At 68.3% G+C, this 94,303-nt stretch carries 69 protein-coding genes, 1 pseudogene and 1 riboswitch (1 of these 71 only partly in view); of the genes and pseudogenes, 44 read left to right on the top strand and 26 right to left on the bottom strand.

Features of this window, described 5'->3' with window-relative positions; all coding sequences use genetic code 11:
* The first annotated feature begins 1 nt into the window (after position 1).
* From VEC57_08620 to VEC57_08595, 6 genes are all read left to right on the top strand, one after another.
* Positions 2 to 4,306 carry a response regulator gene (locus VEC57_08620; protein ID HYB99189.1) on the top strand — a complete coding sequence of 1,435 codons (4,305 nt, stop codon included), beginning with the start codon at positions 2 to 4 and terminating at the stop codon, positions 4,304 to 4,306.
* Positions 4,307 to 4,335: 29 nt separating this feature from the next.
* On the top strand, positions 4,336 to 6,000 hold the full coding sequence (locus VEC57_08615) for a response regulator (protein HYB99188.1): 1,665 nt from the start codon (positions 4,336 to 4,338) through the stop codon (positions 5,998 to 6,000).
* Between the two features lie 327 nt (positions 6,001 to 6,327).
* A complete protein-coding gene (gene glf, locus VEC57_08610; protein ID HYB99187.1) occupies positions 6,328 to 9,150 on the top strand; it encodes a UDP-galactopyranose mutase in 2,823 nt (940 codons plus the stop codon).
* A gap of 70 nt (positions 9,151 to 9,220) precedes the next feature.
* The gene (locus VEC57_08605; protein ID HYB99186.1) at positions 9,221 to 11,074 is read left to right on the top strand and encodes a glycoside hydrolase family 2 TIM barrel-domain containing protein; all 1,854 of its coding nucleotides are present in this window, start codon (positions 9,221 to 9,223) and stop codon (positions 11,072 to 11,074) included.
* On the top strand, positions 11,067 to 12,167 hold the full coding sequence (galK, locus tag VEC57_08600; GenBank protein ID HYB99185.1) for a galactokinase: 1,101 nt from the start codon (positions 11,067 to 11,069) through the stop codon (positions 12,165 to 12,167). Before VEC57_08605 ends, galK begins: the two co-directional genes overlap by 8 nt.
* On the top strand, positions 12,164 to 13,246 hold the full coding sequence (locus tag VEC57_08595) for a M24 family metallopeptidase (GenBank protein HYB99184.1): 1,083 nt from the start codon (positions 12,164 to 12,166) through the stop codon (positions 13,244 to 13,246). Before galK ends, VEC57_08595 begins: the two co-directional genes overlap by 4 nt.
* A gap of 45 nt (positions 13,247 to 13,291) precedes the next feature.
* On the opposite strand, the gene VEC57_08590 is transcribed toward VEC57_08595, so the two are convergent.
* The 3 genes from VEC57_08590 to VEC57_08580 form a co-directional block, all read right to left on the bottom strand.
* Positions 13,292 to 13,663: a hypothetical protein gene (locus tag VEC57_08590; protein ID HYB99183.1), complete on the bottom strand. Its 372-nt coding sequence runs from the start codon at positions 13,661 to 13,663 to the stop codon at positions 13,292 to 13,294.
* Between the two features lie 155 nt (positions 13,664 to 13,818).
* On the bottom strand, positions 13,819 to 15,204 hold the full coding sequence (locus tag VEC57_08585; GenBank protein ID HYB99182.1) for an ice-binding family protein: 1,386 nt from the start codon (positions 15,202 to 15,204) through the stop codon (positions 13,819 to 13,821).
* A gap of 534 nt (positions 15,205 to 15,738) precedes the next feature.
* Positions 15,739 to 17,370 carry a thiamine pyrophosphate-binding protein gene (locus tag VEC57_08580; GenBank protein HYB99181.1) on the bottom strand — a complete coding sequence of 544 codons (1,632 nt, stop codon included), beginning with the start codon at positions 17,368 to 17,370 and terminating at the stop codon, positions 15,739 to 15,741.
* A gap of 405 nt (positions 17,371 to 17,775) precedes the next feature.
* Positions 17,776 to 17,967: riboswitch (cobalamin riboswitch) on the top strand.
* A gap of 139 nt (positions 17,968 to 18,106) precedes the next feature.
* Between VEC57_08580 and VEC57_08575 the strand changes: the two genes are divergently transcribed.
* The 3 genes from VEC57_08575 (at position 18,107) to VEC57_08565 (ending at position 21,161) form a co-directional block, all read left to right on the top strand.
* Positions 18,107 to 19,531: a hypothetical protein gene (locus VEC57_08575; protein HYB99180.1), complete on the top strand. Its 1,425-nt coding sequence runs from the start codon at positions 18,107 to 18,109 to the stop codon at positions 19,529 to 19,531.
* Entirely contained in the window at positions 19,528 to 20,544 is a 1,017-nt protein-coding gene (locus VEC57_08570; GenBank protein HYB99179.1) for a carboxypeptidase-like regulatory domain-containing protein, read from the top strand. The genes VEC57_08575 and VEC57_08570 overlap by 4 nt, the downstream gene beginning before the upstream one ends.
* Positions 20,545 to 20,639: 95 nt before the next feature.
* A complete protein-coding gene (locus tag VEC57_08565; GenBank protein HYB99178.1) occupies positions 20,640 to 21,161 on the top strand; it encodes a DUF1566 domain-containing protein in 522 nt (173 codons plus the stop codon).
* 75 nt (positions 21,162 to 21,236) lie between these two features.
* On the opposite strand, the gene VEC57_08560 is transcribed toward VEC57_08565, so the two are convergent.
* Positions 21,237 to 22,142: a metal ABC transporter substrate-binding protein gene (locus VEC57_08560; GenBank protein ID HYB99177.1), complete on the bottom strand. Its 906-nt coding sequence runs from the start codon at positions 22,140 to 22,142 to the stop codon at positions 21,237 to 21,239.
* Between the two features lie 154 nt (positions 22,143 to 22,296).
* On the opposite strand from VEC57_08560, the gene VEC57_08555 reads away from it, so the two are divergent.
* The 4 genes from VEC57_08555 to VEC57_08540 all read left to right on the top strand — a co-directional run bounded on the left by VEC57_08555 (position 22,297) and on the right by VEC57_08540 (position 25,016).
* On the top strand, positions 22,297 to 22,668 hold the full coding sequence (locus VEC57_08555; protein HYB99176.1) for a VOC family protein: 372 nt from the start codon (positions 22,297 to 22,299) through the stop codon (positions 22,666 to 22,668).
* 327 nt (positions 22,669 to 22,995) lie between these two features.
* Complete coding sequence (locus tag VEC57_08550) at positions 22,996 to 23,598, top strand: hypothetical protein (GenBank protein ID HYB99175.1); 603 nt, start codon at positions 22,996 to 22,998, stop codon at positions 23,596 to 23,598.
* A gap of 17 nt (positions 23,599 to 23,615) precedes the next feature.
* Positions 23,616 to 24,329, top strand: coding sequence for a hypothetical protein (locus VEC57_08545; GenBank protein ID HYB99174.1), 714 nt, complete (start codon positions 23,616 to 23,618; stop codon positions 24,327 to 24,329).
* 207 nt (positions 24,330 to 24,536) lie between these two features.
* Complete coding sequence (locus tag VEC57_08540; GenBank protein HYB99173.1) at positions 24,537 to 25,016, top strand: peroxiredoxin; 480 nt, start codon at positions 24,537 to 24,539, stop codon at positions 25,014 to 25,016.
* A gap of 133 nt (positions 25,017 to 25,149) precedes the next feature.
* Here VEC57_08540 and VEC57_08535 read toward each other — a convergent pair.
* Together VEC57_08535 and VEC57_08530 are read right to left on the bottom strand one after the other, a co-directional pair.
* Positions 25,150 to 25,482, bottom strand: a pseudogene (locus tag VEC57_08535) (thrombospondin type 3 repeat-containing protein).
* A gap of 798 nt (positions 25,483 to 26,280) precedes the next feature.
* Entirely contained in the window at positions 26,281 to 27,993 is a 1,713-nt protein-coding gene (locus tag VEC57_08530; protein ID HYB99172.1) for a tetratricopeptide repeat protein, read from the bottom strand.
* A 317-nt stretch (positions 27,994 to 28,310) separates the two neighbouring features.
* Here VEC57_08530 and VEC57_08525 point away from each other — a divergent pair, with 317 nt between their 5' ends.
* From VEC57_08525 to VEC57_08515, 3 genes are all read left to right on the top strand, one after another.
* Positions 28,311 to 29,132 carry a metal ABC transporter ATP-binding protein gene (locus tag VEC57_08525; GenBank protein HYB99171.1) on the top strand — a complete coding sequence of 274 codons (822 nt, stop codon included), beginning with the start codon at positions 28,311 to 28,313 and terminating at the stop codon, positions 29,130 to 29,132.
* Entirely contained in the window at positions 29,132 to 29,923 is a 792-nt protein-coding gene (locus VEC57_08520; protein ID HYB99170.1) for a metal ABC transporter permease, read from the top strand. The genes VEC57_08525 and VEC57_08520 overlap by 1 nt, the downstream gene beginning before the upstream one ends.
* A 174-nt stretch (positions 29,924 to 30,097) precedes the next feature.
* Positions 30,098 to 30,322, top strand: a complete 225-nt coding sequence (locus VEC57_08515) for a hypothetical protein (protein ID HYB99169.1) — start codon at positions 30,098 to 30,100, stop codon at positions 30,320 to 30,322.
* A gap of 31 nt (positions 30,323 to 30,353) precedes the next feature.
* On the opposite strand, the gene VEC57_08510 is transcribed toward VEC57_08515, so the two are convergent.
* The gene (locus VEC57_08510) at positions 30,354 to 31,106 is read right to left on the bottom strand and encodes an SDR family NAD(P)-dependent oxidoreductase (GenBank protein ID HYB99168.1); all 753 of its coding nucleotides are present in this window, start codon (positions 31,104 to 31,106) and stop codon (positions 30,354 to 30,356) included.
* Positions 31,107 to 31,381: 275 nt separating this feature from the next.
* Positions 31,382 to 32,938 (bottom strand): hypothetical protein, encoded by a 1,557-nt coding sequence (locus VEC57_08505; GenBank protein HYB99167.1) that lies wholly within the window; start codon positions 32,936 to 32,938, stop codon positions 31,382 to 31,384.
* 274 nt (positions 32,939 to 33,212) lie between these two features.
* On the opposite strand from VEC57_08505, the gene VEC57_08500 reads away from it, so the two are divergent.
* Positions 33,213 to 34,301, top strand: a complete 1,089-nt coding sequence (locus tag VEC57_08500) for an Mrp/NBP35 family ATP-binding protein (protein ID HYB99166.1) — start codon at positions 33,213 to 33,215, stop codon at positions 34,299 to 34,301.
* The gene (locus VEC57_08495) at positions 34,294 to 35,436 is read left to right on the top strand and encodes a P-loop NTPase (GenBank protein ID HYB99165.1); all 1,143 of its coding nucleotides are present in this window, start codon (positions 34,294 to 34,296) and stop codon (positions 35,434 to 35,436) included. Before VEC57_08500 ends, VEC57_08495 begins: the two co-directional genes overlap by 8 nt.
* A gap of 28 nt (positions 35,437 to 35,464) precedes the next feature.
* On the opposite strand, the gene VEC57_08490 is transcribed toward VEC57_08495, so the two are convergent.
* Positions 35,465 to 36,514 (bottom strand): LLM class flavin-dependent oxidoreductase, encoded by a 1,050-nt coding sequence (locus VEC57_08490; protein ID HYB99164.1) that lies wholly within the window; start codon positions 36,512 to 36,514, stop codon positions 35,465 to 35,467.
* A gap of 73 nt (positions 36,515 to 36,587) precedes the next feature.
* Entirely contained in the window at positions 36,588 to 37,445 is an 858-nt protein-coding gene (locus tag VEC57_08485) for a crotonase/enoyl-CoA hydratase family protein (GenBank protein ID HYB99163.1), read from the bottom strand.
* 45 nt (positions 37,446 to 37,490) lie between these two features.
* Between VEC57_08485 and VEC57_08480 the strand changes: the two genes are divergently transcribed.
* Both VEC57_08480 and VEC57_08475 read left to right on the top strand, forming a co-directional pair.
* Positions 37,491 to 38,210 (top strand): dienelactone hydrolase family protein, encoded by a 720-nt coding sequence (locus VEC57_08480; GenBank protein HYB99162.1) that lies wholly within the window; start codon positions 37,491 to 37,493, stop codon positions 38,208 to 38,210.
* Positions 38,211 to 38,346: 136 nt separating this feature from the next.
* Positions 38,347 to 39,519, top strand: coding sequence for a hypothetical protein (locus VEC57_08475; protein HYB99161.1), 1,173 nt, complete (start codon positions 38,347 to 38,349; stop codon positions 39,517 to 39,519).
* 48 nt (positions 39,520 to 39,567) lie between these two features.
* Here the strand turns inward: VEC57_08475 and VEC57_08470 are convergent, their stop codons facing one another.
* Positions 39,568 to 39,954 (bottom strand): Rieske 2Fe-2S domain-containing protein, encoded by a 387-nt coding sequence (locus tag VEC57_08470; protein ID HYB99160.1) that lies wholly within the window; start codon positions 39,952 to 39,954, stop codon positions 39,568 to 39,570.
* A gap of 35 nt (positions 39,955 to 39,989) precedes the next feature.
* Here VEC57_08470 and VEC57_08465 point away from each other — a divergent pair, with 35 nt between their 5' ends.
* Together VEC57_08465 and VEC57_08460 are read left to right on the top strand one after the other, a co-directional pair.
* Entirely contained in the window at positions 39,990 to 41,525 is a 1,536-nt protein-coding gene (locus VEC57_08465; protein ID HYB99159.1) for a lipase maturation factor family protein, read from the top strand.
* A 72-nt stretch (positions 41,526 to 41,597) separates the two neighbouring features.
* Positions 41,598 to 42,236: a nitroreductase family protein gene (locus VEC57_08460; GenBank protein HYB99158.1), complete on the top strand. Its 639-nt coding sequence runs from the start codon at positions 41,598 to 41,600 to the stop codon at positions 42,234 to 42,236.
* A gap of 10 nt (positions 42,237 to 42,246) precedes the next feature.
* On the opposite strand, the gene VEC57_08455 is transcribed toward VEC57_08460, so the two are convergent.
* From VEC57_08455 to VEC57_08445, 3 genes are read right to left on the bottom strand one after another with little or no spacing between them, the layout of a single operon-like run.
* Positions 42,247 to 43,830, bottom strand: a complete 1,584-nt coding sequence (locus VEC57_08455) for an MFS transporter (GenBank protein HYB99157.1) — start codon at positions 43,828 to 43,830, stop codon at positions 42,247 to 42,249.
* A gap of 14 nt (positions 43,831 to 43,844) precedes the next feature.
* Entirely contained in the window at positions 43,845 to 44,141 is a 297-nt protein-coding gene (locus VEC57_08450) for a cation transporter (GenBank protein HYB99156.1), read from the bottom strand.
* The gene (locus tag VEC57_08445) at positions 44,138 to 45,022 is read right to left on the bottom strand and encodes an alpha/beta fold hydrolase (protein ID HYB99155.1); all 885 of its coding nucleotides are present in this window, start codon (positions 45,020 to 45,022) and stop codon (positions 44,138 to 44,140) included. The genes VEC57_08450 and VEC57_08445 overlap by 4 nt, the downstream gene beginning before the upstream one ends.
* 87 nt (positions 45,023 to 45,109) lie before the next feature.
* Between VEC57_08445 and VEC57_08440 the strand changes: the two genes are divergently transcribed.
* Genes VEC57_08440 through VEC57_08430 form a run of 3 tightly spaced genes read left to right on the top strand, consistent with a single transcriptional unit; the run spans position 45,110 to position 48,073 of the window.
* Positions 45,110 to 46,180 (top strand): agmatine deiminase family protein, encoded by a 1,071-nt coding sequence (locus VEC57_08440; protein ID HYB99154.1) that lies wholly within the window; start codon positions 45,110 to 45,112, stop codon positions 46,178 to 46,180.
* 1 nt (position 46,181) lies between these two features.
* Positions 46,182 to 47,060 carry an N-carbamoylputrescine amidase gene (aguB, locus tag VEC57_08435; GenBank protein ID HYB99153.1) on the top strand — a complete coding sequence of 293 codons (879 nt, stop codon included), beginning with the start codon at positions 46,182 to 46,184 and terminating at the stop codon, positions 47,058 to 47,060.
* A 32-nt stretch (positions 47,061 to 47,092) separates the two neighbouring features.
* A complete protein-coding gene (locus VEC57_08430) occupies positions 47,093 to 48,073 on the top strand; it encodes a glycosyltransferase family 2 protein (GenBank protein ID HYB99152.1) in 981 nt (326 codons plus the stop codon).
* Positions 48,074 to 48,078: 5 nt separating this feature from the next.
* On the opposite strand, the gene lnt is transcribed toward VEC57_08430, so the two are convergent.
* Complete coding sequence (lnt, locus tag VEC57_08425) at positions 48,079 to 49,722, bottom strand: apolipoprotein N-acyltransferase (GenBank protein ID HYB99151.1); 1,644 nt, start codon at positions 49,720 to 49,722, stop codon at positions 48,079 to 48,081.
* 78 nt (positions 49,723 to 49,800) lie between these two features.
* Between lnt and VEC57_08420 the strand changes: the two genes are divergently transcribed.
* Both VEC57_08420 and VEC57_08415 read left to right on the top strand, forming a co-directional pair.
* Positions 49,801 to 50,661, top strand: coding sequence for a hypothetical protein (locus VEC57_08420; protein HYB99150.1), 861 nt, complete (start codon positions 49,801 to 49,803; stop codon positions 50,659 to 50,661).
* Between the two features lie 59 nt (positions 50,662 to 50,720).
* The gene (locus tag VEC57_08415) at positions 50,721 to 51,428 is read left to right on the top strand and encodes a hypothetical protein (protein ID HYB99149.1); all 708 of its coding nucleotides are present in this window, start codon (positions 50,721 to 50,723) and stop codon (positions 51,426 to 51,428) included.
* Between the two features lies 1 nt (position 51,429).
* On the opposite strand, the gene VEC57_08410 is transcribed toward VEC57_08415, so the two are convergent.
* Positions 51,430 to 51,912 (bottom strand): pyridoxamine 5'-phosphate oxidase family protein, encoded by a 483-nt coding sequence (locus VEC57_08410; GenBank protein ID HYB99148.1) that lies wholly within the window; start codon positions 51,910 to 51,912, stop codon positions 51,430 to 51,432.
* Positions 51,913 to 52,023: 111 nt separating this feature from the next.
* Between VEC57_08410 and VEC57_08405 the strand changes: the two genes are divergently transcribed.
* Complete coding sequence (locus VEC57_08405) at positions 52,024 to 53,403, top strand: TIGR01777 family oxidoreductase (protein HYB99147.1); 1,380 nt, start codon at positions 52,024 to 52,026, stop codon at positions 53,401 to 53,403.
* Between the two features lie 331 nt (positions 53,404 to 53,734).
* Complete coding sequence (locus VEC57_08400) at positions 53,735 to 54,700, top strand: ferritin-like domain-containing protein (GenBank protein HYB99146.1); 966 nt, start codon at positions 53,735 to 53,737, stop codon at positions 54,698 to 54,700.
* Positions 54,701 to 54,843: 143 nt separating this feature from the next.
* Here VEC57_08400 and VEC57_08395 read toward each other — a convergent pair whose 3' ends face one another.
* From VEC57_08395 to VEC57_08385, 3 genes are all read right to left on the bottom strand, one after another.
* The gene (locus tag VEC57_08395; protein HYB99145.1) at positions 54,844 to 56,667 is read right to left on the bottom strand and encodes an ATP-dependent DNA ligase; all 1,824 of its coding nucleotides are present in this window, start codon (positions 56,665 to 56,667) and stop codon (positions 54,844 to 54,846) included.
* A 5-nt stretch (positions 56,668 to 56,672) separates the two neighbouring features.
* Positions 56,673 to 57,029: a BON domain-containing protein gene (locus tag VEC57_08390; GenBank protein ID HYB99144.1), complete on the bottom strand. Its 357-nt coding sequence runs from the start codon at positions 57,027 to 57,029 to the stop codon at positions 56,673 to 56,675.
* 163 nt (positions 57,030 to 57,192) lie between these two features.
* Positions 57,193 to 58,032, bottom strand: a complete 840-nt coding sequence (locus VEC57_08385; protein HYB99143.1) for an enoyl-CoA hydratase/isomerase family protein — start codon at positions 58,030 to 58,032, stop codon at positions 57,193 to 57,195.
* A gap of 220 nt (positions 58,033 to 58,252) precedes the next feature.
* Here VEC57_08385 and VEC57_08380 point away from each other — a divergent pair, with 220 nt between their 5' ends.
* From VEC57_08380 to VEC57_08360, 5 genes are all read left to right on the top strand, one after another.
* On the top strand, positions 58,253 to 58,732 hold the full coding sequence (locus VEC57_08380) for a universal stress protein (protein ID HYB99142.1): 480 nt from the start codon (positions 58,253 to 58,255) through the stop codon (positions 58,730 to 58,732).
* An 80-nt stretch (positions 58,733 to 58,812) separates the two neighbouring features.
* Positions 58,813 to 59,697, top strand: a complete 885-nt coding sequence (locus tag VEC57_08375; GenBank protein HYB99141.1) for an alpha/beta hydrolase — start codon at positions 58,813 to 58,815, stop codon at positions 59,695 to 59,697.
* A 116-nt stretch (positions 59,698 to 59,813) separates the two neighbouring features.
* A complete protein-coding gene (locus tag VEC57_08370) occupies positions 59,814 to 60,254 on the top strand; it encodes a TIGR03668 family PPOX class F420-dependent oxidoreductase (protein ID HYB99140.1) in 441 nt (146 codons plus the stop codon).
* A 735-nt stretch (positions 60,255 to 60,989) separates the two neighbouring features.
* On the top strand, positions 60,990 to 62,303 hold the full coding sequence (locus VEC57_08365; protein HYB99139.1) for an FAD-dependent oxidoreductase: 1,314 nt from the start codon (positions 60,990 to 60,992) through the stop codon (positions 62,301 to 62,303).
* A gap of 15 nt (positions 62,304 to 62,318) precedes the next feature.
* Positions 62,319 to 63,341, top strand: coding sequence for a sigma-70 family RNA polymerase sigma factor (locus VEC57_08360; protein ID HYB99138.1), 1,023 nt, complete (start codon positions 62,319 to 62,321; stop codon positions 63,339 to 63,341).
* A 110-nt stretch (positions 63,342 to 63,451) separates the two neighbouring features.
* On the opposite strand, the gene VEC57_08355 is transcribed toward VEC57_08360, so the two are convergent.
* Complete coding sequence (locus tag VEC57_08355; protein HYB99137.1) at positions 63,452 to 64,063, bottom strand: TetR/AcrR family transcriptional regulator; 612 nt, start codon at positions 64,061 to 64,063, stop codon at positions 63,452 to 63,454.
* A 143-nt stretch (positions 64,064 to 64,206) separates the two neighbouring features.
* Between VEC57_08355 and VEC57_08350 the strand changes: the two genes are divergently transcribed.
* Together VEC57_08350 and VEC57_08345 are read left to right on the top strand one after the other, a co-directional pair.
* The gene (locus VEC57_08350; protein ID HYB99136.1) at positions 64,207 to 64,800 is read left to right on the top strand and encodes a hypothetical protein; all 594 of its coding nucleotides are present in this window, start codon (positions 64,207 to 64,209) and stop codon (positions 64,798 to 64,800) included.
* A gap of 32 nt (positions 64,801 to 64,832) precedes the next feature.
* Positions 64,833 to 65,063, top strand: a complete 231-nt coding sequence (locus VEC57_08345) for a tetratricopeptide repeat protein (protein ID HYB99135.1) — start codon at positions 64,833 to 64,835, stop codon at positions 65,061 to 65,063.
* A gap of 165 nt (positions 65,064 to 65,228) precedes the next feature.
* Here VEC57_08345 and VEC57_08340 read toward each other — a convergent pair whose 3' ends face one another.
* From VEC57_08340 to VEC57_08325, 4 genes are all read right to left on the bottom strand, one after another.
* Complete coding sequence (locus VEC57_08340) at positions 65,229 to 66,581, bottom strand: PhoH family protein (GenBank protein HYB99134.1); 1,353 nt, start codon at positions 66,579 to 66,581, stop codon at positions 65,229 to 65,231.
* Positions 66,582 to 66,766: 185 nt separating this feature from the next.
* The gene (locus VEC57_08335; protein ID HYB99133.1) at positions 66,767 to 69,421 is read right to left on the bottom strand and encodes an endonuclease/exonuclease/phosphatase family protein; all 2,655 of its coding nucleotides are present in this window, start codon (positions 69,419 to 69,421) and stop codon (positions 66,767 to 66,769) included.
* Between the two features lie 2 nt (positions 69,422 to 69,423).
* A complete protein-coding gene (locus VEC57_08330) occupies positions 69,424 to 73,266 on the bottom strand; it encodes a M4 family metallopeptidase (GenBank protein HYB99132.1) in 3,843 nt (1,280 codons plus the stop codon).
* Positions 73,267 to 73,488: 222 nt separating this feature from the next.
* Positions 73,489 to 76,245, bottom strand: coding sequence for a hypothetical protein (locus VEC57_08325; protein HYB99131.1), 2,757 nt, complete (start codon positions 76,243 to 76,245; stop codon positions 73,489 to 73,491).
* Between the two features lie 329 nt (positions 76,246 to 76,574).
* Between VEC57_08325 and VEC57_08320 the strand changes: the two genes are divergently transcribed.
* The 3 genes from VEC57_08320 (at position 76,575) to VEC57_08310 (ending at position 79,347) form a co-directional block, all read left to right on the top strand.
* Entirely contained in the window at positions 76,575 to 77,624 is a 1,050-nt protein-coding gene (locus tag VEC57_08320; GenBank protein HYB99130.1) for a class I SAM-dependent methyltransferase, read from the top strand.
* Between the two features lie 89 nt (positions 77,625 to 77,713).
* Positions 77,714 to 78,658 (top strand): alpha/beta hydrolase, encoded by a 945-nt coding sequence (locus VEC57_08315; GenBank protein ID HYB99129.1) that lies wholly within the window; start codon positions 77,714 to 77,716, stop codon positions 78,656 to 78,658.
* A gap of 95 nt (positions 78,659 to 78,753) precedes the next feature.
* Complete coding sequence (locus VEC57_08310) at positions 78,754 to 79,347, top strand: Mut7-C RNAse domain-containing protein (protein ID HYB99128.1); 594 nt, start codon at positions 78,754 to 78,756, stop codon at positions 79,345 to 79,347.
* Positions 79,348 to 79,410: 63 nt separating this feature from the next.
* Here the strand turns inward: VEC57_08310 and VEC57_08305 are convergent, their stop codons facing one another.
* A complete protein-coding gene (locus VEC57_08305; GenBank protein ID HYB99127.1) occupies positions 79,411 to 80,106 on the bottom strand; it encodes an SOS response-associated peptidase in 696 nt (231 codons plus the stop codon).
* A gap of 16 nt (positions 80,107 to 80,122) precedes the next feature.
* Positions 80,123 to 81,724 carry a Rieske 2Fe-2S domain-containing protein gene (locus VEC57_08300; GenBank protein ID HYB99126.1) on the bottom strand — a complete coding sequence of 534 codons (1,602 nt, stop codon included), beginning with the start codon at positions 81,722 to 81,724 and terminating at the stop codon, positions 80,123 to 80,125.
* 132 nt (positions 81,725 to 81,856) lie between these two features.
* Between VEC57_08300 and VEC57_08295 the strand changes: the two genes are divergently transcribed.
* The 5 genes from VEC57_08295 to VEC57_08275 all read left to right on the top strand — a co-directional run.
* Positions 81,857 to 84,130, top strand: coding sequence for a hypothetical protein (locus VEC57_08295; GenBank protein ID HYB99125.1), 2,274 nt, complete (start codon positions 81,857 to 81,859; stop codon positions 84,128 to 84,130).
* 327 nt (positions 84,131 to 84,457) lie between these two features.
* Positions 84,458 to 86,896 carry a DUF4215 domain-containing protein gene (locus tag VEC57_08290; protein HYB99124.1) on the top strand — a complete coding sequence of 813 codons (2,439 nt, stop codon included), beginning with the start codon at positions 84,458 to 84,460 and terminating at the stop codon, positions 86,894 to 86,896.
* Between the two features lie 7 nt (positions 86,897 to 86,903).
* A complete protein-coding gene (locus VEC57_08285; GenBank protein ID HYB99123.1) occupies positions 86,904 to 90,764 on the top strand; it encodes a hypothetical protein in 3,861 nt (1,286 codons plus the stop codon).
* 222 nt (positions 90,765 to 90,986) lie between these two features.
* On the top strand, positions 90,987 to 92,600 hold the full coding sequence (locus VEC57_08280; GenBank protein HYB99122.1) for an acyl-CoA synthetase: 1,614 nt from the start codon (positions 90,987 to 90,989) through the stop codon (positions 92,598 to 92,600).
* A gap of 41 nt (positions 92,601 to 92,641) precedes the next feature.
* A protein-coding gene (locus VEC57_08275) for an autotransporter assembly complex family protein (GenBank protein HYB99121.1) crosses the window boundary here: on the top strand, positions 92,642 to 94,303 show its 5' portion. The gene runs 177 nt beyond the window's last position; 1,662 of the gene's 1,839 nt are visible here — the first part of the coding sequence; it begins with the start codon at positions 92,642 to 92,644; the stop codon falls past the right edge of the window.

The raw sequence follows: 94,303 nt of genomic DNA, 5'->3' as shown, positions 1-94,303 counted from the left end.
CCTGCTGGCGGCGAACCTCACGACCCAGGTGCGCAACATCGCCGAGGTGACGACCGCGGTGGCGACCGGCGACTTGTCGAAGAAGATTACCGTCGACGTGCGCGGCGAGATCCTGCTCCTCAAGGAAGCCATCAACACCATGGTGGACCAGCTGCGCTCCTTCGCGGCCGAGGTGACCCGGGTGGCGCGCGAGGTGGGGACCGAGGGCAAGCTGGGGGGCCAGGCCGACGTGCAGGGCGTGGCCGGCACCTGGAAGGACCTGACCGACAACGTGAACTTCATGGCCGGCAACCTGACGGCCCAGGTGCGCAACATCGCCGACGTGACCAAGGCGGTGGCGGCGGGCGACCTGTCCAAGAAGATCACGGTGGACGTCAAGGGCGAGATCCTGGAGCTGAAGAACACCATCAACACCATGGTGGACCAGCTCTCGTCGTTCGCGGCGGAGGTGACGCGCGTCGCGCGCGAGGTGGGCACCGAAGGCAAGCTGGGCGGCCAGGCCGACGTGCAGGGCGTGGCAGGTACCTGGAAGGACCTGACCGACTCGGTGAACTTCATGGCCGGCAACCTCACCTCGCAGGTGCGCAACATCGCCGACGTGACCAAGGCGGTGGCGGCGGGCGACCTTTCCAAGAAGATCACGGTGGACGTGAAAGGCGAGGTGCTCGAGCTCAAGCTCACCATCAACACCATGGTGGACACGCTGCGCTCCTTCGCATCCGAAGTCACGCGGGTGGCGCGCGAGGTCGGCACAGAAGGCCGCCTCGGCGGCCAGGCCGACGTGCAGGGCGTGTCGGGCACCTGGAAGGACCTGACCGAATCGGTGAACTTCATGGCGGGCAACCTCACCTCGCAGGTGCGCAACATCGCCGAGGTGACGACCGCGGTGGCTGCGGGCGACCTGTCCAAGAAGATCACGGTGGACGTGAAGGGCGAGATCCTCGAGCTGAAGAACACCGTCAACACGATGGTGGACCAGCTGCGCTCCTTCGCCGCTGAAGTGACGCGGGTGGCGCGCGAGGTCGGCACCGAAGGCCGCCTCGGCGGACAGGCCGACGTACCGGGCGTGTCGGGCGTATGGAAAGACCTCACCGACAACGTGAACTCGATGGCCGGCAACCTCACCGGCCAGGTGCGCGGCATAGCGAAGGTCGTGACCGCGGTGGCCAACGGCGACCTCAAGCCCAAGCTGACCGTGAACGCCAAAGGCGAAGTGGCCGCTCTGGCCGAAACCATCAACGACATGACGGGCACGCTCGCCACCTTCGCCGATCAGGTGACCACGGTGGCCCGCGAGGTCGGCGTGGAAGGCCGCCTCGGCGGCCAGGCCAACGTGCCCGGCGCGGCCGGCACGTGGAAGGACCTGACGGGTAACGTGAACCTGCTGGCGGCCAACCTGACCACGCAGGTTCGCGCCATCGCCGAAGTGGCCACGGCGGTGACGCAAGGCGATCTGACGCGCTCCATCCAGGTCGAAGCGCGCGGTGAGGTCGCCGAGCTCAAAGACAACATCAACACGATGATCGACAACCTGCGGCTGACCACCGACCGCAACACGGAGCAGGACTGGCTCAAGACCAATCTGGCGCGGTTTACCGGAATGCTGCAGGGGCAGCGCGATCTGGCCACCGTCGGCCGCATGCTGCTGTCGGACCTGACTCCTCTGGTCAACGCGCACCAGGGCGTCATGTATCGCGTCGAATATACGGATGCCGGTGCGCAGCTGACGCTGCTGGCCAGCTTCGCCGACGACGGCGCCAGCGGCCACCGCCCGTTGCTGCGCGTCGGCGAAGGCCTGATCGGCCAGTGCGCCGCGATCAAGCGCCGCATGGTGATCAACGAGCTGCCCGAGGAGACGGTGCCGATCAGCTCGGGCCTGTTCCGGTCGATGCCGCGCAACGTCATCGTGCTGCCGGTGCTCTTCGAGGACGAAGTGAAGGCAGTCATCGAGCTGGCCTCGCTGACGACGTTCACCGCCTCGCACCTGGCCTTCCTCGAGCAGCTGACGACGTCGATCGGCATCGTGCTCAACTCGATCGAGGCCACCATGCAGACCGAGGGCCTGCTCGTGCAGAGCCAGCAGCTGGCGGCCGAGCTGCAGACCCAGAAGCGCGAGCTGCAGCAGACCAACGAACAGCTGGCGCAGAAAGCGCAGCAGCTGGCCGAGCAGAACGCCGAGGTGGAGCGCAAGAACCAGGAGATCGAGCAGGCCCGTCGCGCCCTGGAAGAGAAGGCGACCGAGCTGGCGCTGACGTCCAAGTACAAGTCGGAATTCCTGGCCAACATGAGCCACGAGCTGCGAACGCCGCTCAACTCGATTCTCATCCTCGGCCAGCAGCTCAGCGAGAACGTCGAGGGCAACCTTTCGGCCAAGCAGGTCGAGTTCGCCAAGACGATTCACGGCGCCGGCACCGATCTTCTGAACCTCATCACCGACATTCTCGATCTGTCCAAGATCGAGTCGGGCACCGTCACCGTGGTGGCCGAGGAGGTGGCGATCGCCGGCGTCCTCGACGCCATCGCGCGCCCGTTCCGGCACGAGGCCGAAAACCGGCGCCTGTCGCTGGAGGTGCAGATCGATCCGGCGCTCAGCTCGACGATGGTCACCGATTCCAAGCGACTGCAGCAGGTGCTCAAGAACCTGCTGTCCAACGCGTTCAAGTTCACCGAGCAGGGCGGCGTGCGATTGAGCGTCGCGCCGGTCCAGAAGGGCTGGAACCCGGAGCATCCGGTGCTCAACCGCGCCGGCGAGGTGATCGCGTTCGAGGTGACCGACACCGGCATCGGCATCCCACCGGAAAAGCAGCGCATCATCTTCGAGGCGTTCCAGCAGGCCGACGCCGGCACCAGCCGCAAGTACGGCGGCACCGGCCTGGGTCTGGCGATCAGTCGCGAGCTGGCTTCGCTCCTGGGCGGTGAAATCCAGCTGCGGTCGACTCCGGGCGTCGGATCGACGTTCACGCTGTTCCTGCCGCAGTCCTACGCGGGCCCCACCTCGGCCACGATCACGGCGGCGGTCTCGGAAAAGGTCAGCGCGGCCGGCGGCGCAGCACCGATCACCCTGTCGGCCGTTCGCACCACCGACCGCCCCATCGAGCAGATCCCCGACGACCGGCACGAGATCAACCCGGGCGATCCGGTCATGCTGATCGTCGAAGACGATCCGCACTACGCGCGCATCCTGCTGGATCAGGCGCACGCGCAGGGCTTCAAGGTCCTGGTGGCGATGCGCGGAGGCGACGCCATGGAGCTGGCACGAGAGTTCCGGCCGACCGCCGTTTCGCTCGACGTGTTCCTGCCCGACATGCTGGGCTGGACCGTACTGAACCAGCTCAAACAGGATCCGAGCCTGCGTCACATTCCGGTGCAGATGGTCACGCTGGACGAGGACCGTCAGCACGGACTGGCACGCGGCGCCTTCTCCTTCCTTGCCAAGCCGACGACGACCGAAGGTCTGGAGTCGGCGCTGGCCAGGATCAAGGAATATGCCGCTCCGCGCAGCCGGCGCCTGCTCGTGGTCGAGGACAACGAGATCGAGCAGATGAGCATCACCGAGCTGCTCGGCCATCACGACATCGAGATCGATGCGGCCGGCACCGGCGCCGAGGCGCTGCGGCTCCTGAGCGAAGGTGCCTATGACTGCGCCGTGCTCGACCTGCGTCTGCCCGACATGACCGGTTTCGACGTGCTCGAGCGCATTCGCGACAATCCCCAGCTGTGCGACCTGCCCGTGGTGGTGTTCACAGGCAAGGAGCTCTCGCCCGAAGAAGATGCACGCCTGCACACGCTGGCCCGCAGCGTCGTCGTCAAGGGGGTAGAATCGCCCGAGCGTCTGCTCGACGAGACCGCGCTCTTCCTGCACCGTGTGATCTCGGATCTGCCGCCGGAGAAGCAGGCGATGCTCGATCGCCTGCACCGCTCCGACGACGACCTGATCGGGAAGAAGGTGCTGGTGGTGGACGACGACGTCCGCAACATCTTCGCTCTCAGCAGCGTGCTCGAGCGGCGCGGAATGGAGGTGCTGACGGCCGACAACGGCCATGCCGCGATCGAGACGCTGGAGAACACGCCGGGCATCGCGATCGTTCTCATGGACATCATGATGCCCGAGATGGACGGCTATCAGACGATGCATGCGATCCGGCAGAAGCCGGCGTTCCGGAGGCTGCCGATCGTTGCGCTGACGGCCAAGGCCATGAAGGGCGACCGCGAGAAGTGCCTGGAAGCGGGAGCCTCCGACTATCTGGCCAAGCCCGTCAATACCGAGCAGCTCCTGTCGGCGCTGCGTCTGTGGTTGCATCGGTAGGCTGAGCGGAGGACGCGATCCAAACGGTGATGAACAAGGCGACGGAGAACGTGGGCTCACCCGGTACCGCCGCGGAGAGGGCCTCGGCCGAGCGGCCCCCCGGCGACAAGGTCAACATCCTTCTGGTGGATGACCAGCCGGGCAAGCTGCTCAGCTACGAGGCCATGCTCGGCTCGCTCGGGGAGAACCTCATCAAGGCCAATTCGGCCAGGGAGGCGCTCGAGCACCTTCTCCGCAACGACATCACCGTCGTGCTGATGGACGTCAGCATGCCCGACATCGACGGCTTCGAGCTGGCCGAGATCATCCGCGGGCACCCGCGCTACCAGAAGACCGCCATCATCTTCGTCTCGGCCGTGCACCTGACCGACCTGGACCGTCTCAAGGGCTACGAATCGGGCGCCGTCGACTACGTCTCGGTGCCCGTCATTCCCGAACTGCTGCGCGCCAAGGTCAGCGTCTTCACCGAGCTGTATCGCAAGACCCGCGAGTCCGAGCGCCTCAATCGCGAACTGGAGCGGCGCGTGGCCGAGCGTACGGCCGAGCTCGAGGCGTCGATGGCGCGGCAGATCGAGATGGCCGAGCAGCTGCGCCTGGCCGACCGGCGCAAGGATGAGTTCCTGGCGCTGCTCGCGCACGAGCTGCGCAACCCGCTGGCGCCCGTGCGCAACGCCGTGGCGATCATGCGCATGAAGGAGACCGACGACCCCGACCTGCTGTGGTGCCGCGACGTCATCGAGCGCCAGGCCAACCAGCTGACGCGGCTGGTCGACGACCTTCTCGACGTCTCCCGCATCACGCAGGGCAAGATCAAGCTGCGCCTGGAGCCGCTCGACCTGGCCGCCGTCGTCGGCAGCGCGGTCGAGATGAGCCGGCCGGTCATCGACGCGCTGAAACACGAGATCAGCGTTCGGATCCCCGACCATCCGATCCCGCTCGAGGGCGACTCGGCCCGCCTCACGCAGGTCATCGCCAACCTGCTGAACAATGCGGCCAAATATCAGAACGAGAACGGGCGCATCGAGCTGAAGGTCGAAGTGCGGGACCGCATGGCGATCATCACGGTGCGCGACTGGGGCATCGGCATCGCGCCGGAGATGATGCCGCAGGTATTCGAGCTGTTCACGCAGGGAGAGCGCGGCCTCGACCGCGCGCAGGGCGGCCTCGGCATCGGGCTGTCGCTGGTCAAGAACCTCGTCGAGATGCATGGCGGCCGCGTATCGGTAGTCAGCGAGGGTTCCGGGCGCGGTTCCACGTTCACCGTGTGGCTGCCTTGCGGCATCGCCGACAGCCCGTGCGCTCCGGCGGTTGCGCCGCCTGCGCAGGCGGCGGACGGCGAATCGCGCCGCATCCTGGTCGTCGACGACAATGTCGATGCCGCCGAGAGTCTGGCGATGCTGCTGCGGCTTCGCGGCCAGGACGTCCGCATGGTGCACGACGGCCCCACCGCGCTGCAGCACGTCGCCAACGACAGGCCGGACGTGGTGCTCCTCGACATCGGTCTTCCGGGAATGGACGGCTACGAGGTCTGCCGCCAGATGCGCCGCAACGGCATGGCCAACGCCCGCATCATCGCGATGACCGGCTACGGCCAGGACCGTGATCGTGAGCGTTCCCGCGAAGCAGGGTTCGACGACCATACCGTCAAGCCGGTAGAGATCAGCGAGCTCATGCGACTGATTGCCGCGGTCTGATCCACCGCCTGCACGCCGGCGCAAGCCTCGCCTGCGCATCCTTCTTCAACTCCGTCGCGTCGTCCGTCGCGCTTTCGAGCCATCGCAGGGCACGCCGCTTTCGAGCCGGCGCGAGGCCGCGGAAGAGAACCGACGACTGCGTCGACTCGTTGGATGTGGCGCGCACGCGACGCGATCGTGCGCCAATGCGACGGTGCCTTCGGGTAGATCGTTCGTGCAGCCGCCCCAACATCGGGGAAGAGGTGCGTGACGTCTCGTGAATCCTCTTCATCCTCAGCGACATGCCCCATAGTATTCTCGTCATGCACACCACGACGAGAGCCGATCATGAATAGCAGAGACGCCAGTGCGCCGGATCTTCTCTGCTTCTCGCATCTTCGTTGGGGCTTCGTATTTCAGCGGCCGCAGCATCTGATGAGCCGCTGGGCAAGAGAGCGTCGCGTGTTCTTCTTCGAAGAGCCGCGAATCGAACCTGGAGGGACGCCGCGCGTCGACGTCGAGCTGTCTCCCGAGGGAGTCTACGTCGCCACACCCGTTCTCAGCCAGGATTCCGACACGCACGCGATGCTGCGCCTGCTGGTTCGCGACATGATGAGCGAGCACGGCATCACGAGCTACGTCGCATGGTATTACACGCCGATGGCGATGGCTTTCACCGACGATCTCGCCCCGGCGGCCGTCGTGTACGACTGCATGGACGAGCTGGCCAACTTTCACGGCGCGCCCGGCGAACTGCGGCACTTTGAGCAGGAGCTGTGCCGCCGCGCCGACCTCATCTTCACAGGCGGCATGAGCCTGTACGAGACCAAGCGGGATCTGCATCACTCCGTGCACGCCTTTCCCAGCGCCGTGGATGTCGCGCACTTCGCTCGCGCCCGCGCGCACGCTCCCGATCCAGCGGATCAGGCGGAAATTCCGCATCCGCGTCTCGGCTTCTTCGGCGTCATCGACGAGCGGATGGACGTTGCGCTGATCGACGAGCTGGCGGCGCGGCGGCCGGACTGGCACATCGTGCTCGTCGGCCCCGTCGTCAAGATCGATCCGGCCACGCTGCCGGTGCGTCCCAACCTGCACTACCTCGGCGGCAAGACGTACCAGCAGCTTCCCGAGTATCTGCGTGGCTGGGACGTGGCCATCCTCCCGTTCGCTCGCAACGATGCCACCCGCTTCATCAGCCCCACCAAGACGCCAGAGTACATGGCCGGCGGGAAGCCGGTCGTCTCCACGTCCATTCGCGACGTCGTGCGACCGTACGGTGAGCTGGGCCTCGCCTACATCGCCGATGATGCCGAGACGTTCGAGAAGGCGGTCGAGGCTGCGCTCGCGCAGGATGCGGAGGAGCGGCAGCGCAAGGCGGACGCCTTTCTCGAAAACATTTCGTGGGACAAGACCTGGCAGGCGATGCACGACCTCGTCGAGAGCGTGGTGCGCGACGACCCCGGGTCGTCCTCGACCGAGGGGCGGAACGGCAGCGGCGGCAGCGTCGGCGCAACTCCGCGGCAGGCACGCAAGCTGGAGGCGGATGCTCGCATCGCCGGAGGCAACGGCGACGCCAATGGCAGTCGCCGAGCATCGACCAATGGCCATGCCAACGGCAATGGCCACGCTGCCGCCAACGGTAACGGGCATGCGGCCGACGGCAACGGCCATGCGGCCAGCGGCAACGGGCATGCGGCCAACGGCAACGGGCATGCGGCCGCGAACGGCAATGGGCACGCGGCCATCGGCAACGGCCACGCGGGGGCCAATGGCAACGGCCCCGGCCACGCGGCCGCAAATGGCAACGGGAACGCGGCCAACGGCAACGGGCACGCCGCCAGCGGTAACGGCCACGCGCCGCCCAACGGGAACCGCCACGCGGCGCCCAACGGCAACGGGCACGCGGCGGCTGACGGTAACGGGCATGCCGGCTCCAATGGCAACGGTCACCTGGCGGATGCCGGCGGCACGGGCTGGGCCAACGTCGGGTGGTCGAGCGGCTTGCGCGTGGCCGATACTGCCTCGACGCCCCGCCGGAACGCACGCGCGCACTTCGACTATCTGGTCGTCGGCGCCGGCTTTGCCGGCAGCGTCGTCGCGGAACGCCTGGCGTGCGCAGCGGGCAAGACGGTCCTGATCTGCGACGTGCGCCCGCACATCGGCGGCAACGCCTACGACGAGCTCGATGCCAGCGGCATCCTCATCCACAAGTACGGGCCGCACATCTTCCACACCAACTCGGCCGAGGTCTTCGACTACCTTTCCCGCTTCACGCGTTGGCGGCCCTATGAGCACCGGGTGCTGGCCAGCGTGGACGGCAAGCTGCTGCCCATCCCCATCAATCTGGACACCGTCAACCGGCTCTACGACTGGAACCTGGATTCGGAGGGGCTGCAGGCGTTCTTCCAGCGCGTGGCCGAGCCGCGCGCACACATCAAGACCTCGGAGGACGTGATCATCAGCAAGGTCGGCCAGGAGCTGTACGAGAAGTTCTTCAAGAACTACACGCGCAAGCAATGGGGCCTCGATGCGAGCCAGCTCGACTCGACCGTCATTGCCCGCATCCCGGTGCGCACCGACCGCGACGACCGCTACTTCACCGACAAGTTTCAGGCCATGCCGGCCGACGGCATGACGGCGATGTTTCGTAACATCCTCGACCATCCGAACATCACCATCGAAGTCGGAGTCGACTACCGCGAGCTGATGGACCGCATCTCGTTCAGCGAGATGGTCTATACGGGGCCCGTCGATGAGTTCTTCGACAACTGTTTCGGAAAGCTCCCGTATCGCGCGCTCGAGTTCCGGCACGAGACGCTCGATTCCAGCCGGCACCAGCCGGTGGCCGTGGTCAACTACCCGAACGAGCACGAGTACACGCGGGTCACCGAGTTCAAGCATCTGACGGGCCAGGAGCACCGCAAGACGTCGATCGTCTACGAGTTCCCGCGAGCCGAGGGCGATCCCTACTACCCCGTGCCGAGGCCGGAGAACGCGGCGCTGTATCGGCGCTACGAGGCGCTGGCCGAGCAGACACCCGGCGTGCACTTCTGCGGCAGGCTCGCCACGTACCGCTATTACAACATGGATCAGGTAACGGCCCAGGCGTTGACGCTGGCGGCAAAGATGCTGGTGGTGGAGCGAAAGGAGCTCCTCGCTCGTGCGGGGTAGGAACAGAGGATCGCGTTCCTCGCCGCACCGCGCTCGTGCTACGCCGCTGGTAGCCAGGAGGCGCTGAGTCTTGTCTGAGCCTTTGTCTTGCGAAGAGCTCGGCCCCGACGGGCACGGCTACCCGCGCCCGTTGATGCGCCGCAAGCACTGGTATTCCCTCAACGGAGTCTGGGACTTCGCGATCGATCGCGACGGGTCCACCCGCGAACCCGACCGCGTCGCGTGGACGTCGAAGATCCTGGTTCCGTTCGCGCCGGAGACGGAGCGCAGCGGCATCGGCGAATGCGGCTATTTCCGCGTGTGCTGGTATCGCCGCACGTTGGAGGCGCCGCCCTTGCGAAACGGCGAGCGCGTGCATCTGCACTTCGGCGCGGTCGACTATTCCACCATCGTCTGGGTCAACGGCCGCAAGGCCGGTCGCCATCAGGGCGGATACACGCCGTTCACTTTCGATATCACCGATCTCCTGACCGACGGGCCGAATACCGTCATCGTCCGTGCCGAGGACGATCCGATCGATCTGGAGAAGCCGCGCGGAAAGCAGGACTGGCAGCTGGAGCCGCATTCGATCTGGTACCCGCGCACCACCGGCATCTGGCAGTCGGTGTGGATGGAAGTCGTGCCCTCGACGTGGATCGCGCACATCGCATGGACGCCGAGCCTCGTGCGCTGGGAATGCGGTTTCGAGGCGTGGCTGGGCGGCGTGCACCGCGACGATCTGCGCATGCGGCTGTCCCTGACCGTCAAGGGCCGTCCGATCGCCAACGACTGTTACGACATCCTCTCCGACGAGGTGCACCGGCGGCTGGCGCTGTCCGATCCCGGCATCGACGATTTCCGCAACGAGCTGCTCTGGAGCCCGCGCTCGCCGACGCTGCTCGAGGCCGACATTCTGCTCGAAACGCGCAGCGGCCAGCTCATCGACTCGATGCGCTCGTACACCGCGCTGCGCTCGATCTGCCTCGAGAACGATCTGTTCGTCCTCAACGGTCGGCCCTACTACCTGCGCATGGTGCTGGACCAGGGATACTGGGCCGAGACGGGCATGACGCCGCCGGACGACGAAGCGTTGCGCAAGGACGTCGAGTGCACGCGCGCCATGGGCTTCAACGGCGTGCGCAAGCACCAGAAGATCGAGGACCCGCGCTACCTGTACTGGGCGGACAGGCTCGGGCTGCTGGTGTGGGGCGAGATGCCGAGTGCCTACCGCTTCACGCGCAACGCCGTTTCGCGCCTGACGCGCGAGTGGGAGGAGGCGCTGCGACGCGACTATTCGCATCCGTGCATCGTCGTGTGGGTTCCCATCAACGAGTCCTGGGGCGTGCCGAACCTCCCGCAGAACGAGGCCGAGCAGCACTACGTCGAAGGGCTCTACCACATGACCAAGACCTACGATCCCACGCGGCCCGTGGTCGGCAACGACGGCTGGGAGAGCGTGGCGACCGACATCATCGGCGTGCACGACTACGACGGCGAGCCGGAGCGGCTGCGCCACCGCTATCACGGCGACAAGTTGCTGCCGCACCTTCTCAAGCAGGAGCGGCCCGGCGGCCGGCTCCTGGTGGTGGGCGACCGGCCGCATCACGAGCATCCGCTGGTGCTGTCGGAGTTCGGCGGCATCAAGCTGTCGGCCGATGCCGAGGCGTGGGGCTATTCGACCGCGCGCACCCCGCAGGAGCTGGCCGACCTCTACGAGAAGCTGATGGAGGTGGTGCGATCGCTGGGGATGTTCACGGGCTTCTGCTACACGCAGTTCGCCGACACGTTCCAGGAAGCCAACGGCCTTCTCTACGCCGACCGCCGGCCCAAGTTCGACCTGGCGCGCATCCGCGCCGCCACCATGGGTCCGCCCAGCCAGCGCCAGGTCTGGATGGCGGACATCGTCTCTCCGACGTCGCCGCCCAAGAAGAACCCGCTTGGCTGACTCGCGCGACTTCGCCGCCACCTTCGGCCGGTCTTTCGACGTCGAGGCCAGCGCTCCGGGCCGCGTCAACCTGATCGGCGAGCACACCGACTACAACGGCGGCGCCGTGCTGCCGCTGGCCCTGCCGCTGCGCACGACGGCGCAGGTCGCGCGGCGGCGCGACGATATCGTTCGCGTGTGGAGCGTGGAACTGGCCGGCGAACTGGTGGAGTTTCGCCTCGGCGCCGAGCAGCATTGCAGCGACTGGGCCGACTACGTGCGCGGCATCACCTCGCTGCTGGCCAAGGACGGGCATGCCCTGACCGGCTTCGACCTGCGGCTGACATCGCAGGTTCCGGTCGGCAGCGGCCTGTCTTCGAGCGCCGCGCTGGAAGTGGCGCTCGTTCGGGCATTGCGCGAGCTCTTCTCGCTCGCGATCGACGACGTCGCCATCGCGCGGCTGGGCCAGCGAGTGGAGAACGACTTCGTCGGCGCACGCGTCGGAATCATGGATCAGATGGCGGCGAGCCTGGGAGACGAGCATTCGGCGCTCTATCTGGACACGGTCACGCTCGACTACGAGAAGGTGCCGGTGCCGCCGGCCTGCGAGATCGCGGTGCTGGACACCGGCGTCAAGCACGCGCACGCGGGCGGCGGCTACAACGAGCGACGGAGCCAGTGCGAGGAGGCGGCGCGCCGGCTCGGTGTTCGGTTCCTCGCCGAGCTTCCGGTGAAGGAGGTTGCGCGCGTCGAGTCGCTGCCCGAGCCGATCCGCAGCCGCGCACGCCACGTGATTACCGAGCATGCTCGCGTGGCGGACGCAGTGACGGCTCTTCGTGCCGGTGACCTGTCCGAGGTGGGGCGGCTGTTCTACGCGTCGCACGTTTCGCTACGCGACGACTTTGAAGTGTCCGTGCCGCAGCTCGATTTTCTGGTCGAGGCCGCCGCTGCGCAGGAAGGCGTCTACGGCGCCCGCATGACCGGCGGCGGCTTTGGCGGGTCGGCCGTGGTGCTGACCGAACGCGGCCGCGCCAGCGAAATCGGGCACGCCATCCTGACAGCCTATGCGGCGGAATTTCCGGGCTGCCGCGGCACCCTGCGCGTGCCGGCGTGAACGAGATCGCCGTCAAGCTCGCGCAGATCCGCGGCGCGATGCGCGAGCACCGGCTCGGCGCGGTGCGCCTGCGCGGCAGCGATTGGTACGCGTGGGCGACGGCCGGCGCTTCCAACGTCGTGCTGCTGGCCGCCGAGACGGGCGTGGCCGAGGTCCTGGTGACGGCCGACGGCGCATGGGTGCTGACCGACGTCATCGAAGCCGAGCGCCTGGCCGGCGAGGGCTTTCCGCAGGGCTTCACGCTCTGGAGCCATGCCTGGCAGCAGCCGGCATTGCGCGAGGAGATGGTGCGCGAGATGGCAGGCGGTGCGATCGTCGCCAGCGACCGGCCATCTTCGGGCGAGGTTTCGCTGCCTCCGCAACTCGAGCAGCAGAAGCTCCGTCTTTGCGAGGAGGAGATCGGGCGCTACCGCGCGCTGTCCGTGGAATCGGCGCAGGCAATGACCGAGGTGCTGCAGGCGGCGCGCCCCGAGCACACCGAGCACGAGCTGGCGGCTGCGTGCGCGCACGCGTTGATGGCGCGCGGCATCGAGCCGCTGCTCGTACAGGCGGGAGGCGAGGAGCGCGTCGCACGCTTCCGGCATCTGCTGCCCACCGCCGCCCGCCTGGGCTCGCGGGCCATGCTGGCGATCTGCGCGCGCCGCTGCGGCCTGGTCGCCAGCGCCACGCGATTCGTCTATTTCCGCCAGCCCACGAGCCAGGAACGAAGGTGGACGCAGGACGTGGCCCACATCGAAGCCGCGTGCTTCCGCGCATGCGGGGCAGGGCGGCCGATGAGGGAGATCTACGCGACGCTCGCCGCCGCGTACGAGACGGCAGGCCACGCCGAGCAGATCGACCGCCATCATCAGGGCGGCCTTGCCGGCTATCGCGCACGGGAAATCGTGGCCTCGCCGCATACCGATGCGCCTGTTCCGCCGCGCTGCGCGATGGCATGGAACCCCAGCCTGCCCGGCGCCAAGATCGAAGACACGGTGGCCGCCGATGCCGGAGCCATCGAAGTGCTCACCGCCGATCCGGCGTGGCCGGTATTCGAGGTGGACGGGCGAGCGCGGCCCGACCTGCTGGTGCGACCGTAGCAGGCACGCGCGGCCGTGGACGCGGCCGCAGCGGTTGTCGCCATCCTATGGCGACGGCACGGGCTGACTGTCGTCCGGCACCGAGGGCCAGCGCACCGTCACGATCGTCGACTCCTCTTCCGCCACCCAGTGATGCGCTACTCCCGGCGCCCACAGCGCGTAATCACCGGGCTCGCAAAGCACGACCTCGCCGTCCGCGAAGCGGATGCGGAATCGTCCGGAGACGAGAACGGAGACCGTCGTGGCCGTCCGGTTGCGGCTCCAGCTCGGGCGCGTGTCGCCGGCCGGATGGCTCGCCCACTTCACCTCGACGTCATCCGTTGCGCGCAGGTCGTCGCTGCCCTGGAAGAAGTGACCGATGAACCAGCCGCGCTCGCCGTGGCGGTCCTTGGCGCAGTTGCCCGAGACGTAGTGCATGCCGACCGTTCTTATGCCGGCATGCCACAACCTGCGACCGCCGCGTGGCGCGGCACGAGGCGCCGGCGGCAGAGGCGCGAAACGAAAAGGCCGGCTCCCTTTCGAGAGCCGGCCTGGCCGTGCCGCGTGCGCTGCCGCACGCGAAGGTCGAACGCTCAGCCGCCGATCTGCAGCGGGGCGTGCGTCAGGTCGCCGCTGTCGCGCAGCTGGACGCGCTTCTTCCCGCCGAGGATGGCGCCGAACCATTGCACGCGCTCCTCGAGCGAGAGCTTGCCCTCGGGGCACAGCAGCGTGCCGCCGCCGGTGACTTCCTCACCGATCTTGCACTTGCTGTGACCGACGATGAGCACGTGCCCGGGGCTGGTGCCGTTGGCGAGCACGATGTCGCTGAGGAAGCGGATGTCGAGCTTCTTCTCGACGCGCAGGACGAAGATGGTGTCGGAGCTGCCGCCGCCATCGAGCGTGATCGTGGCGTTGTTGCCCGTGCGCAGGCGCTCGAAGTCGATGACGTTGAGGCCGCCCACGTTGGTGGCGTTGATCGTCAGCGACTGGTTGCCCTTCACCTGCACGTCGCCGAGGTTCTGCGTCGACGGCAGCGCATCGACCGCAGCCGTGCCGCTGTCGATGTCGCTCTGCGCATCGTCGCAGTCCTCGACGCGGGTGCTGTTGCCGGTGGTGTCGTAGTCGGGGCTGGGCACGCCGGTGGCGGTGGCGCCGCTGGGCACCTCGTCGGTGGCCAGGCCGGGCAGCAGGGTGCCGCGCGGCTTGCCGACGACCGCCGCGCCGTCGGTGATCACGTCGCCGCTGACGGTGGATGCCGCCGCGAAGAAGATCCCGCGGCCGCTGCTGGCGGTCGCCACGATGTCGCCGTCGACGTTGACCGAATCGCCGATGCGCACGGTATCGCCGCAGATGTCGCCGATGACGTCGGCGTTGCCGCGCACGCGAGACTGAACGTTCCTGCTCGGATCGCCGCCGACCATGACCCACTCGCATGCCGCCGGCACGATGACCTCGTTGCCGCTGCAGGTGGCCTTGGTGCATTCGTCGTCGAGCGTGCAGATGTCGCCGTCGTCGCACGCGGTCCCGTCGTCGGCCGGTTCGCACACGGAAAGGCCGCCGCCGATATCGCCGTCGACCAGGACGATCGTGGAGGCCGGACCCTCGAAGCAGTCGTAGCATTCCTCTTCGACGCACCCGCTGCTGCAGCCGTCGCCGCTGGAGGTGTCGCCGTCGTCGCACTCCTCACCGAGCTCGCGCTGGCCGTTGCCGCACACCGAGCAGATGCCGGGGGTGCAGGTCGTGCCGTCGCCCTGGTAGGCGCCGAAACACTGCGCCGCGACGGTCACGAAGCAGTCGCCGAACGCGCAGCACGCGCCGACGGCCGGAAGCGTGGTGCTCGTCGTGGGAGGCGTGGTGGTGGTGGTGGATTCGAAGGGCGGCAGCGTCGTGGTGGTGGCGGGGCTGCAGATGCCCTGTGTCGAGCAGGACGTGAAGTCGCCTTGGTAGGTGCCGCCGGTGCATGCGTTCGGCCCCGGCACGTCCTGGCAGCCGCCGGCCGCGAAACAGCAGGCTCCGGTGGTGGTTGCGGAAGCCGTCGACGGGACGATGAATCCGATGAGAGCGAACGCCGCGACAAGTACGCTTGCGCGGGCCGAGCTCCGAAGAACATCCGATGTGGACATGAAAAAACCCCCAGTAACGTTGGCCGGAACGATCCGGTGTTGTCGTAGAACCTGCACCTGCCGACGTTGCTCCGGGCGGTGCGCGGTCACTGAGACGCTAGCCGGTTGTGCCGGATCGTTCAATGCTTTTCGGGGGAAGGGCTGTCCGCTGCGTTGAACGCCGTGGGCTTCGCTTCAGCGGGCTCCCGCTTACCACCGATTCAGCTGCCCACCTCGACGTCCCGCCGGACCGCGCGCAACGGACCAGCCGCAAGCCGCATGCCAACGGCGAGCCGTCGGGCCGTCGAGCCGGCGAGAGGGCTCGGTGGGCTAGAGGCGGGCTGGAGGCCGCTGAACACGCGACCTCGCCGACACGCAGCGGATGGCCCGCTCCGCGCGTCCGCACGCAGCTCAGACGTAGATGCCGCCAGCGAACTCGAAGTCCCGGCGGATCATGACGTTGATGCAGGCTGCCTTGCCGCTGGCGTAGGCACGCTCGAGCGCCGGCCGGATCTCGTGCGGCTCGGTGACCAGCTCGCCGTATCCGCCAAGGGCCTCGACGACCTTGTCGTAGCGTGTCGGCGCCAGCTCGGTCGCCACCAGGCGCTCGCGGCCGTACATCGCGACCTGCGGGCGCATCATCTGGCCCCAGGCGGCGTCGTTGCCGACGATGCCCACGATCGGCAGGTTGTGGCGGATGGCGGTGTCGTACTCGAAGCCGTTCAGGCCGAAGCTTCCGTCGCCGTAGATGATGAGGACGCGCTTGTCGGGATGAGCGAGCTGCGCGGCCAGCGCGAACGGCATTCCGACCCCGAGCGTCCCCAGGGGCCCGGGGTCCATCCACAATCCGTTCTTCGGAACCGGCACCACCTTGGCGGCCTTGGCGACGATGTCGCCGCCGTCGCCGATCAGGATCATGTCGTCGGTGACGAAATCGGCGATCTCCTTGCACAGCCGCATCGGATCGACGGGCACCTCGTCGGATGTCAGCTGTCCCGCCAGCGCTTCCTCTTCGGCGACCTCCTTGGCGCGCCACTCATCGACGACGCTTTGGAAGTTCAACTGGATGCCATCCTTCTCCATCACCTCGAGCATGGTCTCGAAGATCAGGCCGAGGTTGCCGACCAGGCCGACGTCGGCGCGGCGATTCTGGCCGATCAGCGTCGCGTCCAGATCCATCTGGATGATCCTGGCGTGCGCAGGAATCGACTTGCCGAAGCGCATGCGGAAGTCGAGGAGGGACCCTGCCAGCAGCACGCAGTCGGTCAGCTCCATGTAATCGCGGCGTGTGCGGTTGAAGAAGTAGGGCGAGTCGTGCGGCACCGCGCCGCGGCCCATGCCGTTGGCGTAGCAGGGGATCTTCGTGGCTTCGAGGAAGCGGTTGAGCGCGGCGGCGCCGTCCGACCACTTCACGCCCGTGCCGGCCATGACCATGGGCATCCTGGCCTCCTTCAGCATGTTGACCGCTTCGCGGATCAGGCGCTCCTCGGGCCGCAGTCGCGGAGGCGCCATCGGCTCGGGGCAGTAGGCCTTCTCCATGTTGACGGGGCCGCCGAGCACGTCGATGGGCACTTCCAGGTAGGACGGTCCGGGGTTGCCCGACAGCGCGTAGCGGATCGCCTCTTCCGTGAACTCGCCGAGGCGGTCCGGCGCGTAGCAGGCGTTGGCCCATTTCGTGATGGGCCGCATGACCGAGATGTGGTCCATCTCCTGGAGCGATCCGCGGCGCAGGTTCACGAGCGGCCCCTGGCCGCCGAAGACCAGGATCGGCGAGTTGGCCCGCCACGCATTGGCGATCCCGGTGACGCCGTCGGTGGCGCCAGGACCGGCGGTCAGGATGGCCACGCCGACGCGCCCCGGATGCAGGCGCGCCCAGGCGTCGGCCGCGTGCACGGCCGCCTGCTCGTGGCGGACGTCGATGACGCGGATGCCTTCGTTCAGGCAGCCGTCATAGATGGCCATGACGTGGCCGCCCGAGAGCGTGAATACGCATTCGACTCCGGCCTTCTTCAGAGCGCGCGCGACGAGCTTTCCACCGTCCATGAATCCGTTCCTCGACTTGTTGTGTCGCGCCGATGCGCGAGGCCTGTCCGGCGCTGCGTCGCATGGCGTGCGCAGCGGCGTCCGGACGTATTACCCGCCGAGGCCGGGAAGGCAAAAACGGCGCGCGCGGGCCTGGTGGAGCGTGCAGCGGTTCACGGCCCCGTGCGTGTGCAGACGTGTGCACTGGCGTCTGGTCGTGTGCGTGGCGATCCGGCCGCGTGCAGGAAGCGACGTCTGCGGCGGGTCCGGTCGTGCGTGCGCCGGATCGAAGGCGCGCGGATGCAGCGGGGCTGACGCCATTGACATGCGTGCAGCGCGAATCTAGGGTCCGCGCCGCGAGCCGTAACAAGAGGGTCGGGCCCCGCATCTCCCTGCGCTACGTTTGTAGCGGCGAGAGTGCGAGCCGGGAGGACGCGCCCGTCGCGTCCTCTTCGATCGGGCGGACCCTGCCGGGAACGAGGTGAAAGGCCTCGACTGCCCCGCAACTGTATGGGGTTACGAACGCCGCACGATGCCACTGAGCCAGCGGGCCCGGGAAGGCGCGGCAAGTAGGACAAGCCCCGAGTCAGGATACCGGCGAGACTCGTAGGGTTGTGCCTTCCGTGGGAGGAGGAACGACCGGGACCTGCGCCGCCTGCCTCCCGTTCGTTTCGCGTCCGGAATCCGCCGGTTCTCTTCTCCGCGTGGTCGTGCCGCCCGATGCCCATTCCGGCGTGGGCCGGAAGAGGAGAAGCTCATGAAACCGTTCCCGATCGCGACCTGCGTCGCGGCCTGTCTCGTTGCGTTCCCATCCATTTCGCATTCGACGGTGCCCGCCTCGGGCTACGTGTACGCTCGCACCGTGCTCTCGCAGCTGACCGAAGGCTGCATCGCCGAAGGCAACGGCGGCGTCTTCGTCGGCGTGGGACCGGCGCAGTCGTTCCCTCCGGCAGCCGCAACGCGCAGCATCGTTTTCGTCACCGAAGGCGGCCAGGAGACGGTCGTGGCCACCGGCCTCAATGCGATCGGCGACTGCTGGTACGATCGCGATGCCGATCTGCTCTTCGTCACCGACAACGGCGGCGATTACGCCGGTGCCACCACCGGCGACACGGTCTTCGTCATTGACGGCCAGGCGGTCGCCGACACCGTCGATGAAGCGAACGAGCTGCTGCCCGCGGGCTCGATTCCCTTCGCATCGTCGATCGCGCCGTTTCACGGAAACTTGCTGGTCACCAATGCCGCCGGCGGCGGCAGCGGAAGCGTGATCGAGCTCGACATGTCGACGATGCCGCCGGCGATGAGCACGTTCGCGGGCAGCTTCGACTACACCGGCGGCGTCCTGCAGTACGGCGATCATGCGGTCGTTGCCGAGTCGCACGAGGGAGCGTTCAACAACTCGCTGCACGAGTTCGACGAGAACGGAACCTTCCTGCAGACGATCTCCGGCCCGACCTACGCGCACGGCTCCATCGACGTCGCGCTACTGCCCGACGGCGCCTTCGCCGTCACCGGCAACGACACGATCGTGCGGGTGCCGGTCGGCGGTGTGCCGTCGCCGCTGGTGACGGGGCTGGACGGCGGCAGCGGCTTTGCCGCCTTCGGCGGCGGCATTTCGATGCGCGCGGGCGGGCAGCGCGTCAGCTTCCTTGCCTCGTCCTTCACCGGCGACGATGACGACAAGAGCGTGCACCGTCTCATCCCCGTGGCCTCGCTGGTGCCGGGCCGCGGCCGCACCGATACCGAATGCATGCACGAGTTCTACGGCGTCGAGCTCGTCAGCCCCGACCCGGAGAAGGAAGCCCGCTTCGCGATCTGCACCGACGGCGATGCCTGCGATGCCGACGGCGCCGTCGACGGCGGCTGCACCTTCCCCGTCGGCCTTTGCGTCAACGTTCCGGACGAGCGCTTCGAGGATTGCGAATCGCCCGGCATTTCCGATTTCGAGCTGATCAAGTCGGTTCCGGCCGGCTCGGCAGCCGGGCTCGGTGCGAGCGCTTTGCAGAACCAATTGCCGAACTCGGACCCGACGTGCGTGTTCACCGACGGTGTTCGCGTCGAGCTGCGCAGCGCGGGGACGCGCGCGGGCAAGGGCCTGGTCAAGGTCCGCGCGACGAGCAGTGGCACGCCGGCTCGGACGGACACCGATCTGGTCCGGCTCATCTGTCAGCCCGCCGCATGAGACGGATCGCAACCGCTGCGATGATCGCCGCCGCGCTCGCCGGCCTGCTGCCGGCGGGTGCGGCGGCCGACGTTGCGCAGAGCGCAAGTCGCCAGCGGGCAGGCGCGCGCGCGGCGCCGTGCCTCGCGCGGCTCAGCGACGAGCATCCGTCGCCGGCGCGTGCGGCGGCCGCCCTCACCAAGCCGCGCGCCGGCGATGCGTGGCTGGATCGCGTGCGCGCCTTCAGCCCCGGCATTACCGCCGGCTTCGGCGCCGACCGGCTGCCGGACATCGTTCTCGGGCGTCCCGAAGGTCTGGGCGCCGATCAGGGATCGCTCGACGTGGTCTCGCTCGGCAAGGGCGGCAGCATCGTCGTCTCCTTCGACGACAATGCGGTGATGGACGGGCCGGGCGACGATCTCGTGATCTTCGAGAACGCTTTCCATGCCGGCAGCAGCGAGGGACCGCTGTTCACGGAGTACGCGTTCGTCGAGGTCAGCCGCGACGGCCGCAACTGGCTGCGGTTTCCGCATGACCCACAAAGCGGTCAGGGGCTGGCGGGACAGGCGCCCGTGTTCGCCGCCTCGAGCAATAACATCGATCCGCTTTCGCAGGCCGCCGGCGGCGATCGATTCGACATCGGCGCGCTCGGCATCGACCTGGTTCGCTACGTCCGCCTGACCGACGCCGGCGATGAGGTCGACGACTACGGCAATCACTCGTTCCCCGGCACCAAGGGCGGCTTCGATCTGGATGCCGCCGCCGCGCTTCATTCGGTGCCGCTCGGCCGCATCGCCGGCGTCGTCACCATGAACGGGCAGCCGCTGCCCGGCCAGGTGGTCCGGCTTCGCTGCGACGACGAGACGCACTGGCGACGGCGCCGCACGCGCAGTGACGGCCGCTATCGGTTCGCCCGTCTGCTGCCGGGTTGCGACTATACGATCCGCGCCCTCGTGCCCGGACAGCCGACGCAGGAGCAGCAGACGTACCTCGATCTCGAGCAGCTGCAGGCCGACGCCGACTTCGCCTTCTGATCCTCGGTCTGGCCCGCGACCCTCTACCTGGTCGAGAGGGTGCGTGTCAGTGTGTGCAGGGCCGGTTCCCGGCAGCAATCGAAGGAGGAACGTCCATGTCGCGTGCGAAAACGACCTCGCTGTTCATCGCGGTTTTCCTCTGCTCGGTGACGGTGGCGCTGGCCAAGCTGCCGTCGTGGGACACGGTCAAGCCACCGCAGGCTCGGTTCAAGGTGCTGCCGGCGTTTGCAGGCGAGGCCGTCGTGGACAGGGAGACGGGCCTGGTCTGGGAGCTGACCTGGAACGGTTCGGCGACCTTTCGCGCCGCGCTTCGACAGTGCGCTTTGAGCACCGTCGGCGGGCGAGCCGGCTGGCGCCTTCCCGCGGTCGAGGAGCTCACGAGCCTCGTCGATCCGACGCAGACGGCACCGGCCCTGCCGCCGGGGCACCCCTTCGCGAGCGTCAGCATCAGCAACGACTATTGGACGGCGAACGAGGAGGAGCTCGACACGAGCATGGCGGTCACGGTGAGTTTCAATGTGTTCGGCGTCGACAGCGCGTCCAAGACGTCCTCGCGTCCGTTCGTGTGCGTGCGCGGCGGCCGTGGTTCGACGGTAGGCACTCGCGGCGGCATCTGAGCCGGAGAGCCAGCGATGCCGGCCGCAGCGCGCGCATGCGCGCCGGTGCCGTCGAAATGTACCGTGTCGGCGGAGCTATTCGCTGCTGACCGCCAATGCCTGTGCGAATGCCGCGGCGTTGAGCATCATCAGATCCTGGTACGTATCGCGGTCGAAGCTGTCGAGGTCGCCGTACGGGTCGACGGTGACGACGCCGGCGCCGAGCTCGTCGGCCAACGTCACGGCCACTCGCGGATTCATTTGCGGCTCCACCAGAATCGCGCGCACGCCCGCGGAGCGCGCCGCACGCATCGTGGCAACCAGGCTTCGCAGAGTCGGCTCCTCACCGCCGCTTTCCTCGATGGCACCGATGGGCTGAAGGTCGAACCTCGCAGCGAAGCGTCCCCACGCCGGATGGAACGCGACGAACTTGCGCATCGTCGCCTTCTGGAACATCTGGCGGATGTCTTCCTCCAGATTCGTCAGCCGTTCGCGCACGATGCGGCCCTGTGCCTCGAAGCGTGCTGCGGCCTGCGGCTTCAGCTGCGACAGCGACCGTACGAGTGCGGGAACGAGATCGTCGCGTGTCCAGGCCGGATCCAGCCAGACGTGCGGGTCGGCGGCGTGACCGTGCGCGTGGTCGTGCCCGTGATCGGAGCCGTTGGCCGGCAGCAGCTCCACGACCAGCGCCTTGCCGGAGGCATCGAGCAGGTCGCGCGTCCAGTCGTCGAGGCCGCCGCCGACGAACACGACCAGGTCGGCGCGCGACACCGCGACCGCATCGGACGGACGCGGTGAGTAGCTGTGCGGCGTGCTCGCGCCGCCGAGCAGCGCGGTGATGTCGACGTGCTCGCCGCCGACCTCCCTGGCCAGCATCGCCAGGGGTGGAATCGAGGTAACGACGTCGATCTTTTCGGTCACAGCGAGGGCAGGTGCGGCCGAAAGGCAGGCGCAGATCATCGCGGCATGCCAGGCGCGCAATGCGTTGCCGGCTGCCGCCACTCGGCGCCGCCTTCGACAGAGGCCGCCGCGACGTGCAGCCGTCGCGCATGTCTGCTCGAGGAAGCGATCTTTCACGACCGGCGATGTACGCGGATCGTGCACCGAAAGTCCAGCGGCAGTTGAGACCGCCGGCAGCGGGGAATAGAGACGGCCAATGAGTCTTCGCAGCATCGACCACGTTTCCTTCGCGGTGCGCGATCTGCAGCGGTCGCTTCACTTCTACTGCGAGGTGCTGGGGCTCGAGCAGACCGCGCGGCCGGATCTCGGCTTTCCGGGCGCCTGGCTCAAGGTCGGCGACGGGCAGGTGCATCTGATCGAAGTTCCCGCCGACTTCGACGCCGGAACCGCGCCGCCGCAGCTGAACCCGCTGGCCAGTCATGCCGCGTTCGCGATCGACGATCACGCGGCGATGCTTGCCACGTTGCAGCGCAACGGCATCGAGGTGCTGGACTTCGAAACGAGTGGCCAGATGTGGGCGAAGGACCCCGACGGGCACATCATCGAATTGATCTCCGCGCGCCGATAGCGTGTGAGCTCGACCTGACTCACGTCTCCATTCAGACCCGTGAGGCGGTGCCGCCCGCGACGCCGCCATCCCACGCTCCCCCAGCGACGGCGTCTCAGGTGCGTCCGTAGTACGTCCCCACGCAGCGGCGGCCATCGCGTGACGAGCGCGGCAGGCACGCGGCAGAGCCGGCGCGACCGCATGATTGGGGGCCGCGGCCCCCACCATGCCGCGGCTTTGTGGCAATTCCTTCGAGAGAATCCGGGCAACCGCCTGGACAGCAGGGCTCGACGTTTCAGACTCACGACTCAGCAAGCAGCGGCAATGCACCGCCACGAGGAGAACCCAATGAAGCTGATGTCGACAATCGTTACGCCCTGCTGCGCCGCGATGCTGAGCGCCGCAATGGCCATATCACCCGGCCAGGCGCCGGCGCAGGACGCTCCGTCCGATCACCTGAAGTGTTATCGGATCAATGACACCAACATGTTCAAGAAGGCGCATGCGGACCTGCAGGCGCAATCGGAGAAGTACGGCCTGCACAACTGCAGGATCGCTCGCAAGGCCGGTCGCTGGTGCGTCCCGGTTCGCAAGACGGTGACCGATCTCGAAGACGGAACGCCGATCGAGCTGGACGGCGAGGATCAGACGATGGGGCGGCTCTGCTACCGCGTCTTCTGCCCCGACGAAGACATCGCGCCGACGGTCGTGACCGATCAGTTCGGAACCCGCTCGGTCCGCGTGCTGAGCGAGAAGCCGACGCGGTTGTGCACGCCTGCCATCGAGGGCCTGCCGACCACCACCACCACCACACAGCCATCGCCGACGACGACGACGGCACCGACGACGACGACCTTGCCCGATACGACGACGACGCTGCCGGACACGACCACCACCGTGCCGGCTCCGACGACGACGCAGCAACCGGCCACGACGACTACGGTCCCATGAGAGAAGGAGTGCACGCGATGAAACCGAGGAAGCTGCCAATCACCTGCCGGGCATGCGCCGCGCTTGCGGCGTTCGTGATCGTGGCCGCGGCCGGCGACGCCGCCGCGCAGGACACGTTCGACCACCTCAAGTGCTACAGGATCCTGGACACGAAGATGTTCAAGAGCGCCGAGGCCGATCTGCAGGCTCAGGTCGACAAGTACGGCCTGCAGCGATGCGAGATCAAGCCGAAGGCGCGCGAGTGGTGCGTTCCGGTTCAAAAGACGGTCACCGAGCTCGACGGCGGATCGCCCGTCGAGCTGAACGGTCCGGATCTGAGCGGCGGACGCGTCTGCTACAAGATCAAGTGCCCGGCCCAGGACATCGAGCCGACGGTGGTGACCGACCAGTTCGGAAGCCGTTCGATCAAGAAGTTCTTCAAGGCGAAGCGGCTCTGCACGCCGGCGGTCGAAGGCGCCGTGCCGACCACGACCACGACGACGCAGCCAGGCCCGACGACGACGACGCTGCCGGCGCCGACCACCACCGTGCCGACACCGACGACCACGCTGCCGGAGGTCACCACGACAACCGTGCCGCCGCCGACGACGACGTTGCCGGCGACCACCACGACATTGCCGGCAACCACCACGACGTTGCCGGTGGTGACGACGACGACGGTACCGCCGACCACGACGACCGTACCGCCAACGACGACCACCACGCTTCCCGACGGCGGCACGCTTTTTTAGCCGCGGACGCAGCGGGATGCAGCAGGTGGGCCTCGCGCCCGCCTGCTGCATCCGGTCGCCCGCCCACCCGCTGCCTACTTCTCGACCCGCACGTTTGCTCTCGACCGACGCAGTGAGACCCTCCTTGGAACCGCCCGCCGATGCGGACCCCACGGAGGCCACATGCGTTACCCCACCTTCCTAGCGTCCATCGTTCCAGCATTGATCATGGCCGGCGCCGTCCACGCATCACCGATGCTCGAGCAGGGGCAGACGATGCCGGCGTTCGAGCTGGTCGACCATGAAGGCAAGACCGTCCGCTCGGCCGACCTTGCCGGCAAGCGGTACCTTCTGTGGTTCTACCCCAAGGCCATGACGCCGGGCTGCACCATCGAGGCCCAGGGCCTGCGCGACAACTATGCGGAGCTCGAGAAGGCTGGGGTGGTCATTCTCGGCGTCTCCTTCGACGATCCGGCGGAGAACAAGCGCTTCGCCGAGGCGGAGTCGCTGCCGTTCCGCCTGCTCTCCGACACCGACCGCAAGCTGGCGGTGGCTGTCGGCGCGGCCGATGCCGCCGATGCGCGGACGGCGCGGCGAATCTCCTACCTGGTCGGCTCCGACGGCAAGATCCTCAAGGCATATGCGGATGTGGAGCCGGGCACGCACGCGGCACAGGTGCTCGCCGATTGCGGTGGCGGAACGACGTAGGCGCAGTCAGCCCGTACGGCCGCGGCATCAGCGGATGCCGTGTCACAAGCCGCCGACACGCGAAGGGTGAGACTCGGCGCAGCTCGGCAGACGTCGCCAGCGACACGTGCCCATCGCATCAGCGGATTCGACGTCAGAAGCCGCCGAACTCGGGGCAGTTCAGGTCGACCGGCAGGTTGACGGCGAACTGAAGCGTTCGCAGCGAGTCCGACGCCACGATGGCACCCGAGTCATCGACGTCGCAGACGCACACGTGGCACATGGCCGTGCCGACGGCTGCGCGCAGCACGTGCAGCGCATCGGTGGCCGTCACCTTTCCGAATGCCTCGGCAGGATCGGCGCAGTCGTGCGGGCAGTCGCAGACGTCTCCGATGTCGTTGTCGTCCTCGTCCGCCTGGTCCGGATTGGGAATGGTCGGGCAGTTGTCGACGTCGTCGGCAACACCATCGACGTCGCTGTCGACGATGCCGATCGTATCGGAGGCGACGATCGAGAGGTTGTCGAACGCTGCATAGCCGCTCTGGGCAAGGTCGAACAGCACCGAGACGAAATCATCGGTGGCGCCATCGGCATCGAGCGTGACGATCTGGAACGTCCAGTGGAACGTCCATTGGTCTGGTGCAGCCTCGCCCGTCGCCAATCCCGTATCGAGCGCCGTCTGCGAAAAGTTGAACGTGCCTCCCGGGCTGTCCAGCAGGCTCACCGCCATGACCGGGACCGCCACGCCGAAGGGGCCGCCGCACCCACTGACGTCGATGGAGGAGAGGTGAAAGCCGACGTTCAAATAGCGAAAGCCCTGCCGGTCGAACGTCAGCGCCAGAAGGTCGTTCTGTGCCGACGACAGCATTCCGAGGGCGACATCGCCGGCTATGCCTTCGGGATCGGTGTAGAGGTCCGAGAGATCGTCGATCAGCACCGCCTCGACCGAATGGACCTGGTTGTAGACGAACTCCTCGTTGCCGTAGAGGAAGTTGACGCCGCGCGCGTCGAGTGAGTTGCCGCAGTTGACGACGAGCGGAACGTTGGGGGTCTCGAAGTCGTTCGAGTAGAGGACGACGCTTTCGCCCAGGGCCGCGACCGGCATCGTGACGAGCCAGAACGCGCAGACGGCGCGGAACATCGGACGGGCACACACGCGAGAGCTCATCGGCGCCTCCTGTATCGGTGCATCCGATCGTATTCCGCTGGCGGTCCCGTGAGCAAGACGGTGGGCGAACGATGGCGCGTGATTTCGCCGGCCTGCGGTCGCGGCGGCCGGCGCGGCTCAGCCGCCGAGCTGCTCGAGCCTGGCCTTGAGGTCGGCGTCGCCCGGGTTCAGCTCGCTGGCCCGGCGAAAGGCCTCGCGAGCTTCGTCGGTCCGCCTGAGCGCCTGCAGCGCCTGCCCGCGCAGCTTATGGCCGTTGGCGTTGCCGGGATCGAGCGCGATCGCACGCTCGATCGATGCCAGGCCCTCCTGCAGCTTGCCCAGTCGAAGATAGGCCGAGCCCGCATTGCGATGCGCCATGGCGTTGTGGGGCTTTGCCTTCACGCCGCCGAGGAAGGTCTGCAGCGCCTCCTCGACCTGATTGTTCTTGAGGTAGAGCGAGCCGAGGTTCATGTAGCTGCGAACGATTCCCGGGGCGATGCGGATCGCTTCCTTGTAATGCTCGATCGCTTTTTCGCGCTGCCCGCGCCGGCCGTACTCGTTGGCGATGTTGTACTGCACGCGTTCGCTGTTGGGCGCCTTGGCGAGCGTGTCCTGCATGAGCACGAGCTTGTCGGCATAGACGGTGTTGCGCTGCAGGGTCAGCAGTCCGAGCACCACGCAGACGGCGCCGGCAAGGGCAAGTCGGCCCTTCTTCATCGATTCGGCCTGCAGACCCAGGCGCTGGCCGAGAGTTGCCGTGGCCTGATGGGCGAGGGGAACCAGGGCCAGCGCCATCAGACCGATCGCAAGATACATCCGATGCTCGACGTAGAAGTCCGCAAGCGGAACGATGCTCGAGCTCGGTGCCAGGACGAACGCGCTGCCGAGCACGGCGAACAGCACGGGCGGGTAGCTGCGCCACAACGCCGCGCCGAGCACGAGCAGGCCGAGCAGGATCGCCAGCGGAAGGATGACGCTGTCGCCCAGCGGAGAGGCCAGCACCGGCCATGGCCCCTGATAGCCGCAGTCGAAGCAGAGCCGGTCCGGCCACAACGCGACTCGCAGGTAGTAGACGACCACGCCGAACTGTGTGGCCAGGTACTGCATCGGCGTGATGCCCTCGACGTCGAAGCCGGCCGTCGTTCCGGAGAAGCTGCCCGACCGCGTCGACAGCACCAGCACCAGGATGGAGCTGACGATGGCGATCGCGTAACCGATCCCGCGCTCGGCCATCCCGCGAATGTTGCGGGACAGGAAACAGAAATCGTAGGCGGCCAGCACCGCCGGCACCACCACGAACATCGGCTTGCTGTAGGCGCCGAACAGGCACGCCGCGGCCAGGCCAGCCAGGGCGCCGCGACGGCGCAGGTCGGTCGCATCGATGAAGGCCAGCAGCGCCGCCACCAACGCGCCGGAGGCGAAGATCTCGGAGCGCTGGATCACGTAGGTGACGCTTTCGGTCTGGATCGGATGCAGCAGGAAGATCGCGGCAACGGCGGCGGCGATGCCGTCGGCGCTGCGTTCGAAGCGCCCGCCCATCGATGGAAGCCGCAGCGTGACGTACGAGAACAGGAAGACCAGGTAGCCCGTGAAGAGGTGCGCGACCACGTTCAGCAGATGGTAGGAGGTGACGTCGAGGCCGCTGGAAGAATAATTGAACCGCAGTGACGCGGTGACGGTGGCGCGCGTGTCGCGAAACAGGCTGCCGATGTCGAGCGGGCGCTGGATGCGCGGGTTCTTGGTGATGTGCAGAGGGTCATCCAGAACGAACGGCGTCTCCAGCGAGTTCGCGTACGAGACGGCGACGATCAGCGCCAGAATGCCTGCCCAGAGAGCCGCGCGTGGCGGCATCGTCACCAGCCGGGTCGCTCGCGCGCGTCGTGCAGAAGCGGCAACCGCTCGTGCGGCGGGTGCAGCCGTTGCGGCGGGCGCGGCGGGAGTCGCTGCACCGGCCGCCGGGATGGTGTCGCCTGCGGCGGTTGTCGTCGCCGGCATCGCCGTCGATGCCGCCGGCAGCGGCCTGGCTCTGTCCTTCTTGTCTCTCGCTTTGCGGCCCATCCGATTCTTCTAGCCGAGCGGGAGCGGGCGGGCCAGTGCGAGAAGCCGTGACGCGCAGCGCGTGACCGGTTGCCTGGCGATGAGGTTGCCCCCATAGTCGCGCGCTCCCCATGGACGCAGTGGCATTCGATCACGTGAACGTCGAACTGGACGGGCGCGTCGTGCTCGAGGACATTTCCTTTCGCGTTCGCGAAGGCGCGTTTCTCGGAGTCATCGGGCCCAACGGTGCCGGCAAGACCACGCTGTTGCGGGCGCTGCTCGGGCTGGTGCCCGTCCGATCCGGATCGATCCAGGTGCTCGGACACACGCCCGCGCGGCTCGGCGAGGACGCGCATTCCATCGGCTATGTGCCGCAGCGCGCGGCGGTGCCGCGCAACTTCCCGGCCACCGTCGCCGACATCGTCATGATGGGGCGGCTCTGCTGTATCGGGCGCCTGCGGCTTCCGGCGCGGGCGGACTGGCAGGAAGTGCGGGAAAGCCTGATTCACGTCGGCATCGACCATCTTGCCGACCGCTCCATCGGACGCCTTTCGGGCGGCGAGATGCGGCGCGCCCTGCTGGCCCAGGCGTTGTGCGCAGGGACGCGGCTGCTCGTTCTCGACGAGCCCACCGTCGGCCTGGATCTGCCATCCGAGCTCGAATTCTACGGGCTGCTCCTGCGCCTTCAGCGCGACCTGGGACTGACGGTCGTGTGCGTCTCGCACGATCTGCTGGCCCTGGCCGGGCAGGCAAGCGAGCTCATCTGCATCAACCGCGTCATGCACGTGCACGGCAATCCCGAGGACGTGGTGCACAGCCACGCGCTGCGCGAGGCGTATTCGTGCGAGTTCGACTTCCTGCGCGGCGAGATCGCCCACCACGGCGGCCATCACGTCGGCGCCGGTGTCGACGACGATGGCGCGCAGCATGGGCAGAGGCGGAGCGGAAGCTGATGCTGGAGTTCGCGTTCGCGCAGCGGGCGCTGGCGGCGGTCGTGATCGTGGGGTTGCTGTGCGGCCTGCTGGGCTTCTTCGTTGTCCTGCGCCGCCTCGCGTTCATCGGCGTGGGCATCTCGCACTCGGCGGTAGGCGGCGTGGCCGTGGGGCTGCTGCTGGGCATCGACCCGCGCCTGTCGGCCGCGCTGTTCGCTGTGGCGGTGGCGCTCGGAATGTTCTGGATCGGCCGCAGCCGGCGCGTGTCCGAGGATGCCATCATCGGCGTGTTTCTTTCGGCATCGATGGCGCTCGGGCTGGTGTTGCTGAGCCTGCGTCACGGATTCCAGCAAGATCTGTTCGGCTACCTGTTCGGCAGCGTGCTGGCGATCTCTCCCGGCGAGCTGGCGGGGATCGCCGTGCTGGCGGGCGTGGTCGCGCTCATCGTCTTCGCCGCGTTTCGTGAGCTGCTGTTCATCGCCTTCGACGAGGAAGTGGCGCGCGTCTACGGCCGGCCCGTCGACCTTCTCGACGCGCTGCTGCTGGTCGTTCTGGCGGTGACGATCGTCGCCGGCGTTCGCGTGGTGGGCGTGCTGCTGATCGAAGCGCTTCTGGTCGTGCCGGCCGCCACGGCTGCGCTTTGGACACTGGACTTCCGCCGTCAGATCGCGATGTCGATGGCGCTGGGCGCGCTCAGCGGCATTGCCGGGCTGGTTCTGTCCTACCAGCTCGATGTGGCTGCCGGCGGCGCCATCGTGCTGGTGGCGGTGTCGTGCTTCTTCTTGTCGCTGTTCGTTCGGCGCGCCGCCTGAAGAAGCCGGTCGCCTCACCGCCGCGGCTACGCGAAAGGTGAGGCGCGCTTCAAGGTGACGCGGCGTGCGAATGCGTACGGGAGCAACGCCGCCGCGCCGCCTGCGCGGCTCGCTGGTGTGCGCTCTGCAAGCGGCGTTTCCGTCGCAGGGAGCGCTCCCGCTATAAGGACCGCCATGCCGGCCTCGGACCTGGACCAGACCCTGTTGCGCGTGCTGCTCGAGCAGCAGCTCGACAAGTTCGAGCGAAATCTCGCCAGCGAGAACCCCGGCCTTTCCGAGAGCGAGCGCGAGCGCTACATGCGGGCCGCTCGCGCGTTCGTCAATCAGATCCTCGGCAGCTCTCCGCGCACGCGCGGCCGCAAGGCGCGGCCGGCAAAGCGGCCGCCGACGGTAGGCTGAGCGCGCCGCCGACGGTGCGGCGCGGCTTCCATCACGCGCGGCCGAAGCCGCCGCTGACGCTGATGGCCTGACCGGTGATCCAGGAGGCACGGTCGGAGGCGAGAAACGTGATCATCGGCGCGATGTCCTCGGGCACGCCGAGACGGCCGAGCGGATAGAATCTGGAGGCCTGCTTCTCCATTTCCTCGTCGATGTAGGCGGTCATCGGCGTCTTGGTCACGCCCGGACAGACGGCATTGACGTTGATCGAGTAGCGGCCCAGCTCGAGCGCCAGCCCGCGCGTCAGCGAGATCACGCCGCCCTTGGTCGCGCCGTACACCACCATTCGCTTCTCGTTGGCGCGTCCGGCCTCCGAAGCGATCGATACGATCTTGCCATACCGCCGCTCGATCATGTGGTCGGAGGCCGCCCGGCAGCAGTTCATCACGCCGAGCAGGTTGATCCCGATCAGATCCTGCCACTCCTCCGGATCGGTCTGGACGAAGAAGGAAGCCGACCCACCGATGCCCGCCGAATTGACCAGGATGTCGAGCTTGCCGAAGCGCGCGATGGTTCCGTCGATCGCCTTGCGGCACGCACCGAGATCTCGAACATCCAGCCGCACCGCCTCGACCTGCGCGCCCGTGCCAGCAAGCGCTGCGCGCGTACTCTCGAGCATCCCCTCATTGACGTCCGCCAACATCACGGAGACGCCCTCCGCCGCCATCATCTCCGCCGTGCACTTGCCGAGCCCCGACGCCCCACCAGTGATGAACGCAACCTTGCCCACCAGTCCCAGATCCATTGACGACCTCCCAGAATCTTTCGCGCGGCGAAGCTCGCGCTCTTCTTCTTGTTCGAACGAGCGCGGGCGGCGATGGTGGCCCAGATGCGAGGCGGACGCGAGAGGAGCGCGCGGAGGCGGGCTCGAGGGCCCGCTGACCACGCGACCTCGCCGACAACGCAGCAGGGCCGCCATCGTCGTCCGTCGGCTCCTCAGGCAACACTCCACCGGCCGCAAAAAGAAAGGGCGCTCTCCTTGGCGGAGAGCGCCCTTCCTGCTGTCACGCTCGCGGGTTGCTACTCGACAGGCGGAGCCGGCGGAGTCGGCGGCGGCGCCGGACACTCGAACAGCACCGGCAGTCCCACGCTGTGCATCAAGGCGCGCAGCGCGTCCGTCGAATTGACCGTTTCGTTGCCCGTGACGTCGCAGATGAAGTCGGTGCAGGGCACGTTCTCGACACTCGCGTTCAGGATGTACTGAGCATCCAGAATGTTGACCGCGCCGCTGTCGTCGGTGTCGCCGCAGTCCACCAGCAGGCAGGCGGAGTTGCAGAAGTCCCCGTTATCGTAGTCGGTGTCGCCGTCGTCGCAGGTTTCCTTGACCTCGAGGAAGCCGTTGCCGCAGGTGACGCTGACGTCGGGGCACTGCAGCAGCACCGGCAGGCCGACGGCGAACTGCAGCGCGCGCAGCGCGTCGGAGGCGCGGATGCGGAAATCGCCGGTGACGTCGCAGATCAGCAGGGTGCAGCTCTGCAGGCCCACCGCCGCGTTCAGGATGTAGAGCGCGTCGGTGGCGTCGTGGACGCCGTCGTCGTTGGTGTCACCGCAGTCGATGAGCGTGCAATCGATGCGGCAGAAGTCGCCGGAGGCGGTCTCGTTGTCGCCGTCGTCGCACTCCTCCTCGACGTTGAGCTGCCCGTTGCCGCACTTGCTGCTGCACGGGAAGAAGATGTCGAGGAAGCGGAACACGTCGTGGTGGTGGAACTCGAACATGCACTCCACGAGCGCCGGCAGCGGGAACACCGAGTCGTTGTCGGGGAACTCGCAGCGATGGGGGAAGTTCAGGTTCTCCAGATCGATGGCCGGGCAGCTGTTCGGGATGCCGCGCAGCAGGAAGTTGTGGGCCTCGACCACGCGCTCGTCGGTGTAGGGACGGCCGGTGTCGGGATCCTGAGGATCGCGCTCGCGACGGCAGTCGATCTCGGGCGGCAGGTCGATGGCGCGCACGGCCTGCTTGAGCAGGCAGCGGCCGCGCCACTCGATTTCGGCGCGCGTCATGTTGGCCGAGTTGCGGGCGATGGTGTCCTGGCAGATCTGCTCGGCGGTGGAGAGATGGCCCGGGAACGGCGGGTGCTCCACGTCCAGCAGGAACGTTCCCAGCGACTTGGCGCGCGTCAGCAGGCAGACGTTGTGATCGAAGGCAGTGTACGGCGCGCCATCGGGATCGGAGCAGAAGCCGGGATAGCCGAGGTTGGTCAGGTCGATGCCCGAGCAGTGGGTCAGGATCCGGCGCGTCATGCGCGCTTCGGCCGCGCGCAGGCGACGGTCGGTCTGCTCGTCGTTGGTCGTGCCCGGCTCTTCGTTGGTGATGGGAGCGAGGCAGTCGAGTTTGCCGGGCTCTTCCACGCCCGCAATCTCCTTGAAGAAGCAGTCCTGGCGGGCGTCGATGAACGTGTTGAAGTACTCGAGCGTGGCCAGGAAGCTCGTGCGCAGGCAGATGAATTCCGAATCCGAAAGGAACGGAAAATCCTCGCCTTCACCAGGACACAGCTGAGCCGACGCCGCGGTCGGAGTCATGAGCGTCGTCAGCGTGAGGCCGAGAGCCGCGTTTCGGAAGAAGCGTCGCAATCCCATCGTTATCCCTTCTCAATCCAGCTGTTTGGTCGTGTTGACGACAGGCAGAGCGAGCCGTGCCGACCTTCGCGTCTATCCTAAGAGGGCGTCCCAGTTCAAGGAAATCCCTCTGTACATTCGACCTGAGCCCCCCGGCTGGCGGTACGTTCGAGCTTGACTTCAGCGGACGACGGACGTCCCTGGATGCCGCCGCTAAGATTGCAGATTTCTGAGGAATTGAAAACCACAGATGCGTTTGTAAACGGTCTGCTCCTGCCATCATTTACGGAGACCGATGACCGAGAGCGACATCCGAGAGCATCTGAAGTCCGTGAAGTATCCCGGCTTCACGCGAGATATCGTCTCCTTCGGCGTTATCAAAAGCATCGCCCTTACGCCGGATCGCCTCGAAGTCCGTCTGAACGTGCTGACGGAAAATGCGGACGTCGCCCGCCAGATCGTCTCAGGAGTCGAGCAGGCGCTGGCTTCTCTGCAAGGGATTCCGCCGGCGGCAGTCGTCATCGAGCGCCAGCAGGCCGATGCCGGGGCGCAGGCGCGCGATCTGGCCAAGGCCATGGGCAAGGGGCCCAAGGGTCTGCCGGGCGTCCGGCGCATCGTTGCCGTAGCCAGCGGCAAGGGCGGCGTCGGCAAGTCGACCGTCGCCTCCAACCTGGCGGTGGCGCTGGCGCGGCGGGGGCTTCGTGTCGGGCTTCTGGACGCGGATCTTTACGGCCCGAGCATGCCGACCATGTTTGGAGTCGGGCCCGGTCAGGCCGGCGCCAGCGATGAGGAAGGCCGCTTCGTGCCGGCCGAGCGATACGGCGTCCGCCTTGTTTCCATGGGGTTTTTCGTCGGGGAAGGGGCGCCGCTGATCTGGCGCGGGCCCATGCTGACCAAGGCCCTGAACCAGTTCCTGATGGATGTCGCCTGGGGCGAGCTCGACGTCATGGTCCTGGATCTGCCGCCCGGTACCGGCGACATCCAGATGACGCTGACGCAGACCCTGGCCATGGACGCCGGAATCATCGTCACGACGCCCCAGGACGTCGCTCTGGCCGATGTCGAGCGGGGGCTCAAAATGTTTCAGCAGGCGCAGGTTCCGGTGCTGGGTGTCGTCGAGAACATGAGCTTTCACGTGTGCCCGGGCTGCGGTGCCGAGGCGCACATCTTCGGCCACGGCGGCGGCGCCGCCATGGCACAGCGCGTCGGACTGAGCCTGCTCGGCTCGATTCCTCTCGTCCGCGGCGTGCGTGAGGCCGGCGATGCCGGAGCGCCCGTGGTTGCCGCCGAGCCTGCCAGCGCAGCGGCGGCCGCCTTCGTCGATCTGGCCGACCGCGTCATCGAAGGCGTGCAGGTTGGAGCCGGGGTCGTCGGCCATGCCTGAGGCGCAGCCGCAGCCGTCGGTCTCGCGCCAGCCGCGGCTCGAAGGGGTCCAGCGCATCATCGCCGTCGCCAGCGGCAAGGGCGGCGTGGGCAAGTCGACGGTGGCCGCCAACCTGGCCCTGGCCCTGCAGTCGCTCGGCCGCCGCGTCGGCCTTGCCGACGTCGACATCTACGGTCCAAGCGCTCCCATGATGTTCGGCGTCAGCGAGATGCCCAGGCCCGACCCCGACAAGCGCCTGATGCATCCGGTGGACGCCTACGGCGTTTCGATCATGTCGATGGGCTTTTTCCTCGACGACCAGGCGCCGGTGGTCTGGCGCGGGCCCATGGCAATGAGCGCCACCAAGCAGTTTCTGCGCGGGGTGGCCTGGGGCCAGCTCGACTACCTGATCGTCGATCTGCCTCCCGGGACGGGCGACATCCCGCTGACCCTGGCCCAGGAGGTCCCGCTCGACGGCGGCGTCATCGTGACGACGCCGCAGGACGTGGCGCTTGCCGACGTCACGCGAGGCGTTGCGATGTTCCGCCGCCTGAGCACGCCCATTCTCGGCGTGGTCGTGAACATGTCGGGCTACGCCTGCCCGAAATGCGGCACGCGCGACGAGCTGTTCGGGACGCAGAGGTCGGAGGAGATCGGGCGAGCGGTCGGTGCGCCGGTCCTCGCCGAAGTGCCCATCGATGCCAGGGTCTGCGAGACCGGCGACGCCGGACGGCCCATCGTCATCGCCGAGCCCTCGCATCCGGCGGCAACGGCGTTCCTGTCGCTGGCGCGATCGGTCGAAGAGAGCCTCGAGAAGCTGCGCGCCGACCTCTACGGCCCCGAGCCCGTGGAGATCACGCGCGACGACGCCGCTCGCATTGCGCGCGTGCGCTGGAGCGACGGCGCGACGACCGAGTACACCTACGGCGGACTGCGCGGCTGGTGCCCGTGCGCGCAATGCCAGGGACATTCCGGACAGACGCGCTTCATCGAAGTCGATGATCCGATGCTCGTCGGACACGAAGGCGTCGGCCGCTATGCCATTCGCTTCCTGTGGGCGGATGGGCATTCGACGGGGATGTACTCCTACGACTGGCTGCGCGAGATTGCCGAGTTTCCCGAATGTCGGCCCGATCGTGCCGACGGCCGCGCCTAGCACCCGATCTGCTGCCGCTGATTCGCACTCAGCCGTTGAGCTGGGGTAGGACTTCTTGGGACAGCAGCTCCATGCTGCGCGTGGCTTTGTCGACGGGCAGGCCGCCGATTCTCGTCCAGGCCAGATAGGTGGTGATGCCGCAGGCGCGGCGGATACGGTCGATCTGCGCAGCAACGTCGTCGGGGTTGCCGCAGATGACGGCGTTGCGACGAAGGGCGGTGTCCCAGTCGACGGTGGCGAGGAAGTCGCGGGCCTGCGCGTAGGTCTCGTAGCCTTGCGACGGCGCCCCGGCGGCGGCCACCTGCGCTGCCAGCGTGCGGTAGTACCACAGGACGTGATCTTTGAGATCGGCTTCGGCCGCGGCGCGCGTGTCGGCCACATACGTGATGACGAGCGCGCCTACCTCCCGGCTCTCGGGCGCGATGCGGCTCTTTCGCAGGCCTGCACGCCAATCGCCGACTTGCGCGGCGCCGCCGGCGGGATCGAAGCCGAACACCGGCGCGCACAAGAGGTGATAGCCGTCGCGACCGCATGGCTCGAAGCTGGCCGGTGACAGACAAGCCATCCAAAGCGGGGGATGCGGCCGCTGCAGCGGCCGCGGCCGCAGGCTGGCGCCGGCGACTTTCCAGTAGCGCCCATCGTGCGTGACCTGCGGCTCGGTCCAGAGCCGTTTCATGAGCTCGAGGCTTTCGTGAAAGCGCTCGCGTGAGGTTGCCGGATCCACGCCGTAGCCGGCGAACTCGTGCTGCTGGTACCCGCGCCCGACGCCCATTTCGACGCGCCCGTCCGACAGATGATCGAGCAGCGCGAACTCTTCGGCCAGGCGCACCGGGTGATGAAGGCTCAGCACGCTGACGGCCGAGGCCAGGCGGATTCGGTGCGTGCGAGCGGCGGCCGCGGCCATGATGACGGCCGGCGATCCGCAGACCCCGTAGTCGCTGAAGTGATGTTCGGCGATCCAGGCGGAGTCGTAGCCGAGCTCTTCGGCGCGCACGATCAGCTCCATCTGCTCGGCGATCGCGCGCCCGTCGCCGATCCCCGGCGGCGACTCGAAGATATGCACGCTCCCGAGCTTCATGGGATCAGGTCTTGCATTCGAGGATTTGGACGCAGCACAGAAAAAAGCTGCAACGCGAGATCGGACCCCAGTCTCACACTTTCGGCTCGATCCACCACGGATAAAATTCGGGCATGTCGCTCCAGGCGCTCATCGTGAAGTTGGGCTGGCGCTTTTCGAGGAAGCTCTGCACGCCTTCGTATGCGTCGGGGCTGCGGCCCATCGCGAAGATCGCCTTGGAGTCGACGAGGTGCGCATGCTGCGGATCGGGCTGCCCGAGCCCATGCCACAGCAGCGCACGTGCCAGCGCGACCGAGACGGCGCTGGTGTTGTCGGCGATCTCGCGCGCCAGCTCCATCGCCTTGGGCAGCACCTGATCGGCGGGAACGACGTAGTTGAACAGACCGGATTCCTTCTCGTCGGCGGCGCGGAACACGCGTCCGGTCACGCACAGCTCGACCGCCTTGTTGATTCCGACGATGCGAGGCAGGAACCACGACGAGCACGCCTCCGGCACGATGCCACGCCGCGCGAAAACGAAGCCGATCTTGGCATCCTCGGCGACGACGCGGATGTCCATCGGCAGCGTCATCGTGATGCCGACACCGACGGCAGCGCCGTTGATGGCCGCGATCACCGGCTTGCGCGAAGCGAACAGTGCAAGCGAAACGCGCCCGCCGCCGTCGCGATGGCCGGTCAGTCCGACCTCTTCCCCCGCAGCTTCGGCGTCGAAAGTCTTGCCGCCGGCGCCGAGGTCGGCGCCGGCGCAGAACGCGCGCCCTTCACCCGTGACGACGAGCACGCGCACGGAGTCGTCGCGCGCGGCCTCGTCGAGGACGTGCAGCATCTCGTTCATCATGCGGTTGGTGAACGCGTTCATCCGGTCGGGCCGGCTGAGCGTGATGACGCCGACGCGGTTCTCCACGACGTACCTGATCTGCTTCAGTTCCATTGCGATGCTCCGCGTGCTACCGACGCCGCGCCAGGAGGTTCCCCGATGAAGACCCGCAGCGAACGCGTCACCGTTCCCGTTGCCGGCGCCTCGATGCCGGCGTACCTGTCACGCCCCGACGATGGCGGCAAGTACCCAGGCGTCATCCTGTTTCAGGAGATCTTCGGCGTGAATCATCACATCCGCGCAGTCACCGACCGCGTCGCGGCCGAAGGCTACGTGGTGCTTGCGCCGGAGCCGTTTCACCGCACCGCGCCCGGCATCGAGCTCAACTATGACCAGGAAGGCCTGAGCAGAGGGCTCGAGCTGATGCAGAAGGTCAGGCCCGAGGAGCTCGTCGCCGACATCCGTGCCGCCTACGACTTTCTGGGCGCGCGTGCCGACGTCGGCGGCAAGGGCATCGGTGCGATGGGCTTCTGCTTCGGCGGCCATCTCACCTATCTGGCTGCCGGGGAGGTGCCGCTGGCGGCAGCGGCCAGCTTCTACGGCGGCGGCATCGCCAGCACGCCGGCGACGCTGGACCGCACCAGGAACATCCGCGGCAGGATCCTGTGCTTCTTCGGCGAGAACGACGGCTACATCCCCCTGAGCGACGTCGACAAGATCCGGCAGGCGCTGGCCGGCGCCGGCGTGCGGCACGAAGTCATCGTCTACCCGAATGTGGGTCATGGCTTCTTCTGCGACGAGCGTCCCGACTATGACGCCGGATCCGCCGCCGATGCCTGGCAGCGCGTGGTCACGCTTTTTAAGGAAGAACTAAGCTGAAAATATCTCGCCGCGGCTGCCGATGTCGCCGGAAAAGCTGGTGACTCGGCTGCGAAGGCTCTGATATGTTCAGCGGCCGATGACCCGGCATCTCCTTTTCATGGTTCGGGCCGCGGCGCCGCGCGCGCTGCGTGCGATGGCAATCCTATCGGCCGCAGGCGTGGTGCTGCTGGCGGCGCTCCCGGCCGATGCCGTGCAGTTCATCGTGCGCAACGATGATTCGCCGGCCGAAGGGTTCAACGACATCACGCCCGTCGCGCCCATAGGCGGAAACCCCGGCGATACTCTGGGCGAGCAGCGGATGTACGTCTTCCAGTACGCCGCCGACGCATGGGGCGCACGCCTCAACGGCAACATTCCCATCGTGGTCAGCGCCACGTTCGATGCTCTCGGCGGCACGCAGACGAGCGCACTGCTGGGAAGCGCATCACCGGACACCGTGCATCGCGACTTCCTCAACGCCACACGTTCCGGCACGTGGTACGCCGCGGCGCTGGCCAACCAGCTCGCCAACGACGACCTCAACAGCATCCTCGATCCAGACCGTCCCGAGATGAGCGCCCAGTTCAACAGCTCGGTCGACGGGCCGACGGTACTGGGGACGCGCGGCTTCTACTACGGCCTCGACGGCAACAACGGCAGCAACATCGACTTTCTCAGCGTCGTGCTGCACGAGATCGCGCACGGCGTCGGCTTCCTGGACCTCATCGATCCCAGCACCGGCTCGCTGTTCGACCCGCCACCGGGCGGCAACCCGCTTCCGGACGCGTACACGTTCTGGCTCGAGGATCCGACGGTGGTGCCGAAGAGCCTGGTCGCCATGAGCGACCAGCAGCGCAAGGCGGCCATTCTCAACGGCCCCGACCTGGCGTGGGCGGGCACGGCGGTCAAAGGCAACAGCGCCTACCTGACGCAGGGTCGCAAGCCGGATGGTCGCGTCCAGATCTATGCGCCGGCGCAGTACGAGCCCGGCTCCTCCGTCGCGCACTTCGACACCAAGCTTGCGCCCGACGAGCTGATGGAGCCGTTCGCCACCAGCGGCATCCGCGACCTGCGCCTGACCGTCAACCTCTTCAAGGATCTCGGCTACTCGACCAACCACATCGCGCGCTGCGGCGATGCCAACAACGACAGCGCCATCACCAGCGTCGATGCGCTGTCCACGCTGAAGTCGGCCGTGGGCTCGGCGAACTGCTCCGACCTCGTCTGCGACGTGAACCTGAGCGGTGCCATCACGGCGGCCGATGCACTGACGACGCTCAAGGCGGCCGTCGGCATCTCGCTCCGGCTCAACTGCCCGCTGTCGTGATCGAGCGCAGGCAGGATCGTTCAACGGACCTCCTGTCCGCGGTGCGCCCTACGGTACCGTGACGACGATGTCGTCGCCTTCCACCTCGACCGCCAGCGCGCGCAGGCGCTCGCCCGCCGGCGGCCCCGCCACGCACAGTCCCGTGTCGATCTGATAGAGCGCACCGTGGGTCGCGCACTGGATGTAGCAGCGGTCGCGCGACAGGAAGCGGTTCTCGACCCAGTCCATCGTCATGGGGATGTGCCGGCACTCGTTGCGATACGCGTAGAGCTTGCCGCCGTAGCGGATCACGAAGCCTTCGCGCGGCGGCTGGCGCGCCGGGGACTTGCCGTCCGCGGCCGCATCCTCCGCAGCCGGCTCGGTGATGGGGAACTTGGCCGTTTCCTTCTCGCCGAGCACGGCGGCCTTGCATACGATGATGCGCCGAGCGGCCACATCCGATAGCTAACAGCGCGGAGCGGGCTTTCCCAGTGGCCAGGTGGCGCATCTTCGATCCGGGCTACGCGCGCGTGGGGTGGCTGCTCTCGCGCGGGGTCGCGCTCGTCTATCTGGTGGCGTTCGCATCCCTGGCCGTGCAAATCCAGGGCCTCTACGGCAGCGATGGCATTCTGCCGGTCGCCGACTACCTGAGGTTCCTGCAGACGCGCGCCGGCGACGGCGCGTGGCGATCCCATCCGACGCTGCTGTGGCTCTGGCACGGAGACGCTGCGCTGGCGGCGTATTGCTGGACCGGAGCGACGGCCGCCGCGGCGTGGCTGCTCGGCCTGGCGCCGCTCGCTGCCGCACTGGCGTGCTGGGCGCTGTACCTGTCGCTCTTCGTCACCGGCCGCGTCTTTCTGTCCTTCCAGTGGGACATTCTGCTGCTGGAGGCCGGATTTCTGGCGATCTTTCTCCAGCCGCTGGCGCTTCGGGAGCGGTGGCGGCATCCGCACGAGCCGTCGCGCATCGTCATCCTGCTCTATCGCTGGCTGTTGTTCCGGCTGATGTTCGCCTCGGGGATGGTCAAGCTGCTCAGCAACGATCCGGTGTGGTGGAACCTTACCGCGCTCGAGTACCACTACTGGACGCAGCCGCTGCCGACGTGGACGGCCTGGTACGTGCACCACCTGCCTGCCTGGCTGCACCGGGTGTCGGCCGCGGTGATGTTCGCGATCGAGCTGGTGCTACCTTTCTTCGTCTTCGGCCCGCGCAGCGCGCGTCTGCTGACGTTCGTTCCGCTCGCCTTCCTGCAGCTCGCCATCGCTGCCACCGGCAACTACACGTTCTTCAACCTGCTGACGCTGGTGCTGTGCTCGTCGGTGCTCGACGACGCCGCGCTGCCGCGCTGGCTGCAGCCGCGCGTTGCGGCGCAGCACGTCCGCGCATTGTGGCTGCACGCGCACGGAGCCGATGCGCCCCCGCCGCGTGCGACCGCCAGAGTCCGCGCGGCGGGCCGCAGCGCGGCGCGCGCCGTCGCCGCCGTGCTCGCGTTGGCGCTGGCCAGCGCGGGTGGTGCCGAGATGATGGCGCGTTTCGGTCAGGCAGCGCGCGTGCCGTGGCCGATCGCCCGCGTGGCCGAAGCGATCGAGCCGTATCACCTGACCAGCAGCTACGGGCTGTTCGCGAGGATGACGCGCCAGCGTCCGGAGATCATCCTCGAGGGCAGCCGCGACGGACGCGAGTGGCTGGCGTACGAGTTTCGCTGGAAGCCGGGCGACGTGACGCGCGCGCCGGCGTTCGTGCAGCCGCATCAGCCGCGCCTGGACTGGCAGATGTGGTTCGCGGCGCTCGGGGACTACCGGCGCAACGGCTGGATCCTCGAGCTGCAGCGCCGTCTTCTCGACGGCTCGCCATCGGTGCGCGAGCTGCTCGCCGAGGATCCGTTCGACGGCCAGCGACCCGCTCACGTACGCGCGATGCTCTACGACTATCGCTTCTCCGATCCGTCCACTCGCGCCGCCACCGGCGCCTGGTGGACGCGACGGCTCCTTCGCCAGTACTCGCCGACGCTGAGCTCGTCGCCCTAATTGTGCCGGTCCGGTTTTTCGGCACATATGCGCACGGACAACCGCGGCCGCTCCCGCCGCAAGGAGACCCTGATGGACGCCGATCGCCTGCTCACCACGACCCGCTCGGTCCGCAAACGCCTCGACTACACGCGCGCGGTCTCGCCCAACCTGATCCAGGAATGCATCGAGATCGCCATTCAGGCGCCCACCGGATCGAACCAGCAGACCTGGTCGTTCCTGGTCATCTACGATCAGGCCAAGAAGAAGGCACTGGCGGACCTGTACCGTCGCGGTTTCGAGCTGTACGCGCAGATGCCGCGCGAGGAGCGGCCGGCCGACGATCCGCGCCAGCAGCAGATGCCGCGCGTCGTCGATTCGGCGGTCTATCTGGCGCAGACGATGGAGCAGGCGCCGGTGTTCGTGATCCCGTGCATCGAGGGTCGCTTCGAGGAAGCGCCGCAGTTCGCGCAGGCGTCGATGTACGGCTCGATCCTTCCCGCCGTCTGGTCCTTCATGCTGGCTGCGCGTGCGCGCGGGCTCGGCTCGGCGTGGACCACGATTCATCTGATGTTCGAGCAGGAGGCGGCCGAGCTGCTCGGCATTCCAAGGAACGTCACGCAGGCCGCGCTGCTGCCGGTGGCTTATTTCACTGGCGACGACTTCAAGCCGGCCAAGCGCATTCCGGCACGCGAGGTGACGTACTGGGACACCTGGGGCGCCAGGCGCTGAGCCGCGCTGTTCATCGCGAAGCGGTGCGCCGCTCCTGCCGGTCACGCGAGCGAGCGGCGGCGGTGGCGGCGCTCGCGAGCCCCAGCACGAGCGCGAACAGAACCGCGCCGAACAGGCCGAGCGCGGCGCCGGTGTCGGTGGGAAGCAGCATCGCCCAGAGGTTGGCGGTGATGTCGAAGGGCTCGGCAGGCGCGGCCTTTCGCTGCCGCAGCACCGCCAGCAGCAGCATCGAGGCCACTGCGATCGCCATTCCGGCGGCGCCGCCGATGACGCCGCGCCGTACCAGATCTGCCCGCGTCACCGGGCGCGGCGCAATTTCGGCCAGGCCTTCGAGCTGAGGCTCGCGCACGCCCAGCGGCGAAAAGCGCTGCAGCATCAGGAGCCCGGGGATGCCGATGGCAATGGTGAACAGGAAGAAGTCTCGCCATCCCATCGCATCCACCATCACGCCCGTGACCGGGCCCGCCAGCAGACGCGGCAGCGCGAACAGGCTCGAGAAGAGCGCGTACTGCGTGGCCGAGAACTGCTTCTGCGTCATGCGCAGCAGCAGTACGCTGAAGGCGCCAGTGCCCATTCCGCTGGTCAGGCTCTCGAAGCCCATCGCCGCGTACATCAGCGGCCGGTTCGCGCCAACGGAGGCGATCAGGACGTAGCCCGCGTTCGAGAGCACCTGCAGCGCGCCGAAGAACCAAAGCGAATGGCCGAGGCCCAGCGCCGTGGTCAGGATGCCCCCGAGAAACGTTCCCAGCAGCGTCGCGGTCAGCCCGATGGTGGCGGTGGCGATGCCGACGTCGAAATCGTCGAAGCCGGTCTGCACGAGGAACGGCCGCACCAGCGCGCCGCCGAGGTTGTCGGCGAGCTTGTAGAGCGTGACGAACGCGAGCAACTCGAGCGCGCGCGCCTTGGACAGGAAGCCGACGAACGGCTCCCAGACCGCCGCGCGAAGCGACGTCGGCGCCGGCAGCGTCTCGGTGTCCGGGCGCGGGGCCAGCAGCGTGACGACCGCCATCGGAAGATAGAGCAGCGCCAGTCCGGCGAACACGGCCGGCCATGACCACGTTCCCGCCATCGTGATGGCAAGGCCGCCGGCAACGAACATGGCCGCCCGGTACAACGCGATGCGTGCACCCACGGCGGCTCCCTGCTCCTGCGGCCGCAGCACCTCGACGGCATAGGCGTCGATGGCGATGTCCTGGGTCGCCGATGCCAGGGCGATGGCCAGCGTCAGGGACCCGACGACCCAGATCGCATCGGCGCTGACCGAGACGTTCGCCAGCGCCAGCGTCGAAAGGAGCAGCGCGGCCTGCGCCACCAGCGTCCACCCGAGCTTGCGGCCCATGCCCGGCAGCGGGATCGCGTAGCGGTCCATCAATGGCGACCACAGGAACTTGAAGCTCCACGGCGCCTGCACCAGCGTGAACAGGCCGATGACCTTGATGTCGACTCCCTCGCGCGCAAGCCAGGTGGGAATGGCGATCCAGACCAGGCCGAGCGGCAGGCCCGACGAGAAGGAGAGGAGGCTGACCGAGGCGGTTCGCCAGCTGCGAAGCGCGACGGCGACGGCCCGCCACGAAGACATCTTCTGCTCGGCCATGCCGCGCCGGGCCGTTACTTCGCGGGCTCCATCGACGAGATGAAGTAGCCTTTGTTGCGGAAGGAGAGATCCATCTCGCGCGTGGTCAGCTCCCTGTCGGCATCCACCACGATCACCGCGCTCTGCGTCGGATAATCGACGCTGACGCTGCGCACGCCCGGAATGCTCTCGAGCGCTTCCTCGACCTCGAGCGGGCAGCTCTGCCCGCACGTCATGCCTTCGACGCGCAGGTTGTAGGTGCGGGTCGCGGCCGCGCACGCCGGCAGCGCCGCAACGAGCACGACCGCGAGCAGACGCGCGCTGGTTCTCACGTCAGGAACTCCACGAGGAGCTGGCTCACCCGCTCGGGCTCGTCCAGATGCGCCCAGTGCCCCGCATCGGGCAGCCGGTGCACGCGAAGGTCCGCGACCCACGGCTCCAGCCCCTCGACCAGGCTGCTTCGCAGCGCGAAGTCACGCTCGCCCCAGACGACCATCGTGGGCGCCGTGATCTTGCGCAGCGATTGCAGGGACCTGCGCGAGGAGGGGCGCATCGCCGCGCGGTAGTAGTTGATGGCGGCGGTCAGCGTTCCCGGCTGCAGCAGCGCCATCTTCTGATGCAGCGCTTCGTCGTGCGCGTAGGCGTCCCGGTTGTAGATGTGCCGGCGGATCATGCGCTCGATGGCCCTGGCGTTGCCGGCGCGCAGCATCGCTTCGGGCAGCCACGGGATCTGGAAGAACAGCATGTACCACGAGCGCTGCCACTGGTCGGTCGCGAACAGATCGCGCTGATAGGTCGCCGGATGCGGGGCGTTGGAGATGACGAGGCGATCGACGCGCTCGGGTCGGTGCATCGCGACGTACCAGGCGACGATCCCGCCCCAGTCGTGCCCAACGATGTGCGCCTTCTGCGCGCCCACGTGATCGATGATGCCGACCACGTCCGAGACCAAGGCATCGATACGATAGCTGGCCACGCCTGCCGGCTTCTCGGAAGTGTTGTAGCCGCGCATGTCGGGCGCGATGGCTTCCAGTCCCGCCGCCGCCAGCGCCGGAAGCTGATAACGCCAGGTGAACCAGAAGTCGGGAAAGCCGTGCAGCAGGATCACCGGGGAGCCGGCGCCGGCGCGAACGAGATGGAGGCGGATGCCGCCGATGAGCGATTGTTCGTGACGCCATGGGGTGTCGATGCGCGCGAAGGATGCCGTGGCCATGATCGGCGCGTTTTCTCCGAGTTGCGCAACCGGTTCAAGGCACGCCATCGCTTGCAAGCAACGCCCAGGTCAGGGCATGAACGAACCATGCCCGCCGACCACATCGACTCTCCCAGGGGCGCGGGGTTCTGCATGCCGGCCGAGTGGGAGCCGCATCGAGCGGTGTGGACGGCGTGGCCGAGCCATCGCGAGCTGTGGCTCGAGGATCTGCCGGCTGCGCAGCGTGAGGTCGCCGATCTGTGCCGCGCCATTGCCGCGCTCGATGACGACGGCAAGGCGGCCGGCGAGATGATCGAGCTTCTGGTGCTCGACGATGCCGGCGAGCGCGAGGCGGCTGCAGCGCTGTCCGGCCTGCCCGTGCGGTTTCACCAGGTTCCCTTCGGCGACATCTGGCTGCGCGATACGGCCCCGCTGTTCGTGCGCGGCGCAAACGGCGAGGTCGCCGCGGCCTGCTTCCGGTTCAACGGCTGGGGCGAGAAGTACATGTTTCCCGAGGACCTCGGTGTGGCACGCGCGGTTCGCGCCGCCGCCGGCGTGCATTCCTTCGAGGTGCCCATGATCTTCGAGGGCGGCGCCATCGAGGTCGACGGCGAGGGAACCGCACTCACCACGCGCCAGTGCCTGCTGCATGGCAACCGCAACCCATCGCTCAGCGCCGCCGAGATCGCCCATCATCTGTGCGATGCGCTGGGCGTGCAGCGGCTCCTGTGGCTCGGTGACGGACTGGTCAACGATCATACCGACGGTCACATCGACACGCTCGTGCGGTTCGTGGCGCCGGGCCGCGTGGTTTGCATGGAGGCGCGCGACGAGGACGATCCCAACGCGCCCGCGCTGGCCAGGATTCTCCAGGACCTCACGACCATGCACGACGCGGCCCAGCGCCCGCTCGAGATCGTGCGCATTCCGTCGCCAGGCCTGCTGCGCGACGGCGATGGCCGCGTCATGCCGGCCAGCTACGTCAACTTCTACATCGGCAACGCCGCCGTGATCGTTCCCGTGTACGGCTCGCGGCACGACGACGAGGCCGTGGAGGGTATCGCAGCGTGCTTCCCGGACCGGCGGACCGTGGCCGTACCGGCTCGTGCGGTGCTCAGCGGCGGCGGCGCCTTCCACTGCATCACGCAGCAGGAGCCGGCGCCGCTGGCGAGGTCGTGACGTGGAGACATTGAGCACCGACCGCATGGTGACGGTGGCCGTGGTCCAGGCGGCCCTGAGCGGGACGCGCGAGGAGAACGTCGACAAGATCGAAGCGCTCGTGCGCGAGGCGGCGGCGCGCGGGGCGCAGATCGTTCTTCCGCCCGAGCTGTTCGAGGGCCCGTACTTCTGCAAGACGGAGCGCGAGGAATACTTCGACCAGGCCAGGCCGCTGCAGGGAAACGCGACGGTTGCGCGATTCCAGAAGCTGGCGGCCGAGCTGGGCGTGGTCATCCCGATCTCGTTCTTCGAGAAGGACGGGCCGCACTACTACAACAGCCTGGCGATGATCGACGCCGACGGCTCGCTGCTCGGCCTCTACCGCAAGAGCCACATCCCGGATGGGCCGGGCTACGAGGAGAAGTTCTACTTCCGTCCCGGCGACACGGGGTTTCGATCGTGGGCCACGCGCTTCGGCGGCGTCGGCGTCGGCGTGTGCTGGGATCAGTGGTTTCCCGAATGCGCGCGATCGATGGTGCTCGGCGGCGCCGAGATCCTTCTGTACCCGACGGCCATCGGCAGCGAGCCGCACGATCCGGATCTCGATACGCGCGAGCCGTGGCAGCGCGCGATGATCGGCCACGCCGTCTCCAACGTCATCCCGGTGGCCGCGGCCAATCGCATCGGCGACGAGGAGGGACAGGTCTTCTACGGCCACTCCTTCCTGGCCGATCACCGCGGCGACATCGTCTCGGAGCTGCCCTGGGGCGAGGAGGGCGTGGCGCTGGCGACGTTCGATCTGGACAAGGTGGCTCGCACGCGCGCGGCGTTCGGCTTCTTCCGCGACCGGCGGCCCGACCTCTACGGCGTGATCGCCGGCAGGCGCGAGGCGGACAAGTAGGCTCATCGCCCACGCTGGGCTATTGGTTCGCGATGCTGGCGGCGATCTCTCGCAACGTGCGGCGGCGCCTGTCCACCGTCGCGCCGCACGTGCGCGGTCGCCTCCGAAGGTGGCTGGACCGCTCCAAGGCTGCGCTCGACCGCGAAGCTCACCGCAAGCTGGAGGCCTTCCTTGGCTCTCCGCGGCGGCTGCAGTTTCCAAGGCCGGCGCAGCCGCAGGTCTCGGTCCTGGTGGTCACGTACAATCGCGCCGAGCTGACGCTGGAATGTCTGGAGGGGCTGGCCGTCTCGCAGGACCGGTCGTTCGAGCTGATCCTCGTCGACAACGCGTCCACCGATCGGACAGCGGAACTGCTCGGCCGGCTCGATCACGCAGTCGTTCTCCGCAACGCGGTCAATGCCTACTATGCGCCGGCCGTCAACCAGGCGGCGGCCGTTGCGCGCGGGCGCTACCTTCTGCTGCTGAACAACGACGCCGTGCCGCGAGCGGATGCGATCGGAGCGCTGCGAGCCGCTGCCGATGCGTCGGCCGCGATCGGCGCGGTGGGTGCCAGGCTGGTGCTGCGGGACGGGCGGCTTCAGGAAGCGGGCTCGATCGTCTTCTCGGACGGCTCGGCCATGGGCTATGGTCGCGGCGAGGACCCCGACGGAGCGGACTACGTCTGCGCGCGCGAGGTCGACTACTGCTCGGGCGCCTGCCTGCTGGTGCGGCGCGACCTGTTCGAAGAGATCGGCGGCTTCGATCTGCGCTACCTGCCGGCGTACTACGAGGACGTCGACCTGTGCTTCGCGATCCGCGAGCGCGGCCGCAAGGTGGTCTACGAGCCGCGCGCGGTGGTCAGGCACGCCGAGTTCGGAAGCTCTTCGCCGGAGCGCGCCGCCGAGCTGTGCCGCAGGAACCGGCCGCTGTTCTACGCCAGATGGAAGGAGCGGCTGCACGCGGCGCCGCCGCCGGGCGCTACGGCATCGCAGCTGCGCTCCCGCGAAGCGGGACGCGCGCTGCAGCAACCCTGAACCGGTCAACGCGGCGAGCGGACGCGACTTGTTACGGCAACGGCGGCGCCGGCCAGAAGGCTGGCAAGGCCGAACCACTGGCCCCACGCCGCCGCCAGCGTCGGCACCGGCACCACCGGCGTCACCGTCGCCACCAGCGTCTGCGGGCGATTCACCTCGGCGACGGCCAGCAGCTCGCCGGTAGCGTCGATGGCGGCGGTCACGCCCGTATTGGTGCCGCGCAGCTGCGGCAGATGCGTTTCGATGCTGCGGAAGCTGGCCACCAGAAGATGGAGCCAGGCGCCGCGCCCGCCTTCGAACCAGCCGTCATTCGAGATCGTCAGCAGCAGCTCGGCGCCGCTGCGCGCTCCGTGTGCGGCCACCTTCGGCTCGATGGCGTCGAAGCAGATCATCGGCGTGACCTGGATCTGTCGCCCGTCGGGCAGCTTCAGCGGCACGACCTTCGGTCCCGCGCCGCCTTCCCACGTGCCGAGCCAGGGAACCTGCTCGCGAACCCATCGCCATTCCAGCCACCACGGCACGCGCTCGGTCAGCGGGAACAGGTAGGTTTTGCGATACGAGCGCGTCGAGCCGACGTCGGCGGCATCGACGAAGATGGCCGCGTTGTACTCGCGTTCGCCCTCCAGATCGTAGGAGCCGAACACGAACGCGCGCTTCATGCTCGTGGCGAACACGCGCAGCTCGGTGTCGAATTCCTTGCCCGCTTCGCTCTTGGGAGCGCCGAAGGTGGTGGGATAGGCGGTCTCCGGCCATACCACCAGATCGACGTCCGCGTTCTTCAGGCCGGCGTACGAGAGACCAAAATGCGTGTTCAGGATCGCGCGCACGGCTTCGTAGGACCCGACCTGCGCGCGCAGCCGCTCGTAGTTGGCGATGTTGGCCTGCACCAGGGCCGCCGTCACCGGCTCGCGTCCGGCCTCGGCGGCGGCGATGCGCGCGAGGCGGACGCGGCCGTATCCGGTCATCCCGGCCAGGATGGCGACCGCCGCGATCGCCGCCACAAGCGCGCGGCGGCGCTGCGTTCGCCATGTCTCCGGCACTGCCGCCGCTCGCGCCAGCTCGTTCAGGATCACCACGACGAACGTCAGGATGCCGGGCCCGCCGATGTCGGCCAGCTGCCGCAGCGCGCGCGAGGGATAGAAGCCGAGCCCGAGCGTGTCGCCGAGGAGCTTCGGGAAAGCGTACTCGGTGCCGACGTAGGCGCATGCTCCGACGATCATCGTGGCGACCGGCGGCGCGCCGCTGGCGTGCATCCACCATCTGGCGGCCGAGAACGTGAGGAACTGCGGCTGCAGGACCGGCGCGGCCGCCAGCAGCAGGAGCATCGAGACGGCCGGATGGCTTCCGGAATACGTCGAGATCGCCGTCGCGAACCATTCGAAGATGGCAAGGACGAATGCCACCGACATCGCCCATCCTGCCAGGAGAGCTCCCCGGAGCGTCTGCACGCGCTCGAGCAGCAGCAGGAAGGGCACGAGCGCGATCCAGCACAGCGGCATGGCCTGCACCGTCGAGAACGAGGCCAGGCCGAAGCAGGCCGCCGCGAAAACGATCGCACCGGCGGCAGCGAGCAGAGGCGAGCGCGACAGGAGGGAGGTCAGAGCGTACCGTCCGATCCGGGCGATTCGGGGCCGTGCGCCGGTGCGCACGGGAAGCGGCGTGCTGGAGTGCCCACGTCGTTCGATGATTCCGTGTTCTCCATGACGCCACGGCAGGCTAGATTGCCGATGGTGCCCCCGCAACTCGAAACCTCCGGCGCGGCCGGCTCGTGGCCATGGCGGCTCGGCTGCGCTGCGCTGATGGCGCTGGCCGGACTGAGCCTGCCGTGGATGATGGGGTTGCTGCTGTTCTCGGCCGAAGCCGTCACGCCGCCGACGCTCGTGCGCATGTTCCTTGCGCTGGCGGTGCTGCCGGCGCTGGCAGCCCATCTGCTGCTTCGCACTCGCGGCGCCGACATCTCCATCGGCGCCTCCGAGCTCGTGGTGCGGGCACGCGACGTGACCATGGAAGTCTCCGGACGCGCCGTCGGCCGCATCGCGCCGTGGCTCGTCCCGCTGCCGACTCCCGGCTTCTCCATACAGCTGCGCTCGGGGCAATGGCTCCAGTACGGCGTATCGGTGGAAGACCCGAGGCCGCTGCTGGAGGCGTTTGCGAGCGACTGCGCGTGCCCGGCTGCAGCGGCGGCGGTCGAGCATCCGGTCGTGCAGTGGGCGCATGCCCGCGCGCGGCACGGACGGGCGTCATGGCGCGATCTTCTCATCAAGTACCCCGTGTTCGGGCTGGCTCCGACCGTGCTGCTGTTCAACGCGCACCAGCACATCAGCTTCGGCGGGTTCTTTGGCCAGTGGAACCTCGAGAGCCCGGCGGCGTGGTGGCGGACGCTTCTGGAATATTGGCTCATCCTGATCATCTATCTCGTGCTGTATGCGGGCGTCGTGCGAGCCGCGGCCGAAGCGGCGGCGATGCTGGCGACGTGGGCGAGCGCGGCGCGAGCCGGGACCGCGCGACTGTGGGCCGAGCGGTTCTGCCACGTCCTCTACTATGCGGGCGTGCCTGCGCTGGTGGGCCTGCGATTCGTCGACTGGTGAGCCGTGCGTCAGGGCGGCGGCGATTTGACTGCGGCAGCGGCCGGCCGCACAGCGGGACGGTGAAGGGAATCGTCACGGCATGCGTTGCAGCCTGGGCGGCGTGCATCCTCGCGGCAGCCCCGGCGGCATGGGCCGAGCAGACCGTGGAGGTGGCTGCCGACCAGACTACGACGCTGGTCGGACAGTTCGATTCCCTCAAGGCGGTGCTCGAAGAGCTCTGCAGCCGCGCCGGCGTCGAGCTTCGCGCCTACGATGCCGACGATCGCGCCGTCAGCGCCAACTATCGCGATCTTCCGCTGGGCGACGTGATGACGGCGCTTCTCAATCACGAGAACTATCTGCTGGGGCAGGGCAGGGACCCGGCCACCGGCAACGCACGCGTGGCCTGGGTGCACGTGTCGGGAAACCAGAGCGGGCCGGTGACGAAGATGGCCGCACGCAAGCTCGGCAGCGAGATGGGCTTCGATACGCCGCCGCCTCCCGCGCCCGCCGCGGCGCCTGCGCCTCCGGCTCCCGCAGCGGTGCCGCCTCCCGTCGCGCCGCTCGGCGAGAATCCCGACGTAAGCGAGGAGCTGCTCGCATCGCTGGCCGAGAAGATGTTCGGCGGCGAGAAGCGCCAGCAGTTCCTCATCACCGATGCCGAGGTGCTGGCGGGCTCGCTGCAGCACTATCCGGACTCGCCGCAGCTGGTGCGCCGCCTGCTCGGACAGCAGAACGACCCGGCGATCATCCAGAAGCTGACCGAAGTCCTGTCGGCAATGAAATGATTCAGGAAGAGGGTGCGCAGACCTTCTTCGCCGACATCGCGTAGACGCGCGTCAGCCGCACGAGGATCTCGACGACCTCGCGCTCGCGGCCGGCCTGCGACGGTCGCGCCGAACGAAGGCTGCCTTCGACCTCGCGAGCGCGGCCATAGAGGATCGCCACGGCCCCCTCGCTGTCCCAGGCGGTGAACGCAACGCGCGGATTGGACTGCAGATCGCGCCGCCGCGTCGCGTCCGCGTAGACCTGCACGGACAACTCGTCGCCGCGCAGCTCGGCATGCACCGGCGCGATGTGCGGCTGGCCGGAAGGCCCCACCGTCGCCATCGCCACCAGGCGGATCGACGACCAGAAACTTGCGAGCTCGGCCGCGCTCATGCGGCGCGGCGCGAAGGCAACCGAGTCGGCCAGTGCCGGAGAGGCGGCCGGGCTCGACTCGAGCAGCCGTTGCAGCGCAGCCATTTCGAACGAGGAGTCGGCAACTTTCATCGGCCGCTCGTTAGCACGGCCGAGGCGGCCGAGCACCCGCGAGTCCGCCGGCGAACCCGAGATTGCTTGACCGCCTCTTTCTGGGCAGTAGAGGCTCACCGGCGTCTGCGCATGAAGGTACTCGTCACCGGAGCCACCGGCCTAGTCGGCCAGCACCTGGTTCGCCGCCTTCTCGATGGAGGACACGACGTCGTGGCGCTCAGCCGCAATCTCGACGAGGCGCTGCTGACGCTCCCAATCAAGTGCACGGTGCACGAGTGGAACCCCGAAGCCGGCCATCTCGACGGCCGCGCGTGGGAAGGCGTGAGCTCGGTCATCCACCTTGCCGGCGAGAACGTTGGTACGGCGCGCTGGTCGCGCCGGCGAAAGGACTCGATCCTGCGATCGCGTGCGCTCGGAACGCGCACGCTGGTGGAATCCATCGGCCTGCTGCCGCCCGAGAAGCGGCCGCGCACGTTCGTTTCCGCCTCGGCAATCGGTTTCTACGGCGACCGAGGCGACGAGCCGCTCGAGGAGACGGCCGAGCACGGGGACGACTTTCTCGCCGACGTCTGCCGGGTCTGGGAGCACGAGGCGCGGCGAGCCGAGAACCACGGCATGCGCTGGGTCTCGCTGCGCACCGGCATCGTGCTGGCCCGCGAGGGCGGCGCGCTCGGCAAGATGCTGCCGCTGTTCCGGCTCGGCCTCGGTGGCCGTCTCGGCAGCGGCGACCAATGGATGAGCTGGATCCACATCGAGGATCTGGTCTCGCTCTACGTCTTTGCCATCGAGAAGGACGAGCTCGAGGGGCCGGTCAACGCGGTCTCTCCCAACCCGGTGACCAACAAGGAGTTCACGCGCACGCTGGCGCGCGTGCTGCGACGGCCTGCGCTCTTCCCCGCGCCGGCCGCGGCGCTGAAGATGATGCTCGGCGAGATGTCGATCCTGCTGCTCGGAAGCCAGCGCGTCGTGCCGGTGGCCGCCGACGATGCCGGTTTTCGCTTCGACTACGAAGAGCTCGAGCTGGCGCTGCGAAACCTGTGCCTCGATCCGGCACGCGAGATGCGGCAGGAGCTGTGGCTGGATGCGCCGCCGGCCGAGGTCTTCCCGTTCTTCGCCGATGCGCACAATCTGCCCGACATCACGCCGCAGTTCCTCAACTTCCGCGTCGTGCGCGCGCCCGATGACGGAATGACGGAAGGCACCACCATCGACTACCGCCTGAGCCTGCATCGCCTTCCGATGCGATGGCGCAGCCGCATCGACGTCTGGGACCCTCCTCGCACGTTCGTCGACACGCAGGTCCGCGGTCCGTACAAGTCGTGGCGGCACACGCACGAGTTCGAGCCGCTCGACGGCGGGACGCTCGTGCGCGACATCGTCCGCTACGAGCTGCCATTCGGAGCGCTCGGCCAATGGGTCGCCGGCGACAGGGTGGAGCGCGACCTGGCCCTGATCTTCGCCTATCGCCGCACGCGGCTTCTCGAGCTCTTCGACACCGCCGCGGACTGATCGTCTCACGGACCCGGCGGGGCCACCGTGCGGGGCGACCGTGCGAGGCCACGTGCGGGGCCACCGTGCCGGGCGACGTGCCGGGCGAGCCGGCGCTGCGGCGAGCGCTTCCTCGTTGCCGTAGCCTCGGTGGCCGGCCCACGGGTGCGGCCAAGCCCCATTTTCGCACGGTTCCGCGAGCGGGACGCGCTAGCGGGGTCCGTTCTCCGGGCGCCCCGGCGGCACGACGGCCGATCCTGCTGTTGACTTGGATAGTAGAACTATCTACTTCCAGCCTCGCGCGCGCAGGGGCGGAGGACCGGGCCTGCCCGCGACACAGGAGGGACCGACAATGCCGCAGGGAGCTCACGCCGAAGCGCTGCCGACCGGGTTCGATATCCAGTACGTCTGGGATTACGCGACCAAGGAGGAGGGCCTTCGCAACCTCTACGAGAAGTCCAAGGTCGGACACTGGAACGCCAAGACCGATCCTGCCTGGGACACGCACGTCGATCCCGAAGCCGAGAACATTCCCGATCAGACCATTCCCTGGTACGGCAGCTCGCACTGGAACAAGCTGAGCGAAGCCAACATCCGTCACCTCCGGCACTGCGGGCAGGCATGGTCGCTGTCGCAGTTCATGCATGGCGAGCAGGGCGCGCTGATGGTGGCTGCGCAGCTCGTCAATTGCGTGCCCGACATCGATGCCAAGTTCTACGCTGCCCAGCAGGCGGCCGACGAAGCTCGCCACGTCGAGGCCTACGAGCTGTACCTCTCGCGCAAGCTCGAGAAGGAATATCCCTGCAATCCGGAGCTGCGCACGCTCCTGGACCAGATCCTCACGGCCAAGGAATGGGACATCAAGTATCTGGGAATGCAGATTCTCGTCGAGGGCCTGGCACTGGCCGCCTTTGGAATGCAGAACGAGATCACGCGCGAGCCGCTGATCAAGGACATCACCTCGCGCATCATGTCCGATGAGTCTCGCCACGTTGCCTTCGGGGTCCTGTCTCTCCGCGAGGCGTACAAGGAGATGAGCGACTCGGAGCTGAAGATCCGCGAAGAGTTCGCGGTCGAAGCCTCCTATCTCATGCGCGACCGCCTGCTGCCCAAGGTTCTGTGGGAAGAGTTCGGTCTTCCCGTCAAGGAGATGGTCGAGCTGAGCGACAAATCCGAGACCATGCGGCAGTTCCGTACCATGCTGTTCTCCAAGATCGTTCCGAACGTGAAGCGGCTCGGCCTCCTCAACGACCGCCTGCGCGCCCAGTTTGCCACCCTCGGCATTCTCGGGTTCGAGGACTGGGCGCCGTCGGCCTGATCTTTTCCGTCTCCTCCCGCGGGCCGGCAGTGCCGCAACGCTGTCGGCCCGCACCTCCGGAAAAACGCCCGTCGATACCGGCAGCGCGTGCGCGGCGCCTGCCGGCGACACGTTGAGCTCGGGCGGGAGCCTGCGCAGCGAGATCAGCTCGATGCCAGCCGCGCGACGGTCGCCAGCGTATCGATCTCGCTGGCCGGCTTGTCGCGGCGCACGCGCACGATGCGCGGGAAGCGCAGCGCATACCCGCTCTTGTGACGCTTGGAGGGCTGCACGAGGTCGAACGTGACCTCGATGACGATCTGCGGCTCCACCAGCCGCACCTTCCCGTGCGCGAACTCCTGGATCGTGTGCTCGCGGAACCACTGCGACAGTTCCTCGATCTCGGCGTCCGTCAGTCCCGAGTAGGCTTTGCCGACGTTGAGCAGCGTCGGATCCGACTCCGACGCCCGCACCGCGAACGTGTAGTCGGACAGCAGCTTGTGGCGGCGGCCGTTGCCGACCTCCACCGCGGTGACGACGACGTCGAGCGTGGCCAGCGCGCGCTTGATCTTGAGCCAGTCGCGTCCACGACGACCGGGCTTGTAGGCCGACCTCGGGTCCTTGACCATCAGGCCTTCGTTGCCACGCTCGCGCGCGCCGTCGAACTCGGCGTCGAGCGCGGCCACGTCGCGAAAACGCGTCGAGCCGGCGCGGCGCGTGCGGTGGCCGTCGATGGGCAGTGTCTCCAGCACCGCGCGGCGCACCGACAGCGGCTCCTCGATCAGGACGCGACCCTGCCCGTAGAGCACGTCATAGACGACGAAAGCCGCCGGGATGCGCTCGAGCAAATGCGCCGGGACCTTCTTTCTCCCCAGCCGCTTCTGCAGCTCGGCGAAGGGAAGAATGCGCTCTCCCTGCACGGGCACGATCTCGCCGTCGAGGATCAGGCCGCTGGCCTCCTCGTCCTGCACGTCCTGCGGCACCAGCGCCGCCAGAGCCGCGAGCAGGTCCGGAAAGCTGGCGGTGATCTCGTCGAGCGTGCGCGAGAAGATTGCGGTGCGTACGCCGTCGATCAGCGTTCCATGAAGCGGCTCGATTCCTTCGCCTCCTTCGCCGGTGCGCGCCACGTGCACCTGCGCCCGGATGCCGTCGAACTTGTCCTCGACGAAGAACTCCTCGGGCATCTGCCTGGCCACGTCGGAGAGATCGGCAGCCGGCGTGGCCAGCATGAACTTGAGCGGGTGGAACAGTCGCATGCGCGCGTCGTCGAGCCGGCCCTGCCGCGCGAGCAGAGCGGTCTCGCCGACGTCGCCGGTGAGCATGTTCGCCCACTGCACGCGTGCGATCTCCACGCCGTACAGCCGTGCGACCGCGTCCTCGATGGCGCCTTCCTTGACGCCGATGCGAAGGTCGCCGGTCAGGAGCTTGACCAGATACTTCGCCTCGGAGGCGGTGGTGCCGCGCAGCATGTCGACGACCATCCGGCTGCGCTCGTTGGTGCCGGACGCCGCTGCCAGCTTCTCGAGCGCCTCGAACACCTCCTGCAGCGTCAGCGCCGTGGTGACCGGCGCGCCTGTCGCATGCGCCCGCGTCACCGCTTCGAATGCCAGATCGCCGAGATCGCCGAGTGCGACGAGCCGCTCCGCCAGGTCATCGTCGGCCATTCCCGTCACCTCGGCGATTGCGCGAAACAGCGCCGAGCCGCCGACGTTGGTGGTGCGCTGGTCGCGCTGAGGGAAGACGTGACCGGCCAGGAAGCGGGCGGCCAGCACGAGATCGGGGTCGGGCAGGGTTGCGAAGTAGCTGCCGATCCGTCGCGCCTTCTCCAGGCGACGAGTGGTGGCCGAGGCAGCTTCGGCCGCGGCCGCGAAGTGCGACCAGCGCGCGGGATCGCGGCCGGCCGAAGGATCCGCCCCGGCCACGAAAAAACGCGGCGAGGAGCTGTCGCTCCCCGCCGCGCTGGTGGAATCGGATTCGTCGACCGGCACCGAGATCAGTCGGGCTGGACCTTGAGGTTGTTCTTCACTTCGGTGACGCCGTTGGTGCCCTTGGCGATCCTTTCGGCGGCCGTCTTCTCGGCGGCCGAGTCCACGGTTCCATCGAGCGAGACGACGCCGTTCTTGGTGGACACATCGATCTCCAGCCCGCTGGTGCTCTGGTCGGCCAGCAGCTTGGTCTTGATGACGGCGGTGGTGCCGGCGTCATCGGTCACGCGCGCGGCGTTGCCGGCAGCACGCTCGGCAACATTCTCGTCCTGTCTGTTCTTCGTGTCTTCAGCGTAAACGCCGCCGGCCGACAGCATTGCAGCCACGGAAACGGCACTCGAAAGGAGCAGAAGCTTGCGAATCATAGGACCTCCTTCGCAGTTGAGGTGTTGGTGATCAGTCGGCAGCGGGCGGAGCACCCGGCAGAGGCAATACCTCGGGTGACGGCCGCCGCTGCTCCGTTCCTGTGACGTCTCGATGGGCGGTTGTGTTCACTTCGTGCGCCACCAGTGAGGCGGCAGCGAGGCCTCAACTGGTCGTTGCGAGCAGCTCGGCCAGTATGCCCATGTCGCCGGTCTCGAGTTCTCGTGTCTGTCCGCCTTTGGCGAGGAAGTCGGCCATCCGCTGCTTGGCCTCCGGCGTCGGCAGCGTGCGGTTGAATGCATACGCCTCTTCGAGAAGTCCGTCGACGACGCCGATCTCGGCTGCGTTCACGCATTGCTTGGCAAGCGCCAGTGCGCCGGTCGGATAGCTGGCAATCCGGCGCGCCAGCTGATCCACGAACGGTCCGATCTCCGTAGCCGCCAGTGCGCGGTTCACATAGCCGTACCGCTCGGCGACCTCGGCGCTGAAGTCCTGGCAGCCGAGCACGATCTCAAGCGCACGGCCGCGGCCGCACAGGCGAGGCAGGCGCTGGGTGCCGCTTCCGCCGGGAAGAATGCCGAGCGCGACCTCCGGCTGCGCCAGCACGGCCTTGCCGATGGCGGCAAAGCGCATGTCGAGCGACAGTGCGAATTCGCTGCCGCCGCCGCGCGCGCGCCCTTCGATCTTGGCGATGCTGACTTTCGGCATCGTGCGGAAACGGTCGACCATCGCATGGAAGAACGTCAGCGTTGCCGGCTTTTCTCCGACGTCATCAGGAAGCCGCTGGATGAGCGAGACGTCGGCGTGAGCGATGAAGAACTCGGGATCGGCGCTGTCGAAGACGACGACCCGAACATCGTCGTCGGCCTCGATCTCGCGGCCGAGCCGGTCCATCTCCTGCATGAGCTCCAGATCGAAGAGGTTGATGGGCGGGTGGTCGATGGTCGCGAAGCAGACGCCGTCTTCGACGCGGATCCGCAGGCACTCATATCCCTCATAGCTCATGTCGCCGCTCCTTCGAGGTCCCGACGATGGGACGCGTTGATCAATGGTGGCGCCAGCCGCCGCTGCCCGCCACCGGCCGTTTAACCGCGCCCACGGCGCGCCGCAATGGCCGGCATGACATGGAAAGACGCCTGACACATCCTGTCGCCACGGCTCTCGCGCTGCTCGCAAACCGATGATGCCGCTGCCGCTTGCACGGGCGCGGACCGAGGAGGTATCGATGAAGCGCTTCAAGCACATCCTGGCGCCGACCGACCTGTCGTCCGAGTCGTTCTCGGCGGTACAGTACGCCGCCCATCTCGCACAGGCGCAGACTGCGAGGCTCACCATCGTGCATGTCTCGCAGGCGACCACGCTGCTGTTCACGGATTTCTCTCCGCCCATCGACCTGCTCGCGCTCGACAAGGAGATCGAGGCCGCGGCGCGCGAGAAGCTCGAGGGGTGGGTGGCGCGGCACATCAAGGGGGACGTGGCGGTCAAGGTGCTGATCAAGTCGGGCGTCACCCATGATGTCATCACCAAGGTCGCCGAAGACATCGGCGCCAGCCTGATCGTGATGGCCACACACGGCCGGCGCGGGCTCGGCCACGCGCTTCTGGGCAGCGTCACCGAGCGCGTGCTTCGCGAGGCGCCTTGCCCGGTGCTCGTGGTTCGTCCGCCGGCCGCGGACGAGAAGGCGACCAGGAAGAAGCGGCGCTAGCGGCCTGGCAGCCGGTTGACGGCGGCCAGGCCGCCATCTAGCCTCCGCCCGCGCTCTTACCCTGAAGGAAGAGACGTACGATGCCCACGCCTTCCGACGTTCCCTCCGTCCGACTCGAGCTGCGCGGCGCACGCGGCCTTCGCCTGATCGCCGACGCCTACGGCGACGCCGCCGATCAGCCCGTGCTTCTGCTGCATGGCGGCGGCCAGACTCGTCACGCCTGGCGAAGCACGGCTGCCGTCCTGGCGAGCGCCGGGTTCTACGCCATCACGATGGATCACCGCGGACACGGCGAGAGCGACTGGGACGAGGACGGCGATTACGAGCTGACCACCTTCGCCGCCGACATCCGTGAGATCGCCGCGACGTTGTCGTCACCGCCGGCTCTGGTCGGCGCGTCGCTCGGCGGCCTGGCTTCCATGGTCTGCGAGCGCGACCATCCGCTGGCGCGTGCCGTCGTTCTCGTCGACATCACTCCGTCCATGGATCCTGAAGGCGTGCAGCGCATCCTGGCGTTCATGCGCGCATTTCCCGACGGCTTCGCATCGGTGGACGAGGCTGCCGATTGCATTGCGGCCTATCTGCCGCACCGATCGCGACCGGCCGACACCAGCGGCCTGGCCAAGAACCTGCGCCTCGGCGAGGATGGCCGTTGGCGCTGGCACTGGGATCCGCGCTTCCTGAACGACAAGCCGCGCTCGGCGCACAACGAGTTCCCGGCCCGCATGAACGCGGCGGCGCGGGCGCTGCGGGTGCCTACGCTGCTGGTGCGAGGTCGGATGAGCGAGATCGTCAGCGAGCAGAACGTGCGCGAGTTCCTGGAGCTGTGCCCGCACGCCGAATATGTCGACGTCGACGACGCCGCGCACATGGTCGCCGGCGACCGCAACGACATCTTCTGCAGCGTGGTCAGCGAGTTCCTCACCCGCACGCTGAGCGTGCGTCGCGCCGCCGGCGGCGCGTGACCTCGCGGGCGATGCGGGTGCGCGGGCGGCATGTCTCCTCGCAGGCGGCACGGGCGTGGCAGCCCTGCCGCGCGGCGCGAACGCCGGTTGCCGCAGCTCGCGGCAGGGAGGGCTGAATGCTGGAACGGCAGCGCCGCGCACGCCTCGCCGATGCCGCCGCAGCGCGCGTGGCGCGCCTGGCCACTGCCGACGCCGCAGGACGGCCGCACCTGGTCCCGATCTGTTTCGCCATCCTCGGCGAGCGGCTCTATTCGGTCATCGACGACAAACCCAAGCCCACGCGCACGCAGCTCAAGCGCCTGCGCAACATCGCCGAGAATGCGCACGTTGCCGTGCTGGTGGATCACTTCGAGGAGGACTGGTCGCGGTTGTGGTTCACGAGCCTGAGCGGGACCGCGCGCGTGGTAGGTGACGGCGAGGAGTACGAGCGGGCGCTTCGGGCGCTGCGCGCCAAGTATCGGCAGTACGAATCGATGCCGCTGGCGATGTCCACGCATCCGATGATCGCGGTCGACATCGACCGCGTGCACGGCTGGAGCGCCGCGGAGCGCCACTGACGCCGGCGCGAGCAGCGATGGCGGACGCCGCTCCATTCGATGCGCGCGCAGATCGTGGAAGAGACTTCACTCACGCGACCGCTGCCGCGGTCGTGCGCGGCCTTGGAACGCCGCTGCGCACGCCGCCGTCTTTAGGATGTGGTAAGGCGAAAATCTTCCTCACGAGCGGCGAAAGCTGTGGACAGCCGGACCGAAAACCGGCAAAACGATCACACTCTCTGGCGCCGGTACGTTCGGACCGCGCCAGCGTCGGTGTTGCCTCTCCTTTCGGCCTTCTCTTTCCGATGAAGTCGGCTTTGCGTGGTGTTGTCCGCGTCTCTGCGGCGTCGTCCTGACGTCGCCGGCGTGCGTCCGCTCCGCGCAAGGCATCGATCTCGGGCCAGCTCGTATCCGAGCTGAGTACCCATGACGACGGCCAGGCCCTGCGGGGACCCGGTTCCTTGGATGGCCAGCCTGCGCCGGCTGGTCTGTTTCACGGCCAGCCTTCGGCTGGTCCTGTTTTACGGCCAGCCTTCGGCTGGTCCTGCTTTGCGGCCAGCCTTCGGCTGGTCCTGCTTTACGGCCAGCCTTCGGCTGGCCTATCGGGCTGGCGGAGCCCACCTCTCCGTCAGGGGCGGCTCGGGCGGATCGCATTGCGGTTCGTCCGGGCCCCCTCCTTTTCTGCTTCTTCCGCTTCCTGCGTAACCTTCCGGCGGGCTCGTTCGTGAAGATGGTAAAACGCCAGGAGCGCCATCCATGAGCCATGTCGCCAGTCATTCCTCCGACCATCACGATGTCATCGTCATCGGCGCCGGCCTTGCCGGGCTGGCCGCGGCTGCCTACGCAGCCCGCGAGGGCGCGAGCGTGCTCGTGCTCGAGCGGACGGAGTCCGTCGGTGGCCGTGCCCGCACGCACGAGTCGTCGGGCTTCTCGTTCAATGTCGGACCGCACGCGCTGTACGCGGACCGTGAGGCGGATTCGGTGCTGCGCGAGCTCGGCGTGTCCTTCAGCGGCCGGCGTCCTCCCACCTCCTCAGGCCTGGCCTACGACGGCGGACGCCTGCACACGTTGCCGGCGGGCCTGGTGTCGCTCCTGACCACGAGCCTTCTGCCGCTGTCGGGCAAGATGGAATTGGCCCGCTTTCTCGGGGGCATAGCCAAGGTCGATGCAGCATCGCTTCAAGGTCGCAGCGTGCGCCAGTGGACCCGCACCACGCTTCGCAACGACGGCGTGCGGGCACTGGTGGAGGCGCTGATCCGGCTGACCTCGTACTCCAATCATCCCGAGCATGCCGATGCCGGTGCGCATCTCGAGCAGATGCAGGCGGGACTGAAATCGGGCGTCTACTATGTCGACGGCGGCTGGCGCACCCTGAGCAGCGGCCTTGCGCGAGCGGCCACGGAGTGCGGCGCGTCCATCCAGTGCAGCGCCCGCGTTCGCAGCGTCCAGGAGCTCACGGCCGGTGGATGGCAGGTGCGAACCGACGACGGGACGCATACCGCCTCCGCCATCGTCCTTGCCGTGCCTCCGCCGGCGGCCGCCGGGATGCTGGAGCCCTCGCGCCAAGCGCGGTTGCGAGAGACGCTGGCGAGCCTGCGGCCGGTCAAGGCCGCCTGCCTGGATCTGGGCCTCGAGACGCTGCCGAACCCGCGTGCCTTGTTCGCGCTCGGCGTCGACCGGCCGCTCTACTTCTCCGTGCATTCGGCTTCGGCCAAGCTGGCGCCCGAGGGCGCAGCCGTGATTCACGTGGCCAGGTATCTGAGCGGCGACGAAGACCCCAAGGCCGTCGAGGCCGAGCTCGAGACGCTTTGCGATTTGATGCAGCCGGGCTGGCGCCAGGCCGTGGTCGAGCGGCGATTCCTTCCATCGATGACGGTCGTGGGCGCGCTCGTCGAAGCGGGCAAGCCGCGTCCGTCGGTCGAGGTCTGCGATGCCAGCGGGCTGTATCTGGCCGGCGATTGGGTCGGCGACGAAGGCATGCTCGCCGACTCCGCCCTTGCCAGCGGCCGTCGCGCCGGCCGCTTGGCCGGCAGCCGCACAGCGGCTGCGCCGGTGGTGCGCGCGGCGTAGGGCGAGGGGATGCGGATGACCGCGACGTCGACCACGGCCACGGCCCACCCATCGATCGATGCGGCGGTTCGCGCGCGTGGCGACGTCGCTTCATCTGCAACGCCGGCAAGTTATGAAGCACTGTTCCACGAGCACCGCAGCTTTCTATGGAGCCTGCTCTACCGCCTGACCGGCTGCGCGGCCGACGCCGACGATCTGGTGCAGGAGACCTTCCTTCGAGCCATGGAGAAGCCGCCGGTCGATCGCGCGTCCTCGCTGCGACCGTGGCTGGTGCGGGTGGCGGTCAACCTTGGCCGCGACCTGCTGCGGCGGCGCCGGCGCTCTCCGTATATCGGGCCGTGGCTGCCTTCGCCGGTTCCGACCGGCGAGGAGGGCGAGGTGGTGCCGACCTTCGAGGTCGTCGCCGCCGGCGTCTCCACCGAAGGCCGCTACGATCTGCTCGAGAGCGTCTCGATGGCATTCCTGACGGCGCTGGAGGCATTGACCCCGCAGCAGCGAGCGGTGCTGCTGTTGCGCGACGTGTTCGATTACTCGGTGCGCGAGACCGCGACGGTGCTCGGTACGCGCGAGGGCGCGGTCAAGGCGGCGCATCTTCGCGCGCGGCGGGCGATGGCGGCCTACGATGCCGCGCGCCGCATTCCCACCGACGAGGTGCGAGACCAGGCACGGCAGACGCTATGGAAGCTGATGCAGAACCTGGCGGCCGGCGACGTCGAGGCGATCGAAGGGCTGCTGAGCGAGGAAGCGCGCGCCTACAGCGACGGCGGCGGCGAGTTCTACGCCGCGCTCAATCCCATCTTCGGCGCCCACAACGTGGCTCGCCTGTACCTCGGGCTGTTCCACAAATTCCACAGTGCATCCGACTACTCCGTGCGAATGTATAACGGACTGCCTGCGATTCTGGTCAAGGTGCAGGCGCCGCCGTACGAGCGCCTGGCGCGGCAGTTCCTGATTCAGCTCGAGCCCGGGCCCGATGGCCGCATCCGCCGCATGTACTCGGTGCTGGCGTCGCGCAAGCTGACGGCGGTCGAGTTTTGAACTGGCGTGGTTGCGGACGGGTTTCGGTCACGCCGACGGACGCATCGTGCAGCTGCGTCGGAGTCGGGGACGTCGGCCGGCCGTGCCGCGACCGCCGCCGAGTCCTCGGTTCAGGCGTCGACTTGCGGCCGCGCGGTGACGGCGTCCAGCACGAGCATCAGCGCATAGTCGAGCGCCTCGTCGCGGCTGAGCCCGTCGTTGCCCAGGCCCCAGTCGCGCAGAGCCCCGAGCAGCGAGCGCAGGATGAACTGGCACAGGGCATCGGGCGGAACGTCGTTGCGCACCTCGCCCCGGGCCTGTCCGACCTCCACGAGCGGGCGCAGGAGCGCGTGCGGCGCAACCACGCGGAGCCGCTCGGCGCTGGTGCCGATCTCGACGATCGCGCGGCCGGTGACGTCCCGGTCCCAGGCCTTGCCGCGGGCCAGCTTGTTCACCAGCTGCTCGAGCGCGTTCCGGAAGGAGGTGCTGCCGAGCAGGTCCGGGACCAGCTCGCGCATGAGCCGAAGGCGCTTGGCCCCGTACTCGAGGAGCAGGTCCTCCTTGCGCTCGAAGTGGAGGTAGAAGGTCCCCTTGGAAACCCCGGCGGCGGCAACGATGGCGTCCACCGTCGTGTTCTCGAAGCCCTGCTCGAGGAACAGCTTGTTGGCCGCCTCGCGAATGCGGGCCCGGGTCGCCTCGCCGCGAGGCCGTTTGGGAGCGTCGAATTGTCGCTTCGATTGCACGTTCAGACCAGGCCGTCGCGCTACATGCAGAATTGTCAGCGCTGATGCCACTGCTTCCGGTGCGTGGCGGGAAAAATGTGCGCACGTGGGCCGGCGGGCGGAGCCGCCGCGCGGGACGTACCGTCGTTGTACTCGAGCCATACGTGCGGGATACCAGTGTCGTGGCCGCCTACGCCGACGACGCGAGCCTCGGGTACGCCCGCAGCCTCTACTTCGAAGCGAACGGTTTCTGCGAAGGCGGCTATGAAGCGAGCTGGGTTCGGCTGCAGGCCGGACCGGTCCCGCTCTACTTCCCCAACACGGCCAGCCGCGTCCGATCGGTGCGCCTGCACGATCTCCACCACGTCCTCACCGGCTACGACACGACCTGGACCGGCGAGTCCGAGATCGGCGCCTGGGAGATCGGCTCGGGCTGCGCCGACCACTGGGCCGCCTGGCTGCTGAACTTCAACGCCGTCGCGATCGGCCTGGCGATCGCCCCGCAAGCCACCTTCCACGCATTCGTGCGCGGCCGGCGCACGCGAAACCTGTACGGCGGCGAGTTCGAAGAGGCGCTGCTCGGCGAGCGCGTCGGCGACATGCGGCGCCGTCTCGGCCTGGACCGCCCGACAGAAGTCGTGCCTGGCGACCGCGCCCGCTTTGTCCTGGTTTCCATCGTCAGCGTTGCGACGCTGGCGGCGGTGACGGCGCTGACGGTGGCGCCGATGCTGGCGCTGGTGTTCTGGCTGCGCGCGTAGATTCGGCCGCCACAGCGGCAAGGGAGGCGACGATGATCCGTTCCCTGGCTCCGTTCGTTTTCGTTGGCATGTTGCTGATCGGCGGCTGCAGCCAAGGCGCCGACGAGCTCCTCTCCACCGCGCAGCTCGAGGAGAAGCAGGACAACCCGGACAACGCGCGGCGGCTCTACGAGCAGATCGTGCGCGATCACCCCGGCAGTCCGCAGGCGGCCACGGCGCGCGAGCGTCTGGCGGCGCTGGCCGAACGCGGCGAGCACCAATGATCGCGAGATCCTGCAGCCGCAGCACTCCCACGTCGTGCACGCGGCAGATTCGGCGAGCGGCAAAGGTGACGTCGCGGCCATGAACCGAGCGCTGCCTCGGTTCGCAATGGCTGTCGCGATCTGCCGTGCCTGACGCAGGCGGCCGAATCGGCCAACGAGCCGCTCCTACAGCAGCTCGCTCGCCAGGTTCGCCAGCTCCGACCTCTCGCCTTTCTCCAGCGTCACGTGCGCGAACAGCTCGTGCCCCTTCAGGCGATCGGTCAGATAGGCCAGCCCGTTCGATCGCGCATCCAGGTACGGCGTGTCGATCTGCCGCACGTCGCCGGTCAGCACGATCTTGGTGTTGCGACCGGCGCGCGTGACCACCGTCTTCACTTCGTGCGGCGTCAGGTTCTGCGCCTCGTCCACGATGAGGATGACGTCGGAGAGGCTGCGGCCTCGGATGTAGGTCAGAGGCGTGATCTCGATCTTGTTCAGCCGCAGCATCTCGTCGATGCGCTTGGCGGCGGCGTCCTTCTCGTTGAACTGCCCCTTGATGAACTTGAGGTTGTCCCACAGCGGCTCCATGTACGGGCCCAGCTTGGAGGCGATGTCGCCGGGCAGGTAGCCGATGTCCTTGTTGCCGAGCGGCACGGCCGGCCGCGTCACCAGGATCTGTCGGAAGCTGGAGCGCTGCTCGAGCGCGCACGCCAGCGCCAGCAGCGTCTTGCCGGTGCCGGCGGCGCCGTGCAGCGTCACCAGCTTGATCTCGGGCTTGAGCAGCGCGTGCACCGCGAACGCCTGCTCGGCGTTGCGCGCGGTGACGCCGTACACCGTCTGCTTCTCGATGCGCTCGACGGTGCGGTCGGCGGCGTTGAAGTAGCCGAGCGCCGATTTCTTGCCGTTGCGGATGATGAAGAACTGGTTGCGGACCATCTCCGCCGTCGTCAACGACTCGGCCGGAATGCGGCCTTCCTCATGGATCGCGCCCACGAGCTCGCTGGCGACGTGCTCGACCAGCGACTTTCCCGAGTACAGGAGGGAGAGGTCGTTGACCTTGCCCGCCTCGTAATCCTCGGCGCGCAGGTTGAGCGCCTTGGCCTTCAGGCGCAGCGCGATGTCCTTGGTGACCAGGATGACGGCCTTGTCCGGCTCCTGCCGCTGCAGGGCGAGGGCGGCGCTCAGGATCTTGTTGTCCGCCTTGCTGCCGTCGAAGAATTCTTCGGCCCTGGGCGCATCGGTTTCGGCGCGGGCGCTCAGGATGACGCGCACGCGGCCCTTGTCGGGTCCGTTGATGGGCACCCAGTCCTGCAGCAGGGATTCGGCCGAGATCCTGTCGATGAAGCGGATGAACTCGCGCGCGCTGAAGTTCTTGCTGTCGTTGCCCTTCTTGAAGCCGTCCAGCTCCTCCAGGACGGTGATGGGAATGGCGACGTCATGCTCGGCGAACTTCTGGATGGCGTCGTGGTCGTAGATGATGACGGAGGTGTCGAGAACGTAGATCTTTCCGCTGCCCGCTACCGCCGCGTCCGCTTCCACTCCGCACACCTCCCCGGCGCGACGGTGACGCTGCGAGCCATTCGCAGGCCGTTCGCTCACGCCCTGACGCCCGCACGCAGGCGTCGTGCTCTACGAAGCAAGATACCGCAGCGGCAAGCGTCATTCGAGGACGCCGTGTGCCCAAGTCGCACGCGGCGAGCTTTTTCGTCGCAGCGTCCGGCCGCTCAGTCGGGCAGATAGTGGCCGACGCTGTAGCGCAGCACGTAGTCGCCGCCGGTGTCGAAGGACCGTTGCTGGTGCGTGTCCAGCAGAGGCTGCGTGTCGGTCGGCAGCAGCGCATCGATCGTGAAGTCGAGGATGTCGCTGCCGGATGTGTCGTCGTCCTCCAGGAAGCGCACCTGGACCTCGTCGTAGAAATAGTTGGGGACCTGCAGGAGGGGCGCAACATTGGCGACCTCGCCCGCTTCGAAGTCCTCATCGACGATGGTGTGCGACCCGCTGACCACGCCGTCCTTGCGCACGTACGAGAAACGGATTTCGTCGTCGGCGCTGATGTCGTCGTTTTCGGTGACCGCTTGCAGCGTCACGCCGAGGCTGTTCGCGAACAGGATCGAAAGGTTGCTCGTCCAGCCGATGGAGAAATCCGTCTCGGTGCCGGCAGCGTAGTTGGCGCGGCTGGCGCGGGTCACGGTCAGGAACATCTTGCGGCGCCGATCCTCCGAGCGCGCCAGGCGCAAAGTCAGGAGCCCGCTGCCTTCGTCGGTTGCCGCCGAGGTCTCGCCGAGCTGGGTGAGGCCGTCGGTGTCGTAGAGCCGCAGCGTGTAGAGGCCCGCCGCGTCCGGGTGCACGCGATCGACCAGGAACTGAAGACCCTGAGGCGCGACGCCCGCCGGCAATGCGTCGGTTTCCAGATCGAACCACGCCTCGTCCCGCCCCTGGAAGACATTGGGCAGCACGTGGTCCTTGAAAAGCGCCGGTCGCAGCGCGCACGACTGCTCGAGGCTCGCGCAGTCGTGTCGCAGCACGAGAAGACGATAGGGACCGGTCTGGGTGCGATACCGGTGCGAGACGCGCAGGTAGTAGGGAGGCTGCAGGATCTCGTGACGCGAAGCCGTGATCTGCTCCTGGTTCAGGGTGACGGTCGAGGTCTCGTGCCGGTAGGGATTGATCGGGGTGGACAGGTCGCTTGCCCTGTACATGGTGACGATGAAGTCGTCGGTCACCACCTGGTTGGCCGAGTCCAGAATGGCGATGGAATGACTGCCCGGCGAGTCGACGCGCCACCACTGCATGCCGCCGGGGTGCTGGATCTCGCCGCTGAAAGTGGTCGGCACGCCAGGCGCCGGTGCGATGACGGCCGCGTCGGCAGGCCGGCACTGCGGCGCCCAGCGGTTGATGTCGGCGTTGACGCCGAAGTGATCGCTGAGCGAGAACTCGCCGCCGAGCCCCATTCCCTTGGGCCTGTAGCGGGCAGGGTCATCCGACCAGAACAGGTTGTAGGCCACGGTCATGTGCTGGAAGCACAGGTCGTTGCCGCCCGGCAGCGCAAGCTGCGGCGAGTTCGGTGCGTGCCGTGCGATGTAGTCGAGGCGCGCCCCCGCATTGCCCTCGTAGTGCGTCATGTTGGTCAGGCCAGGGTCGGTGCCCGACGGCGAATTCTCCAGCTGCCATGGATCGAGGAAGTAGCCCTGGAAGAAGTCGTTCGTCTGCGTGAAGTGATAGTCGAACTCGTAGCGGTTGGGTGCATCGCCGGTATTGCCGAGGTTCGGCTGCGCCAGATTTCCGTCGATGTTGAGATCGCCCATGAGGAACACCTGGTCGCCGCCGCCATCGGCCGGACGGTGGTTGTTCAGAAGGTATCCCGCCAGCCCGAGCTGCTGCTTGCGCGTTTCGACGTGCGCTTGCTCGTCGCTCGGCGTGTCGGCGCCAGGGTACGACGCCTGCGTGTGCGTCCACAGCACGCTGTAGACGGTGCCGGTGACGGGATTGCGAAGGCGGGCGTAGGCCATGCCCTTGTCGGCGTCGCAGTCGCCGATGTCCCACGGCCAGGCCGTGTCGTCGCACTCATGGTAGGTCAGGAAGACGACGTTGCCGCAGGCGCTTCCGATGCAGTCACCGTCGCAGCTCGACCCGTCGCATCCGGCGGAGAGGACGTTGATGAACGGAAATTTGCTGAAGATGGCCAGCCCGCTCTGCTCGGCGAGCACTGTGTCGCCGTCCAGCTCGGAGATGTGGTGCGGGTAGTGCGCCGGCCTGCCGGAGACCGGATTGCCGAGAAGCTCGCGAAACCGCTCTCCGGCCTCGTCATCGAAGACCTCGCTCAGGACGATGAAGTCGTAGCCGCTCTCGACGATGCGCTTGGCGATCTTGTCGGCGTGGTCCAGCGGCTTCTGGAAGACCGTGCTCGGCAGGAACTGCACGTTGAAGGCGCCGATGCGGATGGAGTCGCCGACATCGGCGGTGGCGGCGACCGGCACGCGCGCGGTGACGCCCGAGGGATCCCTGTAGCCGATCTTGCCGGTGACCCGCTCGCACGTGGGCCGATCGATGGCCAGCTTGAGCCGCACCTTGCCGATCTTGCCGGCGCAGGCGTCCCAGGCCGCGCGAATGACCGTCTTGGTGCGGCCTGCCTTGATACGCAGTTTGGCGGCGGCCGATCCGGGGCAGGAGTCGCCGAGCGAGACGGTGCCGTCTTCGACGGTGATGGTGTCGCTGGTGGCGTCCTCTTCGAAGACGGCGCCGGAGGAGAGGACGTAGGAGGCATCCGGGCACGGCTCATACGTCTTGGTCGCGGCGGCCGCCGGCCCCGCCACCATCGCCAGGAGCAGCGCCAGAGCGCCGCAGTCGGTGCGCACGTTTCGGGCTCTGGCAGCGGACATCCTCAATCCCCCGCGGCCTGCAGCGTCGTTTCGTCGTTGACCTCCGCCGACCCCGGCAGGTAGGTGGCCTGCCAGCAGGCGCCGTCGCTTGCCTGCAACTGCACGCGCATCGGCAGCATGGCGGGCAGCGGTGGCACCGGAACATCGGATCCGCTGGCCTTGATCATCAGTACGGACTCGCCGTCGCTGCCGCTGCGGAAACCGATCGTGCGAATCCCGTCGTGGTTTCCGGCGCTGTCGCTGAAGTGCCAGCCCTGGCCGGTCTTGCCCGTGCGCGTGCTCTTCCAGCACGGCCTGTCGCCGCACTGGCCGCCGCCGGGCACCAGCAGCTCGGCCACCAGGTGCGGCAGCGCGGTGTCTTCTTCGTAGAAGCACAGCGCGTAGCTGCCGCCCGCCGTGGGATCGCCGAAGTCGTCGGGCTCGGCGGCCGACGCGGCGGCCACCTTCCACACGATCCTGCGGCTGCCCTTGGCGCTTTTCCTGACGGCCAGCGACGAATCGCCCGGCTGCATCGAAAGCTTGCACGTCTCCACCGGCGCCGGCGCGCACCGCTGCGCCTGCAGCGATCCGATCGCGAACGAAGCGCCGATGGTCGGCGACGCGTCTTTTCCGGGAAAGATGCGAAGCGTGTACTGCTTGCCGACGTAGGGCGGCGGCGAGGCACTGCGCAGCGCGCGCTCGGCGTGCGCGCGCGTGGCGGCGCCGATCGGCACGATGGCGGGCGGCACGTAGTACCACTGCGGATCGGGCACGAAGCGCAGCGTCGGATTCAGATCGGCGTCCGACTTGGCCACGACCTTGCCGTCATCGTCGATGATCTGCACGCGCATGGGCGAGGGCAGCTCGAAGAGGAGGCGTCGCTCGATCGTCGGCGACAGCCAGGAGGTGCAGTCGAGCTCGTCGCAGGACGGGAACCGGATCTCCAGGGGCGTCTGGCCGTCCATGCCGAGCAGGCCGGTCACCAGCGTCCCCTGCGTGTCGCGCAGCACGGCCCAGTCGTCCGGATCGCATGCGGTGCCGTATCCGTCGCCGTCGAGGTCGTTCTGCACCGCGTTGCGCACGGTCGGACAGTTGTCGGATGCATCGGGCACGCCGTCGCCGTCATCGTCGTCGTCGCACGCGTCTCCGGTCCCGTCACGGTCCAGATCGGTCTGCGAGTCGTTGAAGACGGCCGGACAGCTGTCGCAGTGATCGCCGCAGCCGAAGCTGCGGTGCGACGAGGGCAGCGGGTCGTTGCACGTGAGGATGTCGCCGTCGGCATCGCCCTGATCCATCGCGTTCCATCGGTTCGGACAGGTGTCGATGCTCCACGTGCCGCGGTTGCAGCCGGCGAGGGCGCCGGGGCCGGCCGGCTCCGGCCCGTTCTGATCGCAGATGCGGTCGTTGTCGTCATCGGGATCGCACGCATCGCCGGTGCCGTCGTTGTCGGCGTCCGTGCGCACCGCCGTCACCAGCGTCGGACAGTTGTCGCGGTTGTCGAAGACGCCGTCACCGTCGCTGTCCTCGCAGGCATCGCCGGTGCCGTCGTTGTCGAAGTCGCGCTGGTCGACGTTGGGCATGCTGCGGCAGTTGTCACGGCCGGAGGGCGCGCGCTGGCATCCCATCGTCGTCCCCGGCGTGCCGGCCAGCGCAGGGCCGGCGAAATCACAGATGCCGTCGCTGTCATTGTCCGCGTCGCACAGGTCGCCGGCGCCGTCGCCGTCCGAGTCGGTCTGGTCGGCCGAGGCGATCCCGTCGCAGTTGTCGCGCGAGCTCGGAACGCCGTCGTCGTCGGTGTCGGGGTCGGCGGTGTCGGGCGTGCCGTCGCAGTCCGTGTCCAGGGCGGTCGGCGCCAGGCCGACCGCCGCGAATGCATTGCGGACGCGGCACAGCGCGGTCAGGCTGAACATGATCGCCGGCGGACGAGCATCGCCGACGCCACGCATGGCGTTGAGGAACTCGTTGCGCACGTCGATGATCTGCGACTCCTCCGTCAGGCGCTGCGTCAGCGTCCGATACAGGTAGAACGCGGTCAGGCTGCGGCCGAGATCGGGCGGAATGGTGATTCCGCGATGCGTGCCGCCGTCGGCGATGAGGAAGAACGCCTTGTTGAGGATGCCGGAGTTCGTGTGCACGCCGCCGTTGTCGAGCGCGATGCGGCGAAAGGCGGACATGTGGTCGGGGTCGGGGACGGGCGGACCGCCCATGACGTTCGGAACCGCCCCGCACGTCGGAGGGTCGGACAGGTTGCGCGCGGCGCCGGCGGGGCCGCCCGTGCACGTCCCGCCCGCGGCGGTGCCTTCGCCGAAATACCAGTTGTCGAACCCGGCCACCGCGACGCCGAAGAAATCGGCGAGGGATTCGGAGACGGCACCGCTCTGGAACTGATAGTCGAGCTCGGCGGTTTCGTGGTCGATGCCATGCGCGAACTCGTGCGCGTAGACGTCGGTCGAGAACATCCCGTTCGTGAACTTCAGGCAGTCGTCCAGCGCGAACGCATTGGGGGCGCCGCCGACGTGCGCGTACACCTCGACCTGCTCGTCGCTGCCGTCCCAGCTTCGGCGGCCGTAGGTTCGCAGCCACCAGTCGTAGGTGGAGTTGGTCAGTGCCCACATGGCATCGCCATCGGCATCGCCGCCGCGGTAGGCGCGCGTGCGTCCGCTTTCGGTGAACCACTGTGTGGTCGGATCATCCCAGGTGTCCCAGCAGCTGATGGACGTGTCGCCGTTGGCCGTGCTCAGGTCGAAGTCGCGCGCGCGTTGTTCGCGATCGAGGATCCAGACGATCTCGCCGGTGAAGGCGTCGACGTAGTAGTCGGCGATGGTGCGGCCGCCGTCCTGCTCGCGCTCGCCGCCGAGCACCACTCGCCAGCACAGACGCGGAGTGGAGGGCTCGCCCTGCACGAAGCCCGTGTCGTAGTAGACGAGCTTGGTGGCGGCCGCCGTGGCGGTGTCCGAGAGCGTGGTGACATCGGCGATCGCCGCAGCCTCGGCCTCCTCCGGCTGCAGCAGCGGCTCCTCGGCCGTCGCCGGCAGATCGACGTGCCAGCGTCCGTGCGTTCCGACCACCTCACCGGCCGCATCCAGGAAGACGGCGATCTCACCGCCCCGAAACGGCACGTCGCCGACCCTCTGCCCGAACCGTACCGAGATGAGCTCGGGGTCCATCGAGACGCGGTCCAGGAACAGGTCGCGCGTCGGATCCTCGATGCGATAGAGCGCCGCGAACTCGACCAGGAAGGAGAGCGCACCAGCCACGGGATCGTCGGCCGCCGCGCCGAGCGGGACCTGCATCGAGACCGAAGTCGGAATGCCGTTCTCGAACCAGACCTCCACCGGCACCAGCGACGCGGCCTTCAGCGCGTCCAGCGCCAGAAGCTGCTCGTCGCGTCCCCGGTGGCAGTCGTTCTTGCAGCCGTCGTCGCTCTTGCCGTTGCCGTCGTCGCACTCCTCGCCCGCCGTAAGGTTCGGATAGGCGTCGCCGCATTGAACGAGGGTGCAATCGGCGTCGCACGTCGCCGCTTCGGCCCCCTTGTCGCACTGCTCGAGCAGCGTCGGGCCATCGGTGCCGCATTCGGAGCCGGGGGTGCCGGTGCCGGTGCAGGCCTTGCCGTCGCCGCACACGTTCCAGAGGCAGTCGCTGGTGCAGGCGTCGTTGTCGTCGAGGTTGCCGTCGTCGCATTCTTCGGCGAACGCCACCTGCCCGTCGAGCGGATCGCACTTGGCGTGCGCGATGCCGGCGGGTGCTGCGGTGAGCATGACGACGATGGCGCCGGCAACGAAGAACGGCACGCCGCAGTGGCGCGAGCCGGTCGGAAGATGGGCGCGGCCGCAGCGGCGACCTGCCGTCGAACGGCGAAGCTTCATGAATTCCCCCTGCGAGCCAAGATCCCCCAAGGCTCGTTGCAGGCCGCACCTTAGCTGCAGGTGCGCCGCTCGAAAAGGGCGAAGCACGCTTTTTCGAGGTGGAACGCGCGAAATATTGCGTTGCGCGACTGAAGACGACTTCAATCACGCCGCGGGCGGAGCACCGGCTCAGCAGATGTCAGGGTGCCACGCGTGCAGCATGCGTCGCATGGACAGCGTCCGCTACGGCCCCTGCACCACGCACTGGCATCCGCCGCCGACGTCCTGGCAGACCGCACCGACCGCGCAGCCGCCGGCACAGATCGGCGCCGTCGCTTCGGCGCACGAGGGCAGCACGCCGAGGCATCCGCAGAAGCCGCCGACGTTCGTGCAGACCTGGCCGACGTCGCACAGACCGCCGCACACCGGCACCGACGCCGCTTCGCACGTGGGCACGCCGACCGAGCCGCAAGCGCACTCGTTGCCCACCTGCGAGCACAGTTCGCCGGTGGGACAGAAGCCGGCGCAGGTCGGTGTCGCGGCATCGCCACACTGCGGCAGCGTCGTCGGCCGGCACGCGCACGTGCCGCCGTTGTCGACGCAGATCTGGCCGCCTGCGCAGATGCCGCCGCAGATCGGAGAGGCCGTCTGCTCGCACGACGGCAGCGGTTCCCCGGCGCATTGGCAGAGGCCACCGGTGTCGGTACAGACCTGGCCCGCCGGGCACAGGCCGCCGCACACCGGTGCGGCGGCATCTTCGCAGCTCGGAAGCGGCAGCGTCGTCGTGGTCGCCACGGCCTGACAGTTGGCGCCGTTCGGGAACTGATAGACCAGCGACGGGTCGCTCTGGCAGCGGACGTCCATGTCGAAGTCCAGGTCGAGCACGCCGGGGCCGGGAAGGCCCGCGCCGATGTTGGCCGCCGGGTTGGCGGTCGGCGTGACGCAGAAGATCGTCGAGCTCTGTGGATTGTAGACGTCCGGATGGCCGCTGGAGACGATCGGATCGGGCACGCATCGGGCCAGCTCGAACAGCATGCACGCGCCGGCGGAGCGCGCCTGGCAGTCGACGTCGTTCTGGCACGGGATGAAGCCGCGGCCATCGGGATGCACCGCGCCGTCGCAGTAGGTCACGACCGGACCGATCGTGCAGAAGCCGTCGGCGCCGCACTGGAAGCCGTCGCAGGTGTTGGGCTGAACGCCGGCGCCGCCGCCGGCCGTGCAGACGCCGGCCCCGGCAGCCTCGCAATCGGCATTGTTCGAACAACCCAGCGAGCCGTTTCCCGTGCAGACGCGGCAGGGGCACAGCGCGCCCTGCGGCGTGTCGCACGGCAGCTGCGCGGTCAGGCTCAGCGGCCCGGTCGCCAGATCGAACTTGATGAGCAGCCCCGCGCCGCTGATGTTGGTTGCCGCCGACGGCAGGCAGTCGTTGCTGGTGGGGCCGAACGTGGCGTGGTCGCCGTTGACGTCGCATGAGGCGTTGCTGCTCGAGCAGGTGCCGTTGCGCATCCCGTCGTTGGCGACGTCGTCGCCATCGCAGGTCGGGCACGGTGCGAACGAATCGGCTCCGAGGTGCGCGATGGCCGCCACCGAAATCGTATCGTAACGCTCACCCGTTCGAAGGTTCATCGTGCCGGTGTAGTCCTCGCGGATGCGGATCGCCACGCACACCGGAATGCCGCCCGAGGAGATCGCCAGCGGCGAGCCGAAGTAGCAGCGGCACGTCGGGTCGAGCGTCCCGCAGCTGTCGGGATCGGAGCCGTTCAGGACCGTGCACGTCTGCTGCGGATCGGAGGTGCAGCGGCAGTTGGAGGTGGACGCGCCGGGCTCGACGTTGAAGGAGATCTGGCAGTTCTCGCAGTTTTCGTCGCAGTCGACGTCGATGGTGTCGCCGGCACCGTCGGGGAAATCCATGACGTTGGCGCCGCCCGACCAGCCCGCCGTCAACTGGGTGACGGTGGGCGGATCCGAATACCGCGAGTTGACCGAGCGGTGGATCGTCGCCGGCGCGCACGCGCCCGAGCCCGACACCTTGCACGCGCAGCCGTTGCCGGTGGCATAGCATTCCTGGCCGGAGGGACAGCTGCCGTTGCACGCGGGCGCGGTCTCGCCGCAGCCGGAGCCGGGCAGCGTCGTCGTGGTCTCGCCGAGCGTGGTCGTGGGCCCGATCATCGTGGTGGTCGTGCTCGCCGCGCCGTCCAGGCCATAGGCGTTGCGGATGAGCGCCGATCCGTTGTCATCGGCGCTGGCGGCCACGCAGCTCTGCAGCTCGGCCGTCTCGTCGCCGCAGGCGCCGATCTCCGAAAGCGTGGCGGTCGAACAGTGCGCGGCAATCTTGTCTTCGAGCTGGTCCGCCGCTTCGGCGATGCGGTCGCGCGGATCCGCGTCGTCGCAGACGTATTCGGCGTCGCCGCCGCCCTGGTCGCTGTCGTTCTGGCAGGAGCGCCGTTCGTTCATGATGCGCAGCAGCAGTCGCGAGGAGAACTTGCCCGCCATGCGCTGGCACTGGAGCTCGTCGCCTTCCAGCGTCTGCGCAGGACTGCCCATCGAATCCGAGGACCAGTCCTCGATGCCCGCATCGATGAGAGCGGCAAGGCACACGGCGGCTTCGCTGAAGTCGTCGATGCCGTCGCTGGCGCCGCCATCGTCGACATGCTGGGCGGGCGCCGGGCACGAAGGATACTGCGCCAGCACGGCGGTGTAGCTGCCGCACGCCTTGACGACGGCGGCTCGCATCTTCTCGCGGCTGTCCTCGAGCTTGTTGCCGAGATCGGCGGCGTCGACGTCGTTGCAGTCGACGGCGATCATGACCGTGCCCGAGCTGCGCTTCTTGTGACACGACTGGGCGATGCGCGTGGCCACCTTGGCGTAGCTCGCGGAGGACTTGGCGATGGCATCGCGGCAGAGGGTATGGGACGCGGGAAGGGCAGCGGCCGGAGCCGCCGCGAACGTCACGGCAACACCCAGGGCGGCTGCGAAAGCGGTGGCTGGCAATGTGGTCATTGGACACATCCCCCTGGAAGCGAGCTTGGTAAGGCAGCGATGGGAAGGATGCATCGCAGACCGCGACAGTTCGCCGTCCTTACGCTCCGACTAGAACCACTTGGGACACTGAACATGTCTGTCAGCAATACGGTGGCAGTGGGAAATGCCGGAATCTGCGGTGGTATTGATCGATCGGTCATTGCTGGCCGCGGCTGCCCGCCGCCATTGCCGGCTCACCTGTCGGAGTGGCGTCCCTGCGCATCAGCCCGCGAACGCGAGCGACGGCCGCTCGCGACCAGCCTTGCGGGCAACACATCGGATTGGAGACGCGTGCTAACTTCTGCGCGATGAACGCCGGAAACATGCACCCCTCGCGAGGACTTGCGCAGACAGCCGAGGAAGCGTTGCACGTGTGGCGCCACCGTGGGCTGGCCGTCGGCACGGGGCTCGGCTACGCGCTCTGGCGCCGGCTCCTGCAGCCGGGGGCCGCGACGCTGCAGGCGGCCACGGCCCGCATTCTCGCTGCGCGTTTCGAGCAGCTGCTGCAGAAGGATCTCGCCAATGCTCGCGCTGGCTACTACCCGCGCCGGCTTCTCCATCAGTTCCCGGCCTTCGAATACCTGCGGTGCATGCCGGAGGCGCTGCTCGAGCTGCCGCGCGTCCTGCTGCGCAGCTATCTCGGCCGCTACGACGATCTTCCCGCGCAGGCGCGGCCGGAAACGTACCCGCGCTACTACCGGCGCACGTTCCACTGGCAGAGCGATGGCTGGCTCAGCGAGCGCTCGGCGCGAATCTACGATGCATCGGTCGAATTCCTGTTTGGCGGCACCGCCGACGTCATGCGACGCATGGCCATTCCGCCGGTCGTCGATGCCGTCCGCGCCCGCAGGCGCCCGCGCATCCTCGACGTCGCGTGCGGCACCGGCCGTTTTCTCGGCCAGCTCGGCCAGGCGCTGCCGCAGGCGCGTCTGTACGGACTGGACATGAGCCCGTTCTACATCCGCCACGCGCGCCGCATGCTCGATCCGCAGCTGGACGTGACGCTGACGGCCGAAGACGCGGCACGCATGCCATGGGCGGACGGCTTCTTCGATGCCGTGGCCAGCCTCTATCTCTTCCATGAGCTGCCGGCGCGCGTGCGGCGCGACGTCGCGCGCGAAATCGCGCGCGTCCTGCGCCCGGGCGGTACGCTGGTGGTCTGCGACTCGGCCCAGCTCAGCGACAGCGCCGAGCTGGCAGATGCGCTCTACGCATTCCCGAACGGCTACCACGAGCCCTACTACAAGGGCTACCTGCGCGACGATCTCGCCGCGATGCTGAACGAGTGCGGCTTCGAGGTGATCGAGTCGGCGCCGCACCTGGTCTCGAAGGTGGTCACGGCGCGCAAGCCGGCCTGATCGCTCGACCGTCGCCGCCCTCGTCGCAGCCGGCATCGCGGTTGCCGTGCACGTTTGCGCAACGGGCAAGGCGCGAGCACAACACGCGCATGAAAAGAGTCGTCTTTCTGGCGGTCTTTTTCGTGCTGCTTTCGGCGGCGGCGCTCGGGATCTCCGGTTGGCTTTACCGTCCCGATCTGACCATTCCGCCGGGTTTCGAGGGGCGTCACGTGACCGTTGCAAGCGTGCCGCTGCGAGTGCTCGAACATGGCGAAGGGCCCGACGTGCTCCTCATCCACGGCTCGCCCGGCTGTCTCGAAGACTGGGCGCCGGTCGTCCGGCGACTGCTCGGCGAGGCGCACATCGTCGCCTACGACCGGCCGGGCAACTGCTTCAGCGGCGAGACGGGCGACTACTCGCTGATCCACAACGCGGATCTGGCGCTGGAGCTGATCGAGACGCTGGAACTGAAGGACGTCGTCGTGGCCGGTCATTCCTATGGCGGCTCGACGGCGCTGGCGATGGCGGTGCGCAAGCCGCCGTCGGTGCGCGGGTATGTGATCGTCGACAGCGCCACGTACGAGCCGTCGCGCGAGCCGACGGCGTTGCTCCGCGTGCTGGCGCTGCCCGGGCTCGGCACCGGCCTTGCGCGCCTCCTCGGCGCCGATGCGATGCGCGACCCCATCACCGCGGGCATTGCCCAGCAGTTCGGCGAGCGCCCGCCGCCCCCGGGGTTCGTCGACCTGCGCCTGCGCGCGTGGTCGACCCCGAAGGTCACCACGAGCATCGCCAACGAGACGATGGGGTCCCGCGAGTATCTGGCTGCGCAGAGCCCGCAGTATCCGACGATCCGCCAGCCGGTGCGGATACTGGCGCAGGCAGATTCGGCGTTTCGTCGCGACGCCGCCGAGAGGCTGCATCGCGACGTGCCGGGCTCGACGCTGCGGCTGGTGCCGCAGGCCGGCCACTACCTGCAGGTCGAAAAGCCCGAGGCGGTCGTCGAGGAGATTCGCGCGCTGCTTCCGAATACGCGCACCGGCGCCGGCGGCGCCTGACGACACGCGCGCGCGGCCGCGTGGAAAGAACGGGCACGCGGCGGGGCCAGCAGTGCGGGCTCGCCTGTCCGTCCCGCCGGCTGCATCATCGCAGCATGGCCGTGCGCTGCCCCGGCTGCGGGCTCGAGTACGACGCCGGGCTGTTCCAGTTCGGACGCACGATCGACTGCACCTGCGGCGCGCGTGCAGGCCTGGACGCGCAGATGCCGCACATTGCCAGCGGCTCGCCTCCGCGCTTCCTTGCCGATGCCATGCTGGTGGGGCTTGCGCGGTGGCTTCGGATGCTCGGCTACGACACCGCGTGCGACCCCAACGCCGGCGATGCCGCGCTCGCCCGCCGCTGCTACGACGAAGGCCGCATCCTGCTGACGCGCGATCGCCGGCTGCCGTCGCAGTGGCGGCTGCCGCAGGTCCTCCTCGTCGAGGCGGACAAGCCGCTCGCGCAGGTGGAGGAGGTTGCCGCGCGGTTCGGCCTTCGTCTGGGAGCGGCAGTGTTCACTCGATGCAGTCGCTGCAACGTGCGACTGGAGCCCGTGCCCGCAGCCTCCGCTGGCGCCGATCTGCCGCCCGGCGCGCCGACCGGCGAGCCCATGCATCGATGTCCCGAATGCCGCCGCTACTATTGGGAGGGATCGCACGTCGAGCGCATGCGCCGCGAGCTCATGCGGCGGGTGGCACGCGAGGACTGAGGCACGGACGGGCAGCCGCACGGCTGAGCGCGCAGGGATGAGGAGCCGGCAGCCTGCGGCGGCTCAGCGGTTGAACAGCGGAAGCTCGCCGGTGTCGGCGCGCGCGATGTTGCGCTCGTCGTCGTTGCGCACGTCGCCCACGCACGAATCGACGGGATACATGACCAGCTGCTGGTCGTCGGCCGGCGCCAGCAGCGGCGCGACGGCTTCGGGGTCGGTGACGGCCGGATCGAGCCACAGCGCGTAATCCTGCGGTCGCAGCAGCACCGGCATGCGGTCGTGGATGCCTTCGACCAGGGTGTTCGCCGACGTCGTCAGGAGGCAGCACGTCTCCAGGCGCTGGCCGTCCCTGGACTTCCACCGCTCCCACAGCGCCGCGATGGCCAGCGGCGAGTTGTCGCGCGCGTGGAAGTAGTAGGGCTGCCTGGCGCGGCCCTGCTTCTTCCATTCGTAGAAACCGTCGGCGGGCACGATCGCGCGCCGCTGCCGCAGCGCCTCGCGAAACCCCGGCTTCTGCGCCGCGGTCTCGCAGCGCGCGTTGATCATCTGCTGCCCGATCGCCGCGTCCTTGGCCCAGTACGGGACCAGGCCCCACCTCAGCGTGCGCAGCCGCCGCTCGCCATCCTCGACGCGGATGACGACGACGTCCTGGGTGGGAGCGATGTTGTACTGCGGACGCAGCGAGAGCTCGTCGAGCACGGCACCGAAATGGCGCGCCAGCGCTTCACCGGGCGTGTGAAGGACGAAACGGCCGCACATGTCGACGGTGCCGCCGTCAGACCTTGGCCGCGGCGACCGCTTCCCTGGCCTCGTCCTCCGACAGCTTGCGCACCAGGATGCGGCCTTCGGCGTTGGCGCAGCTGCCATCCTTCAAGGAGAAGCGCCAGTGATGACCCGGGCAGATCACGTGCCCGTTCTCGACGTCGGCCTCCGACAGGTCGGAGCCGCCGTGCGGGCAGTATCGCTGCACCTCGTAGACGCAGCCCTCGGCGGCCAGGCGGAACGTCTCGTTGGAGCGGTCGGCCGTCTCGGCCTTCTGGATCGCCTGCAGCGCGCGCGAGTCGCTCATCTTGAAGAGCGTGAACAGGTGCTGGTTGTAGCGGTCGGGATCGCGGTGCGCCTGGAAGCGCAGGGACAGGAACGCATCCTCCCACGACATCTCGTCCGACAGCACCTGCCCGATGAGCTTCGAGCTCATGTCGAACGTGTAGTGGCAGTGCTCGCCGTCGTACTCGTAGACCAGCTCGGGCTTGGGCTGGGTCCGGAAGTCCACGATCCAGTCGCCGCCTTCGGGCCCGTCGACGCGGAAGCGCAGGCGGATGTCGATGTTCTCGACGAAGTACGGGTGCCCCTTGAGGAAGGGCAGGAAGTGGCGGCGGAAGCGCTCGAACAGCCCGGGCGCCGGATCGGGAATCGCGGCCAGCACGTCGGCGACGATCCTCTCCTTCTCGGCCCGATGCTTCTCGTAGTAGGCGACGCGGTCGCGCTCGTAGTCGAAGTCGATGTAGGCGGGCGTGGGCCGGACCGTGAACTCGTCGGCGGCGCCGCGCTCGCGGATCTCGAGCACGTCCCCCGGCTTCAGCGTCAGCGTGGCTATGCTGGAGTGCTCGTGTCGCAGCAGCTTCTCGGAGACGGGCGCGGTCGGGAACATGCTGTCGGGCCCGACGAAATGCTCGGCCAGCGCCGGATCGAAGAAGATCGGCGGACCTGCAAACGGGATGGCCAGGCGCGGTTGAATCGCCTTCGCCGAGGTGAGGAAGGACTGGATCGCCGACTCCCGGCGCGCAGCGCGCAGCTCGCGCTTCTTGGGCTCATCGTAGGTGGTGTAGACGAGAGGATACCAGATAGCCGGCGAGGCCTGCGCGAGCATGACGTCGATGCCCATCGCGCGGATGTCGGCCACGGGCAGCGCGAGGTTGCAGTCGTTGAGATTGAAGATCTTGTAGCCGTCGGCCTCGATCAACGCGCAGGAATCGAACCAGTGCGGCGGACAGTGGAATGTCGGCGTGTCGACCTTGATAATCAGGCCGGGCGCGATCTCGTAGCTTTCGAAGTTGTCGAGCTCGATGATGTTCGTGAAACCGCTCTTGCGCAGCTTGGAGAGGAACCGCTTCTTGAACGTGCGTCCGGTGATGATCGGCACGCCGCGGTCGATGGCCTCCATGAACTCGGGGTCGTAGTGGTCGAGGTGCTCGTGCGAGAGGTAGACGGCCGCCGGCGAATGCAGCGCAGACAGGTCGTCGTGCGGATAGTGAGGGTAGGGGAACCAGCTTGCGTTGTAGGCTCCCTTCTTCGACATCCAGGGATCGCACAGCAGAAGCTGGGCCCCATGGCGGATGGCAAGGCCGCTGTGGCCGAGAAACTCGATGCTCGTCATTCGGTTCGCAAGGCTCCGACAGATGTTGGAAGAGGACGGCGGTGTGTCCCGGTTCCTGAGCGGCCTAGTAGCTCACAAGACCACGCGGGCATCAACCGGCAAATCTCGTCGCGGCCAGAGGCGAGAACGTTCATGAGGGCGGGCGGACCCCATCGAGGCCCCCGGCTTCGTCGGCGGGCGCTGCTCGCGACCATCCGGCGCGGAGGCATCGCGCTGTGCGCGGCCGTGGTCGCGCAGACGGCGGTGCCTCCGTGCGGACCCGGCCACGCCGAGGCTGCCACCGTCACGCGCGACGTCTGCGTCCATGACGCCGCGCGCGTCGATCTGGCGCCGGACGCCATCGTGATCGGCTGCCGCGTGCGCGACTGCTGCAGCCGTTGTGCGGCCGACGCGGACATCGACGTTCGCATCGACCTCGAAGGCGATGCTTTCGCGCGAGTGACCATGCGCATCGAAGCCGCGGGCGAGCGCGCCGGATCCATGCGCATCGAAGGTCCCGCTGCCGGCTCGCCGCCCGCTGCCGTCGAGATCGGGGCCGGTACGACGTGGCTTCGCGGCGCTTCCCGGCTCTCCGACGAGCGGCCGCCGCGGCTGCGTCTGGCAATGCACGTCGACGCTCGCGAGCTGCGCCTTGCGGCCGCAGCCGCGGCGGCGCCGGCGGCGTCCGCGGCGGAGAAGCCGCATTCCGCGGGGCCGATGGCGGAGGCCGCGGCGGCACCGGCGCCTTCCGCGGCGGCGTCGCAGGAGCCCGCGCCGGCGACGAAGCCCGCCGCGCCTCCGGCACCGGCAACCAGGCCTACCCCGGAGGCGCACGAAGAGGGCGAGCCGCAATGGGAAGGGCAGGCCGCTCGTCCTCCCGGTTTCACGATCCCCGCGCGGCTGCGGCTGACCGTCACGCAGATGGCGGGCGAGGTCACGCTGGCACGCGACCGCTACGAGCTTCGCCTGCAGCCGTGCCCGGTGCAGAGGCCGCGCACCGACCGCATCCTCCTCGCCGGCAACGACGGTGACGACGAGGCGGTGGTGCTGCTGCACGGCCGGCGTGACGACGGCTGCACCGGCGGCGAGCTGTGGCGCTCCAGGGACGCGATCTACGCAGGCAATCTCCTCGCCGCCGACGGCTGTCCCTCCGAGATCGCCGTGCTTTCGCACGACGACGCGGTGGTCCTGCAGAACATCGGTCCGCTGCCGGCGACGAGCGCAGGCGGTTCGCGCCGCGACGAGGGCGCAGGCCGCCGAGCCGGGCCCACCCCCGTTGCGATGTCGGTGGCGCCGCCGACATCGCCGTCGGTCAGCATCGCCGAGACCGGCTGGACGAGCGCCGTCGGCGAGCGGCTCGAGCTGCGGCTCGACGGACCGCCGGTGCCGCTGCCGCTCCGTATCGCCATTGCGGCTGAAGAGCCCGAACGAACCGACGTCGCCCGCCGCGTGCACCTGGAGCTCGCCGTCGCCGACATGCTCCTGAATCAGAGCGGCTGCGGACTGACGACCCTGGCCGACGCGCGCGTCGTCGAGCTGCCGATCGACGAGAGCACTGCGTCATCGTGGAAGGAGGCCGCGGTCGCGGCCAGCGGCGGCGATTGCGCGGCGCTCGCGCAGGCGATGACCGAGGCAGGGCTGAGCGGGACTGGCGTCGTCGTCATCCTCTATCTGCCGCGGTGGCCTGCCGGCGCCGTCGCCTGCACGGCCGAGGCCGTGGTGGTGGTGGGAGCGGCGGCCCAGCCCGAATCGCTGGCGCATGGGCTCGGACATCTGCTCGGCCTCGAGCACGCGCCGGCGCTGCCAGCGCACAATCTCATGCAGGCGCACGTCGCGTTCCGCCGCGCGCTGACGGAAGGCCAATGCTTCCGCGCATCTCTGGGGCCGCGCTCGGTCGTCAATCGCTGGAAGCTGCGCGCCGGTCCTATCCGATCCTGCGACCAGCCGACCTCGCGCGCTTGCCCGTCCATCGGCTGGACGGACCTGCTGCGGTCGGGCCTTCCTGCGCAGGAGGACTTGGATGATGCCGATGTCGTGCTGTCGTGGCTGGAGTGCGAGGACTGCTCCTCCGAGCTGGAGCGCATGATTCAGAATGAGACAGGCGTCATTCCCATGCTTGCCGCCAGCCTGCGTGATGGGCCTGCGCCGGCGCGGCGCGATGCGTTACGCCATCATCTGGCCGGGCTATTCCTGCGGCTGCAGTCGTACGCCGCAACGCACGCCGCCGCCCGCACCGAGCAGCCGCTGCAGTCTCTCTTCGAGACTTATCTAAACGCCTTCGACCTCCTGGTCCGGGCGCGCGCTGCCCAGGCCCTTGGCGCAATGGAGGCTCCCGCGGCGCGCGACGCGCTGTCGAAAGGCGTCGTCGACCAGAGAGCAGAAGACGAAGATGCAGCCCCGTGGAGGCGCCTCTTTCGCCGTCGTTGACGCAAGTCCTGTCTCCCCCATGCGCCCGTGGTCGACGCGTAAGTAAAGATTGTGCCGTCATTTCCGTTGACGTAGCGGCGGGCCTCTTGTTAGTTCTCTGCCCCATTGAGGCCTTTGGGGGGCCTTGACCCTGTAAGCCCTTGTTAAGGACTTCGATGGCGCGCCCGTCGGGCGCCAGCGTAGGCGATCGTTTTGCCTGCGGTTCGTCATTGCCGGGGTGGGAGACATTGCGCAGCGAGGGGCACAATGAAGAAGGATAGTTTGCACGCTTGTCGTCGGCAGCGGTCGCTGGCGTCGGTTGCGGCTCTGACACTGACGAGCGCGGTTGTGCTGCTGGCCACACCAGCCGGCGCGCTCACGACGACGGAGATCCAGTGTCGCGACATCTTGGGTCGAGGCGCGCGCGTTGCCGCCGTCGGCATCATGCGCGCACGCACGGCGTGCGTTCATCAGAAAATCCTTGGCTCGATCGACGTGGGAACCGACTGTCAGGCCGACACCACCGCGATGGGCGGCAGCGGAACCGGCGATGCCGGCGTCGATCGACGCCTGGATCGTCATCTGCAGGTGCGCACGCGCATCGGACAGCGGCTGACGCAGATCTGCGACAGCCTCAATGTCGATCTCGACGTCGATCCAGCCGACGTCCTCGATCCATCGACGACGTGCGGCTCGCTCACGGAGTGGACCGAGGTCGGTGAATGCGTGGCCGATCTGGGAAAGGCTGCCGCCGATTCGATCAGCGAGATCCTGGACCTGCAGCCGCCGGCGATTCCCGTCAGCGGCGAGGAAGAGCTGTGTCACAGCGTCGCTGCACACCGCGCCCGCAGCACCGTCTTCGAGCTGATGCTGTGGCGCTCCAAGTGCTACGAGCGCGACGATCTGATCCAGGACGGCGGCGGCTTCTACAACTGCGACGCCAACATCACGCCGCCGGGCAACTTCGAATCGACGCTTCTGCTGCGCGCCGACAAGCGCCTGCAGGTTCCCATCGAGAACCTCGGCGTCGCGCTGCGCGGACCGTGCGACGTCAACCTCTACAATCTCGGCTTCGACGTCACCACGCCCGATCACTCCGGCGGCGGTTTCGTCGACCGCGTCACTCTGGACGACGTTTACGACTCGCTCAACGACCGCATCGCCGAGTCCATCTACACGGTGATGGGCCAGATCTATCCGACCGACGGCTACTGCGGCGACGGCACGGTCAACGGCAGCGAAGCCTGCGACGACGGCAACAACGAGAGCAACGACGGCTGCGATCGTGACTGTTCCACGGCCTCCTGCGGCAATGGCTCCATCGACGGCGGCAGCCCGCTCGACCTGCTCGGCGAGGAGTGCGACGACGGCAACAACGCCGCCGAGGACGGCTGCTCGCCGACCTGCATCGTCGAGGTGTGCGGCAACGGCGAGATCAACCTGGGCTGGGGCGAGATCTGCGACGATGCCGGCGAGTCCCCGGCATGCGACGACAACTGCACGCCCTCGCAGTGCGGCGACAACACGCTGAACAATGCCGCCGGCGAACAGTGCGACACCGGACCGGCGAACGACTCGAACACGCCCGACGCCTGCGGCGACGGCACCGGGCCCAGCCTGCGCGGCGCCTGCCAGCTTCCGTTCTGCGGCGACGCGGTCACCGACAGCGGCGAGATCTGCGACGACGCCGGCGAGAGCATTCCGTGCGATCTCAACTGCACCGCGGCCTCGTGCGGCGATGGCGACCTCAATGCCACGCGCGGCGAGACGTGCGACGATGGCAACGCCGCCGATGACGACGGCTGCCCCAGCAGCAACGCCGCCGGCAACCTCGGCAGCACCGGCCACTGCATCACGGCCACCTGCGGCGACGGCTTCACCTGCACCGACGAATTCACCTGCGCGACCGGTCCGCTGGGCGGGCCCGAAGACTGCGACGACTCGGGCGAGTCGGCCACGTGCGACACCGACTGCAGCACCGCGAACTGCGGCGACGGACAGCTGAACACGCAGAACGTGACGGCGCCGGCTCGCGCCACGGGTGAGGCCTGCGACGACGGCGATCTGGTCGACGGCGACGGCTGCGACGGCAACTGCACGCCCACGGGCTGCGGCAACGCCGTCGTCACCGACGGGGAGTCCTGCGACGACGGCAACGTCACCAACGGCGACGGATGCGACGACGGCGTCACCGGCAACTGCACCGCCAGCGGCTGCGGCAACGGCATCGTCACCAACGCCGAGGCCTGCGACGGCAACGGCACGGGCGTCGGCGGCGAGACCAGCGCCTGCGACACCAACTGCACGGTTGCCTCGTGCGGCGACGGCGACCTCAACGCGACGCGCGGCGAGGACTGCGACGGCGCCGGAGAGACCGCCGGCTGCGACGCCAACTGCACGTTCCGCGTGTGCGGCGACGGCACGGTCAACGCCACGGCCGGCGAAACCTGCGACGACTCGGGCGAGTCCGCCACCTGCGACTCCAACTGCACCGCACGCGCCTGCGGCGACGGCACCACCAACCACACCGCCGGCGAGGAGTGCGACACGACGGTGGCCAGCGCGAGCTGCGACGCCAACTGCACGTTCGCGTTCTGCGGCGACGGCACGACCAACGCGGCGGCGGGCGAGGACTGCGACGATTCGGGGGAATCGGCCGCGTGCAATGCCGACTGCACCACATCGACGTGCGGCGACGACGTTCTGAACGCGACCGACGGCGAGCAGTGCGACGACGGCAACCTCGTCAACGGTGACGGTTGCAGCTCGACTTGCGTGGTCGAGTAGTGAGGGGATGACGACCATGCGTAACGATCACGTTTTCAAGACTACGAAGAGCGTCGCAGCGGCCCGTATGACGGCCGCCGCTCTGGCGGCGCTGACTGTGCTGGCCGATGCAGGCCCGGCCGACGCGCTGACGCCCGCACAGATCCGCTGTCGCGAGTCCGTCAGCGAGCTGGCGCGCGACGCGAGCTACACCACGCTGATGTTCCGGATGGGCTGCATCCGTCGCCGCGTGCACGATGGCCTTTCGCTGACCGTCGATTGCAGCGCCGACCCCGAAGAGCTCGGCGGCCCCGGCACCGGCGACCTGGAGACCGATCGGCGTCTGGCGCGTCTGGCCTTCCTTCGCGAGGAAGCCGGCGCGGTGCTGACCAACCAGTGCGACGCCGCCGACGAGGCGGATCCCGATGACATCGATCCGGCCGATCTCGGCCTCGAGGACCTGTGCGGCGGCTCCGCCGACTGGAACGCCGTCGGCGCGTGCGCCGTCGACACCGGCATCCGCGCGGTCGACCACATCATGGAGATGTTCGACCTGCAGATCGACGGCGCCGTTCCGGCCAGCCACGAGCGCTGCCTCGGCGACATCGCGCGCCAGATCAAGAAGACGGTTGGCGCCCTGGCCCGCATGCGCTCGTTCTGCTACTTCCGCGACGATGCGCTGGCCGACGGCGGCGGCGTGCTCGATTGCGGCGCCACGGTCATGCCTTTCGGGACCGTGGAGGCTGTCGGCGACGCGCGCGTCGACAAGCGCCTGGCGCAGCCCTTCCCGCGCCTGGACGATCAGCTCAAGCGCAAGTGCGACCTGCCCATCGAAGAGCTGGGCTTCGTCGGAACGGTTGCCGACGTGACCGGCGGCCGCTTCGCCGGACGCATCACGCTCGACGACGTCATCCACGGCCTCAACGACCAGATCCAGGAGGCGGTGCACGCGCTGTCGTTCGGCACCGACGGCACCGACGGCATCTTCCCCGTCGGCGACCGCGGCGGCTACTGCGGCGACGGCACGGCCCAGGCGGGCGAGGCCTGCGACGACGGCAACAACGTCTCGTGCGACGGCTGCGACCGTGACTGCACCGCCTCGAGCTGCGGCAACGGCGCCGTCTGCGGCGCCGACGGCGAGGAATGCGACGACGGCAACAACATCGCCGGCGACGGCTGCTCCGACACCTGTCTGTCGGAGCTGTGCCTGAACGGCATCAAGAACCCCGGCTACGACGAGGAGTGCGACGACGGCGTCGAGACCTTCACCTGCGACACCGACTGTTCCTGGGCGCTCTGCGGCGACGGCTACAACAACTCGGTCCGCGGCGAGGTCTGCGACACGGGCATCGGCGTGCCGACCAACACCGCCACCTGCGACAGCGACTGCACGGCACCCGCGTGTCTGGACGGCCACTTCAACCCGTTCAACACGAACGCGCCGGCACTGGGCTCGGGTGAAGAGTGCGACGGCGGCGGAGAGACCGTCGACTGTGACCTGAACTGCACGGTCGCGACCTGCGGCGACGGCGACGTCAACGCGACCCGCGGCGAGAACTGCGACGACGCCGACAACGATGCCAACGACGCGTGCGTCAGCTCCGACGGCGCGCCCGGCTCGCACTGCCGCCTCGCCTTCTGCGGCGACGGCTTCCTCTGCACCGACGGCACCTGCACCTCCGGTCCCACCGGCGGCACCGAGGTCTGCGACACCGGTCTCGGCGCCCCCGGCTCCGGCGAGTCGGCTGCGTGCGACGACGACTGCTCGGCGATCTCGTGCGGCGACGGCAACCACAACGCGGCTGCCGGCGAGGCCTGCGATGCCGGCCCGGCGCTGACGACCAACGCGCACCCGTGCACCGGCGGCTGCCGCGTCGCGGTCTGCGGCGACGGCCTGGCCTGCACGGCGGGCAGCTGCACCACCGGTCCTGCCGGCGGCTCCGAACAGTGCGACGACGGCAACGGCAACAACAAGGACATGTGCCGCAACAACTGCGCCGCGGCGGCCTGCGGCGACGGCGTCGTGTGCTCGTCGGCCGGCTGCACCACCGGCCCGGCCGGCGGCGTGGAGCAGTGCGACACCAGCGGCCAGACGGCAAGCTGCGACACCGACTGCTCGGTGGCGTTCTGCGGCGACAGCACGACCAACGCCGCCCGCAACGAGCAGTGCGACACCGGCGGCGATTCGGCCACCTGCGACAGCAACTGCACCACGGCGCAGTGCCGCGACGGCTACCGCAACGCGGCCGCCGGCGAGGCCTGCGACGACGGCAACAACACCACCACCGACCTGTGCACCAACGGCTGCGCGGTCGCGCGCTGCGGCGACTCGATCGTGTGCAGCCACGGCTCGTGCAACACCGCCGGCCTGGGCCCCGAGCAGTGCGACGGCGGCGGCGAGACGGTCTCCTGCGACAGCAACTGCACGACGGCGACCTGCGGCGACGGCACCGTCAATCTCACCGCCAACGAGGACTGCGACACCAGCGGCGAGAGCGCCAGCTGCGACAGCGATTGCAGCGCCGCCTTCTGCGGCGACGGCGACGAGAACGCATCGCGCGGCGAGACCTGCGACGACGGCGACGACAACAACAACGATCCGTGCCCCGATGACGTCACCAACGGCGGCACCTGCGACGACGCGACCTGCGGCGACGGCTTCCTGTGCAGCGACGGCAGCTGCAACACGGCCGGCGTGGGCGTCGAGACCTGCGACGACGGCGATGGCGACGTCAACGATCCGTGTCCTTCGGGCGGCTCGGGCAACTGCCTGGTGGCCACCTGCGGCGACGGCTTCGTCTGCAGCGGCGCGGGCTGCACCAGCGGACCCAGCGGCGGCGTCGAGCAGTGCGACGACGGAAGCGGCAACGGCAACGGCCCCGACGAGTGCCGCGACGGCAGCGGCATCGCGCCGGCCTGCTCCAATCCGTTCTGCGGCGACGGCATCGTCGACTCGGGCGAAGCCTGCGACGACGGTCTGTCCAACGGTGCCGGCGAAGGCTTCTGCATCTCGGACTGCTCGGCAGTGCAGACCTGCGGCAACGGCGTCGCCAACGGCACCGAGGCCTGCGACGACGGCGATCTGCAGCAGTGCGGCACCTGCAACACGACCTGCACCGGCGCCGGCATCGGAGCGGTGGTCTGCGGCGACGGCGTCACCTGCGGCGGCGCCTACGGCGAGACCTGCGACGACGGCGACGATCAGCAGTGCGGCGCCTGCAATGCCACGTGCAACGGCGCAGGCATCGGTGCGGTGGTCTGCGGCGACGGCGTGGTGTGCGGCGACGGCTACGGCGAGGAATGCGACGACAGCGGCGTGGATCCGGGCGACGGCTGCAGCGCGCTGTGCCTGGATGAGCGCATCGTCTTCCAGACCGCGGCGACGTTCACCTCGGGCACCGCGGGCGCGACGGGCTTCAACAGCCTGACCTCCGCTGATGCGCGCTGCCAGAGCGCGGCCAGCGCCGCCGGCCTGGTCGGCACGTACATGGCCTGGCTCAGCGACGCCACCAGCGGCCCCGCCAATCGCTTCACGGCTCAGGGCGCAGGCCCATACATGCTGGTCGACGGCACGTACGTCGCCGACAGCTGGGCGGATCTGACCGACGGCAGCATCGACAACGCCATCTCGCTCGACGAGAACGGCAACGCGGCTGGCGGTGGCAACAGCGCCTGCACGACCGTGTTCGGCGAGTCGGCGGTGTGGAGCAACACGGCGATCGACGGCACCTCGCTCGGTGCGGCCGGTGCCTGCGCGAACTGGACCAGCACCAGCGGTGCGTTGAGCGCCGAGTTCGGCGACGGCAGCGAGACCAACAACGGCTGGACCACCAGCTGCACCGGTTCGAGCTGCGCGAGCGCCGAGAACCTCTACTGCGTCCAGCAGTAGCGCTTCAGGGGGCTGGCGCCTGCCTCACGGTTTCTCCGTGAACGGGTGCCGGCCGCAAAGCTCTGGCGACCGCCTGACGGCGGCGCGAGACGAAAAGGAGGGCCGCCGGTGAAAGCCGGCGGCCTTCCGCATGTCTGGGCCGAAGCGGATTTGCGGGCATGCACGTTCAGGCGGCGCGACGGTGCCCGAGGGTCGGCGGGCTGCAGCGACTTGGAGGGACGCATGAGCTGGAACATCGGCGACATCTTCACCGGCGTCGGAGCGGCCATCGCCGAGCGGCCGGCGCTCATCCACTGCAGCGGCGGGCGCGACCGCACCGTCAGCTGGGGCGAGCTCGACCGGCGAAGCAACGCGCTCGCGCGTTCCTGGCTCGCTGCGGGCGCCGTCGCCGGCGACAAGGTCGCGATCTATTCCTACAACCGTCCCGAGTGGCTCGAAGCGCTGGTGGCGGCGCTCAAGGCGCGCCTGGTGCCGGTCAACGTCAACTACCGATATCGCGACGACGAGCTGCTCTATCTGCTCGACAACAGCGACGCGGCCGTGGTCGTGTTCGAGAGCGAGTTCGCCGAGAACATGGCACGGCTCGCGCCGCGGCTTCCCAAGTTGAAGTGCCTGCACCAGCTCGACGGAGTGTCGGTGGACGGGGCGCGTCTCTACGAAGCGGCGGCCAACGGCGACGCCGCCGCGCTCGACATCGAGCGCAGCCCCGATGACCTGCTCCTGCTCTACACCGGCGGCACCACCGGAATGCCCAAGGGCGTGATGTGGCGGCAGGAGGATCTGTTCCGCACGCTCGGCGCCGGGGGCGATCCGCTGACCGGGCAGGGGCGGCCGGGCGACATCGGCGAGCATCTTGCCAACGTCACCGCCGGCGCGCAGCGGCAGACGCTGCTGCCGGCATGCCCGCTCATGCATGGCACCGGGCTGTTCACCGCCATCAATGCGCTGCTGAACGGCGGCACCGTCGTCACGCTAGCGTCGCACAAGCTGGATGCGCACGCGCTGTGGTCGGCGGTGGAGCGGCACGGCGTCAACGCCATCGCCATTGTCGGAGACGTGTTCGCCCGGCCGATGGTGGCGGCGCTGCGCGAGAAGAAGTATGCGCTCGACACCCTGCGCCTGATCGTCTCTTCCGGCGTGATGTGGTCGCTGGAGGTCAAGCGCGAGCTGCTCGAGTTCCATCCGTACATGGTGCTGTTCGATTCGCTCGGCTCATCGGAGGCGACGGGTCTCGGCGCGTCGATCATGACGGCGGGCATGGAGGCGCAGACGGCGTCGTTCAAGGTCGGCGAGCGCGTCAAGGTGTTCACGGACGACGGCCGCGAGGTCGTCGCGGGCAGCGGCGAGCGCGGGCTCGTGGCGCGCACCGGCCCCATCCCCGTCGGCTACTACAAGGACCCGGTCAAGACCGAAGCGACCTTTCGCACCATCGACGGCGTTCGCTGGTCGATGCCGGGCGACTTCGCGACGGTCGAAGCCGACGGCACGCTTCGGCTGCTCGGACGCGGTTCGGTATGCATCAACACCGGCGGAGAGAAGGTCTTCCCCGAAGAGGTGGAGGAAGTGCTCAAGCGCCATGGCGATGTCGAAGACGCCGCCGTGGTCGGCCTGCCCGACGAGAAGTGGGGTCAGGCCATCGTGGCCCTGGTGGTGATGCGGCCGGGCCGCAGCGCCGACGAAGCGGCGCTGCGCGAGCACGTCCGCGGCCTGCTGGCGGGCTACAAGGTGCCCAAGCGCATCTTCGCCGTCGAGTCGCTCGGACGGTCGCCCTCCGGCAAGATGGACTACAAAGGCGTCACGACTCGAGCGCTGGAGCTTTCGCGCAGCCAGATGTGATCGGCGCGGGGCTGCGCGCCGATGCGCGCGCCATCGCGTCGATGCCGATCACGCCCACTCCTCGCCTTGCGTTCGTCCTGGCGCTGCTGATCGCCGCGTGGCCGGCGTCTGCGCGCGCTGCCAACGCCGTCGACTACGACCTGGACATCGCCGGCATCGGCGGGCAGCTCGAGGAAAGGCTGCTGGCGGTTTCCGAGCTCGAGCAGAAGCAGGACGATCCGCCCTCCTCCATGCAGGGCCTGCGCCGCCGCGCGCAGGCGGATCAGGACACGTTCCGCCGCGTGCTACGCTCGCGCGGCTTCTATGACGGGTCGGTCGAGTGGCAGATCGACGAGAATGCCGATCCGGTCAAGGTCGTTTTCACGGTCGAGCGCGGCCCGCGCTACAAGCTGGTGCGCTTCGAGATCGCGGGGCTGCCGCAGAAGGCCTCGAAGCTCGGCACGCCCGAAGGCCTGGCCACGCTCGGCGTGACGCTGGGAGATCCCGCGCTGGCCGACGTCGTCCTGGAAGCGGAGCGGCGCCTGCTGCTCGAGCTGACGCGGCAGTCGCACCCGTTCGTCGTCGTCGCCGATCGCAACGTCGCCGTCGACCATGCAACGCGCACGATGGAGGTGCGGCTGCACGTGGACGCGGGGCCCGAGGCACGATTCGGTGACGTCGAGGTGACGGGCCTTCAGCAGGTCGAGCACGACTATGTCCTGCGGCGGCTCGCATTCGCCAAAGGAGCGCGTTTCGAGCCCGAGCCGCTCGAGGAGACGCGCAAGGCGCTGCTCGAGAGCGGCGTCTTCAATTCCGTGGTCATCACCTGGGGCCGGCGTGAAGACATCGCAGCCGACGGCACCGTGCCGGTGAGGATCACGGTGGCCGAGGCCAAGGTGCACAGCGTCGGCGCCGGCGTGAAGTACTCTTCGTCGGAAGGTTTCGGCGGCCGCGCATTCTGGGAGCACCGCAACTTCTTCGGTGATGCCGAGCGGCTGCGCTTCGAACTGGAGGCCTCCGAGCTGCTGTACGAAGGCGAGCTGTCGTTTCGCAAGCCCGACTTCCTCTCGCCCAACCAGGATCTGCTTCTCGACCTCAAGCTGGACAACGACGACACGCCTGCGTTCGATCGCTACGCCTTGATCCTGTCGGGAGGCCTCGAGCGCCGGTTCGGCAAGCGCCTGACCCTTTCCGGCGGTCTGTATTTCGAGCAGTCGGTGGTCAGCGGCGCCGACCAGGACAACGACCGCTTCACGCTGTTCGGCATCCCGCTCGGCCTTCGCTACGACGGCAGCGACAACCTGCTCAATCCGGGCAAGGGCCATCGCACGGCCATCAGCCTGACGCCCTACATCAGCGCGTTCGGCAGCAGCGTCCAGATGCTGGTGGCGCGGGGCACCGAGAGCTTCTACGTGCCGCTGACCAGGAGCCGCCGCTTCGTGTGGGCCACGCGCCTGACGCTCGGCACCATCGTCGGCGCCGACCGCAGCCAGATCCCCGACGACAAGCGCTTCTACGGCGGCGGCGGGGACTCGGTGCGCGGCTACGATTATCAGAAGGTCGGGCCGTTGCTGTGCGAGCGGCAGATCCCCACGCCCGGGGTCCAGTGCAGCCCGCGCAATCGCAACCATCCCATCGGCGGCCGCTCCATCCTCCAGGCCGGCACCGAGCTTCGCATGCAGGTGACCGACACGTTCGGAATCGTCCCGTTCGTCGAAGGTGCC

It is taken from the genome of Candidatus Limnocylindrales bacterium (assembly GCA_035626395.1).
GTDB lineage: Bacteria > Desulfobacterota > Binatia > UBA1149 > CAITLU01 > DASPNH01.
Note: the sequence above shows the minus strand (reverse complement) of the source record. Positions and strands in the feature narration are given on the sequence as shown.

Bases quoted from the DNA above. Each gene is read 5' to 3' on its own strand.
- VEC57_08615 (HYB99188.1), top strand. From the start codon at position 4,336: ATGAACAAGGCGACGGAGAACGTGGGCTCACCCGGTACCGCCGCGGAG.
- glf (HYB99187.1), top strand. From the start codon at position 6,328: ATGAATAGCAGAGACGCCAGTGCGCCGGATCTTCTCTGCTTCTCGCAT.
- VEC57_08590 (HYB99183.1), bottom strand. From the start codon at position 13,663: ATGCACTACGTCTCGGGCAACTGCGCCAAGGACCGCCACGGCGAGCGC.
- VEC57_08580 (HYB99181.1), bottom strand. From the start codon at position 17,370: ATGGACGGTGGAAAGCTCGTCGCGCGCGCTCTGAAGAAGGCCGGAGTC.
- VEC57_08575 (HYB99180.1), top strand. From the start codon at position 18,107: ATGAAACCGTTCCCGATCGCGACCTGCGTCGCGGCCTGTCTCGTTGCG.
- VEC57_08570 (HYB99179.1), top strand. From the start codon at position 19,528: ATGAGACGGATCGCAACCGCTGCGATGATCGCCGCCGCGCTCGCCGGC.
- VEC57_08565 (HYB99178.1), top strand. From the start codon at position 20,640: ATGTCGCGTGCGAAAACGACCTCGCTGTTCATCGCGGTTTTCCTCTGC.
- VEC57_08555 (HYB99176.1), top strand. From the start codon at position 22,297: ATGAGTCTTCGCAGCATCGACCACGTTTCCTTCGCGGTGCGCGATCTG.
- VEC57_08550 (HYB99175.1), top strand. From the start codon at position 22,996: ATGAAGCTGATGTCGACAATCGTTACGCCCTGCTGCGCCGCGATGCTG.
- VEC57_08545 (HYB99174.1), top strand. From the start codon at position 23,616: ATGAAACCGAGGAAGCTGCCAATCACCTGCCGGGCATGCGCCGCGCTT.
- VEC57_08540 (HYB99173.1), top strand. From the start codon at position 24,537: ATGGCCGGCGCCGTCCACGCATCACCGATGCTCGAGCAGGGGCAGACG.
- VEC57_08530 (HYB99172.1), bottom strand. From the start codon at position 27,993: ATGCCGCCACGCGCGGCTCTCTGGGCAGGCATTCTGGCGCTGATCGTC.
- VEC57_08525 (HYB99171.1), top strand. From the start codon at position 28,311: ATGGACGCAGTGGCATTCGATCACGTGAACGTCGAACTGGACGGGCGC.
- VEC57_08520 (HYB99170.1), top strand. From the start codon at position 29,132: ATGCTGGAGTTCGCGTTCGCGCAGCGGGCGCTGGCGGCGGTCGTGATC.
- VEC57_08515 (HYB99169.1), top strand. From the start codon at position 30,098: ATGCCGGCCTCGGACCTGGACCAGACCCTGTTGCGCGTGCTGCTCGAG.
- VEC57_08510 (HYB99168.1), bottom strand. From the start codon at position 31,106: ATGGATCTGGGACTGGTGGGCAAGGTTGCGTTCATCACTGGTGGGGCG.
- VEC57_08505 (HYB99167.1), bottom strand. From the start codon at position 32,938: ATGGGATTGCGACGCTTCTTCCGAAACGCGGCTCTCGGCCTCACGCTG.
- VEC57_08500 (HYB99166.1), top strand. From the start codon at position 33,213: ATGACCGAGAGCGACATCCGAGAGCATCTGAAGTCCGTGAAGTATCCC.
- VEC57_08495 (HYB99165.1), top strand. From the start codon at position 34,294: ATGCCTGAGGCGCAGCCGCAGCCGTCGGTCTCGCGCCAGCCGCGGCTC.
- VEC57_08490 (HYB99164.1), bottom strand. From the start codon at position 36,514: ATGAAGCTCGGGAGCGTGCATATCTTCGAGTCGCCGCCGGGGATCGGC.
- VEC57_08485 (HYB99163.1), bottom strand. From the start codon at position 37,445: ATGGAACTGAAGCAGATCAGGTACGTCGTGGAGAACCGCGTCGGCGTC.
- VEC57_08480 (HYB99162.1), top strand. From the start codon at position 37,491: ATGAAGACCCGCAGCGAACGCGTCACCGTTCCCGTTGCCGGCGCCTCG.
- VEC57_08475 (HYB99161.1), top strand. From the start codon at position 38,347: ATGGCAATCCTATCGGCCGCAGGCGTGGTGCTGCTGGCGGCGCTCCCG.
- VEC57_08460 (HYB99158.1), top strand. From the start codon at position 41,598: ATGGACGCCGATCGCCTGCTCACCACGACCCGCTCGGTCCGCAAACGC.
- VEC57_08455 (HYB99157.1), bottom strand. From the start codon at position 43,830: ATGGCCGAGCAGAAGATGTCTTCGTGGCGGGCCGTCGCCGTCGCGCTT.
- VEC57_08445 (HYB99155.1), bottom strand. From the start codon at position 45,022: ATGGCCACGGCATCCTTCGCGCGCATCGACACCCCATGGCGTCACGAA.
- VEC57_08440 (HYB99154.1), top strand. From the start codon at position 45,110: ATGCCCGCCGACCACATCGACTCTCCCAGGGGCGCGGGGTTCTGCATG.
- VEC57_08430 (HYB99152.1), top strand. From the start codon at position 47,093: ATGCTGGCGGCGATCTCTCGCAACGTGCGGCGGCGCCTGTCCACCGTC.
- VEC57_08420 (HYB99150.1), top strand. From the start codon at position 49,801: ATGGTGCCCCCGCAACTCGAAACCTCCGGCGCGGCCGGCTCGTGGCCA.
- VEC57_08410 (HYB99148.1), bottom strand. From the start codon at position 51,912: ATGAAAGTTGCCGACTCCTCGTTCGAAATGGCTGCGCTGCAACGGCTG.
- VEC57_08405 (HYB99147.1), top strand. From the start codon at position 52,024: ATGAAGGTACTCGTCACCGGAGCCACCGGCCTAGTCGGCCAGCACCTG.
- VEC57_08400 (HYB99146.1), top strand. From the start codon at position 53,735: ATGCCGCAGGGAGCTCACGCCGAAGCGCTGCCGACCGGGTTCGATATC.
- VEC57_08390 (HYB99144.1), bottom strand. From the start codon at position 57,029: ATGATTCGCAAGCTTCTGCTCCTTTCGAGTGCCGTTTCCGTGGCTGCA.
- VEC57_08385 (HYB99143.1), bottom strand. From the start codon at position 58,032: ATGAGCTATGAGGGATATGAGTGCCTGCGGATCCGCGTCGAAGACGGC.
- VEC57_08380 (HYB99142.1), top strand. From the start codon at position 58,253: ATGAAGCGCTTCAAGCACATCCTGGCGCCGACCGACCTGTCGTCCGAG.
- VEC57_08375 (HYB99141.1), top strand. From the start codon at position 58,813: ATGCCCACGCCTTCCGACGTTCCCTCCGTCCGACTCGAGCTGCGCGGC.
- VEC57_08370 (HYB99140.1), top strand. From the start codon at position 59,814: ATGCTGGAACGGCAGCGCCGCGCACGCCTCGCCGATGCCGCCGCAGCG.
- VEC57_08365 (HYB99139.1), top strand. From the start codon at position 60,990: ATGAGCCATGTCGCCAGTCATTCCTCCGACCATCACGATGTCATCGTC.
- VEC57_08360 (HYB99138.1), top strand. From the start codon at position 62,319: ATGACCGCGACGTCGACCACGGCCACGGCCCACCCATCGATCGATGCG.
- VEC57_08345 (HYB99135.1), top strand. From the start codon at position 64,833: ATGATCCGTTCCCTGGCTCCGTTCGTTTTCGTTGGCATGTTGCTGATC.
- VEC57_08335 (HYB99133.1), bottom strand. From the start codon at position 69,421: ATGTCCGCTGCCAGAGCCCGAAACGTGCGCACCGACTGCGGCGCTCTG.
- VEC57_08330 (HYB99132.1), bottom strand. From the start codon at position 73,266: ATGAAGCTTCGCCGTTCGACGGCAGGTCGCCGCTGCGGCCGCGCCCAT.
- VEC57_08325 (HYB99131.1), bottom strand. From the start codon at position 76,245: ATGACCACATTGCCAGCCACCGCTTTCGCAGCCGCCCTGGGTGTTGCC.
- VEC57_08320 (HYB99130.1), top strand. From the start codon at position 76,575: ATGAACGCCGGAAACATGCACCCCTCGCGAGGACTTGCGCAGACAGCC.
- VEC57_08315 (HYB99129.1), top strand. From the start codon at position 77,714: ATGAAAAGAGTCGTCTTTCTGGCGGTCTTTTTCGTGCTGCTTTCGGCG.
- VEC57_08310 (HYB99128.1), top strand. From the start codon at position 78,754: ATGGCCGTGCGCTGCCCCGGCTGCGGGCTCGAGTACGACGCCGGGCTG.
- VEC57_08305 (HYB99127.1), bottom strand. From the start codon at position 80,106: ATGTGCGGCCGTTTCGTCCTTCACACGCCCGGTGAAGCGCTGGCGCGC.
- VEC57_08300 (HYB99126.1), bottom strand. From the start codon at position 81,724: ATGACGAGCATCGAGTTTCTCGGCCACAGCGGCCTTGCCATCCGCCAT.
- VEC57_08295 (HYB99125.1), top strand. From the start codon at position 81,857: ATGAGGGCGGGCGGACCCCATCGAGGCCCCCGGCTTCGTCGGCGGGCG.
- VEC57_08285 (HYB99123.1), top strand. From the start codon at position 86,904: ATGACGACCATGCGTAACGATCACGTTTTCAAGACTACGAAGAGCGTC.
- VEC57_08280 (HYB99122.1), top strand. From the start codon at position 90,987: ATGAGCTGGAACATCGGCGACATCTTCACCGGCGTCGGAGCGGCCATC.